This window comes from Kaistia nematophila (assembly GCF_026343855.1).
Taxonomy (GTDB): Bacteria; Pseudomonadota; Alphaproteobacteria; order Rhizobiales; family Kaistiaceae; genus Kaistia; species Kaistia nematophila.
On record NZ_JAPKNK010000005.1, the window covers coordinates 1 to 114875 of the forward strand.

General features: G+C 66.8%; 101 protein-coding genes (1 of these 101 running past the window's edge). 38 read left to right on the plus strand and 63 right to left on the minus strand.

Translation table 11 applies throughout. The features are described 5' to 3' along the window. The 3 genes from OSH07_RS12995 to OSH07_RS13005 all read right to left on the minus strand — a co-directional run bounded on the left by OSH07_RS12995 (position 1) and on the right by OSH07_RS13005 (position 3649). A complete protein-coding gene (locus tag OSH07_RS12995) occupies positions 1–1428 on the minus strand; it encodes an extracellular solute-binding protein (RefSeq protein ID WP_266339382.1) in 1428 nt (475 codons plus the stop codon). Between the two features lie 332 nt (positions 1429–1760). Continuing rightward, a complete protein-coding gene (locus OSH07_RS13000) occupies positions 1761–2534 on the minus strand; it encodes an IclR family transcriptional regulator (RefSeq protein WP_266339091.1) in 774 nt (257 codons plus the stop codon). An 80-nt stretch (positions 2535–2614) separates the two neighbouring features. Further along, positions 2615–3649: a LacI family DNA-binding transcriptional regulator gene (locus OSH07_RS13005; protein ID WP_266339092.1), complete on the minus strand. Its 1035-nt coding sequence runs from the start codon at positions 3647–3649 to the stop codon at positions 2615–2617. 155 nt (positions 3650–3804) lie between these two features. Here OSH07_RS13005 and OSH07_RS13010 point away from each other — a divergent pair, with 155 nt between their 5' ends. The 7 genes from OSH07_RS13010 to OSH07_RS13040 all read left to right on the plus strand — a co-directional run bounded on the left by OSH07_RS13010 (position 3805) and on the right by OSH07_RS13040 (position 12659). Further along, entirely contained in the window at positions 3805–5115 is a 1311-nt protein-coding gene (locus OSH07_RS13010) for a mandelate racemase/muconate lactonizing enzyme family protein (protein ID WP_266339093.1), read from the plus strand. 66 nt (positions 5116–5181) lie between these two features. After that, on the plus strand, positions 5182–6378 hold the full coding sequence (locus tag OSH07_RS13015; RefSeq protein WP_266339094.1) for a mandelate racemase/muconate lactonizing enzyme family protein: 1197 nt from the start codon (positions 5182–5184) through the stop codon (positions 6376–6378). Positions 6379–6609: 231 nt separating this feature from the next. After that, complete coding sequence (locus tag OSH07_RS13020; RefSeq protein WP_266339095.1) at positions 6610–7620, plus strand: LacI family DNA-binding transcriptional regulator; 1011 nt, start codon at positions 6610–6612, stop codon at positions 7618–7620. Between the two features lie 57 nt (positions 7621–7677). Further along, on the plus strand, positions 7678–8991 hold the full coding sequence (locus OSH07_RS13025; protein WP_266339096.1) for an ABC transporter substrate-binding protein: 1314 nt from the start codon (positions 7678–7680) through the stop codon (positions 8989–8991). A 131-nt stretch (positions 8992–9122) separates the two neighbouring features. Next, on the plus strand, positions 9123–10055 hold the full coding sequence (locus tag OSH07_RS13030) for a carbohydrate ABC transporter permease (protein WP_266339383.1): 933 nt from the start codon (positions 9123–9125) through the stop codon (positions 10053–10055). Beyond that, positions 10052–10945, plus strand: a complete 894-nt coding sequence (locus tag OSH07_RS13035) for a carbohydrate ABC transporter permease (protein ID WP_266339097.1) — start codon at positions 10052–10054, stop codon at positions 10943–10945. The genes OSH07_RS13030 and OSH07_RS13035 overlap by 4 nt, the downstream gene beginning before the upstream one ends. A 40-nt stretch (positions 10946–10985) precedes the next feature. After that, the gene (locus OSH07_RS13040) at positions 10986–12659 is read left to right on the plus strand and encodes a glycoside hydrolase family 32 protein (RefSeq protein WP_266339098.1); all 1674 of its coding nucleotides are present in this window, start codon (positions 10986–10988) and stop codon (positions 12657–12659) included. A gap of 24 nt (positions 12660–12683) precedes the next feature. Here OSH07_RS13040 and OSH07_RS13045 read toward each other — a convergent pair whose 3' ends face one another. Beyond that, a complete protein-coding gene (locus tag OSH07_RS13045) occupies positions 12684–13586 on the minus strand; it encodes a LysR family transcriptional regulator (protein WP_266339099.1) in 903 nt (300 codons plus the stop codon). Between the two features lie 170 nt (positions 13587–13756). Between OSH07_RS13045 and OSH07_RS13050 the strand changes: the two genes are divergently transcribed. Continuing rightward, entirely contained in the window at positions 13757–14578 is an 822-nt protein-coding gene (locus tag OSH07_RS13050) for an aldo/keto reductase (RefSeq protein ID WP_266339100.1), read from the plus strand. A 55-nt stretch (positions 14579–14633) separates the two neighbouring features. Here the strand turns inward: OSH07_RS13050 and OSH07_RS13055 are convergent, their stop codons facing one another. Then, the gene (locus tag OSH07_RS13055) at positions 14634–15176 is read right to left on the minus strand and encodes a TetR/AcrR family transcriptional regulator (protein ID WP_266339101.1); all 543 of its coding nucleotides are present in this window, start codon (positions 15174–15176) and stop codon (positions 14634–14636) included. Between the two features lie 90 nt (positions 15177–15266). Between OSH07_RS13055 and OSH07_RS13060 the strand changes: the two genes are divergently transcribed. The 6 genes from OSH07_RS13060 (at position 15267) to OSH07_RS13085 (ending at position 22293) form a co-directional block, all read left to right on the plus strand. After that, positions 15267–16790 (plus strand): MFS transporter, encoded by a 1524-nt coding sequence (locus OSH07_RS13060; RefSeq protein ID WP_266339102.1) that lies wholly within the window; start codon positions 15267–15269, stop codon positions 16788–16790. Between the two features lie 240 nt (positions 16791–17030). Then, positions 17031–17915, plus strand: a complete 885-nt coding sequence (locus OSH07_RS13065) for a helix-turn-helix domain-containing protein (protein ID WP_266339103.1) — start codon at positions 17031–17033, stop codon at positions 17913–17915. Positions 17916–18156: 241 nt separating this feature from the next. Continuing rightward, positions 18157–19227, plus strand: a complete 1071-nt coding sequence (locus OSH07_RS13070) for an ABC transporter substrate-binding protein (protein ID WP_266339104.1) — start codon at positions 18157–18159, stop codon at positions 19225–19227. 76 nt (positions 19228–19303) lie between these two features. Next, a complete protein-coding gene (locus OSH07_RS13075; RefSeq protein ID WP_266339105.1) occupies positions 19304–20125 on the plus strand; it encodes an ATP-binding cassette domain-containing protein in 822 nt (273 codons plus the stop codon). Continuing rightward, positions 20122–21384, plus strand: a complete 1263-nt coding sequence (locus OSH07_RS13080; RefSeq protein WP_266339106.1) for a sugar ABC transporter permease — start codon at positions 20122–20124, stop codon at positions 21382–21384. Before OSH07_RS13075 ends, OSH07_RS13080 begins: the two co-directional genes overlap by 4 nt. A gap of 144 nt (positions 21385–21528) precedes the next feature. Continuing rightward, entirely contained in the window at positions 21529–22293 is a 765-nt protein-coding gene (locus tag OSH07_RS13085) for an SDR family NAD(P)-dependent oxidoreductase (protein ID WP_266339107.1), read from the plus strand. Between the two features lie 169 nt (positions 22294–22462). On the opposite strand, the gene OSH07_RS24450 is transcribed toward OSH07_RS13085, so the two are convergent. Together OSH07_RS24450 and gnd are read right to left on the minus strand one after the other, a co-directional pair. Next, positions 22463–23086: an HAD family hydrolase gene (locus tag OSH07_RS24450; protein WP_266339108.1), complete on the minus strand. Its 624-nt coding sequence runs from the start codon at positions 23084–23086 to the stop codon at positions 22463–22465. 5 nt (positions 23087–23091) lie between these two features. Next, a complete protein-coding gene (gnd, locus tag OSH07_RS13095; protein WP_266339109.1) occupies positions 23092–24123 on the minus strand; it encodes a phosphogluconate dehydrogenase (NAD(+)-dependent, decarboxylating) in 1032 nt (343 codons plus the stop codon). Between the two features lie 337 nt (positions 24124–24460). Here gnd and OSH07_RS13100 point away from each other — a divergent pair, with 337 nt between their 5' ends. Next, positions 24461–25219, plus strand: coding sequence for an HAD-IIB family hydrolase (locus OSH07_RS13100; RefSeq protein WP_266339110.1), 759 nt, complete (start codon positions 24461–24463; stop codon positions 25217–25219). Then, entirely contained in the window at positions 25216–26292 is a 1077-nt protein-coding gene (locus tag OSH07_RS13105; protein WP_266339111.1) for a glycoside hydrolase family 130 protein, read from the plus strand. The genes OSH07_RS13100 and OSH07_RS13105 overlap by 4 nt, the downstream gene beginning before the upstream one ends. 50 nt (positions 26293–26342) lie before the next feature. Here OSH07_RS13105 and OSH07_RS13110 read toward each other — a convergent pair whose 3' ends face one another. From OSH07_RS13110 to OSH07_RS13120, 3 genes are all read right to left on the minus strand, one after another. Then, positions 26343–27164, minus strand: a complete 822-nt coding sequence (locus OSH07_RS13110; RefSeq protein WP_266339384.1) for a carbohydrate ABC transporter permease — start codon at positions 27162–27164, stop codon at positions 26343–26345. Between the two features lie 85 nt (positions 27165–27249). Further along, positions 27250–28152, minus strand: a complete 903-nt coding sequence (locus tag OSH07_RS13115) for a carbohydrate ABC transporter permease (RefSeq protein ID WP_266339385.1) — start codon at positions 28150–28152, stop codon at positions 27250–27252. 84 nt (positions 28153–28236) lie between these two features. After that, positions 28237–29505: an extracellular solute-binding protein gene (locus OSH07_RS13120; RefSeq protein ID WP_266339112.1), complete on the minus strand. Its 1269-nt coding sequence runs from the start codon at positions 29503–29505 to the stop codon at positions 28237–28239. Between the two features lie 202 nt (positions 29506–29707). On the opposite strand from OSH07_RS13120, the gene OSH07_RS13125 reads away from it, so the two are divergent. The 4 genes from OSH07_RS13125 (at position 29708) to OSH07_RS13140 (ending at position 34075) form a co-directional block, all read left to right on the plus strand. Further along, complete coding sequence (locus OSH07_RS13125) at positions 29708–30925, plus strand: ROK family transcriptional regulator (RefSeq protein WP_266339113.1); 1218 nt, start codon at positions 29708–29710, stop codon at positions 30923–30925. Positions 30926–30966: 41 nt separating this feature from the next. After that, positions 30967–32067 carry a Gfo/Idh/MocA family protein gene (locus OSH07_RS13130; RefSeq protein ID WP_266339114.1) on the plus strand — a complete coding sequence of 367 codons (1101 nt, stop codon included), beginning with the start codon at positions 30967–30969 and terminating at the stop codon, positions 32065–32067. A 30-nt stretch (positions 32068–32097) separates the two neighbouring features. Beyond that, entirely contained in the window at positions 32098–32742 is a 645-nt protein-coding gene (locus OSH07_RS13135) for a ThuA domain-containing protein (protein ID WP_266339115.1), read from the plus strand. Between the two features lie 301 nt (positions 32743–33043). Further along, entirely contained in the window at positions 33044–34075 is a 1032-nt protein-coding gene (locus OSH07_RS13140) for an aldo/keto reductase (RefSeq protein ID WP_266339116.1), read from the plus strand. A gap of 69 nt (positions 34076–34144) precedes the next feature. Here OSH07_RS13140 and OSH07_RS13145 read toward each other — a convergent pair whose 3' ends face one another. The 13 genes from OSH07_RS13145 to OSH07_RS13205 form a co-directional block, all read right to left on the minus strand. Then, positions 34145–34933, minus strand: coding sequence for an SDR family NAD(P)-dependent oxidoreductase (locus OSH07_RS13145; protein ID WP_266339117.1), 789 nt, complete (start codon positions 34931–34933; stop codon positions 34145–34147). A gap of 68 nt (positions 34934–35001) precedes the next feature. Continuing rightward, entirely contained in the window at positions 35002–35982 is a 981-nt protein-coding gene (locus tag OSH07_RS13150; RefSeq protein WP_266339118.1) for an NAD-dependent epimerase/dehydratase family protein, read from the minus strand. A 51-nt stretch (positions 35983–36033) separates the two neighbouring features. Next, positions 36034–37137 (minus strand): ABC transporter ATP-binding protein, encoded by a 1104-nt coding sequence (locus OSH07_RS13155; RefSeq protein ID WP_266339119.1) that lies wholly within the window; start codon positions 37135–37137, stop codon positions 36034–36036. 12 nt (positions 37138–37149) lie between these two features. After that, entirely contained in the window at positions 37150–38031 is an 882-nt protein-coding gene (locus OSH07_RS13160; RefSeq protein ID WP_266339120.1) for a carbohydrate ABC transporter permease, read from the minus strand. After that, a complete protein-coding gene (locus OSH07_RS13165; protein WP_266339121.1) occupies positions 38021–38953 on the minus strand; it encodes a carbohydrate ABC transporter permease in 933 nt (310 codons plus the stop codon). The genes OSH07_RS13160 and OSH07_RS13165 overlap by 11 nt, the downstream gene beginning before the upstream one ends. 71 nt (positions 38954–39024) lie before the next feature. After that, positions 39025–40293, minus strand: coding sequence for an ABC transporter substrate-binding protein (locus tag OSH07_RS13170; protein ID WP_266339122.1), 1269 nt, complete (start codon positions 40291–40293; stop codon positions 39025–39027). 193 nt (positions 40294–40486) lie between these two features. Beyond that, a complete protein-coding gene (locus tag OSH07_RS13175; protein ID WP_266339123.1) occupies positions 40487–41266 on the minus strand; it encodes an ATP-binding cassette domain-containing protein in 780 nt (259 codons plus the stop codon). A gap of 31 nt (positions 41267–41297) precedes the next feature. Further along, a complete protein-coding gene (locus OSH07_RS13180) occupies positions 41298–42278 on the minus strand; it encodes a substrate-binding domain-containing protein (RefSeq protein ID WP_266339124.1) in 981 nt (326 codons plus the stop codon). Between the two features lie 61 nt (positions 42279–42339). Then, complete coding sequence (locus OSH07_RS13185) at positions 42340–43380, minus strand: ABC transporter permease (protein WP_266339125.1); 1041 nt, start codon at positions 43378–43380, stop codon at positions 42340–42342. 13 nt (positions 43381–43393) lie between these two features. Next, positions 43394–44056: an RraA family protein gene (locus OSH07_RS13190; protein WP_266339126.1), complete on the minus strand. Its 663-nt coding sequence runs from the start codon at positions 44054–44056 to the stop codon at positions 43394–43396. 23 nt (positions 44057–44079) lie between these two features. Next, positions 44080–45801, minus strand: coding sequence for an IlvD/Edd family dehydratase (locus OSH07_RS13195; protein ID WP_266339127.1), 1722 nt, complete (start codon positions 45799–45801; stop codon positions 44080–44082). 291 nt (positions 45802–46092) lie between these two features. Continuing rightward, on the minus strand, positions 46093–47823 hold the full coding sequence (locus tag OSH07_RS13200; RefSeq protein WP_266339128.1) for an IlvD/Edd family dehydratase: 1731 nt from the start codon (positions 47821–47823) through the stop codon (positions 46093–46095). A gap of 47 nt (positions 47824–47870) precedes the next feature. Next, positions 47871–48731, minus strand: a complete 861-nt coding sequence (locus OSH07_RS13205; protein WP_266339129.1) for an amidohydrolase family protein — start codon at positions 48729–48731, stop codon at positions 47871–47873. Between the two features lie 214 nt (positions 48732–48945). On the opposite strand from OSH07_RS13205, the gene OSH07_RS13210 reads away from it, so the two are divergent. The 3 genes from OSH07_RS13210 (at position 48946) to OSH07_RS13220 (ending at position 52070) form a co-directional block, all read left to right on the plus strand. Further along, complete coding sequence (locus OSH07_RS13210) at positions 48946–49995, plus strand: LacI family DNA-binding transcriptional regulator (RefSeq protein WP_266339130.1); 1050 nt, start codon at positions 48946–48948, stop codon at positions 49993–49995. Between the two features lie 324 nt (positions 49996–50319). Then, positions 50320–51018 (plus strand): FadR/GntR family transcriptional regulator, encoded by a 699-nt coding sequence (locus OSH07_RS13215; RefSeq protein WP_266339131.1) that lies wholly within the window; start codon positions 50320–50322, stop codon positions 51016–51018. Positions 51019–51119: 101 nt separating this feature from the next. Further along, the gene (locus tag OSH07_RS13220; protein WP_266339132.1) at positions 51120–52070 is read left to right on the plus strand and encodes an HNH endonuclease; all 951 of its coding nucleotides are present in this window, start codon (positions 51120–51122) and stop codon (positions 52068–52070) included. A gap of 97 nt (positions 52071–52167) precedes the next feature. Here the strand turns inward: OSH07_RS13220 and OSH07_RS13225 are convergent, their stop codons facing one another. From OSH07_RS13225 to OSH07_RS13255, 7 genes are all read right to left on the minus strand, one after another. Next, complete coding sequence (locus OSH07_RS13225; protein ID WP_266339133.1) at positions 52168–53232, minus strand: Gfo/Idh/MocA family protein; 1065 nt, start codon at positions 53230–53232, stop codon at positions 52168–52170. A gap of 20 nt (positions 53233–53252) precedes the next feature. Continuing rightward, the gene (gene rbsD, locus OSH07_RS13230) at positions 53253–53744 is read right to left on the minus strand and encodes a D-ribose pyranase (RefSeq protein ID WP_266339134.1); all 492 of its coding nucleotides are present in this window, start codon (positions 53742–53744) and stop codon (positions 53253–53255) included. A gap of 14 nt (positions 53745–53758) precedes the next feature. Further along, complete coding sequence (locus OSH07_RS13235; protein WP_266339135.1) at positions 53759–55234, minus strand: sugar ABC transporter ATP-binding protein; 1476 nt, start codon at positions 55232–55234, stop codon at positions 53759–53761. Positions 55235–55285: 51 nt separating this feature from the next. After that, positions 55286–56251, minus strand: coding sequence for a sugar ABC transporter substrate-binding protein (locus OSH07_RS13240; RefSeq protein ID WP_266339136.1), 966 nt, complete (start codon positions 56249–56251; stop codon positions 55286–55288). A gap of 78 nt (positions 56252–56329) precedes the next feature. Beyond that, complete coding sequence (locus OSH07_RS13245; protein ID WP_266339137.1) at positions 56330–57328, minus strand: ABC transporter permease; 999 nt, start codon at positions 57326–57328, stop codon at positions 56330–56332. Between the two features lie 182 nt (positions 57329–57510). Then, positions 57511–58491, minus strand: a complete 981-nt coding sequence (locus tag OSH07_RS13250) for a substrate-binding domain-containing protein (RefSeq protein WP_266339138.1) — start codon at positions 58489–58491, stop codon at positions 57511–57513. Positions 58492–58539: 48 nt separating this feature from the next. Continuing rightward, on the minus strand, positions 58540–59748 hold the full coding sequence (locus tag OSH07_RS13255; RefSeq protein ID WP_266339386.1) for a CaiB/BaiF CoA transferase family protein: 1209 nt from the start codon (positions 59746–59748) through the stop codon (positions 58540–58542). Between the two features lie 164 nt (positions 59749–59912). Between OSH07_RS13255 and OSH07_RS13260 the strand changes: the two genes are divergently transcribed. Then, positions 59913–60893 (plus strand): LacI family DNA-binding transcriptional regulator, encoded by a 981-nt coding sequence (locus OSH07_RS13260; RefSeq protein WP_266339387.1) that lies wholly within the window; start codon positions 59913–59915, stop codon positions 60891–60893. A 67-nt stretch (positions 60894–60960) separates the two neighbouring features. Here the strand turns inward: OSH07_RS13260 and OSH07_RS13265 are convergent, their stop codons facing one another. Both OSH07_RS13265 and OSH07_RS13270 read right to left on the minus strand, forming a co-directional pair. Next, positions 60961–61839, minus strand: coding sequence for an amidohydrolase family protein (locus OSH07_RS13265; protein WP_266339139.1), 879 nt, complete (start codon positions 61837–61839; stop codon positions 60961–60963). Positions 61840–61857: 18 nt separating this feature from the next. Then, positions 61858–62301 (minus strand): MaoC/PaaZ C-terminal domain-containing protein, encoded by a 444-nt coding sequence (locus tag OSH07_RS13270; RefSeq protein ID WP_266339140.1) that lies wholly within the window; start codon positions 62299–62301, stop codon positions 61858–61860. Positions 62302–62847: 546 nt separating this feature from the next. Here OSH07_RS13270 and OSH07_RS13275 point away from each other — a divergent pair. The 3 genes from OSH07_RS13275 to OSH07_RS13285 all read left to right on the plus strand — a co-directional run bounded on the left by OSH07_RS13275 (position 62848) and on the right by OSH07_RS13285 (position 67078). After that, positions 62848–63327 carry a GNAT family N-acetyltransferase gene (locus OSH07_RS13275; RefSeq protein ID WP_266339388.1) on the plus strand — a complete coding sequence of 160 codons (480 nt, stop codon included), beginning with the start codon at positions 62848–62850 and terminating at the stop codon, positions 63325–63327. Between the two features lie 389 nt (positions 63328–63716). Further along, positions 63717–66266: an arylsulfatase gene (locus OSH07_RS13280; RefSeq protein ID WP_266339141.1), complete on the plus strand. Its 2550-nt coding sequence runs from the start codon at positions 63717–63719 to the stop codon at positions 66264–66266. A 125-nt stretch (positions 66267–66391) separates the two neighbouring features. After that, entirely contained in the window at positions 66392–67078 is a 687-nt protein-coding gene (locus OSH07_RS13285; RefSeq protein ID WP_266339142.1) for a CBS domain-containing protein, read from the plus strand. Positions 67079–67093: 15 nt separating this feature from the next. Here OSH07_RS13285 and OSH07_RS13290 read toward each other — a convergent pair whose 3' ends face one another. Beyond that, the gene (locus OSH07_RS13290; RefSeq protein ID WP_266339143.1) at positions 67094–69475 is read right to left on the minus strand and encodes a phosphoketolase family protein; all 2382 of its coding nucleotides are present in this window, start codon (positions 69473–69475) and stop codon (positions 67094–67096) included. A gap of 109 nt (positions 69476–69584) precedes the next feature. Then, positions 69585–70781, minus strand: coding sequence for an acetate/propionate family kinase (locus OSH07_RS13295; protein ID WP_266339144.1), 1197 nt, complete (start codon positions 70779–70781; stop codon positions 69585–69587). 314 nt (positions 70782–71095) lie between these two features. Here OSH07_RS13295 and OSH07_RS13300 point away from each other — a divergent pair, with 314 nt between their 5' ends. Beyond that, the gene (locus OSH07_RS13300; RefSeq protein ID WP_266339145.1) at positions 71096–71809 is read left to right on the plus strand and encodes a CBS domain-containing protein; all 714 of its coding nucleotides are present in this window, start codon (positions 71096–71098) and stop codon (positions 71807–71809) included. Positions 71810–72008: 199 nt separating this feature from the next. Here the strand turns inward: OSH07_RS13300 and OSH07_RS13305 are convergent, their stop codons facing one another. The 11 genes from OSH07_RS13305 to OSH07_RS13355 all read right to left on the minus strand — a co-directional run bounded on the left by OSH07_RS13305 (position 72009) and on the right by OSH07_RS13355 (position 83024). Further along, positions 72009–72890 (minus strand): amidohydrolase family protein, encoded by an 882-nt coding sequence (locus OSH07_RS13305; RefSeq protein ID WP_266339146.1) that lies wholly within the window; start codon positions 72888–72890, stop codon positions 72009–72011. 25 nt (positions 72891–72915) lie between these two features. Beyond that, positions 72916–73944, minus strand: a complete 1029-nt coding sequence (locus OSH07_RS13310) for an aldo/keto reductase (protein WP_266339147.1) — start codon at positions 73942–73944, stop codon at positions 72916–72918. A 7-nt stretch (positions 73945–73951) separates the two neighbouring features. Next, positions 73952–74869, minus strand: coding sequence for a dihydrodipicolinate synthase family protein (locus tag OSH07_RS13315; RefSeq protein WP_266339148.1), 918 nt, complete (start codon positions 74867–74869; stop codon positions 73952–73954). Between the two features lie 36 nt (positions 74870–74905). Then, positions 74906–75208 (minus strand): L-rhamnose mutarotase, encoded by a 303-nt coding sequence (locus OSH07_RS13320; protein ID WP_266339149.1) that lies wholly within the window; start codon positions 75206–75208, stop codon positions 74906–74908. A gap of 9 nt (positions 75209–75217) precedes the next feature. Continuing rightward, positions 75218–75991, minus strand: a complete 774-nt coding sequence (locus tag OSH07_RS13325) for an IclR family transcriptional regulator (RefSeq protein WP_266339150.1) — start codon at positions 75989–75991, stop codon at positions 75218–75220. A gap of 5 nt (positions 75992–75996) precedes the next feature. Continuing rightward, positions 75997–77187, minus strand: a complete 1191-nt coding sequence (locus OSH07_RS13330) for an enolase C-terminal domain-like protein (protein ID WP_266339151.1) — start codon at positions 77185–77187, stop codon at positions 75997–75999. Between the two features lie 60 nt (positions 77188–77247). After that, the gene (locus OSH07_RS13335) at positions 77248–78267 is read right to left on the minus strand and encodes an ABC transporter permease (RefSeq protein WP_266339152.1); all 1020 of its coding nucleotides are present in this window, start codon (positions 78265–78267) and stop codon (positions 77248–77250) included. Beyond that, positions 78264–79253 (minus strand): ABC transporter permease, encoded by a 990-nt coding sequence (locus OSH07_RS13340; RefSeq protein WP_266339153.1) that lies wholly within the window; start codon positions 79251–79253, stop codon positions 78264–78266. The genes OSH07_RS13335 and OSH07_RS13340 overlap by 4 nt, the downstream gene beginning before the upstream one ends. Before the next feature lie 14 nt (positions 79254–79267). After that, positions 79268–80320, minus strand: a complete 1053-nt coding sequence (locus tag OSH07_RS13345; protein WP_266339154.1) for a sugar ABC transporter substrate-binding protein — start codon at positions 80318–80320, stop codon at positions 79268–79270. Positions 80321–80380: 60 nt separating this feature from the next. Next, entirely contained in the window at positions 80381–81187 is an 807-nt protein-coding gene (locus tag OSH07_RS13350; RefSeq protein WP_266339155.1) for an ATP-binding cassette domain-containing protein, read from the minus strand. 241 nt (positions 81188–81428) lie between these two features. Next, positions 81429–83024: a gamma-glutamyltransferase family protein gene (locus OSH07_RS13355; protein WP_266339156.1), complete on the minus strand. Its 1596-nt coding sequence runs from the start codon at positions 83022–83024 to the stop codon at positions 81429–81431. A 193-nt stretch (positions 83025–83217) separates the two neighbouring features. Between OSH07_RS13355 and OSH07_RS13360 the strand changes: the two genes are divergently transcribed. Further along, positions 83218–83415: a hypothetical protein gene (locus tag OSH07_RS13360; RefSeq protein ID WP_266339157.1), complete on the plus strand. Its 198-nt coding sequence runs from the start codon at positions 83218–83220 to the stop codon at positions 83413–83415. Positions 83416–83517: 102 nt separating this feature from the next. Here OSH07_RS13360 and OSH07_RS13365 read toward each other — a convergent pair whose 3' ends face one another. From OSH07_RS13365 to OSH07_RS13410, 10 genes are all read right to left on the minus strand, one after another. After that, positions 83518–84312, minus strand: a complete 795-nt coding sequence (locus OSH07_RS13365) for an SDR family NAD(P)-dependent oxidoreductase (RefSeq protein WP_266339158.1) — start codon at positions 84310–84312, stop codon at positions 83518–83520. 75 nt (positions 84313–84387) lie between these two features. Further along, positions 84388–85236 (minus strand): sulfurtransferase, encoded by an 849-nt coding sequence (locus OSH07_RS13370; RefSeq protein ID WP_266339159.1) that lies wholly within the window; start codon positions 85234–85236, stop codon positions 84388–84390. A gap of 40 nt (positions 85237–85276) precedes the next feature. Then, a complete protein-coding gene (locus OSH07_RS13375) occupies positions 85277–86323 on the minus strand; it encodes an aldo/keto reductase (RefSeq protein ID WP_266339160.1) in 1047 nt (348 codons plus the stop codon). Next, a complete protein-coding gene (locus OSH07_RS13380; RefSeq protein ID WP_266339161.1) occupies positions 86320–87366 on the minus strand; it encodes a Gfo/Idh/MocA family protein in 1047 nt (348 codons plus the stop codon). Before OSH07_RS13380 ends, OSH07_RS13375 begins: the two co-directional genes overlap by 4 nt. Beyond that, on the minus strand, positions 87363–89333 hold the full coding sequence (locus OSH07_RS13385; protein WP_266339162.1) for a D-apionate lactonase family protein: 1971 nt from the start codon (positions 89331–89333) through the stop codon (positions 87363–87365). The genes OSH07_RS13380 and OSH07_RS13385 overlap by 4 nt, the downstream gene beginning before the upstream one ends. Further along, positions 89330–90364 carry an ABC transporter permease gene (locus tag OSH07_RS13390; protein WP_266339163.1) on the minus strand — a complete coding sequence of 345 codons (1035 nt, stop codon included), beginning with the start codon at positions 90362–90364 and terminating at the stop codon, positions 89330–89332. Before OSH07_RS13390 ends, OSH07_RS13385 begins: the two co-directional genes overlap by 4 nt. Before the next feature lie 19 nt (positions 90365–90383). Further along, positions 90384–91958: a sugar ABC transporter ATP-binding protein gene (locus OSH07_RS13395; protein ID WP_266339164.1), complete on the minus strand. Its 1575-nt coding sequence runs from the start codon at positions 91956–91958 to the stop codon at positions 90384–90386. Further along, entirely contained in the window at positions 91955–92929 is a 975-nt protein-coding gene (locus tag OSH07_RS13400; protein ID WP_266339165.1) for a substrate-binding domain-containing protein, read from the minus strand. Before OSH07_RS13400 ends, OSH07_RS13395 begins: the two co-directional genes overlap by 4 nt. Before the next feature lie 364 nt (positions 92930–93293). Further along, a complete protein-coding gene (locus OSH07_RS13405; RefSeq protein WP_266339166.1) occupies positions 93294–94364 on the minus strand; it encodes a dipeptidase in 1071 nt (356 codons plus the stop codon). A 44-nt stretch (positions 94365–94408) separates the two neighbouring features. Then, entirely contained in the window at positions 94409–95419 is a 1011-nt protein-coding gene (locus OSH07_RS13410; protein ID WP_266339167.1) for a nitroreductase family protein, read from the minus strand. A 344-nt stretch (positions 95420–95763) separates the two neighbouring features. Here OSH07_RS13410 and OSH07_RS13415 point away from each other — a divergent pair, with 344 nt between their 5' ends. The 9 genes from OSH07_RS13415 to OSH07_RS13455 all read left to right on the plus strand — a co-directional run bounded on the left by OSH07_RS13415 (position 95764) and on the right by OSH07_RS13455 (position 107150). After that, positions 95764–96528: an aspartate/glutamate racemase family protein gene (locus OSH07_RS13415; protein WP_266339168.1), complete on the plus strand. Its 765-nt coding sequence runs from the start codon at positions 95764–95766 to the stop codon at positions 96526–96528. A gap of 32 nt (positions 96529–96560) precedes the next feature. Continuing rightward, positions 96561–97478: an ABC transporter permease gene (locus OSH07_RS13420; RefSeq protein WP_266339169.1), complete on the plus strand. Its 918-nt coding sequence runs from the start codon at positions 96561–96563 to the stop codon at positions 97476–97478. Next, the gene (locus OSH07_RS13425; protein ID WP_266339170.1) at positions 97475–98281 is read left to right on the plus strand and encodes an ABC transporter permease; all 807 of its coding nucleotides are present in this window, start codon (positions 97475–97477) and stop codon (positions 98279–98281) included. The genes OSH07_RS13420 and OSH07_RS13425 overlap by 4 nt, the downstream gene beginning before the upstream one ends. A gap of 80 nt (positions 98282–98361) precedes the next feature. After that, on the plus strand, positions 98362–99486 hold the full coding sequence (locus tag OSH07_RS13430) for an ABC transporter substrate-binding protein (RefSeq protein ID WP_266339171.1): 1125 nt from the start codon (positions 98362–98364) through the stop codon (positions 99484–99486). A 50-nt stretch (positions 99487–99536) separates the two neighbouring features. Continuing rightward, the gene (locus OSH07_RS13435; RefSeq protein ID WP_266339172.1) at positions 99537–100604 is read left to right on the plus strand and encodes an ABC transporter ATP-binding protein; all 1068 of its coding nucleotides are present in this window, start codon (positions 99537–99539) and stop codon (positions 100602–100604) included. 42 nt (positions 100605–100646) lie between these two features. Then, the gene (locus tag OSH07_RS13440; RefSeq protein ID WP_266339173.1) at positions 100647–102188 is read left to right on the plus strand and encodes a hydantoinase/oxoprolinase N-terminal domain-containing protein; all 1542 of its coding nucleotides are present in this window, start codon (positions 100647–100649) and stop codon (positions 102186–102188) included. Between the two features lie 7 nt (positions 102189–102195). Further along, complete coding sequence (locus OSH07_RS13445; protein ID WP_266339174.1) at positions 102196–103284, plus strand: DUF917 domain-containing protein; 1089 nt, start codon at positions 102196–102198, stop codon at positions 103282–103284. A 1-nt stretch (position 103285) separates the two neighbouring features. Beyond that, positions 103286–104377, plus strand: a complete 1092-nt coding sequence (locus tag OSH07_RS13450; RefSeq protein WP_266339175.1) for a DUF917 domain-containing protein — start codon at positions 103286–103288, stop codon at positions 104375–104377. 94 nt (positions 104378–104471) lie between these two features. After that, positions 104472–107150: a LuxR C-terminal-related transcriptional regulator gene (locus tag OSH07_RS13455; RefSeq protein WP_266339176.1), complete on the plus strand. Its 2679-nt coding sequence runs from the start codon at positions 104472–104474 to the stop codon at positions 107148–107150. A gap of 20 nt (positions 107151–107170) precedes the next feature. Here OSH07_RS13455 and hpxZ read toward each other — a convergent pair whose 3' ends face one another. From hpxZ to atzF, 8 genes are all read right to left on the minus strand, one after another. Beyond that, complete coding sequence (gene hpxZ / locus OSH07_RS13460) at positions 107171–107554, minus strand: oxalurate catabolism protein HpxZ (protein WP_266339177.1); 384 nt, start codon at positions 107552–107554, stop codon at positions 107171–107173. Further along, positions 107547–108230 (minus strand): cysteine hydrolase family protein, encoded by a 684-nt coding sequence (locus OSH07_RS13465; protein ID WP_266339178.1) that lies wholly within the window; start codon positions 108228–108230, stop codon positions 107547–107549. The genes hpxZ and OSH07_RS13465 overlap by 8 nt, the downstream gene beginning before the upstream one ends. A 2-nt stretch (positions 108231–108232) precedes the next feature. After that, entirely contained in the window at positions 108233–109711 is a 1479-nt protein-coding gene (locus OSH07_RS13470) for an ABC transporter ATP-binding protein (RefSeq protein ID WP_266339389.1), read from the minus strand. A gap of 65 nt (positions 109712–109776) precedes the next feature. After that, positions 109777–110499, minus strand: a complete 723-nt coding sequence (biuH, locus tag OSH07_RS13475) for a biuret amidohydrolase (protein WP_266339179.1) — start codon at positions 110497–110499, stop codon at positions 109777–109779. A 36-nt stretch (positions 110500–110535) separates the two neighbouring features. Next, positions 110536–111456 (minus strand): ABC transporter permease, encoded by a 921-nt coding sequence (locus OSH07_RS13480; RefSeq protein ID WP_266339180.1) that lies wholly within the window; start codon positions 111454–111456, stop codon positions 110536–110538. After that, positions 111453–112562: an ABC transporter permease gene (locus tag OSH07_RS13485; protein WP_266339390.1), complete on the minus strand. Its 1110-nt coding sequence runs from the start codon at positions 112560–112562 to the stop codon at positions 111453–111455. Before OSH07_RS13485 ends, OSH07_RS13480 begins: the two co-directional genes overlap by 4 nt. A 123-nt stretch (positions 112563–112685) precedes the next feature. Beyond that, positions 112686–113789, minus strand: coding sequence for a BMP family ABC transporter substrate-binding protein (locus tag OSH07_RS13490; protein ID WP_266339181.1), 1104 nt, complete (start codon positions 113787–113789; stop codon positions 112686–112688). A 232-nt stretch (positions 113790–114021) separates the two neighbouring features. Continuing rightward, positions 114022–114875 carry the final stretch of an allophanate hydrolase gene (gene atzF, locus OSH07_RS13495; protein ID WP_266339182.1) on the minus strand. It continues 961 nt past the right edge of the window, so 854 of the gene's 1815 nt are visible here — the last part of the coding sequence; its start codon lies beyond the right edge, outside the window — the gene reads right to left on this strand; the stop codon is at positions 114022–114024.

Sequence of the window (114875 nt, forward strand, 5' to 3'; positions counted from 1 at the left end):
CTACATGCCGGAGATCAGGTCCTCGACCTTCTGGGCGGCGTCATCGGCGGCCTGGTCGACCGTCATCTTGCCGGTCAGCGCGTTCTGCAGCATGTCCGGAACGATGATGTTCATAATCTCCGCCTGCTCGGGAATGACCGGGAAGGGGATGCCGCTCGGCAACATGGAGGTCGTGACGTCGAGGAACTTGATCGTATCCAGCCGCTCCTTCATCCACTTGGTGGTGAAGCCGTCGAGATGGCCGGGGTTGGAGCCGGTCCAGGCCAGCTTGGTTGACCATTCCGGGCCGGTCGAGAAGCAGATGAATGCCTTCGCCGCCTCAAGGTCGAGGCCGCCGTCGACGAGTTCCGGCGCGAAGATGTGGACGTTGGAACCGCCGAACACGACGGCACGGCGGGCCGGTCCTGCCGGCAGGAGTCCGTAGCGCATGTTCTTTACGACGGCGTCGGCGGTGGCTTTGTCGGCGCCGGTCGCCTTGCTGGCGAGATCGACCATCTTGGCGTACTCGGCCGGGTGGGCGATCATCATGGCGAGCTGGCCGGCGATGAACGGGTTCTGGTTCTCGTTCTGGGTGTTGGTCAGCGCGGAGGCCGGGACCGACTTGTCGCGCACATACATGTCATAGGCGGCCTGCAACGCGGCCTTGGAGCCGGCATTGTTCAGCTCCACCTTCTTGTAGGTCGGCGCGTCGGAGGTTTCGTCGAGGGCGCCGCCGCCATAGGACCAGAGCTGCGGCATGTAGCGGAACGGGGTGTTGCCGGCGTTCTGGCGCGCCACCAGGCCGTAGCCGTAGATGCCGAGCTTGTCCTTGATCTGCTTGGAATATTGGACGACATCGTCCCAGGTCGCCGGCGGCTTCTCCGGATCCAGGCCGGCATCGGCGAAGATCTTGGCGTTCCAGATGAACCCCATCGTCTCGTTGTTGGTCGGGATGCCGTAGGTCTTGCCTTCATAGGTGACGGACTTCATCGCGCCTGGCCAGAAATCGCTGCTCTTGTAGCCGACGTCTTCCGGCTTCAACTCGTGCAGCTGGCCCTTGGCGGCGAACTCGACGCCCCAGAGGATCGGGAACTTGGCCACCATCGGCGCGGCGTTGCCAAGCGCGGCGGTGCGCACCTTGTTGAGCATGTCGTTGTAGTCGAGGCTCTGCGCGTCGGTCTGGATGTTCGGATAGGCCTTCTTCCAGGCCGCCCAGAACTCGGCATCGATCTTGTGGTCGATCTCGGGCTGCGCCTGGGTCGGACCGACATACCAGTAGGAGAGGCGCCCCTTGTAGTCGCTCGGCACGACCTTGGCGCATTCGGCGGCCGTATCGAAATCCGCGGTTCCGGCGATCGAGCGGACATATTCCGGCGACCATTTGGAGACGTCGATGCCGTTGGCGAAGCTCGCGCCGGGGGCCGCGATGATCGTCGTCGCCAGAAGCATCGTGGCGGAGCGGGTCAGGTAGTCTCGGAAATGCAGGCAAGCGGACGCGTTCTTGCGGCGAAGCAAGTCGGGCATCGAGGAACCTCCCTATGAGCTTTCCGGGCGGCGGATCTTTCTTCGATCTCTTGCCGGAACCTAGGGGACGCTACCGTCGAAATTCCAGCCCTGTCAACACCCATGACCGCAACGCATTGCGGTTGAAGTTATGTTGTTAGGTTCGCACTTGCAGCATTTTTATGTGCGGAATTCAGGCCGCCGCGGCGGCAGGCCAATTGTGCCAGCCGTCGTCCGGCCGGGCAATCGCGTTTCGGTCTCGGAGGGCTGCGGCGGGCTCAGGAAGCGGGCATCTGCCGGCCGATCGCCTGGGCGGCGACGGCGAGCGCCTGACGCATGCGAAGGCGGAAGGAATCGTCTCGGTCGGCCAGGAAGGGTACGCTGAGCGCGGCCAGGAAGCGCCCACCCGTATCGAAGACCGGCACGGCGATGGCGTGGACGCGGCCATTGTGCTCGCCGAGATCGTTGGCGAAGCCGCGCTTGCGCACCCGGGCCAACTCGGCTGCGAGGTGCTTCGGGTCGTCGATGGTGCGCGGCGTGTAGCGGATGAACGGCGCGTCGAGCAGCAGCGCCAGGTCCTCGGCCGGCATGTGCGCCATGATCACCTTGCTGGCGGCGCCGGCATGCAGCGGATAGCGCGAGGCGAGCGCGGGCGCGAAGGTGGAATCGGGCTTCCCGATCGTCGCCGCGATGACGTTGGCCTGGTCGCCGTCGCGGACGGAGAGCTTGAGCGGCTCGCCGGTTTCGTCGCTCAGCGCCTGCATGATCGGGGTCGCGACCTGCGCGAGGTCGACGCCGCGCGGGTCGCTGCGGACATGCGCTGCGAGCGAGACCAGGCGGTTGCCGAGCACGAAATTGCCGTGGAAGCCGCGCCGGACCACCTTTCGCGCCAGGAGCGAGTTCAGGATGCGGTAGACGGTGCTGCGCGGCACGGCCATCGCCTCGACCAGGGCGGGGGCGGAAAGGCCCTCCGGCGCGCCTTCCAGCGCGTCGAGCAGGTCGAAGGTCCGGTCGATCACCGGAACGCCGTTCCGGACCCGTGTCTCTGCCATGCCACCGTCCTCCCCGGGCACTAGGGCTAGCACCGACCTGACGAATGGGGAAGTTCAGATTTGGGACGAGGGCTGATACGTCAGGCGAGGGCGCCGAGCGTCGGAACCAAGGTCTGCCAAGGCGGATTGCCAGCCGGGCCGGTCGAGGCGCGGCGCACGATTTCGGAAGCGAGCGCCATCCGGACCGGCGCGCGCGAGCGGTTCTCCGGCAGGGCCAGGCGGTCGGCGATGCAGCGCACCATGGCGGCGCCCATCTCCGTCTGCGGGGTGCGGACCGTGGTCAGGTGCGGCGAGATCTGGGTCGCGCAGGCGAAGTCGCTATAGCCGACGACCGAGACGTCCTCCGGGATGCGAAGTCCCATCCGGAGCAACTCCGAGACGGCGCTGACGGCGATGCCGTCATGGGCGCAGAACACCGCCGTCGGCGTGCCGCCATTGCGGAGATAGGCGAGAAACGGCCGCCGGAAGCCGCCGGCCTCGTCATAGACGATGTCCTCGACGACGCTTCCCGGCGTTTCCAGCATGCCGTCCTTGAAGCCGCGGAATCGCTCGAGCCGGCCGAGCGGCAGGCTCGATCCATGGATGAAGGCGACGTGGCGGTGGCCGAGGCCGGTCAGCATGCGCGCGACGGCGACGCCGCTCTCCCAGTCGGCGCCGACGACATGGTCGAAGCGAACCAGCGGTTCGACATAGCTGGCGCAGACGACGGGAACGCCGCTGCGCGCCGCGATCTCGGCGATGTCGGCCGGCCTTGGCACCGCCAGGATCAGGCCGACGACGGAAGGATCGAGATTGGCGGCGCCCGTCAGGTAGCGCGCCTGGCGCGGTACCACCGAATAGCCGAGCCGTTCCGCCTCGATCTCGGCGCCCTGCATGATGTTGAACCAGAGCTCGCTCGAGACTGGATCGACCTCGCTGCGCACGAAAAGGATCTGGCCGACGGGATGCGCGGTCTCGGCATGGGCGCGATAGCCCATGGCGCGCGCGGCCTGCAGGACGCGGCTCCGCGTCGACTCCGCCACACCTGGCTTGCCCGACAGGGCGCGGGAGACCGAGAACTTCGACAGGCCGAGCCGGTCGGCCAGATCCTGGATCGTTACGCGCGTTGACGCCATGGCAGCTCCGTTCGGCTTCGTGCGCACCTTTGACGATGGCGGCACGGTTCTGTCAATCGGTGAGCGTCAAAAGTTGCAAAACATATTGCGCTTCATGTTTGGCAATAGTAGCAACTTACATAACAACAAACAAACACTGCCGAGGAGGATACGAGATGGCCGCATTGGACCAGCCGATCGAGACAATCGAGAACAATGTCCGCACGGGCTCGCGACCGAGCGCGCTGCGGATCACCGACATCCGCGTCGCCACCGTGGTCGGCCACGGCTATTATCCGATCCTCCGGATCGACACGAACCAGGGCATCTACGGCCTCGGCGAGGTGCGCGATGGCGCCAACCCCGACACCGCGCTTCGGCTGAAGCACCTTTTGATCGGCCAGAACCCCTGCAACGTCGAATACCTGTTCAAGTCGATCAAGGCCTATGGCGGCGACAGCCGCGAGGCCGGCGGCGTCAGCGGCATCGAGATCGCGCTGATGGACCTTGTCGGCAAGGCCTATGGCGTGCCGTGCTATCAACTGCTCGGCGGCAAGTTCCGCGATCGCGTCCGCATCTATGGCGATACGCCGGCGCCGAAGACGGCGACGCCGGAGGCCTATGTCGAGGTCGTCAAGCAGCGCGCCGCGCTCGGTCTCACCTTCATCAAGTTCGACCTGCCCGGACGTCTGTTCGAGGCGACGCCGGGCGCGCTGGTCGGCCGCGCCACCGAATTCGAGTATCCGCAATATAACCAGTGGTACGTGCCGGGCCGTGGCGCCGGCGCGCGGATCAGCCAGCGCGGCGTCGAGCTCGCCGCCGAGATCGCGGCAGCGGTGCGCGCCGCCGTCGGCGACGGGGTCTCGCTCTGCACCGACCATTTCGGCGAGGGCTTCGTCACCGCCGACGAGGCGATCCGCATCGGCCAGGCGCTCGAGCCCTACAACCTCGCCTGGGTCGAGGATCCGCTGCCCTGGACCGACATCGCCAACCACAAGAAGGTGGCGGACGCGCTCCTGACGCCGGTGGCGGCCGGCGAGGATCTCTATCTCTGGGAGGGCTTCCGCGAGGCGATCGAGACGCGCGCCTTCGACATCATCCATCCCGACATGCTGTCGTCGGGCGGCCTGACCGAGACCAAGAAGATCGCCGACCACGCCGAGCGCTACGGCATTCCGACCGCGCTGCATGCCTGCTGCACGCCGATCGGCTTCATGGCCAATGTCCATCTCGGCGCCTCGATCGCCAGCCTGATCGCCGTCGAGCACCACGGCCTCGACCAGGACTACTGGCCGAAGCTCGTGACCGGCCTCGACGACGATTATCTGTCCGGCGGCTATGTTACGGTGCCCGACGCGCCCGGCCTCGGCGTCGATCTGAACGAGGAGGTCATCCGTGAAAACCTGCGCGAGGGCGCCAGCTATTTCGGCGATACGTCGGAATGGAACCGCCTGCGCGTCGGCTTCGACCGCGTCCCGCACGACTGATCCGCCTGAAGCTTCCTGATCGTCCTGAGAGTCGTCGTCCGTCCGCCGGGCACCGAGGGAATATCCATGAAGATCACAGACCTGCGCTGCGCCGTGATCGGCAAGCATCCGATCGTCCGCATCGTCACCGACGAGGGGCTCTATGGCCTCGGCGAGGTGGAGTTCACCAAGACCTATCTGAAGCCGTTCGTGCTGCACTTTCGCGACGCGCTGATCGGCGAAGACCCGACCGACGTCGAGCGCGTCATGCTGCGCATCCGCCAGCGCGGCTCGTTCAAGCCCTATGGCGCCGCGGTCAGCGCCATCGAGCACGCGCTCTGGGACATTGCCGGCAAGGCGGCGAATGTTCCCGTCTACAAGCTGCTCGGCGGCAAGGTTCGCGACAAGGTGCGGGTCTATAACGGCTCGATCCGCCAGAAGCGCAGCGGCGACCGGCCGGAAGACTATGCCGCCGACGTCAAATGGATGATGGAGCGGCCGGAAAACTTCTTCATGGTGAAGCAGGGCATCAGCTTCCACTCCAACATGAAGACCAGCATCGAGGGCTTCCACTACGGCGTGTCGCAGCCCAACCACTATCACGGCGCTATGGACCAGGGCGTCATCAGCGAGCGCGGCTTCAACCATATGCTCGATTGCGTCGCCGCGATGAAGGAGGTGCTCGGCGACAAGGTCAGCCTGGCGCTCGATTGCGGCCCGGGCTGGATGCTGCCGGACGCCATCCGCTTCGCGCAGGCGGTGGAGAAATACAATCTGATGTGGCTCGAGGACATGCTGACCGGAGACTACGTGCCGTGGGTCAACCCGCAGGCCTATCGCGAGCTCACCACCTCGACCTCGACGCCGATCCACACCGGCGAACAGATCTATCTTCGCCATAATTTCAAGGAGCTGATCGAGACGCAGGCGGTGCGCGTGGTCGGCCCCGATCCGGCCGATATCGGCGGCATTGCCGAGCTCAAATGGGTCGCCGAACACGCCTACATGCACTCGATCCTGATGGCGCCGCACGGCACCGCCAACGGCCTGCTCGGCCTCGGCGCGCTGATCAATGTCTGTGCAACTTTGCCGGCAAACTATATCGCCTTCGAATATCCGAGCGCTTCGGATCCGTTCTGGAACGACATCGTTACCGGCCTGCCGAAGCAAATCGTCCGGGACAGCATGGTCGACCTCTTGGAAGGGCCGGGCCTCGGCGTCGACATCGATGCGGAGGCGGCAAAGCCGTATCTCCGCGAGGAGGACGCCGGCTTCTTCGACTGAGCGGTTCGGGCGCCGTGCGACGGCGAGAGCCGGCTCGGTCGCGCTTCGTGGACAGGGCGCCGCCGGTGATCTCCTCGCCGCCGGCGTCCTTTTTGTCTGGCCGATGAAAGCCTCAGGGGTAGGCTCGCAGGGGAGGGCCGTCGCCGGAAAGCTCGGCCGTCGAGATGGCCGATTGACAGCCGCCATGGCCGCATGCATTTTGGGTAAACGATAACTCAGAGCCAAATACCAATGGCCGACGCCAAAGTCTCATTGCAGGATATTGCCGGCCGGCTGGGCGTCTCGGTGAAAACCGTTTCGGGCGCGCTGCATGGCGGCTCCATCCGCATGTCGGACGAGACGCGCCAGAAGATCAAGGCTCTGGCGGATGAGCTCGGCTATGTCCCCAATCTGGTGGCGCGTGGCATGCGCCAGGGCTTCCTGCCAATTCTTGGCATCGTGGCCGACGGCCTGATCACCCAGCCCTTCGCCACCGAGATCATGCGCTCCTTTGACAACGCCGCCCGCGCCGACGGGCTCTCGGTCGTCGTCACCAATATCGGTGGCCGCACGATCGAGGCGAGCGTCGCCGAATTGCAGCGGCTGATGCCGCGCACCATCGCCTATGCCAGCATGTACCATCAGGTCGTCGCCATTCCGGATTCGCTGCGCGGCGTCATCTCGCTGATGATCAACTGCCGCGACGAGGCGGGCGTCATCCCCTCGCTGGTGCCGGCAGAGCACGACGCCGCCGAGACGATCGTCGAGCATCTTTTTACGCATGAACGGCAGAAAATCGCCTTTTTGAACCTGCCGGGCCTGATCGCCGCGCGGATGCGCGAGGACGGCTTTCGCGCCGCCCATGCCGCCCGCGGCATCGAGATCAACGAGGCCTGGATCCTGCCAGCGACGCGCGGGCCGCTTTATGCGGATCGGGCCCGCAGCCTCGTGCGCGAGCATGTCGCGGCGCTGTTTTCCGGGCCCGCGCGGCCGGATGCGATCCTTTGCGGGAATGACCGCGTTGCCATGGAAGTCTATGGCGCGCTGCGGCGGCAGGGGCTCGAGATCCCCGACGACGTCGCCATCGCCAGCTTCGACAACCAGGTCGAGATCGCGGCGAGGCTCGATCCGCCGCTGACGACAATGGAACTGCCGCACCGCGCCATCGGCCGGCGCGCCGGCGAGATCCTGTCCGGCCATCGCAAGCCGACGCAGAAGATCGATGAAATTCCGTTCCGGCTCGTGGAGCGTGCCTCGGTCTGAGGCCGGAGAGCCGGACGGTTGAATTGAGCAAAACGGGTAGATTGGGAGGAGTATGGAATGTCCAATATTCTGGGTAATCGTTTACTGAAGTCTCTCGGCGCCGCATCGGCGCTGAGCATCGCGGTCGGGGCAGGGCTTGCGGGCGCCCAGGCGGCCGAGCTCAAGGTGATGTTCCAGGGCGACCCCTATGAGATCACCGTCATCACCGATGTCGCCAAGCGCTTCGAGGCCGCCAATCCCGGCACCACCGTGCAGCTGATCAACACGCCGCACGACGCCTACAACGAAAAGATCGGCGCCGCCGTTTCCGCCGGCTCGCTGCCCGACATCCTGCAGCTCGATGCGCCGTTCCTGGCCAATTATGTCTGGTCCGGCTTCCTGCAGCCGGTCGGTGGCCTGCTCGACAAGGCGCTGGTCGACGATATGACGGCGTCGAACGTGGCCCAGGGCACCTATCCCATCGACAAGGAGCTCTATGCCATCGGCCTGACCGACAGCACGGTCGCGCTCTATGGCAGCCGCAAGCAGCTGGAAGAGCTGAAGATCCGCATCCCGACCTCGGTCGAGGATGCCTGGACGCGCGAGGAGTTCGAGGCGGCGCTGAAGACGCTGTCGACGGCGCCCGGCGTCAAGTGGCCGCTCGACCTGTTCCGCTCCTACGGCACCAAGACCGAGTGGATCACCTACGCCTATGAGCCGATCCTCGTCTCGATGGGCTGCGACGTGATCGACCGCACCAACTGGAAGGCGACCGGCACGCTCGACGGCAAGGCCTGCGTCGACGCGGCGACCGAGATGCAGGGCTGGGTCAAGCAGGGCTGGGTCGTGCCGCAGTCGGCGGGACAGAACCAGTTCTATGCCGAGGGCCGTCCGGCCGCGCTCGCCTGGGGCGGCCACTGGTTCTATGCCGAGGCCAGCGCCAAGATGGGCGACGACGTCGTCGTCATGCCGTTGCCGAAGTTCGGCGAGAAGGGCGTCAGCCCGAACGGCACCTGGATCTGGTCGGTCGCCAAGACGGCTTCCGATCCCGCCGCCGCCGGCAAGTTCCTGAGCTTCATGCTGCAGGATCCGGCCTATCGCGACGCCTACAAGGCGCATGCCGGCTTCCCCGGCCTGAAGTCCTTCGCCGCCGCTTCGCCGCTCTACGCCGACAAGGGCGCCATGGCCGTCGCTTTCGAGCAGGCCGGCAAGAGCGCCGTCGCGCGTCCGCCGCATCCGGCCTATCCGACCATCACGCTCGCCTTCCAGAACGCGATGACCAACATCTTCGACGGCGCCGATCCGCAGGCCGAGCTTAGTAAGGCCGCCAAGAAGATCGACGACGATATCCTCGACAATGACGGCTACGAGCCGTTCGGCAAGGCCGAGTAACCCTCGGCGAAGTCCGGTCGCGCCGAGGCGCGGCCCCAAAACACCATGATAGAAGACCCGGCCGCGCCCCGAAGCGCGGCCGGGAAACAAGCTCCCGGGAGGGCATCATCATGTCGAGCCAAGCGTCCCCCATGCCGGGTTCGGCATCGCCGGGGCCCATTCGCGCCGCCAGGCGCCGGAAGCCGCCCATATGGGGCGGCCGCCTGCAGGAATTGGGCATGCTGCTGCCCGCCTGCATCCTGATCACCATCTTCCTGTTGGTGCCGTTCCTGTCGTCCTTCGAGATCGCGCTGACCAATCAGCGCCTGATCCCGCGCCCGGTGCCGGTGCGCTTCGTCGGCCTCGACAACTTCACCCGCATCCTGACCGATCCGGCCTTCTGGACGGCGCTCTGGAACGTCACCCGCTTCACCATCATGGTGCTGCCGGTGCAGTGCGGCTTCGCGCTCGCCATCGCGCTGCTCCTGAATCAGAAGCTGCCTTTCCGCAATTTCTTCCGCGGCATGTTCTTCCTGCCGGCGATCACCTCGATGGTCGTCGTCTGCGTGATCTGGTCAACTTTGTTCCAGTATCCGACCGGCCCGTTCAACCAGATCGTCGGCTTTCTCTCCTTCGGCCTGGTCGGCCCGATCGACTGGCTCGGCGACCCGGCCTGGGCGATGCCGTCGATCGTGCTGCTCTCGGCCTGGCAGGCCTATGGCTTCCAGATGATCGTCTATCTGGCCGGACTGCAGAACATCTCCGAGCAGCTCTATGAGGCGGCCGAGCTCGATGGCGCCAATCGCTGGCAGCGCTTCTGGCACGTCACCATGCCGAGCCTGCGCCAGACGCATATCTTCGTGCTGATCATCACCACCATCCAGGCGTTCAAGCTGTTCACCCAGGTGAACATCCTGACCCAGGGCGGACCGCGCGGCACCACCGATACGCTGGTCCACTACATGTTCACCGCCGGCTTCGTCGACCAGCGGCTCGGCCTCGCCTCGGCCGTCGCCATCCTGCTGTTCCTGATCGTGCTGGTCGTCTCGCTCGTTCAGCGCTTCGTCGTGAGGGATCGTCGATGAGCACCCTGGCTTCCGTCTCCACCCCGTCGCCGGCCGCCAAGGTCGCTGCCAGGCCGGATATCGGCGCGATCGTCAAGTTCGTCGCCGTGCTGATCATCGCGCTCGTGGTGATTTCGCCCCTGTTCCTGCTCTTCGTCGCCAGCCTGAAGCCGGATCGCTTCCAGATCCTCGCCGACATGGGCAGCTTCCGCGCCTTCTGGGTCTCCGAGCCGTCGCTGCAGAATTTCGCCGATATCGCCACCTTCGGCGGCGCGCTGCCCTTCGGGCGCTATCTCGTCAACTCGCTGATCATCCTGTTCTGCACGGTGCTCGGCGGCGTGTTCCTGAATTCGATGGCGGCCTTCGTGCTGGCCTGGGGCCGGCTGCCGGGCCGGGCGGTCGTGCTGACAGGGCTGATCGGGCTCTACATCGTGCCGCAGGAATCGATCGTCCTGCCGCTGCTCAGCCTCGTCAACAAGGTCGGGCTCGGCGATAGCTTCGCCGCCCAGATCCTGCCCTGGATGGCGAGCCCGCTCTACATCTTCCTGATCTACCAGTTCTTCATCCAGGTGCCGCGCGACATCTACGACGCGGCGACGGTGGATGGCGCCTCGCCGTTCCGCATCTACTGGTCGGTGTTCCTGCCCCTGAGCCTGCCGGTGCTGGCGACGGTGGCGATCCTGCTCGGCATCGAGACCTGGAACCAGTATCTCTGGCCGTTGATGGTCACCCAGACCGACTACGCCCGCCCGATCTCCGTCGGCATCGCCAGCTTCTTCGGCCATGACAGCGTCTACTGGAACAGCGCCATGGCCGCGTCGGTGATGATGATGGTGCCGGTCCTGATTTTCTACCTCGCCTTCCAGAAATGGTTCGTCAGCTCTTTCATCAGCTCGGCCGTCAAGGGCTGACCCGACAATGGATACTCTTGCGACAATGGACGTTCTTGCAATGACCGAGTTCGAAGCCGTTCTGGACGCCGGCGACATCGTGCATGTCTGGCAGAAGGCGCCGTCGCGGGCGACGCTCTCCGAGGTCGTCGTCACCGTCGAAGGCACCGCGCCCCAACGGCTGGCGGGCGCGCACTCGGACGATTTCACCCGCTCGGTGTTCGAGGCGCCTGCTTCCGGCACCTATCGCTTCGGCTGGCAGGAGCCGGCGACAGCCGTGTCGCTTGCCTACAGCTTCGCGCCGGCGCGCGTCGCGCGGGAAGGGATTCGCCTGCTTCGTTCTACGGCGAAAAATCGCGCCAGCGATTCACGCTACAAGCTGCACTTCCAGCCGCCCTTCGGCTGGATGAACGACCCGAACGGCCTCTGCCAGGTCGGCGACACCAGCCACCTGTTCTACCAGCATTATCCGCACAGCCTGCGCTGGAACACGATGCATTGGGGCCATGCGGTCTCGGAGAACCTCGTCGACTGGATCGACCAGCCGATCTTCCTCGAGCCGCGCGCCGAACTGCTGGCGGACAATGGCCTGATCGGCGGCGCTTTCTCCGGCTCGGCCATTCCGCATGCGGGAGGCGGCGTCCGCGTCTTCTATACCGACCGCGAGGATGATCGCGAGCCGAGCCAGGAATGGCAGATCACGACGGTGTCGCAGGACATGCTGGCGGCCGGTCCCTCGACGCCGGTGATCACCGACCGGCCCTCGATCCCGAATTTCGGCAAGGATATTCGTGATCCCTATGTGTTCCGAGGCCCGGACGGGCTCTGGAAGATGCTGGTCGCCGGCGCCGACGATCGCGCCGGCTTGGTGCTGCTCTATGAGACGCAGGCGGCCGACGCCGCCGATGGCTGGACCTTCGTCGATGTCCTGCATCGCGAGCCGCTGCCGCGCAGCATCCCGGCCGAGTGCCCCGGCCTGATCGCGCTGGATGGCGAAGGGGAGGGGCTCCATGCGCTCGTCTTCGGCCTGATCGGCTATCGCGACGAGGGTACCCGCCGCCGCAATCTGAGCTACGCCATCGTCGGCCGCTTCGACGGCCGCAAGTTCGAGCCGATCCTGCGCCGCGAGATCGATTTCGCTACCGATTGCTATGCGATCCAGGCCTTCCAGCACACGGATGGCCCGGTCGGCATCGCCTGGGCCGCGAACTGGACCGACGTCTTCAAGGACCGCGACTTCCATTCCGCCATGACCTTCCCGCGCCGCTTCGTCTGGCAGGACGGCAAGCTGCGCATGCCGCCGGTCGAGGGCGTCAAGGCGCTGCGGACGGGCATTTCGACCGAGGCTCTGGCGGCGGCCGGTTCCGTGTCGCTCGCGGGCGGCCTCGGCGAGATCGAGATCGAGCTTTCGACGCCGGGCGCGCCGTTCCGGCTCGATTTCGCACATCCCGATCATGGCATCGCGCTCGTCTATGACGGCACCTCGCTCGAACTGGTCTTCGATCCGCCGGGCAACCGGGTCGTGCCGCGCTACCTGACCCAGGCGACCGCGCTCCAGACCGTCCGCGTCTTCGTCGATGTCGGTCTGATCGAGATCTATGTCGATGACGGCCTTCACAACGCCACCAAGCGGATTGACAGCGACGAGCCGATCACGTCGATCGCGTTCGACGTCGATCCGGCCGCTGTGAAGGCGGCGCGGCTCTGGAACTTGCGCCCGCGGCTCGGCGCATAACGCGTCCGGCAACCTGCGGCGGCGTCACGGCTGCCGCAGGAAGGCCTGCAGCAACGGCACGGTGAAATCGAGGAAGACGCGAACGCGCTGCGGCATGCGCTCGCCGCCGAGGAAGATGGCGTGGATCTCCTCCTCGTCGCCGACCGTCCCGGCAAGCACCTCGACGAGCCGCCCTTCGGCCAGATCGGCGCGCACATGATATTCGCCGAGGCGGGCGAGCCCGACGCCGGCAATCGCCGCCCTTCGCATCGTCTCGCCATTGTTGGTGAGAAGCGAACCGGTAATGGCGCGGTCGACCGTCCGGCTGCCTTCGCGCAGGGGCCAGACCGGCATGGTGCGGCGGAAGTTGAAGCCCAGGCAATTGTGCCGGGCGAGATCGTCGACCGAGCGCGGCGTGCCATGCTCCTGGAGATAGGCGGGCGAGGCGACGATCTTGCGCCGGGCGACTCCGATGCGCCGGGCCCGCATGTTGGAATCCTGCAGGACGCCGACGCGAAAGGCGACGTCGGTGCGGTCGAGATAGAGATCGACCATTTCGTCGGCGAGCGACAGATCGACCCGGATGTTGGGATAGGCCTTCCAGAAGGCGGGCAGCGTCGGTTCGACGCCATGCACGCCGAAGGCGACTGACGTATTGACCCGCACCGTGCCGCCGGCGCACGCCGCTCCCTGCGAGAGTTCCCGCTCGACCTCGTCCAGTTCGGCGAGCAGCGCGAGGCTGCGTTCGTAGTAGAGTTCGCCTTCGGCCGTCAGCGATAGCCGTCGCGTCGAGCGCTCCAGCAGGCGCACGCCGAGCCGCGCCTCGATGCGCGAGATCAGCTTGCTCACGGTCGAGGGCGTCATCTGCATCTGGCTGGCTGCGGCCGAGAAATTCCCGGCCTCCACGACGCGCAGGAACACCTGCATTTCGCCGGCGCGATTATCCATGGGTTGGTCCGATCGGTGAATTGGTTTCACAGATTGTGTGGCTAGCCAGCGAATTATCAAGCGCCCACGTCGCCTTTATCTCGTCGCCATGCAGAAGCGGCGACGAGCGTGTCGCCGTCGCCACGATGGCAAGGGCGGCATGATCGCCGCTCTCCTCCAGGAGTTTGATGATGCAGACTGTGAAGGCGCATGGCGCGTCGATCCCGGCGCTCGGCTTCGGCGTGTTCCGGATGTCGGATGACGAGGTCGAACGGGTCGTGCCGGCGGCGCTCGAGGCGGGATTTCGTCACTTCGATACGGCGCAGATCTACCAGAACGAAGCGGCGCTCGGGCGCGCTCTGGCCAAGGCCGGCGCGCGGCGCGACGATCTCTTCCTGACCACCAAGGTCTGGGTCGACAACTACCACCCGGACCGCTTCCTGGACTCGGTCGAGGAAAGCCTCGACAGGCTGCGGGTCGACCGCGTCGATCTCCTGCTGCTGCACTGGCCGGGCGATGCGGTGCCGATCGCTGAACAGATCGCGATGCTGAATGCGGTGCAATCGGCCGGCAGGACGCTTCATGTCGGCGTCAGCAACCAGACCATCGCGCAGATGCGCGAGGCGGTCGCGCTCAGCGCGGCGCCGATCCTCACCAACCAGATCGAGGCGCATCCCTATCTCGACCAGCGCGCCGTCGCGGCGGCGGCGAAGGCGGAGGGCGTCGCGGTGACGGCCTATTTCGGCATGGCGGACGGCGCGGTGCCGCAGGATGTGCAGCTTGCCGCGATCGGCCGGCGCTACGGCAAGAGCGCGGCGCAGGTCGGATTACGCTTTTTGCTGCAGCAGGGCTTCGTCGCCCTCTCCAAGACCGCCAAGCCGGATCGCGTGGCCGAGAACATCGCGGTGTTCGATTTCGAACTGACCGAGGCCGAGATGGCGGCGATCACGGGTCTCGCCCGCGCCGACGGCCGGCGCGTCAGCCCGCCGGGCCTCGCGCCCGCCTGGGACTGATCGCTCGTCACCACGCCGGCCGACGCCCGACCGGGTGCCGGCCGGGACTGCCTGCTCAGCGCGGCACGATCTCGCGGATATCGGCGAAGATCGAATCCCAGGCCGCGTCGTCGAACTGCGCGAGGCCGAGGCCGCGCAGCAGGAACGCGCCTTCCGCGGCGAGCACGGCCGTCAGCGCCCGGCGCCCGGACGGCGTGCTCGTGTCGAGCTTGTCGAGAAATTCCTGGTAGTACCCCTGGATCTCGCTGCGGTAATCAGGGGTCTGCACGAGGCTCGCGAGCAGCGCGCTGGCGCGGATCGACGCCAGCCGATCCTCGCGATGGCTGGCGTCGACATGCGCGGCGGCGCCCGCATGCGGCTCGTCGCCGTGCGCCGTCAGATAGTCCGCGATCAGGCGATCATAGGATTTCCCGGCGCGATCGAGCATGGCCTCGATCAGCGCATCCTTGGTGCCGAAGGAATAGAGCACGCCGCCCTTGCTGACGCCGGCCTCGTGTGCCACCGCGTCGACGGTGAGGCTGGTGACGCCGCCCCTGGCGATGACGCGGTCGGCCGCGTCCAAAAGCCCCTCGCGATCGATCGTCGGCCGTCTGCCCATGTCTTTTCTCTTTTAATACCGTCTGGACGGATATATATCTCCGCGTCCCGACGCCGGCAATCCCCCCGTGGCGCGGGAATGGAGATGAAAATGACTGTCGCGCCGCGCAATCGCTGGCTGGTCCTGACCGCCGTGATCCTGGCGTTCCTGCCCGTTGTCGTCGACATGACGATCCTGCACATCGCCGTCCCGTCGCTTACCGTCGCGCTCGGCGCCTCGGGCACGGAGATCCTCTGGATCATCGACATCTATCCGCTGATCATGGCCGGCCTGCTCGTGCCGATGGGCACGCTGGGCGATCGCGTCGGTCATCGCCGGCAGATGCTGACCGGGCTCTCGATCTTCGGAACGGCGTCGGTCTGCGCCGCCTTCTCGCAGTCGGCGATGATGCTGATCCTTGCCCGCGTCCTGCTGGCAGTCGGTTCGTCGATGATCATTCCGAGCGTGCTCGCGATCATCCGGCAAACCTTCGAGGACCCGAAGGAGAGGGCGCTTGCCCTCGGCCTCTGGAGCACGGTCGCCTCCGCCGGCGCGGCGATTGGCCCGCTGACGGGCGGCTTCCTGCTCGAGCATTTCTGGTGGGGATCTGTGTTTCTCATCAACGTGCCGATCATGCTGGTCGTGCTGCCGGTGGTGTTCCTGTTCATTCCGAACCGGCCGATCGCGGCCGAGGGGCGCTGGAAGATCGGCCATGCGCTGCTGTTGATCGCCGGCCTGATCGCGACCGTCTATGCGGTGAAGACGGGCTTCAAGGCGGGGCCGTCGCCCTGGGTCTTCGGCGTCCTGGCGCTGGGTCTCGGCCTGATGGCCTGGTTCGCGCGGCTGCAGACCGTCGCTTCCGAGCCGCTCCTCGATCTCTCGCTGTTCCGCAAACCGGCGATCTCGGTCGGCATGCTGATGGCCTTCGTCGCGTCCGGCTCGTTTGCCGGCTTCGAGCTGCTGCTGGCGCAGGAGCTGCAATATGTCTATGGCCGGACGCCGCTGCAGGCAGGCCTCTTCATGATGCCGCTCGTTGTCGCCTCCGCGATCGCCGGGCCGATCGCCGGCAAGCTGGCGGGCCGGTTCGGCCTGCGCTGGCTCGGCACGGCCGGTCTCGCCGCCGCGTCGCTCGCGCTGTTCGGCATCAGCCGGTCCAACATCGGCGGCGACGGCGTCGTCATCGGTTGCCTGATGGCGGTGCTCGGCTTCTCGCTCGGCGTCGGCCTGCTGGCGTCGTCGGCCGCCATCATGGGGGCCGCGCCGGTCGAAAAGGCCGGCGCCGCGGGTTCGCTCGAGGCGACCGGCTATGAGCTCGGCGCCGGGCTCGGCATCACCTTCTTCGGCGTGCTGCTGAGCACGATCTACCGGGCCAACTTCGTCGCCGCGGGCGTGCCCGGGGCCGACGTCGGCGTTGCCTCGGGCTCGATTGGCGAGGCCATGGTGCTCGCCGGCCGCGTCGGCGGTGCCGAGGGTGAGGCCATCGCCGCCGCCGCCCGGGTTGCCTTCGCCAGCGCGCATGGCTCGGTGCTGATGGTGACGTCGACCCTCATCGCCGTGCTGGCCCTCGTCGTCTTCGTGGCGTTGCGCCACGAGGCGGCGCCGGTCGACGCGCAGCCGGTCCCCGCCGGTCATTGAGGCCGGCATCGGTCCATCCCTGCCGGACGGCGGCGCGTCGTCCGGGTGGCTTCCCATGCTGCAATGCGTGCAAGGGTGGCGGTCTTGCATCAAAAAAGTATCAGCGTGACGATGCCGGTTTGGTAGCGCCCGCATATCCGGCCACCTAAGGTTCCCCCATGCAGAGACCGCGTAAGTCGGCCTGCTGGAGCTGGCGCCGGGGGAACGGGCGCCGGACGCCTGTTAGGTGGGAGGTCCGCCGTGACGCCAGATCTGGAAGTCGTGGATATTCGCCGTGGCGAATCCTACAAGGCTTGGGAGCACGGATATCCGTTTCGCACGGTCCGTTGGCATTTCCATCCCGAGTATGAGCTGCACCACGTCGTCGCCACCAAGGGGCGTTATTTCGTCGGCGATTTCATCGGCGAGTTCGAACCCGGCAATCTGGTGCTGACCGGCCCGAACCTGCCGCACAACTGGATCAGCGATCTGCCCGAGGGCGCCACCGTGCCGCTGCGGTGCCGCATGGTGCTGTTCTCGCAGGAATTCATCGGCCGCCTGCTGTGCCTGGCGCCGGAACTCGCGGCCTTCGAGCGGGTGCTGGAGATGAGCCGTCGCGGCGCCCTGTTCCGGCCGGAGACGGCGGCGGAGGCGGCGCCGGTAATGCGGGAGATGATCGACGCGCAGGGCATTCGCCGCTTCGAGTTGTTCATCACGCTGATGGGGATCCTGGGGCGGTCGAACGACATGCGGCCGCTCGCCAGCTCGCACTATCTGCCGGATCCGTCCGGCTACATGTCGGTCGGCATCAACAAGGCGCTCGCCTATATCGGCGAGAACCTCACCGAGCCGTTCAGCGAGACCGACCTCGCCCAGATCGCCGGCCAGAGCGCCAGCGCGTTTTCGCGCAGCTTCCGCCGTCACACCGGCATGGCGCTGGTGCAGTTCGTCAATCGGCTGCGGATCAACCTCGCCTGTCAGCTGCTGATGAGCGACGACGCTCGCCCGATCACCGAGATCTGCTACGCGGTCGGGTTCAACAATCTGTCCAATTTCAACCGCCAGTTCCTGGCGCAGAAGGGCATGCCGCCCTCGCGCTTCCGGACTTTGCTTGCGGAGAATTCGAGGGTGGTCCAGGCCGCCTGAGAGCAGCGGAGGAGCAGGAGGAAGTCGATTTCGGTCGAAGGCCCAAGGTGTAGCGCTTGCCCGCTCCGCCAGGGGAGATGCTTTTCCAAAATTCTGAAGAGGAAGTAGCGCCCGGCAGTCGGCGACGAAGGTATTGAACCCGAGCCGCCAAGTCTCCGGATCCCATTCTCCGGACGATGTCGTTCGAGGGCTGCCTTGCCTGCTTCTGATAAACATAACGCTACCAAAGGGAGAAGACGGAATGACGAAAATTTCTTGGAGGCATATTGCCGCGGCGGCATTGGCGACCACGATGCTGGGCGGCCTTGCGGCCGCCGCGCGGGCTGCCGAGGTCACAGATGCCACCGTGGCGTTCCTGATGCCCGACCAGGGCTCGACCCGCTACGAGGAGCATGATTTCCCCGGCTTCAAGGCCGAGATGGACAAGCTCTGCCCGGGCTGCAAGGTCATCTATCTCAATGCCGGCGCCGACGCTTCCCGCCAGCAGCAGCAGTTCAACTCGGTGATCTCGCAGGGCGCCAAGGCGATCGTGCTCGATCCCGTCGATTCCGCCGCCGCCGCCTCGCTGGTCGAACTCGCCCAGAGCCAGGGCATCAAGGTGATCGCCTATGACCGTCCGATTCCGGACGCCAAGGCCGATTTCTACGTCTCGTTCGACAACCAGGCGATCGGCAAGTCGATCGCGGATTCGCTGGTCGCCCATCTGAAGGCCAAGGGCGTTTCGCCTGACAAGGGCGGCGTGCTGCAGATCAACGGTTCGCCGACCGATGCGGCCGCCGGCCTGATCAAGAAGGGCATCCACGAAGGCCTCGACAACAGCGGCTACAAGATCCTCGCCGAATACGACACGCCGGACTGGCTGCCGTCCAAGGCGCAGGAATGGGCCAGCGGCCAGGTGACGCGCTTCGGCGACAAGATCGTCGGCGTCGTGGCCGCCAATGACGGCACCGGCGGCGGCGCGATCGCCGCGCTGAAGGCGGCCGGCGTCGATCCGGTGCCGCCCGTCACCGGCAACGATGCGACGACCGCCGCGTTGCAGCTGATCATCGCCGGCGACCAGTACAACACGATCAACAAGCCGAGCGAGATCGTGGCGGCGGCGGCGGCGAATGTCGCGATGCAACTGCTGAAGGGCGAGACCCCGGAAGCCAAGACGACGCTCTACAACACGCCGTCGCAGCTCTTCGTTCCGGTCGTGGTGACGGCCGACAACTTCAAGGCCGAGATCATCGACAAGAACATCGCCAAGGCCGACGCGCTCTGCGTCGACCGCTACGCCGAAGGCTGCAAGGCGCTCGGCATCACCCAGTAACCGGCGCCGCCCGACCTCGTTCGGAGGTCGGGCGGATCCCTCTCGATTGTTGAACGCGTGAAGGTCCGCCAAGGGTATGACAGACACTCTGCAAGGCGCCCCCGCTTCCGGTGAGCCGGTCCTGAGCCTCCGGGGCATTTCCAAGCATTTCGGCGCCGTCTCGGCGCTGACCGACATCGATCTCGACGTCCATGCCGGCGAGGTCGTGGCGCTGGTCGGCGACAACGGCGCCGGCAAGTCGACTCTGGTCAAGATCCTCTCCGGCGTGCACCAGCCGAGCGCAGGCGCGATCCGCTTTCGCGGCGAGGCGGTGACGCTGAACGATCCGAGCGCGGCGCTCTCGCTCGGCATCGCGACCGTGTTCCAGGACCTTGCGCTCTGCGAAAATCTCGATGTCGTCGCCAACATCTTCCTCGGCCGCGAGCTCGATCCGCTCCGGATGGACGAGGTGACGATGGAGACGCGCTCCTGGCAGCTCCTGAACGAGCTGTCGGCGCGTATTCCGAGCGTCCGGGCCGCCGTCGCCTCGCTTTCGGGCGGCCAGCGCCAGACCGTCGCCATCGCGCGCTCCCTGCTGCTCGATCCGAAGCTGATCCTGCTCGACGAGCCGACGGCGGCGCTCGGCGTCGCGCAGACCGCCGAGGTGCTCGACCTGATCGAGCGCGTGCGCGATCGCGGCCTCGGCGTCGTGATGATCAGCCACAACATGGAGGACGTCCGCGCCGTCGCCGACCGCATCGTCGTGCTCCGGCTCGGCCGCAACAATGGCGAGTTCTCCCCCGACGCCTCGAATGAGGAACTCGTCAGCGCCATCACCGGCGCCTCGAACAATTCGGTGTCCAGGCGAGCCGGTCGCCGGCAAGCGCAGACCGCCCAGCAGCCGGAGTCGGGCCAATGACCGACCATAGCAAGTTCACCGCGTCCCCGACCTCGCCGCTGCTCGATCGCCGCGACGAGCGGGTCGCCCATTCGGCAAGCCTCGGCGACAGCATCCGCGCCTTTCTCGACCGCATCCGCTCCGGCGATCTCGGCATGCTGCCGGTCATCGTCGGGCTGATCATCATCTGGACGGTCTTCTCCATCCTGAACCCGGTGTTCCTGACCCCGAACAACCTGGTCAATCTGCTGTTCGATTCCTCGACCGTCGGCATCATCTCGCTAGGCATCGTCTGCATGCTGATGGTGGGCGAGATCGACCTGTCGGTCGGCTCGGTGAGCGGCGTCGCTTCCGCGATCCTCGGCGTGCTATGGGTCAACCAGGGCGTTCCGGCCGGCCTCGCCATGCTGGCCGCCGTCGCCGCCGGTGCCCTGATCGGCTTCCTCTACGCGCAGCTCTTCAACCGCTTCGGCATGCCGAGCTTCGTGGCGACGCTGGCGGGCCTGCTGACGTTCCTCGGCCTGCAGCTCTACCTGCTCGGCACCACCGGTTCGATCAACCTGCCCTATGGCTCGCCGCTGGTCCGCTTCGGCCAGCTGCTGGTGATGCCGGCGATCGTCTCGGTTGTCCTCGCCGCGCTGCCGGGGCTCGTGATCCTCTATACCGGCTATCGCACGGCGGCGCGGCGGCGCGCCGCCGGCCTCTCCTCGCAGACGTCGGGAGGCATCATCGCCCGCGCCGTGGCGGTCACCGTCGTGGCGGAACTGATCGTCGCCTATCTGAACCAGGGCCGTGGCGTGCCGTGGATGTTCGGCCTGTTCGTCGGGCTGGTGCTGGCGATGCAATATGCGCTGACCCGCACGCGCTGGGGCCGCTCGATGTTCGCCGTCGGCGGCAATCGCGAGGCGGCGCGCCGCGCCGGCATCAATGTCCGCATGATCTACACGAGCGCCTTCGTCTGCTGTTCGACGCTGGCGGCTTTCGGCGGCGTCATGGCGGCGGCGCGGCTCGCTTCGTCGAGCCAGCAGGCCGGCACCGGCGACGTCAACCTGAACGCGATCGCGGCGGCGGTCATCGGCGGCACCAGCCTGTTTGGCGGGCGCGGCAGCGCTTATTCGGCGCTCCTCGGCATCATCGTGATCCAGTCGATCTCGAGCGGCCTCACCCTGCTCGATCTGTCGTCGTCGCTTCGCTACATGATCACTGGCGGCGTGCTGGCCATCGCGGTCATCGTCGACTCGCTCGCCCGCCGTTCGCGCGTCAGCCACGGCCGCGCCTGATCCCGCATCCGAGACGCCGCCGGATGCGGCGGCGCCTCCTCGATCTCCGGCTGCAGCAACGCGTCCCCCGACGCCACCCTTACGGCTGCGCCGGCCATAGACCGGTTCATTCGCCATTCGGCATTTTCAGGAAGGAAGACGATCGTGATCCCCAGGAGAGGCGACGGCCAGGCCGTTCTCATCACAGGCGCCTCGCGCGGCATCGGCCGCGCCATCGCGTTGCGCTTCGCGGCCGAAGGCTACCGTGTCGTGGCCATGGACATTCCCCGCCAGGAAGCGGACCTTAAGCAGGTCCAGGAACTCATCCGCCAGGAAAACGGCACCTGCGACCTCGTCTTCGGCGATGTCAGCAATCCGGAATCGGTCAGGACCTTCGTCGCCGAGGCGAGGACGCTGGCCGGCCATATCGACGTGCTGGTGAACAATGCCGGCGTGCTGTCGCTGGCGCGGGTCGACGACATCGCGCCCGAGGAATGGGATCGCATGTATGACGTCAACACCAAGGGCACGTTCTTGGTGTGCCAGGCGCTGCTGGCCCAGTTCCGCGAGGCAGGCAAGGGCCGGATCGTCAACATCGCCTCGATCGGGGGAAAACGCGGCGCGCCGCTGCAGGCGCATTACTGTTCGTCCAAGGCGGCGGTCATCGGCTTCACCCATATCCTGGCGCAGGAAGTGGCCAGGGACGGCATCACCGTCAACGCCGTCTGCCCGGGGATCATCGACACCGAAATGGGGCGCAACAATTATCGCGACGAGGCGGCGCTGCAGGCGGTGAAGGACAAGACCGCCATGGGTCGGCTCGGCTATCCCGACGATGTCGTCGGTGCGGTCGCCTTCTTCGCTTCCGACGATGCCTCGTTCATCACCGGCCAGGCGCTGAACGTCTGCGGCGGCATCATTTTTCACTAGGGCGGCGGTAGGACCCTCACCCCGACCCTCTCCCGCCGGCGGGAGAGGGGGCGGATCGAGCCCGGCCTCCCGACGACGGATCTCCCGGTCGATGTCCCGTCGGCGAAAAAAAGCCCTCGCCCGTTTGCGGGAGAGGGGTGGGCGCGGGGCTTGCTTTCGCGCGGGCGGTCTACTCCGCGACAAGCCCGAGCGCGGCCAGCGCTTGCTCCGTCGAGGCTAGGTCCGTGTGCGTGTGGCCGCTGATGCCGAGGCTGGCGGCGAGTTCGACGAACTCCCGCGTGTTGTCGATGTAGAAGACCCGCTCCGGCGGGCTGAGCGAGATCTCCAGCGCCATGCGGAAGATCTCCGGGTCCGGCTTGCGGACATGCACGAAGCTCGACGAGACGAAGACGTCGAACAGGCGATCGAGGCCGAAGGTGCGGATCCGGTAGGCGTTCAGTTCGCGCGCTTCGTTGCTGACGGCGACGATCTTCAGGCCATAGCGCTGCTTGAGGCGGGGAAACAGCGCCAGCATGCCCGGATCGGGCTGCGATTGCGCGCACATGAACTCCCAGAACGCCTCGCGTCCGAACAGGCGCGGCTCGTTGAAGATCACCCGGTCGAGATAGCCGTCGAGGCCGAGATAGCCTCTTTCATAGGCGTCGACATGCGCCTGATGCCGGGTCTCCATGGCGTCCCAGTCGAGCCCGAACGTTTCGGCCGCGCGGCGACGCGATCCGTGGTCCCAGCCATTGGTGAGCAGGACGCCGCCTATATCGAGGAACAGCGTGGTGATCGGCGCGGGCTCCGTCACGAGGCTTACTCCCCGGCGTCCGAAAGCGCGGAGCGCGTCGTCGCCTGCGGGGTGATCGGCGTCTTGCCCTCCAGATGGCCGCCGAAGCCGAACCGCATCGCCGACAGCATCTTGTCGCCGAAATGCAGCTCCATCCGGGTTCGGAAGCGGGCATAGAGCGAAGCGGTGAGGACATCGGCCGGTACGGCCTCCTCGATCGCCGCCTGCACGGTCCAGCGGCCCTCGCCGGAATCCTGCACGAAACCGGAGAATTCCTGCAACTGCGGGTCGCGCGCCAGCGCGGCGGCGCCGAGGTCGAGCAGCCAGGAGGTGATGACGCTGCCGCGCCGCCAGACCTCGGCGATCTCCGCGATGTCGAGCGTGAACCGCTCGTCTTCCGGCAACTCGGTCGAATCCTTGTTGCGCAGGATGTCAAAGCCTTCGGCATAGGCCTGCATCAGCCCGTATTCGATGCCGTTATGGACCATCTTGACGAAATGGCCGGAGCCGGCCGGCCCGGTGTGGATATAGCCGCGCTCGGCGCGGGAGACGGCGTCGCCGAGGCCGGGTGTGCGCGGGATGCTGCCGAGGCCGGGCGCCAGCGTTGCGAAGATCGGATCGAGATGCTCGACCGCCTCGTTGGTGCCTCCGATCATCATGCAGTAGCCGCGCTCGAGCCCCCAGACGCCGCCCGACGTGCCGCAATCGACATAGCGGATGCCCTTTTCGGCGAGGTGGCGGGCCCGGCGGATATCGTCCTTGTAGAAGGCGTTGCCGCCATCGATCAGGATGTCCTCGGCCTGCACCAGGCCTTCCAGTTCGGCGATGGTGTCCTCGGTGATCTTGCCGGCGGGCAGCATCAGCCAGATCGCGCGCGGCCGTTCCGTCAGCGACGACACCATCTCTTCCAGCGACCGGACGACGATCGCACCCTCCATGGCCAGCGCCTCGCCGGCGGTGGGATTGCGGTCGAAGACGACGCAACGATGACCGTCCCGCATCAGGCGGCGTGCAATGTTTCCGCCCATGCGTCCCAGTCCGATCACACCAATCTGCATTTCAATCGTTCCTCGCGAGAGAGTGTCGAAGGCAAGCTTGCGTAGGGAAGGGGCCTTTCGGGAAGATCGGGATCGGCCTTCCTGTCTTGGCCCCGGAGGGGTTCGGGAAGAGATAGCGCCGGCGTCGTCGCATTGTAGCCGCCATGGGCGCGGGCGATTTCGCCGGCTTGTCCGCGATGATAGCCGTTCCCTGTGACAGAGGGAATTTTGTGCATCACGGAACGGGCTTCCCGCCGCCCCGTTGTTGCTGGACCGGCGTGGTATCTTCGTGCCTGGGAAGATCCCGCCTCGTCGCGCCCCGCGACGGTTCCTGTCGGACAGGCAATCCGGATCGATCATGAAAAAGCTGGCCGTCTTCGACCTCGATGGAACGCTCGCCGAAAGCAAGTCGGCGCTCGATCCGGAAATGGCGGAATTGCTGGTGCGCCTGCTGGAGGTCGTCAAGGTCGCGATCATCTCCGGCGGCGCCTGGGAGCAGTTCGAGACCCAGGTGCTGAGCAACCTGCCGCGGGACGACCGTCTCATCGACCTGTCGATGCTGCCCACCTGCGGCACGCAGTTCTATCGCTATGACGGTGGCTGGAAGAAGCTCTACGCAGAAGACTTCAGCCCCGAGGAGAAGACGCAGATCATCGCGGCGCTCAACCGCGCGCTCGACGAAACCGGCTACCGCCCGGAGAAGCACTGGGGCGAACTGATCGAGGATCGCGGCAGCCAGATCACGCTTTCCGCGCTCGGCCAGCAGGCGCCGCTCGACCAGAAAAAGCAGTGGGACCCCGATTTCGCCAAGCGCAACAAGATCAAGGCGATCCTGCAGCCGCTGATCCCGCGCTTCTCGGTCAATCTCGGCGGCGCCACCTCGATCGACATCACCATGCCCGGCATCGACAAGGCCTATGGCATCCAGAAACTGCGGGATACGCTGGGCATTCCGATCGCCGACATGGTGTTCGTCGGCGATGCCATTTTCCCGGGCGGCAATGACTATCCCGCCAAGCAGGCGGGCGTCACCTCGATCCGCGTCCGCGATCCGGAGGAGACCAAGCGGGTCATCGAGGCCTTCCTTGCCTGCCTGGAGAAGGGCGCGCATCCGTGAGGGATTTCGAGCTGCAGCGGATCGGCCTGATCATGGAGCCGGCGGCGGGCGAGCCGAACGAGGCGGAGGGCGTGCTCAATCCAGCCGCCATCCGGGGGCGGGATGGCCAGCTCTATCTGTTCCCGCGCCTGGTCGCGAAGGGCAATTTCTCCCGGATCGGCATCGCCCGCGTCCTGTTCGATCCGGCCGGCGATCCGAAGGGCGTCGAGCGCATGGGCATCGCGCTCGAACCCGAGGCCGATTACGAATTGCGGGAGAATGGCGGCGGTTGCGAGGATCCGCGCATCAGCTATGTCGAGGCGCTCGACCATTATGTGATGACCTATACGGCGCTGTCGCCGCGCGGGCCCCGGATCGCCATCGCCGTTTCCGACGATCTACTGCACTGGCATCGGCTGGGGCTGGCGACATTCCGCAACTATCACGGCATCGGCTTCGTCGATGTCGATGACAAGGACGCCAGCATCTTCAGCGCGCTCGTGCCCGACCCGATGGGAAGGCCGACGCTCGGCCTGATCCATAGGCCGCTGTTCCCCGGAACCCGGCCGGAGGAGACCATCCACAAGCCGGCCTCGCAGCCGCAGGACACCTATCGCGAGTGCATCTGGATTTCCTATTGCCGGCTCGGCACCCAAGGCGGCACGCCGCAACTCGGCCAGTTCGCCGAGCACCACCGGCTGATCTGCCCCGAGGCGATCTGGGAGCGCCTGAAGATCGGTGGCGGGGCGCCGCCCATTCCCTGCCGGCACGGCTGGCTGATGATCTATCACGGTGTCGGCGACATTTTTCATCCGAGCCTGCATGGCCGGAAGCTCTGCTACTCGGCCGGCGCGATGATCCTGTCGAAGGCCCATCCGAACCGGGTTGTCTATCGCTCTCCAGACCCGGTCCTGGTGCCCGATGGCCCGCTGGAATGGGAGGGGACGGTCGACAGCGTCGTGTTCCCGACCGGCATCGACCGGCGCGACGATCTCGGCACGCCCGACCGCTTCGATGTCTATTACGGCATGGCCGACGACCGCATCGGTGTGGCGCGGCTTATGGTGCCGGAAGTGCTTCCGGCGGCTGGGTGACCGGGGTTCGAGGCGGACCGGACCGTTGCCGGGCCGGCCCGCCGCTTGGGCTATCCCTTCACCGCGCCGGCGGTCAGGCCGGCGACGATGTGCTTCTGCGCCGCGAAGAAGACGATGATCGTCGGCAGGATGGTGAGCGTGATGAAGGCGAGCACAAGCTGCCATTCTGTCGAGAACTCGCCCTGGTAGACCATGATGCCGAGCGGCCAGGGATATTTGCCCTCTGTGTTGAGCAGGATCAGTGGCAGCAGGTAGCTGTTCCAGGAATTGACGAAGGCGACGATGCCGACGGTCGCGAGGATTGGCCGCGAGAGCGGCAGCGTGATGTGCCAGAAATAGCGGATGTAGCCGCAGCCATCGACGAGCGCCGCGTCGAAGAGCTCGTGCGGCACGTTCTGGAAGAACTTGCGGAACAGCATGATGCTCATGCCGAGCCCGAAGGCGACCTGCGGCAGCACCACGCCCCAATAGGTATCGAGCAGGCCGAGGTCGCGGATGCGGATGAACAGTGGCAGGATGGCGGTCGCGACCGGGAACATCAGCCCGATCAGGAAATAATTGAGCAGGAAGCCTGAGCCGAAGAACTTCACATGCGCGAAGGTGAAGGCGGCCATGGCGGCGACGGCAAGCGTCAGGATCACCGAAAGCACCGCGATGATCAGCGAGTTGCCGAGCATCTGCCAGTAGCGGGCGCTGGCGAGGATGTCGAGATAGTTGGACCAGATCCACTGGTTCGGCAGGCCGAACGGATTGACGCGGAGATCGCCCAGCGTCTTGAAACCGCCGACCGCCGTGGTGAGCAGCGGCAGCAGCACCACCGCGGCGATCAGCAGGAGGCTCGCATAGAGATAGAGCCAGGTGACGAAGCTCATCCGGTGCTTGGAGAACACCTCGCGGCGCCGGCGCGCCGATGCGGCGGACGGCTTGGTGACGGGGTTTCCGGCGATGATGGTTTGATCAGTCATTGCGCATAAAGATCCGCTTGTAGCCGAAGGCGAGCGTGACGCAGATCACGAACAGGACCACGCCGACGGCGCTGCCGAAGCCGACCTTCATGCGGGTGATGCCGTAGGAATAGAGGAAGGTGACCATGGTCTGGGTGCTGTTCGACGGCCCGCCGCCGGTCAGCGGCATGATCATGTCGAAGAGCTGCAGCGAGCCGATCACCGAGAAGAAGACGGACAGGCGGATGGTCGGAGCCAGCAGCGGCAGCGTGATGTTGCGGAAGCGCTGCCAGCGCGTCGCGCCGTCCATCTCGGCCGCCTCGTAGTAGCTCTTGTCGATCGATTGCAGGCCGGCGATGAACAGCATCATGTGGAAGCCGAAATACTTCCAGACGATGACGCCGAGCACGGCGTAGATGGCGAGGCTCTTGTCGGCCAGCACATAGGGCGAGGCGACGTTGAAGAACGAGGCGATGGCGGCGAACAGGCCGTAGTCGCCGTCATAGACGAAGCGCCAGATCAGGCCGGCGGCGACGTCCGCCAGCACGTAGGGCATGAAGAAGATCAGCCGGAACGACACCGCGCCGGGGATGCGGTGCGACACCATCGTCGCGAGCCAGAGCGCCAGCGGGATCTGGATCGCAATCGAGACGAGCATGATCAGCCCGTTGTTCATCAGCGCCTGGCGGAAGGCGCCGTTGCGAAACAGCAGCTCGAAGTTCTTCAGGCCGATGAATTTCTCGGGCAGGCCGTAGCCGCTCCAGTCGTACAGGCTGTACCAGGCCGCTTCGCCCATCGGCAGGATGACGAAGAGGGTGAAGATCAGCAGGGCAGGCGGCAGGAACAGGACGAGGACGGGGAGGGTCCCGTTGTTCCAGCGGCGGCCGCTGCGGCCGGGCGCATGCGCGGCAGTCATGGTTTGGGTCATCGGCCCGGGATCTCCGGCTGAAGAGGAAAGGCCGCCGCGGCGAGGAAAGCCGCGGCGGCGGGACGTCCGGGGCTAGTTTTCCAGCGCCCAGGCGTCCTGGATCTGCTGCGCGGCGTCTTCCGGCGACATCTGGCCGGAGACGATCTCCACCGAGACGTCGTTGACCACGCGGCCGACCGCCGGGCCGAGATCCTGGTCGAGGAAGTTCTGGTGCCAGGTCGAGGCGGCGAGGCCCTGCGCGGCGTTCTTGATCAGTGGTTCACCGACCGCGTCACCGACGCCGACGGCGGCGGGGATGATCAGGTTCTTGGCGGCCATCAGCTTCTGGCTGTCCGGATTGGTCAGGAAGGCCGCGAATTCCACCGCCTCGGGCGGCGCGTTCTTGGTCAGCACCCAGCCATTGATGCCGCCCATCGTGTCGGTAGGCTGGCCGGCGCCGCCCGCGACGAGCGGGAAGGCGAAGGTGCCGATCTGGTCCTTGGCGAGGCCCTTGCCGTCGGCGGCGCTGTTCGCCTGGACGTAGACGGTGCTCTCGAAGCCGAGCACCATGGCCGCCTTGCCGTCGCCGAAGGCGCCGATGGTCTGCGGCCAGGTCGCGCCGAGATAGCCCTGCTGGAACGGTTCGAGCTTGCCGAGCGCGGCGAGGTCCTGGCCGGCCTTGACGAAGGCCTCCGACTTGAAGCCGTCGCCCTCATTGGCTTTCGCTGCGTCGAAGGCCGCCTTGCCGCCCTCGCGCATGGCGAGATAGCCCCAGTAGAAATGGATCGGCCACTTCTCGCCGCCGCCGCCGGCGATCGGAGTGATGCCGGCATCCTTCAGCTTCTTGACCGCAGCCAGGAAGTCGTCCCAGTTCTTGATGCTGGCGGCGTCGACGCCGGCTTTCTCGAACAGCGCCTTGTTGTAGTAGAAGCTGACCAGGCCGGTCTGGTAGGGCAGGGCGTAGACCTTGCCCTCGACCGACAGGCCGTTGACGAGCGCCGGGTTGTACACGGCGCGCAGCTTGCCGCCATCGGCGTCCATCGCCTCGGTCAGGTCCTTGATGGCGCCGGTGCGGGCCTGCTCGGCCAGCACGCCGCCGCCCCAGGTGTAGAACAGGTGCGGCGGATCGTTCGACTGCAGCAGCGTCGGCAGCTTGGCCTTGAACGCCTCGTTTTCGAGGAACTGCATCTCGACCTTGACGCCCGGATGGGAGGCTTCAAAGTTCTTGACGATCTCGCTCCAGGCGGCGCCGACATCAGGGTCGGTATTCAGGTGGAGCCATTTGACCGTAACATCGGCGAGCGCCGTGCTGGCCGAAAGCGCAAGCCCGATCGCCGCGCCGAAGAGCGTTCTGAACGTCATCGATTGTCCTCCCAGACGGCCGCCGGCTGTTTCCTCCCACCGGCGCTCGTTTAATAAACAATGCGGATTAAATCTGTTCTCGTTATGGGGCGGCTGTCAAGAGAAGCCATGATTTGTTGCGATGCAGCGCGGAATCGGGCGTTGACAGCCTCCCTTTGCAGTGTGAATAACTGCCTGACCCGGATTAAATGGCTCCCTGGAAATGAAGACAGCTGATCCCGAATTGATGCGCGCCATCAATCGCTTCCACGTGATGGACGCGATCCGGCGGTTCGGACCGATCTCGCGGGTGGAGATCTCCGACCGCACGCAATTGTCGGCGACGACCGTCTCGGCGATCACCGCGGCCCTGCTCGACGACGGCCTGATCATCACCCACCAGCTCGGCGGCATCCGCGATGCGGCGCGCGGCCGTCCGCGCGTCATGCTCGAGCTGAACCCGGCCGCCGCCCATGTCGTCGGCGTCAAGCTGGCGCTCGACCAGATCACCGTGGCGACGACGAATTTCCGCGCCGACGTGCTGTCGAGCCTGGTGCTGCCGATCCGCCTGCAGCGCCAGTCGGTCTCGGTCATCGCCGACCTGGTCGAGGACGGCATCCGCCGCTGCGTCGCCGATGCCGGCCTGACGATGGAGCAGGTCTCGGGCGTCTGCGTCGGGCTGCCCGGCGTTGTCGAGCGCATCGCAGGCGTCTGCCGCGCCAGCCCGGTGTTCGGCGAGCGCGACGTGCCCTTCGCGGCCGAACTGACCGGCCGGCTCGGCGGCGTCGTCGCGACCATCGACAGCGACGTCAACCTCGTCACGCTCGCCGAGCACTGGTTCGGCCAGGCGCGCGGCCTCGATGATTTTCTCGTCATTTCGGTCGAGCTCGGGCTCGGCCTCGGCATCATGCACAATGGCGAATTGTTCCGTGGCGCCAACGGGTTGAGCCCGGATCTCGGCGACCTGATGGTGCGCCCGCCGAATGGCGACAGCTCGACGCGGCTGTCGAGCGCCGCATCCGAGGCGAGCATCGTCGCCGAGGCGCGCGAGATCCTCGCCGGCGGCGATCACGAACATGCGTTCCGGCTCGGCCGCGGCATGGAGAAGATCCTGGAACTGGCGGAGCAGGGGGAGCCGCGGATCCTGGCCCTGCTCGAACGCGCCGGCGGCGCGCTCGGCTTCGCCATCGCCAACCTGATCACGCTGTTCGCGCCGCCCAAGGTGATCCTGGCCGGCGCCGCCCTGGAGGCGGGCGAGGCGCTGGTCGGGCCGATCCGGCACACGGTGGCGGCCCTGCTGCCGCCGAGCCTGGCGGATGTTTCCGACATCGTCGTCCACCACTGGCAGGACGACATCTGGGCGCGTGGCGCGGCGGCGATGACGCTCCGCGACCTCTATGGCGCGCCCTGGAACACCACCGGACCGGTCGTCCATCGCTGACGGCCGACGAGACGAGAATCGCATCTGGGAGAGAGCGCGAGATGGTTGAACGGGTAGGAATTGGTTTCATCGGCTGCGGCAATATCAGCGCGGCCTATCTGAAGGCGGCGGCGGGCTTCCCGATCCTCGATATCCGGGGCGTCGCCGACCTGAATGCCGACGCCGCCAACGCCCGCGCGGCGGAATTCGGCCTCAAGGCCCAGTCGATCGACGCCATGCTGGCGGATCCCTCGATCGAGATCATCGTCAATCTCACCATTCCGAAGGCGCATGTCGAAGTCGGCCTGCAGGCCGTCGCCGCCGGCAAGCACGTCCATTCGGAAAAGCCGCTCGGCATTTCCACCGCCGAGGCGAGGAAGCTGGTCGAGGCGGCGAAGGCGAAGGGCGTGCGGCTCGGCAGCGCGCCGGACACCTTCTTCGGCGGCGCCCACCAGACCAGCCGCAAGCTGATCGACGAGGGCGCCATCGGTACGCCGATCGCCGGCACCGCCTTCTTCATGTGCCCCGGCCATGAGCGCTGGCATCCCAATCCCGGATTCTACTATCTCGATGGCGGCGGGCCGATGCTGGACATGGGGCCGTACTACGTCACCGACCTGGTCAATCTGCTCGGGCCTGTCGCCCGCGTCGCCGGCGTCGCCACCAAGCTGCGCGACGAGCGCCTGGTCACCAGCGAGCCGCTCAACGGCACCAGGATCCCGGTCGAGGTCGCGACCCATGTCGCCGGCACGCTGCAATTCGTCTCCGGCGCCGTCGTCACCATCGCCATGAGCTTCGACGTGCCGCGCCACCAGCACAGCCCGATCGAACTCTATGGTTCCGCCGGATCGATCCTGGTGCCGGATCCGAACCACTTTGGCGGCGATATCAAGCTCGCGACGGCCTCCGACGACTGGCAGACCGTGCCGACGCAGCATGGCTATGCCGACGGAAATTTCCGCGTCATCGGCGTCGCCGACATGGCCGAGGCGATCCGTACCGGCCGGCCGCACCGCGCCAGCGGTGATCTCGCCCTCCATGCGCTGGAGGTGATGGAGGCATTCCAGCGCTCGTCCGACACCGGCGAGCACATCACGATCGCGAGCCGTCCGGAACGCCCGGCCGCTCTGCCGGTCGGCGTCGCCATCGGCGCGCTCGGCTGAAGCCAGTTCAATTCAACAGGGAGTGAGATCATGCGCGAGGCATTGATTGTCTGGGGCGGCTGGAGCGGTCATGAGCCGGAGCAGGGCGCCAACATCATCGCCGGGATGCTCGAGGAGGAGGGCTTCAAGGTCTATGTCGAGAATTCGACTGAGGCCTTTGCCGATCCCGCGATCGCCGACATGAGCCTGATCGTGCCGATCTACACGATGTCGAAGATCGAGAAGGAGGAGCTTCTCAATCTGACCAAGGCGGTGGAGGGCGGCGTCGGCCTTGCCGGCTATCACGGCGGCATGGGCGACGCATTCCGCGAGGCGGTCGAATACCAGTTCATGGTCGGCGGCCAGTGGGTCGCTCATCCCGGCAACATCATCGACTACCATGTCGACGTGACCAAGCCCGAGGATCCGATCATGGCCGGCCTGCCGGCGCGGTTCCCGTACCGGTCCGAGCACTACTACATGCATGTCGATCCCTCGAACGAGGTGCTGGCGACGACGACCTTCACCGGCGACCACGCCTACTGGATCGATGGCGTTGTCATGCCCGTGGTCTGGAAGCGCCGGCATGGCAAGGGACGCGTGTTCTATTCGTCGCTCGGCCATGTCGCGAGCGAGTTCCAGGTGCCGGAAATGAACACGATCATGCGGCGCGGCCTGCTCTGGGCCGCTCGCTGACGAAGGTTCCCGCTGCGGCCGTTCGGGTTGCGGCGGGAAACCACCGTCGTCAGGTGGTCGCATGACCGGCTGATGTCTAAAATATCGCGCCTGAACGGGATGGCGGACTTGTCGGCCTGCCCGTTCTCGCGTCCCTTCTCAGGGACGCGGCGCTCAGCTTGACTGATTCGCTTGCGCCAGATCGTCGGGACGGTTCCCCGGATCGCAGGCGTCGGCCTGCTTCGGGGGCTCGTCCCGGACTCACGGCCGCACGACTTGCGCCAACAAGACCGCGCCACCTCTGACACCGGACGAGTGATCCATGAAAGCCTCAGACAAGAAGCACCTCAAGCGCTCCAACATCGACCTGACCCTGCTCGGCCTTGGCACCGCTCCGTTCGGCGGCCTCTATGCGCCGGTCGCGCTGGCCGACGCCGAGGGCGCGATGCAGGCGGCCTGGGACGCCGGGCTGCGCTATTTCGACAGCGCGCCGATGTATGGTCTTGGCCGTGCCGAGCACCTGATGGGCCATTTCTTGCGCGAGCAGGACGCCGATTCCTTCCATGTCTCGACCAAGGTCGGCCGGCTGATGAGCTTCGAGCGTCCGGGCCGCGTCCTGCCGCCGGAAGCGCCGAAGAACGAGTTCGACTCGGGCTGGAGCAACGGCCTGCCGTTCCGCGAGGTGTTCGACTATTCCTATGACGCGATCCTGCGCTCCTATGATGACAGCCGCCAGCGCACCGGTCTCGGTCGTCTCGACATCCTGTTCCTGCACGACATCGGCCGCGTCACCCATGGTGAACTACATGATCACCATTGGGGCGCGCTGACCAAGGGCGGCGGCTTCAAGGCGCTGGCCGAGCTGAAGGCGGCCGGGCTGATCTCCGGCTTCGGCCTCGGCGTCAACGAATGGCAGGTCATCCGCGACGCCATGCAGGAGGCCGATCTCGACGTCTGCCTGCTCGCCGGCCGCTATACGCTGCTCGACGGCGACGCGGCCGAGACCTTCCTGCCGCTGGCGCAGAAGCACGAGGTCGATCTGGTCATTGGCGGCGTGTTCAATTCCGGCATCCTGGCGTCGACCTCGGGCCGCAAGAAGTTCAACTATGTCGACGCGCCGGCCGAGGTCCTGGCGAAGGTGGAGAAGCTCGAGGCCGTGTGCCGCCGCTTCGACGTGCCGCTGCCGGCCGCCGCGATCCAGTATCCGCTGCGCCATCCGGCCGCGACCGTCGTCGTCATCGGCGCCAAGACGGCGGCGCAGGTGAAGGGCAATGTCGAGTGGTTCGAGCGCGACATTCCGGAAGAGCTCTGGAGCACGCTCGAGGCCGAGGGCCTCATCCCGGCGCTGCCGTAGGCCTGATCCCTTCGCAAAGCAAAACGGACCCGTTCGGGTCCGTTTTCATTTTGAGGGCCGCTCCAGACGTCAGACCCAGCCGCCGTCGACAATGAAGCTCTGGTTGGTGCAGGCGCCGGCCTCGTCGGAGGCGAGAAACAGCACCGGCCGGGCGATGTCGTCGGCGTCGAGCTGCCGCTTCAGGCACTGCCGCTCCAGGATGCGCTTTTCGCCATCGGCGTTGAGCCAGAGGCGACGCTGCCGTTCGGTGATGATCCAGCCGGGCAGCACGGAATTGACGCGGATGTTTTCCGGCCCGAGTTCGCGCGCCAGGCCGCGCGTCAGGCCGATCACGGCGGATTTGGCGCTCAGATAGGCGTCGTTGTCGGCGGCGCCCATGAGGTAGGAAATCGAGCTCATGTTGATGATGGCGCCGCCGCCGGCGGCGGCCATGTCTTTGTGCACCGCCTGTGCGCAGAAGAACTGGTGCTTCAGGTTCACGCTGACCGCCCAGTCCCAGTATGCCGACGTCACGTCGTCGAGCTTGTGGCGGTCGTCATTGGCGGCGTTGTTGACGAGGATGGTGATCGGGCCGAGCGCCTGCCGCACGCGGCCGATCGCCGCCTGGATTTCGTCGACCCTGGTGATGTCGACCTTCTCGAAATGGGCGGTGAGGCCGTCCTTCGCAAGCGCCGCGATCAGCGCCTCCGAGGCTTCCTCGGCGATGTCGAAGAAGGCGACGCGGCAGCCCTGTTCGGCGAAGCGGCGGACGATGGCGGCGCCGATGCCGCTGCCGCCGCCGGTGACCAGCGCGACGCGGCCCTTCAGGCTCGGATAGGTGGCGATGCCGGAACGGCGGGGGGAGTGGTCTTCTGTCATGGCATCGTCTCGAATGGGATCATTGGCGGGGCCGGCCCCCGGAAGGCGGCCGGCCTGTCGGAAGCGGATCAGGCCTTGGCGGCCTCTTCGATGATCTTCTGGATGTCGTAGACCGGACGGTAGCCGAGGATCGATTTCGCCTTGGCGATCTCGTGGCTGGCGCGGATGGCCGGACCGGGGATCCGGACCTCGACATAGGGGAAGCCGAAGGTCTTGTGCAGCGTCTCGACCGCGACCTTGTAGGAGAACGGGCTGGGGCCGCTCAAATTGAAGATCTCGCCGACGGCGGAGACGTCGCTCAGCATCAGGTTGATGCCGCCCACCAGGTCGATGACGTCGCAGAAATGGAACTCGTAGGGAATGCCGTCCTCGTCGAGCGCGAGCAGCAGCGTGTCTTCCGGTCCGGTCCTGGCCGCGTCGAGCGCCGCAACCGCGTCGGGACGTCCGAGCGCGGTGAACAGGTTGCGCATCGGCTCGACGAACAGGAAGCGGCCAGACCAGCCGCTCGGCCGCTTGATCTCCTCCGAGCGCGCGATCAGCGCGAAGCGGGCGATGGTGACCGGCACGCCGTGCGAGCGGTGGTAGTAGAGCGCCATGCGCTCGTCGATTTCCTTGGTCAGGCCGTAGAAGCTGTAGGGGTTCTGCGGATGGCGCTCGTCGATCGGCGAATAGAGCGCCTTCAGCGACGGATAGACCTCGTCGCTCGAGGCGATGAAGAAGCGCTGCAGCTTGACCTTCTGCGAGACGACGGCGTCGAACAGGTTGAACGTGCCGGCGATGTTCTGCTGGAACAGTTCGCGGTCGGCGCCCTGTTCCCAGAGCATGGCGGCGGCAAGATGCACGACGATGTCGACGCCGGCGACGGCCTGCTCGACCGCTTCCTTGTCGGTGAGCGAGCCGACGATCACCTCGACGCCGGCCTCCTTCAGGCTGTCGAGGCCCGGATCGCCCGGCAGCACCAGGGCGCGCACGCTGTCGCCCAGCGCCTGGCGGCTCGCCACCATCTGTCGGCCAACCCGTCCGGAGGCCCCCGTGATCAACGTCTTCATGGTCTCATCCCTCTTTCAACAGTCAAACGGCAGGAAATCTGGAAGCAGGAGCTAGGGAACGCGGATCGCCGCGCCGGTTTCGGCGGAGAAGTAGCGGAGGCGTTCCGGATTGACGGAGAAGGAGAGCCGGTCGCCGAGCCGGATCGGCGCGGCGTTCTCCGGCGACATGCGGGCGATGAAGGCGTTCTCGCCTTCCTTGACGCTCACCAGCGATTCATGCCCGAGCCCTTCGATGACGTCGGCCGTGCCGGTGACGCCATTTGCCGCCGCTCCGGCGTCCATGACGATGTCCTCCGGGCGGAAGCCGATCAGGAACTCCTGGTCGGTGATCCTGGAGCGTAGCACGGTCAGGCTCTCGAGCGGGACGGCGATGTTGACGCCGGCGCCGCGCGCGACGATGGCGCCATTGTCGGGAACGAGCCGGCAGCGCAGCAGGTTCATCGGCGGCGTGCCGATGAACTGCGCCACGAAGGTATTGGCCGGGTGCTGGTAGAGCTGCTGCGGCGTGTCGGCCTGCTGGATGCGGCCGCCATTCATGACGACGATCTTGTTGCCCATCGTCATCGCCTCGGTCTGGTCGTGCGTGACATAGATCGTCGTGATGCCGAGCGAGCGCTGCAGCCGCGTGATCTCGGCGCGGGTCTGCACGCGCAGCTTGGCGTCGAGATTGGAGAGCGGCTCGTCCATCAGGAAGAGTTTGGGCTCGCGGATGATGGCGCGGCCAAGGGCGACGCGCTGCCGCTGGCCGCCGGAAAGCTGCGACGGCTTGCGATGCAGCAGACGGGCGAGGTCAAGCGAGCGGGCGACCTCGCCGACACGGCGCTCGATGTCGCCGCGTGGCGCGTTGCGCAGCCGGAGCGCATAGGAAAGGTTCTGCGCCACGGTCATGTGCGGGTATAGCGCGTAGTTCTGGAACACCATGGCGATGTCGCGGTCGCGCGGCGAGACATGGTTGGCGGGCCGGCCGTCGATCCAGATCTCGCCGCCGGTGGCGCGTTCGAGGCCGGCGATCATGCGCAGCGTCGTCGACTTGCCGCAGCCGGACGGGCCGACGAAGACAACAAACTCGCCGTCGGCGATGTCGAGATTGATCCGGTCGACAGCGAGGTGGCCGTCATACTGCTTGGAGAGGTCTTCCAGGCGGGCGGTGCTCATGAGGGTCTCCGATCAACCTTTGACGCCGCCGGCCGTCAGGCCGTGGACGAGGTATCGCTGCAGGAAGAGGAACACGATCGCCGCCGGCAGCGTGACGATGGTCGCCGCGGTCATGACCTGATCCCAGGGGGTGACGTATTCGCCGCTGAACGAGGCGAGGCCGACGGAAACCGTCCAGTTCGCCGGCTGGCGCACGAACATCTGGGCGAAGAGATACTCGTCCCAGGCGATGATGAAGCAGAACAGGAAGGTCGAGGCGAGGCCGGGCAGCGACAGCGGCAGCGTGATGCGGAAGAAGGTGCCGACCCGCGACGCGCCGTCGATCAGCGAGGCTTCCTCCAGCGCGACCGGGATGCCGTCGAAGAAGGTCTTCAGCAGCGAGGTCGCGACGGGAACGAGCAGAGCGAGATAGGCGACGGTGAGGCCGGGCAGGCTGTTGAGCAGGCCGATCTTGCTGAACAGCACATACATCGGCATGGCGAGAAGGATGCCGGGGAACATCTGCGTCGCGAGCAGCAGGTATTCTGTGAAGCCGCGGCCGCGGAAGCGGAACCGCGACAGCGCATAGGCCATCGTCGCGCCGATGAAGGAAGCGAGGATCGCCGTGCCGAGCGCGACGCGGATGCTGTTCCAGAGCCAGGCGCCGAGCGCGGTATCCTGGAAGATCGTCACATAGGTCGAAAACACCGAATTGGCGCTCGGCAGCATCTCCGGCGGGTACTGGAACAATTGGCCGGAGGGGCGGATCGAGGTCACGAACATCCAGTAGAACGGGAAGACCGCGATGGCGCAGAGGATGAGGATCAGGGCGGCGAGCGTCAGCCGCCCCGCGATCCGGGAGAGGCTCGGCAGCAATGCCTCGCCGTGACGGGCGCTACGGACGTCAGGCATCATTTCCCCTCCGGACGATGAAGGCGTAGGCGAGCGTCAGCAGCATCGCCGCGATCAGCAGGATCGAGCCCATGGCGAAGGCGGGGCCGGCCCGGAAGAAGCGGAACGCCTCGAAATAGACCTTCACGACCAGGGTGTTGGTGGCGCCGGCCGGGCCGCCCTGGGTCATCAGGAAGATGAAGACGAAGTTGCCGAAGCTCCAGATCGTCAGCAGCAGCACGACGATGGCGAGCACGTGCTTGAGGCCAGGGAGCGTGATGTCGAGGAAGCGGCGCACGGGGCCGGCGCCGTCGATCTCGGACGCCTCGTAGAGTTCGTCGGGGATCGATTGCAGCCCGGCGAGCAGCACCAGCGTCGCGAACGGATAGGTCTTCCAGATGTTGAGGATGACGATGGCGGGAAGCGCCAGGTTCGGGTCGCTCAGCCAGTTCGGCTGGCCGGAAAGAAACGGCAGCCAGCCGATGGCGTAGTTCACCACGCCGTAGTTCGGGTTGTACATCCACTGCCAGATCAGCGCGGCGACGACGTGCGGCACTGCCCAGGGCAGGATGATCAGCGTGCGGACGATGCCGCGGCCGGGAAAGGCGCGAGTGAGCACCAGCGCCGTGACGAGGCCGAGCCCGATGCTGCCCAGCACGGTGCCGAGCGAGAAGAACGCCGTGACATAGAGCGAGTGCCAGGTGTCGGGGTCGGTCAGGACCGACTGGTAGTTGGCGAGCGTGAAGGCCTCGGTAAAGGCCCGGCCGATGATGCGGCTGTTGGTGAAACTGATGCGGATCCCCCAGAGCAGGGGAATGATCACCAGCGCCGTAATGGCGAGGAGAAACGGAAGAACCATCACGGCCGGCAACCAGCGATCCTGGCTATCGGCATAGTGGACGGTCCTCACGCCCGCGACGCGGGCGGATGTCTGGGTGAGGGCCATGGACCACGCTCGTCTGGAGAGGAGGGATCCGGGCGACGAGGCTGTCGCGTCGTCGCCCGGACGGCGCTACGTCAGTTCTTGACGAGGGCGACGACCTGGGCCTGGGCTTCGGCCATGGCCTCGGCGACGGGCCGGTTCTTGTAGAGGATCTCCTCGACCTTATCGGCGATGATCTTCAGCACCTCGTTGCCATAGAGCTCGAGGCCGGCCGGCATGATCGAGACGGCGTATTTGTCCGAGGCTTCCTGGAAGGTGGCGAACCATGGATTCGCTTCGAGATAGCCGTCGGGCAGGCTGTTCAGGCGCGGCGACACCGCATTGGTGATGCCGACCATCTCCTTCTGCCACTTGGCGCTCTGCATGAACTCGATCAGCTTGAACGCCTCGTCCGGATGCGGCGCATCCTTCGGGATCGCCCAGAGCTGGAACGCCGCCGCCGTGCGGTGGCCAGGCCAGGGCATCGGCGCGGTGCGCAGGTCCTTGATGATGTCGGGATTGCCGGCCTTGGCGAAGCCCATCATCCAGGAACCGTCGAACAGCGTGCCGACCTTGCCCTGCCACCACATCTGCCGGTAGGTCGACTTGTCGACGTCACGCGGCATCACGCCGGCATCGAAGAGTTCCTTGAACATCGAGATCGCCTCGATGTTGCGGGGATCGTCGACCGTCGGCTTGCCGTCGATGGCGAAATGGCCGCCATTGGCGATCACCCACTGGGCCACATCCATGTAGGTCTGGATGTAGCTGCCCGGCTTGACCATGGCGGCGTAGCCGAACTGGTTCGGCGCCTTGGTCGTCTTCTTCGCCATTTCGAGGAAGTCCTTCGGATTGTCCGGGAACTTGTCGTAGCCGGCCTCCTTCAGGATCGTCTCGTTGTAGAAGGGCACGTAGTTGGCGACCATCTGGATGACGCCATAGGTGTGGCCATCGACCATCAGCGGCGACTCGAACTGGGCCGGGCTGTAGGTCTCCTTGCTGATGTCGCTCTTGGCGATGTAGTCGTCGAGCGGCAGCAGCAGGTCGTTGCGCAGGAAGTCGCCGATATTCATGTTCAGGAGATGGATGACGTCCGGCGGCGAGCCGGAGCCCATTTCCAGCAGCATCTGGTCGGCATAGGCGCCATAGGCGACGTTGTAGCCTTCCACCTTGATGTCCGGATTTTCATCCATGAAGGCCTTCACGACCTTCTCCATCCAGTCCTTGTTGCCGGGCTCGCCGAACCACCAGCTCGGCACGCGCAGCGTGACCGGCTCGGCGGAGGCGGCCATCGGGACCGATGCCAGCAGGGCGGCGGCCGCCCCGGCGAGTATCCCCTTTCGAATGGTGGACAAGACTTTCATAGAACTTCCCTTTCCCTCTGATCGCAGTTGCAGGACGTCGCGTTCAATCGGGACCAGTTCTCTGGCTTCTTGCTTTTGGAGGTCGCGCCTCGATCGTTTCAGGCATGCGCCAGACTTCGCCCTGCCGGTGGGCAGGGCGGTCGTCCGATGGCCGGAGGTTTGGGTCAGCGGCGGCCGAAGCCGCCGCCCGTTGTCAGTGACGGACCCGGTGCAGCGACAGCAGGAATTCCGTCAGCTCGTTCAGGCTCATCGCACTCTTCTGCGTGTCGAGCGCGATCTCGCCGCGGTCGAGCACGATCAGCCGGTCGGCCACCTCGTGCACGTTGGCGAGCGTGTGTTCGATGTAGATGCAGGAGCGGCCGCCGGCCTTGATCGACTGGATGAAGTCGAGCACGCGGCGCACTTCCTTGATGGCCAGCGCCACCGTGGGTTCGTCCAGGATGATCAGGTCGCTGTCGAAATGCATGGCGCGGCCGATGGCGACGCCCTGCCGCTCGCCGCCCGACAGCTTGCCGACGGTCGAGTCGACGCTGATGCCGCGCGAGCGAAAGCCGATGGTCGACTTCATGATCTGCTCGGCGATCCGCTTCTCCGCCTTCACGTCGATGAAGCCGAGGCGGTTGGTGATCGGTCGCCCGACGAAGAAGTTGCGCCAGAGCGGCTGCTTCTCGCCGAGCGACTTGTCCTGGTAGACGGTCTCGATGCGGAGTTCCTGGGCCTGTCGGACGGAATGCCCGCCAGCCTCCACTTCCTTGCCCTTGATGAAGAGCTTGCCGGCGGTCGGCGCCTCGACGCCCGTCATCACCTTGATGAGCGTCGATTTGCCGGCGCCATTGTCGCCGAGCAGGCCGACGATCTCGTTGCGCCCGATCGAAAGGTTCACGTTTCTCAGGCTTTCGACCTTGCCGTAGTGCTTCTGGATGTTCTCCATGCGCACCAGTTCGCCGCTATCCTCGCCGGCCTGCATCGTCATCTCTCCTTGAAATGCTGCTTCGGGCGGGCGCTCAGCGCACGCCCTGCTCGACGAGCGGCACGACCCACTCGAAATTGTCCTTGGTGAAGACGCCGCCGCCGGTGTTCATCTCGAGGCCTGCGATGCCGTAGCGCTTCTGCAGCACGGCCGCGAGGACGGGCATGTAGCCCTGGAGGTAGGGCTGCTGGTCGACGACCACGGTGACATAGCCCTTGCGCAGACCGTCGATGGTGAGCGGCGAGATGTCGTAGCCGCCGGTGATCAGCGAACCGGGCTCCTTGCCAGCTGCTTCCATCACCTTGGCGAGCACGGCGGTAATGCCGCTATGACCGGGGACGGCGATCGCCTTCACGTCTGGGTTGCTCTGCAGGTAGGAGGCAATGACCGGGACGGCGAGCGAGGGATCCTGAACGGCTTCGTTCGACCACTGCAGCTTGTCATAGGTGACGCCGGCCGCATCGAAGGCCTCGATCGTGCCGCGCGAGATGTCGGCATGGGCGGTCTGCTCGAAGGTGCCGTAGATCACGGCCTTGTCGCCGGACTTGAGGCCCGCTGCGATCATCTGCTCGCCAAGCAGCTTGCCGGCGGCGTAGTTGTCGAGCCCGAAATAGCTGAGGCCTGTGCCGGGCAGGCGGGTGTTGTTGGTGACGACGACGATGCCGGCCTCCTTGGCCTCGTCGAGGAAGCGCTTCATTGAATCGGTGCCGGAATGGCCCATCACGACGATCGCGTCCGGCTGGGCGGCGAGCGCCTGGTTGGCCTGCTCCAGCATCTTCTGCTGGTCCCAGCCGGCATATTGCGGCATCAGCTTGACCTTGAGCAGGTCGGCCGCCGCCTTGGCACCAAGCTCGCGGGCCAGCGTCGCCGAGTCACCGGGGTTGCCGCCCATCTGGAAGTAGACGGTCATGCCCTCGCCAGTGAGGGCAGGGTCCGCGGCCATGGCTGGCTGGACCATCGATCCGGCCATACCCATGGCGACTGCGGCTCCGAAGAGAAAGCGCCTTGTGATCATGTTGTGGTTCCTCTGAAAGTCAGGTGTTTGTTGTCATTGTCTGAGCGCCGAAGTCTTTGCTTCAGCGCTTCATCCGCAGGCGGATTCGTTTGAACAGTGGAACGCGGTCGGGGTCCTCGAGCGCGGTGTTCAGCGTGACCGAAACCAGGAAGACGACGCCGATCAGAAGGCGGGTCCAGAAGCCCTGCACGCCGCTGGCGACCAGGCCGGCCTCGATGATCGCAACGATCAGCGCGCCGATCACAGTGCCGACGATCGTGCCGGAACCGCCGAAGATCGAGGTGCCGCCGATGAAGACGCTGGCGACGACGATCAGCAGGTAGCCCATGCCCTGCGAGGAGAAGTAGGTCGTGGTCTCCAGCGTCAGCAGCACGCCGGCAAAGGCGGAGAGCAGGCCCATCAGCGTGAAGATCTTGAGCTTCTCGCGATCGACCCGGATGCCGACGACATGCGCGACGCGGGCATTGTCGCCGATGAAGAGGACATTCTCGCCGAAGCGGTGCCGGTTCAGAATGAACCAGAGCAGCACCGCGACGCCGACCGCCCAGAGCGCCTGCACCGGCAGCACACCGATCCGACCGGCGAAGAAGGCGTGGATGCCGGTGTCGGTGACGGAGGGAATGGCGATGGTCAGGCCACCCGAGACGATCGTCACCAGACCGCCATAGAGGAACAGCGTGGCGAGCGTCGTGATCATCGACGGAATGCCGAGCTGCGTGACGATCACCCCGTTGATGAAGCCGAGGATGACGCCGACCAGCAGCGCCGCGCCGAAGGCGAGCCAGGTCAGCTCGTAGTTCTTGAACAGGATGGCGAAGACATAGCTGGAAAAGGCGACGATCGAGGGGAAGGAGAGATCCATCTCTCCCGCCACGACGACGAAGGTGAGGCCGAGCGCCAGGATCATCGGCGGCGGCACGTTCGCGAGGAACGTCATGTAGATGCGGTAGCCGAGGAAGGTCTGCGGCGCCGTGATCATGAAGATGCCGATCAGCAGCGCGAAGACCGCGAGAATGGCCATGCCCTCGACGGCGAAGATGCGCCGGCTGATGGGGAGCCGCAGGCCGGCGGCTGAAGGATCGTTGGTCGTCTGCATGGCCATGGTCTTCTTCCGCTCAGAGCACGCCGTGGCGGGCGTAGACGTCGCGCAGGTACGCGCCGTTGCGAAGGTCATCCATCGAACTGTCCTCGCTGGCGACCTTGTCGAAGGCGATCTTCAGCACTTCCGCCTCGACAGCCTGCGGGATGACGACGACGCCATCTGCATCGCCGAAGACGAGATCGCCGGTGCTGACGCGCACGCCGGCGCAGATGACCGGGACGTCGATGGCCGCGATCTGGCCGCGACCCTTGGAATCGAGCGGCGCGATGCCGGCATGGAAGACCGGAAGTTGCAGCTCGCGGATCGTCTTGATGTCGCGAACGAAGCCGTCGGTAACGCAGCCGACCGCCTGGCGCCCGACGGCGGCGGTCGAGAGCAGGCTGCCCCAGGGCGCGATGCGGCTGGAGCCGCCGCAGGCGAGGATCGGCACTTCGCCGGGCTTCAGGTCGTCGATGAGCTTGATCTCCAGCTCATACGGATTGACGTCGGGATCGACGTGAGCCGTCTCCACATAGATGCCGGTGCGGGCGCGGCCGCAGAGAACCAGCGCATCGTCGAGCGGCCGGATCTTGGACGGCATCGCCTGCGACGTGACGCCGACGGCGTCGAGCGCATCCGACAGGACGGCGGCGTAGAGCTTGTTCCAGCCGGGGGGCAGAGGGGCAGTGGACGTCATGGGAGATCCTGTCACTAGAGCAATCAGACGGATTCGGCCGGCACGGCATGGCCGCTGCCGCCGACGAGAAAACCGAAATCGACGCCGCGGTCGGCCTGCTGGACGTTGTCGAGGAACATCCGGCCATAGCCGCGGTCGTAGTGGGGTTTGGGCGGCGTCCACTCGGCCCGGCGACGGGCGAGTTCGGCCTCGGAAACATCGAGATGCAGGCGGCGCGTCTCGACATCGAGCTCGATGAAGTCGCCCGTCCGCACCAGGGCGAGCGGGCCGCCGATGGCGGCTTCCGGCGCGACGTGGAGCACGACCGTGCCGAAGGCGGTGCCGCTCATGCGCGCATCCGAGATGCGCACCATGTCGAGCACGCCGGCGGCGCGCAGCTTCTTCGGCAGCGGCATGTTGCCGATCTCCGGCATGCCGGGATAGCCGATCGGGCCGCCATGCTTGAGCACCAGGATGCTGTCGGCGTCGACGTCGAGATCCGGATCGTCGATGCGCTTCTTGAAGTCGGGCATGTTCTCGAAGACGACGGCGCGTCCGCGATGCTGCATCAGCTCGGGCGAGGCGGCGGACGGCTTGATGACAGCGCCGGAGGGGGCGAGGTTGCCCTTCAGCACGGCGATGCCGCCGAGCGGCTTGAACGGTTCGTCGAGCGTGCGGATGACGGCGCGGTCGAGGCATTCGGCCTCGTCGAGGCGATCGGCGATGGTGCCGCCCTCGACCGTGATGCAGCCGCCATGCAGCAGCGGCTTCAGTTCCTTCATCAGCGCCGGCAGGCCGCCGGCGTAGCAGAATTCCTCCATCAGGAACTGACCGGAGGGCATCAGGTCGAGCAGGCAGGGGACGATGCGGCCGAGCCGGTCCCAGTCGTCGAGCGTCAGTTCGAGGCCGAGGCGTCCGGCGAGCGCGATCAGGTGCACCACCGCGTTGGTCGAGCCGCCGATGCCGCCATTGACGACGATGGCGTTCTCGAGCGCCTCGCGCGTCACGATCTTCGACATCGGCACGTCGCGGCGCACCAGGTCGACGGCGTCGTGCCCGGCCTTCTCGGCGAGCACGGCGCGGCGGCTGTCGACCGCCGGCCAGGTCGCATTGAAGGGGAGGGCGATGCCCATCGCCTCGGCGAGGCTCGCCATGGTCGATGCCGTGCCCATGGTCATGCACGAACCGGGCGAACGGCTCATGCCGGCTTCGGCCTCGTAGAATTCTTCGGGGCTCATCGCGCCGATCTGCACGGCCTCGGCGAAGCGGATGACGTCGGTGCCGGAGCCGACCGGCTTGCCGCGCACCCGGCCGTTCAGCATCGGGCCGCCGGAGACGAGGACGGTCGGCAGGTCGACGCTGGCGGCGCCCATCAGCAGAGCGGGGGTGGTCTTGTCGCAGCCGGCGAGCAACACGACGCCGTCGATCGGGTTGGCGCGCAGCGTCTCCTCGACGTCGATGCTGACCTGATTTCGGTAGAGCATCGCCGTCGGGCGGACGAGCGTCTCGCCGAGGCTCATGACGGGGAATTCCAGCGGCAGGCCGCCGGCGACGAGGATGCCGCGCTTCACATGCTCGGCCAACTGCCTGAGATGCGCGTTGCAGGGGGTGAGTTCCGACCAGGTGTTGCAGATGCCGATGACCGGGCGGCCGTCGAACATCTCCGACGGGATGCCCTGGTTGCGCATCCAGCTGCGGGCATAGAAGCCGTATTTGTCGGGGCGGCCAAACCACCGCTCGCTCCGAAGCGGCTTGCGCTCGCTCATCGGATCATTCTCCTCTGCCCGGATCTCGCGATCCGGTTTCCCTGAAGGCTCGTTTTTTGAACCCGTTCGATACGTTGATATGTATCGTTAAAGTGGATGCTAAGCGGCAGGCCGGACGCGAGTCAATTTAGAAAATTCGCGGAATGCTGCTTTTTCGACGACTTCGCTCGTTCGAGAAACACACGACAGGCGATACGCGCCTATGACGATAAATGGCCAAACAACAGGGTTTCCCGCCTGCGCGAGGCAGGCGGGCCATCCGGCCGGGTACGGCGCGCCGTTCCGGGGTCGCTAGTGCGATTCCCGCGGGACATAGTCGCCGCTGCCGCCGACCAGGAAGTCGAAATCGACCCCTGAATCGGCCTGCATGACGTGATCGACATAGAGTCGTTCGTAGCCGCGCCCATAGGGCGACACGAAGGGCTTCAATTCGGCGCGGCGGCGCTCCAGTTCGGCGTCGTCGACTTCGAGATGGATGGAGCGTCCCGGTACGTCGAGCGCGATCATGTCGCCGTCGCGGACCAAAGCGAGGGGGCCGCCGGCGGCGGCTTCCGGCGCCACATGCAGCACGACGGTGCCGAAGGCGGTGCCGCTCATGCGCGCGTCGGAAATGCGCACCATGTCGGTGATCCCCTGGCGCAGCAGCTTGGCCGGGATCGGCATGTTGCCGATCTCCGCCATGCCCGGATAGCCGCGCGGGCCGCAGTTCTGCAGCACCAGCATGCTGTCCTTGTCGACCGGCAGGTCCGGATCGTCGATGCGCGCCTTGAGGTCGTCGGCGGACGTGAACACGACGGCGCGGCCGCGATGGACAAGCAGTTCCGGCGTCGCCGCCGACGGCTTGATCACCGCGCCGGAGGGCGCGAGGTTGCCGCGCAGCACCGCGATGCCGGCCTTGGGCCGGAACGGCTGGTCGAGCGGGCGGATCACCCGCTCGTCGAAGCGGACGGCGCCCGCATTGTTTTCCGATTGCGTGCGGCCGGTGACGGTAAGCGCGTCGCCATTCAAGAGCGACGCGATCTCGTTCAGCACGGCCGGCACGCCGCCGGCGCGGAAGAAGTCTTCCATCAGATATTCGCCTGATGGCATCAGGTTGAGCAGGCAGGGCACTTCGCTGCCGAGCCGGTCCCAGTCCTCCAGCGTAAACGGCACGCCGAGGCGGCCGGCGATCGCCAGCAGGTGCACGACGGCGTTGGTGGAGCCACCGAGCGCCGCATTGAGCACGACGGCGTTCTCGAACGCCTCGCGCGTCAGCACCTTGGAGAGACGCAAGCCTTCATGCGTCATCGCGACGATGCGCTTGCCAGCCTCGAAGGAAATCGCGTGGCGGCGGGCGTCGACGGCGGGGATGGCGCCATTGCCGGGGAGGGCGACGCCGAGCCCCTCGCAGAGGCTCGCCATGGTCGAGGCGGTGCCCATCGTCATGCAGGAGCCGGTGCTGGGCGACATGGCGGTTTCGGCCGCCATGAAGTCCTGCAGCGACATCGTGCCGGCGCGCACGGCTTCCTTGAAGCGGATGACGTCGGTGCCCGAGCCGATGCGGCGGCCTTCCCACGATCCCGAAAGCATCGGTCCGCCGGAGACGACGATGGTCGGGACGTCGACGCTGGCGGCGCCCATCAGCGCCGCTGGCGTGGTCTTGTCGCAGCCGACGAGAAGGACGACGCCGTCGATCGGATTGGCGCGGATCGAGGCCTCGACATCCATGCTGGCGAGGTTGCGGAACAGCATCGCCGTCGGGCGCATCAGCGCCTCGCCGAGCGAGGTGACCGGGAACTCGAGCGGAAAGCCGCCGGCGGCGTAGACGCCGCGCTTCACATGTTCGGCCAGTTCGCGCAGATGGCCGTTGCACGGATTGAGGTCCGACCAGCTGTTGCAGATGCCGAGGACCGGGCGGCCGTCGAACATCTCGGCCGTGTGGCCCTGGTTGCGCAGCCAGCTTCGGTAGATGAAGCCGTAGGAATCCTGGCGGCCGAACCATTGCCGGCTGCGCAGGCCTTTCTTGTCCTTGTCGTCCGCCATGTCGATCCCGTCAGCGGCTGGAGGTAAGATGGTGCGGTTTGGCTCGCTCAGACGGCGAGGCCGCCATGCCACCAGTGCTCGAACGGGTTGGAATTCAGGATGTAGTCGATCGTCGTGTCGGCGACGCGCGGCAGCGGCGTGCCTTCGACCTGGCTGTTGATGTTCTTCAGGCCTTCGACCGATTCCGCCACGCGGGCGAACGGGAAATCGGTGCCCCAGAAGATCTTGTTGCGGTCGGTGATCGTGTATTCCTGGGCGCAGACCAGGATGTTGTAGAACTGCCAGGGACGGTAGTGCAGGGCCGACACCTCGCAATAGACGTTCGGCTGCTTGCGGGCGACGACGATGCATTCCTCGTACCAGGGGTGGCCCATATGGGCCATGATCATCTTCAGGTCCGGATAGCGCAGGGCGATCGTGTCGACATCGAGCGGACGGCCGTAGTTGACCGGGGCGTTGCGGCCGTAGGTCGTTCCCATATGCATGGTCAGCGGCAGATTGTTCTTCTGCAGATATTCGTAGACCGGCTCGAGGCGCGGATCGAGCAGCGAGACGCCGTTGTAGATCGGGCCGAACTTGACGCCCTTGAGCTTCAGGTCCTCGATCGCATGCACGAGCAGATCCATGCAGTTCGGCATGCGGGGATCGACGGCGGCGAAGCCGACGAACTTGTCGGGATACTTGGCGACGGCGGCGGCGGTCACCTCGTCATTGCCGTCGACGCCGATCGAATCCGCGTAGCGCAGCGAGAAGATGATCGCCTTGTCGACGTCGGCCATCTCGCGGGCCAGCGTGTCCGCGTCCGCCTTGGGCGCGAGGCCGGCGGCGCGCGCCAGCCCGGCCTGCTTGGCGTAGAGCGGCGTAACCTGGTCGTCGTTGTAGATGTTGACGTGGCAGTCGACGAGCATGATCGGCCCCTTGATATGTCTGGATTAGGTGTTCTTGTTATTTAACGTTAAATTACACAACTCTGGACCCTGTCAAGTGGCGGATCGCGATTTTGGGGATTGCTTCCTCGGCGAAAAGTCGCTGAATGATCGGGTAATTCAAGAGTTGAAGCGTTGAGTCGCGGGCCGGGGTGGGCCATCGATATCCCCGCGCCAAAAGAGGATGTTCAATCCCATGTCGGACGCAAATTCCGGCCGTGCTCCACCAAAGCGTGTCACGATAAAGGACGTTGCCAAGGCCGCCGACGTCTCGCCGATGACCGTTTCCAACGTGATCAACGGCAAGCACCAGTTCGTCAGCGAGCGCACCCGCAAGGCGGTCGAGCGCGAGATCGCGCGGCTCAATTACCGTGTCCAGCATAGCGCGCGCAGCCTGCGCGTGGCGCGCCGCCGTTCGGTCGGCATGATCTTCGTCGACGACGCGCCGTCCTTCCTCGCCGACCATTTCAACGCGCATGTCGTCGCCGGGCTCTGCAACGTGCTGAGCGCCGCCGACCACACCGTGACCGTGCAGGGCATCCGCGCCGACCATTTCAACCAGTCGTCGATCATCCGCAATTTCGCCGTCGACGGCTTCTGCGTCGTGCTGTCCGGCCTGCCGGACGAGCGCAGCGCCATCCTGGACAGCCTGATCAACCTGGACCAGCCGCTCGTCCTGATCCAGGAGCCGATCGCCTCGCCCAACGAGGAAACCTGCATCGTCCGCCAGGACGACGCCGCCGGCGGCAGGCTGCTCGCCGATCATCTCGCCGCCCGCCGCGTCGATAGCGTGCTTGTCGTCGTGCCCAGCCAGAACTGGCCGGCGATCGACCAGCGCGTCGCCGGCCTGCGCGAAGGCTTCCAGGCGGCAGGCGGCAATGTGCGCATCGACGTCGTGCAGGCCAAGACCGAGGATTTCGACAGCGCCCGCGCCGCGGTCACGACCTATCTCGATCACCATCCGCTGCCCGATGCGATCGTCGGTGGCAATGACCGCTTCGCCATCGCGGCGATGTCGATCCTGCTCGATCGCGGCATTCCCGTGCCGGACCGGGTCAAGATCACCGGCTTCAACGGCTTCGAGCAGCGCCGCTATGCGAGGCCGCTGGTGACGACGGTGATTTCCTCCGCCTACGAACTGGGCGAGCGGGCAGGGGAGGTGCTGTTGACCCGCTTCGAGAAGGGCCGGTTCCCGACCCGCGAACTGGTGCTGCCGGTCTATTTCGAGTCGGGCGAGACGACCTGACGCCGCTGCGATCGGCGATTTTTCCAAGCTTCGGCGAAGGGGCGTCTTGCCTCTTCCGGGTCTTCGCCCGCCCGGCCGCCACGGTAGCCCCCGGCCGTCCCGCCTCCGGCGTTCCCCCGGCTCGGCGAGGCGATCGCGGCTGTCCCCACAGACCCCATGCTTACGGGCGGCTTGTGGCCTGAAATGCTGTATACCCGAGGCGGGCCGCCGGATCCGAATCGGTGGTCGAGTTGGCTTGAAGGAGCAAGTCGGCGCAAGAGGCCACGACGAAATCCCGCCGGTTCAGTACCATCCGGTGGAGCGAGATGAGGGAACGACGCCGCGATGGAATCCAGTCCGAACAAGGTCAGCCGGCAGGGTCTCCCATCCCAGGTCGCCGCCTTCGTGCGCGTCGAGATCCTGCGCGGTAACCTGAAGCCCGGCGACCGGCTGCCTACCGAACAGGAGTTCGCGGCGATGCATGGCGTGAGCCGCGCCGTGATCCGCGAGGCGATCGCCAAGCTGCGGCATGAGGGGCTCGTCGTCTCGCGCCAGGGCATTGGCGCCTTCGTCGCGTCGCCCGAGGCGGCGAACTCGCTGACGCTGGAGCCGAACAGCCTCGCCGTGCCGGAGGACTATCGCCACCTCTACGAGTTGCGGCTGATGCTGGAGACGGGCGCGGCCGAACTGGCGGCGATCCAGCGCACGGACGAAGACCTCGCCGAGATGGCGCGTTGCATCGACAACATGGCAAAGGTGAAGGATCTGCACGGCGCCTATGTCGAGACCGACATCGCGTTCCACCGCGCCGTCGCCGGCGCGACCAAGAACCCGTTCGTGTCGCTGTTCATTTCCTTCGTCGACGTGAAGCTGCAGGAGAGCATCCTGGTGGCGCTGCGCTCGCTCGATTTCGCCACGACCTCGGCGATCTCGCGCGGCGAACACCAATTGATCTACGACGCGATCGCGGCCGGCGACCCCGCCGCCGCGGCCGCCGCGATGCGCTCCCACCTCACCAATTCCTCCCGCCGCCTGGGGCTGTAGCCGGAGCGGGCACGACGTCGTCGAGGCCATAGTTTATGGCTGTTGGGGGCAGTCGTTGCTGGCTATTGAATGGCTAGCTAAGTTCGAGTCATGCTAGCGGCATGATCGTGAATGCGGTTTTTACAACCAAGGTATCGCCTGCCTACGACGACTTGCCGGAGGTGCGGTATCATTTCCCCCGTACCTACCTGAACCAGGTCGAAGCCGCGCTCGGAGATTGGATCGTATACTACGAGCCGAGGCGTTCCTCCGCGGATCTCCAAAGTCGAGGCGGTCGTCAATGTTACTTTGCCATCGCCCGTGTCGCGAGCATCGAGCCGGATCCCTCGCGAGAGGGGCGCTTCTATGCTCACATGATGGACTATCTGGAGTTTGATCGACCGGTACCCTTTTCGGAGGGCGGGCACTACTACGAAAGCGCGCTGAGAAAGCTGAACGGCTCGACCAACAAGGGTGCCTTTAGGCGAGCGGTTCGCAACCTGCTGAACCGTGAGTTCGAATTGATCGTCGCAGCCGGATTTGCTCATGCGCTCGGCAACGCGGCTCGAGAACGGCCATATCCCGATCCTCCAGAGTCTCCGCAGTCTCCCATGCTGGAGGCTAGCGAAGCGGAGGGGAGGTTCAATTATGATCTGCCGGAGACGGAGCCCCGGCGGATCGTAGAGCAGCTCATTGCCCGCCCATTTCGCGATCGCGCATTCGTATCAGCAGTGAAGACGGCCTATGACGATCGTTGCGCGATCACAGGGATCAAAATCATCAATGGTGGTGGGCGTTCAGAAGTGCAGGCCGCGCATATTCAGCCGGTCGCCGCGGATGGGCCGGACAGTGTTCGCAACGGAATTGCGCTTTCCGGTACCGTCCACTGGCTGTTCGATCGCGGACTGATCTCGATCGATGACGACTACCAGATCCTGACGGCGTCGCAGTTGCCCGACACTATGCACCGCTGGTTCCTACCCGAGGGGCGCATGGCATTGCCGCAGCGGATCGATTTGCGGCCGCATCCGGCGTTCCTGAAGTTTCATCGGGAACAGGTCTTCAAAGCATGATCTGTTGATGGGCGGCGACCGCAAGTTGCCCCCCAAACGCAAATCGCCCCGCAGGTTTCCCGGCGGGGCGATGGATCGTGTCAGTGAGCCGTCGCGTTCAGGCGACGGGGACCATCGTGCCGGTTTCGCCCGATTTCAGCATCGCCTCGACCACCTGGACCGAGCGCAGGCCGATCGCGGCGTTGCCGCAATTCTCGATCTCCTGGCCGAGGCAGAGGTCGACGAAGGCCTCGACCGGGGTCGTGCAGGTATAGGCACCGGCGCCCGGCTCGATCGCCATTTCCTCGTCCTGGCCGTCCAGGCGGCGCAGCCAGAGCCGCTCGCGCTCGACGTCGAGCAGCAGCATGCCCTCGGTGCCGAACAGGCGGATATCGACCTGGAACGGCGAGCCGGGCGGCACGGAGGCGGAGCCCGACAGCGATCCGGTCGCGCCGCCGGCGAAGGTTATGGCGAGCGCATTGTGGATGTCGGTGTCGATCCGGGACTTGCCGAGCAGGGCGAAGACGGAATCGGGCTCGAGCCCGGTGACGTAGAACAGGCCGCCCAGCATGTGGACGAGCTGGCCCCAGCCATAGCCGCCGGCGCCCGGATGGGCCCAGGTGGCGCGCTCGGGACGGAACATCTCCTTCTCGGTACCCTGCAACTCGCCGCCCGAGACGAGGTCCTCGATCGGCGTCGCCATCTGCGCCGACACATGGCGGATGCGGCCGATGCGGCCCGACGCGACCAGTTGGTGCGCCTTCTTGAAATATGGCTGGAAGCTCCAGCCATAGGGCACGAGGATCTCGCGGCCGGCCTTCTCGGCCGCCGCGATCAGCCGGCGGGCATCGGCCGAATTGGTCGCCATCGGCTTCTCGACCATGACGTGGCTGCCCTTGGCCAGCGCCGCCATCGCCTGCTCGGCATGGAGATGATGCGGCGAGGCGACGATCACGCCGTCCATCTCGACATTGTCGAGCAGTTCCTCATAGGTCTCGTAGGCGTGCGGGAAGCCAAAGGCTTCCTTGACCTTCGCGAGCTCCGCCGCGCCGGGCCGCGCGACGCCGACCAGCTCGACATTCGGGTTGCGCTGCAGGATCGGCAGATGGTTGGCGACGGCCCAGGAGCCGGCGCCGATGATGCCGATGCGCGCCTTGCGCCCGGCCTGGGCTGTCTCAGCCATGCTTGCTCCTCCCGGCGCGATCAGCGGCGCTTGGCGCCGGGGATGAAGGGCTCGCGGTCGAGCCACTTGCGGTACATGTCCGGCACGGCGCATTCCGGGTCGTTGAAATAGGCCTTGTAGTCGACGCCGCCGACGAGGGCGATGTTGCCCCAGGGGTCGAGCGCGCCGGAACGGACGATGACCTTGGCCTTCTGCGCCAGCGGGCCGACCGTGTCCTCATAGGTGACCGGCACGAAATCGCGCTCGTCGAACCAGGTGGTGAGCGAGCGATAGAGCGGCTTGTTGTGCTCGGCGACCTGCGAGGCGAACATCACCTTCTCGACGATCAGTTCCGGCGCGATCACCGAATAGAGCTGGTCGAGCGTCGGCAGGTCGGCGCTGATGGCGAGGTCGATGCGCCAGGCGTTCGCGGGGATCGGGAAGCCCGCGTCGACGATCATCAGGATGTCGCCATGGCCGATCGTGGCGATGGCCTTCGAGAGTTCGGCGTTGAGAATACCGGAGCGCTTCATGGATGTTTCCTCTGTTAGGCCGCGCTGATCGCGCGATCGAGTTCTGCGTGGGTGACGTCGCGAACGATCTCCTCGACGACCTTGCCATGGCGGAACAGCAGGATGCGGTCCGACAGGCGGGCGAGCTCGAGCGAATCCGACGAGGTGAAGACCACGGCGGCGCCGGAATCCGCGATGCCGCGCAGGATGTGGTAGATCTCCGACTTCGCGCCGATGTCGACGCCGCGCGTCGGGTCGTCGAGCATCAGCACCTTGGGCTGCATGACCAGCCAGCGCGCGATCAGCGTCTTCTGCTGGTTGCCGCCCGAGAGCGAAGTGATGCGGTTCAGGATGGACGAGGTGCGCACCGAGAGCCGGCGGATGGCGTCGAGCGCCTTGTTGCGGCGCTCCCTGCCGGTGCTGGCATGCATCGCCTCGTCGGTCGCCTCGGCGTTCCGCAGCACGCTCATCAGCGGCAGGATGCCCTCGCGCAGGCGGTCGGCCGGCAGATAGGCGACGCGGCTGCGGATGGCGGCGCGCGGCGACGAACGGCCGATCGGGCGGCCCGAAATGGCGATCGTGCCCGAGGTGGCGTGATCCATGCCGAATATGTGGCGCAGCAGCGAGGAGGGGCCGGAATCCGGCAGGCCGGCCAACGCGACGATCTCGCCGGCGCGTACTTTCAGCGAGGCGCCGGCCAGTTCGCGGCCATGCACGTCGGTGACGTCGAGCAGCACTTCCTTGGTCGGGCGCGGCTTGACCTGGGCCGGGAAGATTTCGGCCGGCTGGCGGCCGAGCATCGCGTCGACGACCTTCTCGTGGTCGAACTCGGCGACAGGGCGCGTCGTGATCAGAGTGCCGTCGCGGATGACGGAGATGCGGTCGGCGATCGAGAAGATCTCGCCCAGCTTGTGCGAGACATAGATGATGGTGACGCCGACGGATTTCAGATGCCGGATACGCTCCAGCAGGCGCGCCGCTTCGGCGGCGTTGAGGGCCGAGGTCGGCTCGTCGAAGATGATGACCTTGGCGTCCCAGGTCAGCACCTTGGCGATCGCCACCAGCTGCTTGTCGGAGGAGGAGATGTCGCCGACCCGCATGGACGGCAGGATCTTCTGTTCCTGGAGCTCGTCGAGCGCCTTGCGCGCCCGTGCGGCCATGGCGGCCTTCGACGGCTTGACGAAGCCGCCGTCGTCGATGCCGAGGGCGATGTTCTCGGCGACGGTCAGGTTGTCGAACAGGTCGAGCTCCTGGTGCACGACGCCGATGCCGCTGGTCAGCGCATCGCGCGGCGTCTTCATGCGGAGCTCGGTGCCGAGGGGGCCGATGATGGCCCCCTCGCTCGGGTTGTAGACGCCCGCGATCAGCTTGATCAGGGTCGACTTGCCCGCCCCGTTTTCACCGACGAGCGCATGCACCTCGCCTTGCTTGAAGTCGATGCTGACTTTGCGCAGCGCCCAGAAGCTCCCGAAGGATTTTCCCAAGTCGCGAAGCTGGAGCATCGAAGTCATCGGCGCATACTCTCGTTCTGGATCATCTAGGCAGGGCAGGGGCAGCAGGCCTTACTCGGCCTGGTGCTTCTCGACGTTGGACTTGTCGATCACTTCGACGCCGGTGTCGGTGTGGCTCGGGGGCATCTTGCCCTCGGCGTAGATCTCGTTGAGCACGACGACCGCGTCATGGCCCTGACGCTGCGGGTTCTGCGTGATGGTCGAGGTCAGCGCGCCCGAGATGATCAGCTCGCGGGTCTGCGGCAGCAGGTCGGAGCCGACGACCGGGATCTTGCCGGCCATGCCGTTGCGCTCGAGATACTGGCCGATCGCCGGGAACGAGCAGCAATCCAGCGAGATGATGCCGGTGATGTCGGGGTTGGCGAGGACGGCGTTCTCGATCGCGGCGTAGATCTGCTGCGGCTCGTTGGTGGTGTTGATCAGGCCGGCGATGGCGATGTCGGGGTGCTTGGCGAGCGCCTGGCGGGCGCCGTTCTCGCGGTCCTTCGACCACTGGGCAGCGGCGTCGACCGTGAAGATCAGGATCTTGCCCTTCTCGCCCATCTCCTTGACGAGGGTCTCGCCCATGACGACGCCCGAATAGACGAGGTCCTGGCCGACGAAGGTCAGGCGCTGCGAAGCCGGATTGTCGGTGTTGAAGGTGACGACCGGGATGCCGGCGGCGAGCGCCTTGTTGATCACCGGCGCGAGAGCGTCGGTCGAGGACGAGGACACGGCGATGCCGTCGACGCCCTTGGTGATCCAGTTCTCGAGCTCGGCCACCTGCTTCTCGGCGCCGCCGCCGACCGGGCCGGTGAACAGCGCGTTGACGTTCAGCTCCTTGCCGGCCGCCTCGGCGCCGGTGCGCATCGGCACGGCCACCGAAAGGGCGGGGTCATGGTAGGAGACGACGAAGGTCGGCTTTTCCTTGGCCTCGGCGCGGGCCTTGATCGCCGGCGACAGGGTGAAGTCCGCGGCGGCTGCCGGGACGAGCAGGGCGAGCGTGGCGAGGCCCGCAAACAGGGTAGCGCGTAGCATGGTGGTTTCCTCCCAGGTGAAGTTCGCTTCGTCCGAAGTTCGTTCAGTCCGAAGTTCGTTGGTTCGCGTGTTGGTTGGCTATTTCTTCGATGTCAGTCCGCCGATCAGCGCCGCTGTCAGCACGACCGCTCCGATCAGGGTCGTCTGCCAGAAGGGCGTGACGCCGAGCAGGATCAGGCCATTGCGGACGACGCCGATCAGCAGCACGCCGAGCAGGGTTCCGGGGATGGAGCCCTCGCCGCCGCCGAGCCGCGTGCCACCGATGATGACCGCGGCGATGACGTCGAGCTCCAGGCCGATGCCCGTGACGGGCTGGACGTTCTCGAGAAAGCCGAAGTTGATGATGCCGGCGAACGAGGCGAGCAGGCCGGCGATGGCGAAGGCGACGATCTTGGTGCGCGACACCGGCACGCCGACGATGCGCGCGGCGCGGTCGTTGCCGCCGACGGCGAAGATGTGGAAGCCGAAGGTCGTCCGGTGGAGCAGGAAGAAGCCGATCGCCGCGACGACGATCAGGACCAGGACCTGGTTCGACAAATTGCCGATCAGCCGGCCCTGGGCGATGCCGGTCAGGATCGGCGCGGCGCCCTGGCCGTGCGGCAGCGAGACGGGCATGCCGTTGCTCATGACGAGCGTGGCGCCGCGGATCAGGTAAAGCGTGCCGAGCGTGGTGATGAAGGACGGGATGCGGCCGACGACGGTGATGGCGCCGTTCATGGCGCCGATGCCGAGGCCGAGCAGCAGCGTGATCAGGATCGCCGCCGTCTCAGGCACGCCACCGACGATCAGGAGGCCGCCGACCATGCCGGCGAAGCCGTAGAGCGAGCCGACCGAGAGGTCGACTTCCGAGATGATCAGCACATAGGTGGCGCCGACGGCGAGCACGCCGAGCAGCGAGATCTGGCGCAGCAGGTTGAGGATGTTGGTGCCCGTCAGGAAGACCGGGCTTGCCACGGCGAAGACGATGCAGAGCGCCAGCAAGGCTCCCAGCACACCGGCTTCACGGGTCAGCAGCAACCCTCGGAGCGATTGCGTCCATCCGCTCTGCGCGGCGTTGCCCGTTGCGACGTTGGTCATCATCCTGTCTCCCTCGCATCGTCGCAGCCCAGCGCGGACGATCTCGTATCCGTTGTTCCGCGCAGCCGGCCGCCATCAGGCGCCCCGGCTCGCGGGTCGTTCATCGATTGGAATGGAAAGGCGCGGCCGGGACCGGTCCGCTTGGAGGTGGGCCGGCGGCGCGAGGCCGCCGACCCTGCCGCTTATTTGAGTTCGCCGGCGAACACGGTAAGCTTCAGGTCCGGCAGGATCGCCGCCATGTTGTCCTTGCTGACGGTAAGGATCGGCAGGACCACTTCCTTCTCGGTCTTGCCGCCTTCCAGCTTGGCGATGACGCTTTCGCCGGCCGTCTTGCCCATCAGGTAGGGCTGCTGCATGCCGCTGGCGACGATCGAGCCGTCCTCGATCATCGGCAGGAACTCCGGCACGCCGTCAAAGGCGCCGATCAGCGTCTCGCCGCCGCGGCGCATGGCGTCGACGGCGCGCTTGGCGCCGAGCGTCGGCGAATCCGTCTGCACGAAGATACCGCGCATTTCGGGATGCGCCGTCAGCATGTCCTGCACGAAGCGATAGGTCTCGTCGGCGGTGTAGGTCTGCATCTCGTTGCGGGCGACGATCTTGTTGCCCGCCTCTTCCATCGCCCGGACGAAGCCGTTGGTGCGCTTGACGCCGTTCTGGCGCGCCTGGGAGATGGTGACCATGCCGACCTCGGCGTTCTTCCAGCCCTTGGCCTCGAAGGCCTTGGCCAGCGCCTTGCCGACGTCATAGGCGCCGGCCTCGTCGTTCGACGTGACGAAGGTGACGTATTCGCCCGAGGTGGTGCCGATGCCGGCGAAGCTCACCGGGACGCCCGCCTTCTGGGCGAGGTTGAGCACGGCCGGCGCGGTCGAGGAGTCGGTCGGCGAGAGCACGATGCCGCTGGCGCCCTTTACGAGCGCATCCTGCGTGTTCTGCAGCTGCGTCTGCGTGTTGTTGCGGCTGTCGAGCGCGACGAAATCATAGCCGTGCTCCTTCGCCGCCGCTTCGACGCCCTTCGACACGTAGCGCCAGAAAGGCGCGTCGAGACCGGCCGAAAGATAGACGATCTGCTTGCCTTCGGCCTGCGCCGCCGACGGCATGCCGGCCGCGGCCGCAAGGGCCGCCGCGCCGGCGAGCGCGATGAGCGCCCGCTTGGTGATGTTCATGATTTCCTCCCTCCTCGACGGCGGCCTTCGCCGCCCCTCCTGTCGCGCCTAGGGCGCGCCGACAATGCCCTCCGAGATCAGGCGATCGATCTCTTCGGTTTCGAAACCCGCATTGGCCAGGACCTCGCGGCTGTGCTCGCCGACCAGCGGCGCGCCTCTCTCCACGGTCGACGGGGTCTTGCTGAAGCGGATGGGGAATCCGGGGGTCTTCAGGTGACCCTCGGTGTGGTGGTCGTATTCGACGAAGCTGCCGTTGAACTTCACCTGCGGATCCTCGACCGTCGCGGCGAAGTCGTTGACCGGGCCGGCCCAGAGGCCGAGCGCCAGCATGGCGTCGATCAGTTCGGCGCGCTTCCAGCCGCGGCTGTGCTTGGCGACCAGCTGATGGATGAGGTCGCGCTGCTCGAACGGGTCGACGTCGTCGTTCATCGCCAGGAAGGCGGGCTCGTTGAACAGTTCGCCGAGCTTGGCGAGCTGCGGGAAGGCGAGGGCGACATAGCCGTCCTGCGTCTCGAACACGCCGTAGGGGGCGCGGATATAGACGTGGCCGTGCGGCTCCTGCGTGCGCTTCTGCGGTTTGCCGTCGATGGTGAAGACCGACAGCTCCTGCATCTGGAACGAGATCGCGGCGTCGAGCATGTTGACCTCGACGAGCTGGCCCTCGCCGGTGCGCTCGCGGTGCAGCAGTGCCGCCAGCGCGCCCTCGAAGGCGGCATAGGCGGTGGTCGCGTCGACGACATACTGGCCGACCGGCTGCGGCGGGCCGTCGGCCTGGCCGGCGGAATACATGGCGCCGGAAAGCGCCTGCAACAGCAGGTCCTGGCCCGGGCGGGCGGAATAGGGGCCCTCGGCGCCGTAGCCGGAGATCGAGACATAGATCAGGCGCGGGTTGATCGCTTTCAGCGTGTCGTAGTCGACGCCGAGCTTCTTCGCCACATGCGGGCGGTAGTTCTGCATGAAGACGTCGGCGTTCTGGACCAGCTTGTGCAGGGCGGCCTGGCCCTGCGGCGACTTCAGGTTGATCGCCAGGCTGCGCTTGTTGCGGTTCAGCGACAGGAACGAGGCGTTGATGGTGCGGGCGCCGCCGCCGGCCGGCATGCGCCGCTGCCACTCGCCCTCGACCGGCTCGACCTTGATCACGTCGGCGCCGATGTCGCCCATGCGCTGCGCCGCGAACGGGCCCGACATCGCGACCGTGCAATCGAGCACGCGGTAGCCCGAAAGGATCTGGGCCTTGTTCCGCACTTCCTGGCTCATCGCCACTCCCATTTCCGTCGTTTCTGCGCCCGGTTTTGGTGGGCGGCGTTTGATGATTGTTGATAGCGCTAACAAGTTTCTATATCTGTTAGCGCCAACATAGGGGGCTGTCAATGCGCCGAAGACGATTTGGAAATGCTCCAGCCGGGACGGGCGTCGTGACCATGGCGGACGTCGCCGCGCGGGCCGGCGTCTCGGCCCAAACCGTGTCGCGCGTCATCGGCCGGCCGGAGATGGTGACCGAGGAGACGCGCAAGCGGGTCCAGGATGCCATCCGCGAGCTCAACTACATCCCGAACGAGGCGGCGCGGAACCTCGCCTCCAACAACAGCCGCGTCGTCGCCGTCGTCATCCCGACGCTGTCGAGCTCCGCCTTCGCCGCCCAGGTCAAGGCGACGATCGACACGCTCGAATTGCGCGGCATCTCGGTGGTGATCGGCAACAGCGAATATTCGGTGCTGCGCGAGGAGCAGATCATCCAGACGCTGCTGGAACGGCGGCCGATGGGCTTCATCCTGACCGGCCTGCACCACACGCCGCGCGCCATGGACCTGCTGCGCCAGAGCGGCGTGCCGGTGGTCGAGACCTGGGACACCGACGCGCGGCCGATCGACTGCGCCGCCGGCTTCTCCAACATCGCCGCCGGCCGCGACGTCGGCGCGCTGCTCTTGAAGCGCGGCGCCCAGCGCATCGCCTTTGTCGGCGGCGCCGCCTCGCAGGATTCGCGCGCCAATGGCCGTTTCATCGGCCTCGCCAAGGCGGTCGCCGAGGCCGGCCTGCCGCCGCCGGTGCGTATCGAGCTGGTGCTGCCGATGAGCACCCAGGACGGCATTCACGGCCTTGACGCGGTGCTGGCGCAGGCGCCGCTGACCGATGCGATCTTCTTCTCGGCCGACAGCCTGGCGCTCGCCGCGCTGCTCGAATGCAACCGGCGCGGCCTGCGCGTGCCCGAGCAACTGGCGATCTGCGGCTTCGGCGATTTTGACCTGGCGGGGCTGGTGACGCCGTCGCTGACGACCGTGCGGATCCAGCCGGACGTGATGGGCCGGACCTCGGCGGAATTGCTGCTGGCGCGCGTCGATGGCGACGAGGCGCCGACGACGGTCGCCCTGCAGCACCAATTGATCCGTCGCGGCAGCGCCTGACGCCGCCGAGACGTTTCTTCTATTTTTTCAGGGGGATGGCTGCAAAGCGCGGCGTCCCGAAATTGCCTCAGATCCGGTACCAGCCTTCGGCCGTGGTGCGGAAAAGCTGGCGCTGCTCGTCGGCCGAATAGCCGGAAACGATCTCGCGATAGGCGTTCACGACGGTCGGATAATCGCTGAACAGGCCGTCGAGCGGCCAGTTGGTGCCGAACATGCAGCGCGACGGGCCGAAGGCCTCGATGCAGACCTCGATCCAGGGCCGGATCGTCTCCACCGTCCAGCCATGGTCGACCATGGCGAGGCCGGACAGCTTGCAGGCGACATTCGGCGCCTCGGCCAGATGCCGGATCGCCTTCCGCCATTCGTTGAAATAGGGGACGGTGCGTTCCTTCGGGAAACCGCAATGGCCGAGGATGATGGTCGAGCGCGGGAAATCGCGCGCGAGGTCGAAGGCCTTGCCCATCTGCGGCCAGCCGGCGTCCATGTCGTAGATCAGGTCGCGCTTCTGCAACTCGTTGAAACCGCGGCGGAAAGAGGGATCCGCGAGGAAGTCGAGGCCGATGAAGGAGAGCATGCGCACGCCGCGGAAATTGGCGTGCTGCATGTGCCGCTCGAGCTCGGAGGCGGCATTGTCGGCGGCGAGATCGACGCGCGCGATGATGCCGTTCGGCATGCCGTGCTTGTCGGCGACTTCCTGCAGCCAGGCGGTCTCGCGCACGGTGTCGATTTCGCCGTCGGCGGTCTCGATATGCACGGACTTGATCAGGTTGACCGGCGCGCCCTCGCGCTGCAGATCGGTGACCAGATAATCCTTCATGATGGCGGAATAGTCGCCCGACGGGTGGCCGACGAACGGCTTGTCGGTCAGCCAGCCATAGCGGATGCCGCTCTTCAGGTCCCACAAGTGGTGGTGGGCGTCGACGAATTCGAACGCTTCGGTGGTCATGTTTCCTCCCGGTATGCTTCAGTTCGGCCGTGCGATGACCATCGTCGTGAAGGCGCCTTCCTGCACGATTTCGTCATGCTGGTTGTGGACGGCGATGTCGCGAACGATGACGCCGCGATCGCCCTTGCTGGTCCGGCGGGTGCTGGAGACCGTCAGTTTCAGTCGCAGCGTATCGCCGAAGAACACCGGCTTTTTGAACTGCCAGTTGACGCCGAGCAAGGCCACCGCGGTGCCGTCGAGGCCGCCATCGCGGTCGGCGAGGCCGGCCGAGACGATCAGCGCCAGCAATCCGTGCGCGATCGGCTTGCCGAAGGGGCCGCGGCTGGCGAACTGATAGTCGGTGTGGGCGGGATTATAGTCGCCCGACAGACCGGCAAACGCCATGACGTCGGCCTCGGTGATGGTCCGGCCCGGTGACCAGAACACATCGCCTTCATGAAAATCCTCGAAATAGCGGGCCATTGTCGTCCTTTAACAATGATTCTTGGTAACCATCCGTTAACCGATGGCGTCATTTTCGCCATTTTTGGCTTGTCGCAGGTTAGCGCTATCATGCCCGAACTACAAGCGGCCTCCGGTCAGGGCAGAGGCAGGGGGAGACCGGAGATGGGCGGCGGAAAGCGTGAGGTCGAAGGCAACGGGCAGAGGGCAGAAGGCAGAGGGGACAGGACACAGCACGCAGGACGGAAGGCGGCGGGCGGGGTGGAAGACGGCGCATGCGAGGCGGCGCGGAGGGTGGCGGCCCGATTGCCGCGGAAACTCCCTTGTCTGTTCGCGCCGGGACCGCTCGAATGCCGCGGACCTTTCGCGTTGGCGCCTCGAGCCTTATCAAGGGAGGCGGCTCCAGAAGATGGACATTTCTAGGACGGACATCCCGATGCAGCGAGCGGGTTCAAAGCTCCAGGTCGGCTTGAAGCAGCAGGCGGGCTCAAGGCATCGGGTCGGCTCGACGCGTCGGATCGGCGCGATGGTGATTGCGCCGACCTCTGCCGGGCGCGGCCGGTGCTGATGCGTGACCGCTTCACCATTGCGCGGGCGCGAACAGCCGAGGACCTGCGCGATGTCGCGCGCCTCTTCAAGCGCTATGCGGCGACGCTGCCAATCGATCTCGGCTACCAGGGCTTCAACTCGGAAGTCGCCGGCCTGCCCGGCAAATACGCGGCGCCGGAGGGTGAGCTTTTCCTGGCGCGGGATAGCGCAGGCGGGGCGGTCGGCTGCGTCGGGCTCAGGCCGTTGCCGGCCGAGGGCGAGTGCGAGCTGAAGCGGCTCTTCATCCTGCCGGAGGCGAGAGGAAGCGGGCTGGGCCGGGCGCTCGCCGAGGCGGTCGTCGCACAGGCGCGGACGCTCCGCTATCGGCGGATCCGGCTCGACACGCTTTCCAGCATGCAGGCCGCGCTCGCGCTCTACCGCGGCCTCGGCTTTCAATCATGTGACGCCTATTACGCGCCGACGCCACCCGGAACGGTCTTTCTGTCCCTGGAACTGTAGCGCGGTGCCGAAATCGCGAAACGTTGATCTTGCTTGTATCGACCGGATCGGAATGGAAGCGTATTTTCTGCTGCACGCTCTTGTTTGAATACATCGATCTTGGAAGCACCTAAGCATTTCATCCGCTCTTCCAAGACTTCCCGTGAACTCGGTAGCGAAAATCTGTTCGCCGGAGGCGGGTGAGCGCCGCTTGATGAGACCGATGCCTGGTCGGGCCGATCTTGCGGGCGCTGCTCTTCGGAGCTTGCGAACCTGCAATATCCGCAAATGGCAAATGTAAGATCCGCAGATCTCGAAGGGCTCATTGCTTTGGTTCAAGCGAGGTCCATCCGGCCTTGCCCGCAACGGCGACGCACCGGATCGGGCCCGCCCCATCACGGGAGGCGTTCATGCGCGCGGGGAATCTTCATGCCGTTGCCGCGAATCTTCCTATCCGGGCAGTGATCCTGCAATCGGCCGCCGCGCTGGCGGCGCTGGTGCTGGTGTCGGCGCCTGCGGGCGCGCAGCAGGTGACCGGGACGCCCGGCGCACCCGACGCCACCACGACGATCGACGGGCGCTATCTGCCCAATCCGCCGCCACCCTTCGGCGGAGAGATCAATCTGAACGCGGCGCAGTCGCGGCCGTTCTGGCCGCCGCGCATCGTGCCGCCGGCCGGCGCGCCCAATGTGCTGCTGATCATGACCGACGATGTCGGCTTCGGCGCGCCAAGCACCTTTGGCGGCGTCATCCCGACTCCCGCGCTCGACCGGATCGCCGCAAGCGGCCTGCGCTATACGCAGTTCCATTCCACCGCGCTCTGCTCGCCCACCCGCGCGGCGCTGATCACCGGGCGCAACCACCACTCGGTCGGCTTCGGCCAGATCTCCGAAATGGCGACGGGCTACCCCGGCTATGACAGCATCATCGGTCCGGAATCGGCGACGATCGGCGAGATCCTGCGCGAGAACGGCTACGCCACGTCGTGGTTCGGCAAGGACCACAACACGCCCGCCTTCGAGGCGAGCCAGGCCGGCCCCTTCGACCAGTGGCCGGGCGGCATGGGCTTCGACTATTTCTACGGCTTCGTCGGCGGCGACACGAGCCAGTGGCAGCCGAATCTCTTCCGCAATACCACGGCGATCTATCCCTATCTCGGCCACCCCGGGTGGAACCTGACCACGGCGATGGCGGACGAGGCCATCAACCACATCAAGATGCTGAACGAGGTCGATCCGTCGAAACCGTTCTTCGTCTATTACGTGCCGGGCGGCACGCATGCACCGCATCATCCGACGCCCGAATGGATCGACCGGATCAGCGCCATGCACCTGTTCGACCAGGGCTGGAACGCGCTGCGCGACCAGATCTTCGCCAACCAGAAAAAGCTCGGCGTCGTTCCCGCCGACGCGCAGCTGACGCCCTGGCCGAGCGATCGGCTGAAGAACTGGGACCAGCTCTCCGCCGACGAAAAGAAGATGTTCATCCGCCAGGCCGATGTCTACGCGGCCTATCTCGCCTATACGGATCACGAGATCGGCCGGGTGATCCAGGCGGTGCAGGATGCCGGCAAGCTCGACAACACGCTGATCATCTATATCAGCGGCGACAATGGCTCGAGCGCCGAGGGTTCGCTCAACGGCACGCCGAACGAGGTGGCGCAGTTCAACAGCGTCGAGGTGCCGGTCGCCGACCAGCTCAAATATTTCTACGACGTCTGGGGATCGGACCAGACCTATCCGCACATGGCGGTCGGCTGGACCTGGGCCTTCGACACGCCCTACAAATGGACCAAGCAGGTGGCGTCGCATTTCGGCGGCACGCGCCAGGGCATGGCGATGTCGTGGCCTGACGTCATCAAGGACCCCGGCGGCATCCGCAACCAGTTCCACCATGTCATCGATATCGTCCCGACCATCCTCGAGGCGACGCATATCCAGGCGCCGGTGATGGTGAACGGCGTCGCGCAGAAGCCGATCGAGGGCGTCGGCATGGCCTACACCTGGGACAAGGCCAATGCCAACGTGCCGACCCGCCACGAGACGCAGTATTTCGAGATGTTCGGCAATCGTGGCATCTACGACAAGGGCTGGTATGCCAACACGACGCCGATCAGCCCGCCCTGGGAACTCGGCGCCACGCCAAACCCGGATGTCGTCAACGCCTATAAGTGGGAGCTCTACGACCTCGGCAAGGACTGGACGCAGAACAACGACCTCGCGGCGGCCAAGCCGGCCAAGCTGACGGAGATGCAGGAACTCTTCCAGACCCAGGCGGCGCGCTACCAGGTGTTCCCGCTCGACAATTCCGTGGCCACGCGGATGGTGATGCCACGGCCGAGCGTCACCGCCGGGCGATCCGAATTCAGCTATTCGGGTTCGCTGACCGGCATTCCGATGGGCGACGCGCCGCAATTGCTGGCGACCTCCTACACGATCACCGCCGATGTCGACATTCCGGAAGGCGGCGGCGACGGCATGATCCTGACGCAGGGCGGCCGGTTCGGCGGCTACGGCTTCTATGTGCTGAAGGGAAAGCCGGTCTATGTCTGGAACCTGCTCGACCTGAAGCGGGTGCGCTGGGAGGGCAAGGAGGCGCTGACGCCCGGCAAGCACCGGCTTGTGTTCGATCTCAAATATGACGGGCTCGGCTTCGGCACCTTCGCCTTCAACGACATGAGCGGCGTCGGCCGGCCGGCGGACGGGACGCTTTCGGTCGATGGCAAGGTGGTGGCGAGCGAGCGGATGGAGCAGACGGTTCCCGTCATCCTGCAATGGGACGAGACGATGGACATCGGCTCGGACACCGGCACATCGGTCGACGACCAGGACTACCAGGTGCCGTTCCCCTTCGCCGGCGCGATCGACCGGCTTACGATCAAGATCGACCGGCCGGTGCTGTCGCCCGCCGATATCCAGCGCCTGCGCGCGGCGCAGCGCGACAATCATTCGAGCGAGTAGCCGTACGGACCGGATCGGCGGCCGCTGGCGCGGCGGTTGATCTGCCTCAAGGGAGGATGCGGCCGCAGGCGGCAAACTGTCCGGACGGGCCGAGGCCCGCGGTTCGGAACAGGAAGGGCAGGGGAATGCTGGCAAGGGACATCATGCATGGGCCGGTGATCTCGGTCGAGCGGGAGACGCCGGTCGCCGATATCGCGAAGCTGCTGATCGAAAAGCGCATCAGCGCGGTGCCGGTGATCGACGACAGCGGCGCTCTCGCCGGCATCGTCTCGGAGGAGGACCTGATCCATCGCGAGCGCGCCGGCACCGAGATCGGCCGTCCCTGGTGGCTCCGCATCTTCGCCAACGACCAGATCCTGGCCGACGACTACGTCAGGAGCCACGGCATGCGCGCGACCGACGTGATGACGAGCGAGGTGATCTCCGTTCCAGAGGACGCGCCGCTGCTGAAGATCGTCGAGCTGATGGCGAAGAACCATATCCGCCGCGTCGTCGTGCGCGACGGCAACCGGCCGGTCGGCATGATCTCGCGCGCCGATGTGCTGCGCGCCGTCGACGAGATCGAGCAGACGCGGCAATCGACCGACCGGGACCGCGAGATCCGCACGCTGCTCTTGACCGAACTGCGCAAGCAGCCCTGGTTCCGCCTGCAGGACCAGGACGTCGCCGTCTCCGGCGGCGTCGTGACCTATCGCGGCGTCGTCGGCACGCCGTCGGAGCAGGCGGCGCTGCGCGTCGCCGCCGAGGCCGTTCCCGGCGTCGTCCGCGTCATGGACCTGACGCTCGCCGAGAGCGACACGACGCTGTTCTAGCCGCGCGGGCCGGCCCTAGGCGGAGACGGCGCCGTAGGGCCAGCTCCAGTCGCGGATCTCCGGCATGTCCTCGCCGTGGCGGCGGATGTATTCCTCGTGCTCGATCAGCTTGTTCTGCATCGCCTGCTTGGCGTGCGCGGCGGCGGGCAGGAGGCCGGGCACGCGGTCGATCACCGTCATGGCGAGGTGGAAGCGGTCGAGGCCGTTGATCACCGTCATGTCGAACGGCGTCGTCGTCGTGCCTTCCTCCATGAAGCCGCGGACATGGAAATTGGCGTGGTTGGTGCGCCGGTAGGTCAGCCGGTGGATCAGGTGCGGATAGCCGTGGAAGGCGAAGACGACCGGCTTGTCGGTGGTGAACAGGCCGTCGAAATCGCGCGCGGCGAGGCCGTGCGGATGCTCGCTCTCGTCCTGCAGCGCCATCAGGTCGACGACATTGACGACGCGGATCTTCAGCGCCGGGAAATGCTGGCGCAGCAGGTCGACGGCGGCGAGCGTCTCCAGCGTCGGCACGTCGCCGGCGCAGGCCATGACGACGTCGGGCTCGGCGCCCTGGTCGTTGCAGGCGAAATCCCACAGCCCGATGCCGGCGCGGCAGTGCTTCACCGCGCTCTCGATGTCGAGCCATTGCGGCGCCGGCTGCTTGCCGGCGACGATGACGTTGATGCGGTCATGCGTGCGCAGGCAATGGTCGCCGACCCAGAGCAGCGTGTTGGCGTCCGGCGGCAGGTAGATGCGGACGATGTCGGCCTTCTTGTTCGCCACCACGTCGATGAAGCCGGGATCCTGGTGGCTGAAGCCGTTGTGGTCCTGGCGCCAGACATGCGAGGTGAGCAGGTAGTTCAGCGAGGCGATCGGCTTGCGCCAGGGCAGCTCGCGCGAGACCTTCAGCCATTTGGCGTGCTGGTTGAACATGGAATCGACGATGTGGATGAAGGCCTCGTAGCAGGAGAACAGGCCGTGCCGGCCGGTGAGCAGGTAGCCCTCCAGCCAGCCCTGGCAGAGATGCTCGCTCAGCACCTCCATCACCCGCCCGTCCGGCGACAGGTGGACGTCCTCGGGGATCGTCGGCTCCATCCAGGCGCGGTCGGTCACGGCGAACACGGCGTCGAGCCGGTTCGAGGCGGTCTCGTCCGGCCCCACGATGCGGAAATTGCGCGTCTCGGCGTTCAGCCGCATCACCTCGCGCAGATAGGCGCCGAGCACCCGCGTCGCCTCGGCTTCGACGGCGCCGGGGGCGGCGACCGTTACGGCGAAATCGCGGAAATCCGGGCAGAGCAGCGGCCGCCGCAGCAGGCCGCCATTGGCGTGCGGGTTGCTGCCCATCCGCCGCGTGCCGGCCGGCGCGAGCGCCCGCAGCTCTGGCAACAGCCGGCCGGCCTCGTCGAACAACTCCTCCGCCCGGTAGCTCTTCAGCCAGCTTTCGAGCTGGGCGAGATGGGCCGGGTTGCTGGCGATGCCGGAGAGCGGCACCTGATGCGAGCGCCAGAACCCTTCCGTCTTCAGCCCGTCCACCTCCTTCGGGCCGGTCCAGCCTTTCGGGCTGCGGAAGACGATCATCGGCCAGAGCGGCCGCTCGACCGGCCCGCCGGCGCGCGCCTTGGCCTGGATGTCGCGCAGCCGCGCCAGCGCCGCGTCGAGCGTCGACGCCATCGCCGCGTGCATCGCGGCAGGCTCCGAGCCCTCGACGAAGAACACTTCGTGGCCGAGGCCCTCGAAGAATTTCCTGAGTTCATCGTCGCCGAGGCGGCCGAGCAGGGTTGGGTTGGCGATCTTGTAGCCGTTCAGGTGCAGGATTGGCAGCACGGCGCCGTCGCGGGCCGGATTGATGAACTTGTTCGATTGCCAGGAGGCGGCGAGCGGACCCGTCTCCGCCTCGCCGTCGCCGACCACGCAGGCGACGACGAGATCGGGATTGTCGAAGGCCGCGCCATAGGCATGGACAAGCGCATAGCCGAGCTCGCCGCCCTCATGGATCGAGCCGGGCGTATCGGGCGAGGCATGGCTCGGCACGCCGCCCGGGAACGAGAACTGGCGGAACAGCCGCCGCATGCCGTCCTCGTCCTCGGCGATCTCGGGATAGATCTCGCTGTAGCTGCCTTCGAGATAGGTGTTGGCGACCACCGCCGGGCCGCCATGGCCGGGGCCGCAGATGAAGATGACGTCGAGGTCGTCGCGCCGGATGACGCGGTTCAGATGGGCATAGAGGAAGTTGAGGCCCGGCGTCGTGCCCCAGTGGCCGAGCAGGCGCGGCTTCACATGGTCGATCCGCAGCTTCTCGCGCAGCAGCGGATTGTCCATCAGGTAGATCTGGCCGACCGAGAGATAGTTGGCGGCGCGCCAGTAGCGGTCGATCAGCGCGAGTTCCTCGGCGCTGGCCTTGTTGGCGTCGGTCATCTTCGATCCTTCCTCCGCTCGGACCGGCGTCACGCTCGACGCCGCCTGGTTTTCCTCATGCCGGCGCCCGATTCCTGCGGGATGCGGCCGGCGCTTGCCTTGATCGGCATCAAACCGCGTTTGGCAGGATGCCCCGCAGCAGGGTGGCGGCCTCCTCGGCGATTACCTGCTCCTCGTCGGTCGGGATCACCCGCACGGCGATCCGGCTGGAAGCCGCCTCGATGCGGGTGGCGTTGGCGGCGTTCGCCTCCGGGTCGAGCGCGGCGCCGAGCCAGGCGAGATGCGCGCAGACGGCGGCGCGCACGGCCGGCTGGTGCTCGCCGATCCCGGCGGTGAAGACGACGCCGTCCAGCCCGCCCAGCGTGGTCGCGAGCGCCGCCACCGACTGGGCGATGCGGAAGGCGAAGATCTCCAGCGCCTGGCGAGCCTCGGGCGCGCCGCTCTCGGCGAGCATGCGCGCATCGGCGCTGATTCCGGAAATCCCCAGGAGGCCGGAGCGGTGATAGAGCATGTCCGAGACCGCCTGGGCATCGAGCCCCCGCTGTTGCAGCAGGTGCAGGAGGACACCGGGGTCGAGCGCGCCGCAGCGGGTCGACATCGGTATGCCGTCGAGCGTCGAGAAGCCCATGGTCGTGTCGCGGCTCGCGCCGCTTTCGAGCCCGCAAAGGCTGGCGCCGCTGCCGAGATGGGCGACGACGACGCGGCCGCGTGCAAGCTCGGGAGCCGTCCGGGCGAGTTCGCCCGCGATGAAGCGATAGGAAAGCCCGTGGAAGCCGTAATGCTGGATGCCTTCGTCGAAGAGCGCGCGAGGCAGGGCGAAGCGGCGCACGCGTTCGTCCTGGCTGCGATGGAAGGCGGTGTCGAAGGAGGCCGTCTGCGGATGCTCGGGCCAGAAATGACGGATCGCCCTGATCAGCCGCAGGCTCTGCGGCTGGTGCAGGGGCGCCAGCGGCGTGAGCGCGGCGATCGCCTCCAGCGTCTCGTCCGTGATGCGCTCCGGGCCGGCGAAGCGCGCGCCACCATGCACGACCCGATGGCCGAACGCTGTGATCGGGTGCCCCGGCAGGTGGTGCGCCAGCCATTCCAGCGTTTCTTCCATGACCTCGTGCAGGTCGGGCGAGGGGCGGGCCGTCAGCGTGATCTCGGCCCTCTGTCCGTCCACGTCGATGCGCAGGCTGAGCGGGTCGTGCTGCAGGTCGATGATGCCGCGGCCGAGCCGGCGCGGGCCTCCCTCGTCGAGCGCGTAGAGACCGAGCTTGATGGTCGACGAGCCCGGGTTGAGGGTGAGCAGGATCGGCGTGGCCATGGCGCGTCCCGAGGTTGCAGCATTGCACCGACGATACCCTTTTCGCGAGCAAGATCCACCCGCGACGACGGGATGACACGCGCTTGCGACGGGGCGTCGCGGTTGCCGGGATTGACGTTGTCGCCGCGCCGGTCGCAACTTGGCGTTGGGGCTTGATCGAGGTCAATGCCGGCGACGTCCGGTCTGCGAAGCTTGCCGGATGGTCGGCAGTTGCGATGACGGGAGCCCGGTGGCGATCGCCAGCCTCGGCCGGTTCTTCCCGTCCGCCTTTCGCGGATGGGCCCATTTCTCCGTCCCACTTCCGGGAGACTGCCATGCTAGTCGAGACCGTGATGACCAGCCCGGTCATCAGCATTTCCCCTTCCACCACCATCGCGGAAGCGGCGCGGCTGATGCTGTCGCACCGGATCAGCGGCTTGCCTGTTGTTTCGGAAGACGGCGCGCTGGTCGGCATGGTGAGCGAGGGCGATTTTCTCCGTCGCGGCGAACTCGGCACCCAGCAGAAGCGGTCCTGGTGGCTGGAGCTGTTCTCCGGCCAGGGCCAGGCGGCGGAAGATTATGTCCGCGCGCATGGCCGCAAGGTCGGCGAGGTGATGACCAAGGGCGTCTTCACCACCAACAGGGAAGCCTCGCTGGAGGAAGTGGTCGAACTGATGAGCCGCCACGGCATCAAGCGGCTTCCGGTCGTCGACAATGGCAAGCTGATCGGCATTGTGTCGCGATCCGATCTGCTGCGGGCGCTCGCCCGCGCTCTGCCGGGCGACGACGCCGTTGTCTCCGACGACGAGCGCATCCGCGAGGCGATCGTGGCCGAGATCGCGAAGCAGAGCTGGGGCAGCGGCGGCCTCGTCCGCGTGACGGTCCGTGACGGCGTCGTCGAGCTGACCGGTACGATCTTCGACGAGAACACGCGCGCGGCGGCGCGGGTCGCCGCCGAGAACGTCCCCGGCGTCAAGGCGGTCAATGACCAGATCATCTGGGTCGAACCGGTCTCCGGCACGGTGATCCTGCCGTCCGACCGGAAATAGGGTCGGGGGGCTCTCCAGCCCGCTTGGGAAGGGGGCAGGGAAATCCCTCACCCCAACCCTCTCCCGCATGCGGGCGAGGGGGCGCGTTCGCGTGTGTCGATGGGGCGGGGTCTTCGGGACACGCCGGCCGACTCCCTCTCCCGCCCGCGGGAGAGGGCTGGGGTGAGGGGCTTGCTTCGGCCTTCGTCGGCGTCGAGAGCTAAAGCCCCAGCCGATAGAACGCGTTGGCGTTGTCGCGGTATATCTTCCGCGTCTCGGCCTCGGAGAGGCCGAGATCGGCGAAGGCGCGATCCAGCACCTCGACCCAGCGCGGTAGCGTCGTCGCCTGCAGGCAGACGGGATAATCGCCGGCATAGATGACGCGATCGACACCGAAGGTCTCGATCGTCGCCGCGATGAAGGGACGGAGATCCGCCTCGGTCCAGCGCTGCCAGTCGGCCTCGACCGGCAGGTCGGAGAGCTTGATCGAGAGGTTCGGATGGCGCGCCAGTTCGGCGATGTCGGCGCGGTATTGCTCGATCGCGCAGGCCCGGATGCCGGGCTTGCCGCAATGGTCGAGGATCATCGGCACATCCGGGATGTGCTTCACGAAGGCGCGGACGACGTCCATCTGCGTGTAGTTGACGTTGATCTCGAAATGCATGCCGAACTTTTCGAGCAGGTTCACGCCGGCGATGAAATCGGGGCTCAACGTCAGCGCGCGCGGATCGGCGTCGAACTCGACGATGCGGCGGATGCCCTTCACCATTGGGTGCTTCTCGGCCATCTCCGCCAGGATCGGTTCGGCTCGTGCGCCGCGTTCGAGCGGCGCCATCGGCACGATCGCCTTCAGGCGCGGATCGCGCCTCGCCTCGTCCTCGACGAAGGCGACCTCTTCCAGATACTGGCCGCGCTCGGCGGTAAAATCGGCGAAGCATTCGAGGAATACCATCGCCTCGACCGCGACCGGACCGAGATCGCGGGCATAGTCCTCGACGTGATAGGGCCGGTCGAACAGCGGGTTGCCCTTGATCCAGGCATAGTCGAGCCGGGCCGGATCCCAGATATGCAGATGGGTATCGATGATCGGAAAGGCGGGCATGGGCGGCTCTCTTTCTCGGTTCGCCTCAGGCCGTCGGCGCATCGGCGCGCAGCAGGCCCTCATGCTTCAGCTCGGCCCAGAGCGCGTCGGGAATCGCGTGCTGCATCGAGGCGATGTTGCGGGTGACGTGGTCGGGCCGGAAGCCGCCGGGGATCACCGAGGCGACGATCGGATGGTGCAGCGGAAACTGCAGCGCGGCGGCGGCGAGCGGCACGCCGTGCCGCGCGCAGACGGCCTCGATGCCTCGGACATGCTCGGCTTCGGCCGGCGTCGGCGGGTGGTAGTTGTAGGTCGCGCCCGGAACGACGCCGGTGGCGAGGATGCCGGAGGCGAAGACGCCGCCGATGACGACGCCGACGCCGCGCTGCTCGCAGAGCGGGAATTCGTGGTCGAGCACCGGCTGTTCGGCGAGCGTGTAGGGCAGGGCGACCAGGAAGAAGTCGAGGTCGAGCAATTCGAGGAAGCGGGGAATCGTGCCGATGCGGTTGACGCCGGCGCCGATGGCGCCGATCCGGCCCGCCGCCTTCAGCTCCTGCAGCGCCCGCATGCCGCCCGTCGCGAGCTCGGCGAGATGGGCGCTGACGAGCGCCTCGGAACCGAGATTGGCGAGGTCGAGATCGTGGATCAGCAGGGCGTCGACGCGGTTGAGGCCGAGCCGCTGCAGGCTGTCCTCATAGGAGCGCAGGATGCCGTCATAGCTGTAGTCGTGGCGGTGCTCGAAATGCAGCCCGTTCGGCCAGTCGCGCGTGCTGGCGGCGAAGGCGGCGGGATCGGCCGGCGCGGTGAAGACGCGGCCGACCTTGGTGGTGATGCGGAAATCCTCGCGCTTCTGCCGGCGCAGGAAGCGGCCGATGCGGTGCTCGCTCAGGCCCCGCCCGTACCAGGGCGAGGTGTCGAAATAGCGCAGGCCCGCGTCCCAGCCCGCCTGCAGCGTCGCCTCGGCCTCGTCGTCGCTGATGACGGTGAAGAGATTGCCGAACGGCGCGCCGCCGAAGCCGAGCTGCGGCAGGCGGAGCTCCGTGCGGCCGAGGCGGCGCAGCGCAAACGGATCCATGGCCGTCTCAGGCCGCCAGCTGCCGGAACGGAGTCGCGACCGGCACGATCTCAGCGATCAGTTCCTCGATCTCGCGCGCCGTGATGCGGTCGATCGCGGTCGTCGGGCTGCGGACGACGGCGGTGCGGATGACGCCGCGACGGACGAGGATCTGCTTGTGAATGAAATAGAAGATGTCGCCGCCCTGCACGGCGAGCCGGTTGATCGCCATGATCGTCGCGTCGAAATGCTGGCGCGCCGTCGCCTGGTCACCCTGGCGGAACGCGTCCCAGACGGCGACGAAATCGGCCGGCTGGCTGCAGAACGGCATGGTGCCGAGCGCGCCGCGCCGGAGTTCCTCGATGAAATAGCTGCCGCCGGCGCCGCCGAAGATGGTGAGCCGGTCGCCGGCCTGTTCCGCCATCGCGGCGACCTTGCTCGTCACCGGCAGGGTCTCGACCTTGATGTATTTCACGTTCGGGCATTCGGCCGCGATCTTCAGCGCCAGTCCCGGCGAGATTGGCGCTTGCGGCACGTCCTGCAGGATAACAGGGATGCCGACGGCGGCGTCGATCGCCTTGTAGTAGTCGAAGATCTCGTCGGAGCTGACCGGCATGAAGGAGGGCGGGATCACCATCAGCATGTCGGCGCCGGCCGCCTCCGCCGCCTTCGAATAGAACACGGCGAGGTCGGTGCCGGCGGCGCCGGAATTGATGACGATCGGCACGCGCTTGTTCGCCGCCGCGATGACGACGCGCGTCACCTGCGCCCGCTCGGCCTCGTTGAACTTGAACACCTCGCTGCCGAGCGCGACGCCGAGCCCATGCACGCCCGCGGCGATGTTGAACTCGACCAGGTTGGCCAGGCTTTCCTCGTCGATCCGACCGTCTTCATGGAACGGCGTCACCAGGATCGGCACGACGCCGTGCAGCGCGGGGAGGGACATGATGTTCTTCTCGGCTCTTCGGAATGAAATGCGTGATTATGACTTGTGAAACATCTCTTCGACCGGCGCCTGCCAGGGCGTGCCGTCGTCGTTGTATTCCATGTAGGGCTCCATCATCTTCCACCAGCGCAGCGTGACGGGGTCGTGCGGCGTGCCGGGCGGCGGCAGCTGGTCGCGCTCGAGATAGGCGAAGAGAAGCAGCCCGTAGCGGTAGATCGAGAAGTTGCGGATACCGTCGCGCTCCATGTTGGCCAGCATCTCCGGCCAGATCTCGTCATGCTTCTGCTTGTAGATCGCCTCAAAGCCGGGCTTCAGCTTCATCACCCATGCGACCCGCATGTCCGCTCCTCACTGTTTCGCTTCGATGGCCACGGCCGGCCAGGTGCCGCGGAAGCCGAGGCGGCGGCTGACATGGCCGCAGGCCTCGTTCAGCATCTCGACCAGCGGCAGCACCTCGGGACCGGGCGCCTTCAGCGACGGCCCGGTGATGCTGATGGCGCCGACCGGCCGCGCCATGGCGTCGAAGATCGGCACCGACACGCAGTAGACGCCAAGCACGACCTCCTGGTCGTCGATCGAATAGCCGCGCTCGCGGATGCGCTGCAGCTCGGCCTCCAGCACGCCGGCGTCGGTGATCGTCTTCACCGTGAAGGCGGGCAGCGGCCCGTCGAGCACCTCGCGCTGCTCGCTCTCGGTCATGAAGGCGAGCATCGCCTTGCCGGCGCCGCCGCAATGCAGCGAGCCGCGCGCGCCGATGCGCATGTCGAGCTGCATGCCCTGGTTGCCGCGCACCTTGTCGATGCAGACGCCGTGCTTGCCGCTCAGCGCGTTGATGTTGACCGTCTCGCCGGTGGTCTCGGCCATCTTCTCGGCGAAGGGGCGGCAGAGCGCCGGCAGGGCGATCCGCTCCAGCTGCAGGCCGCAGATCTCCAGCAGCCGGAACGACAATTCCCATTCGCCGCCGGGCGTCCGCTCGGCGATCCCCTCCTGCTCGAGGTCGAGCAGGAGGCGATGCACCGATCCGAGCGGCAAGGCGAGCTGGGTGGCGACGGCGCGCACGCCGAGCGGGCTCTTGCGGGCCAGCAGCTCCATCACCTGCACGGATCGGCGGATGCTCGACATGGGCGCTACCAGAACTTCTTCTCGAGCGCCAACGGGTCGATCAGGTTGTCGTCGATGTAGTCCCACTCGATCTCGTAGCCCATGCCGGGCCCCTTGGGCATATGGACATAGCCCTCGCTGTCGATCCGGTCGCAGGTGTTCTTCAGGTAGGGGTGGGGGGCGTCATAGTCGACGCCGGGGGCGAGCAGGCCCTTCTCGTAATATTCGGAGGTGTCTTCCGAGGTGGCGCCGAGCACCTGCAGATTGCCCCAGCCGGCCATGTGCATCTCGCAGCGCAGGCCATAGGCTTCAGCGACGATCGCCGTCTTGCGGGCGCCGGTGATGCCGCCGCGCACGACGTCGATGCGGCTCATGTCGCCGGCGCCGCGCAGGATCCACTCGGCCCGGCTGAACACGCCGCCGGCGACGATTTCCGGCGACAGGATCGGGATGGAAAGCTCGCGCGACAGGCGGACATAGCTCTCGACCCGGTATTCCGGCATCGGGTGCTCGTACCAGTAGAAGTTCAGCTTCTCCAGCTCACGGCCGACCTGGATCGCTTCCTCCATGGTCATGTAGGTGCCCCAGGGATCGAACATCAGCACATAGTCCGGCCCGACCGCCTCGCGGACGAGATGGCAGGTCTCGATGTCGGCCTTGATGTTGGAGGGGCGGCCGGGCGTCGGCTGGCCGGTCTCCGGGTTCCAGAAGTAATGCGGATGGATCTTGTAGGCCTGGTAGCCCTCGTTCTTGCAGGCGAGCGCGTGCTCGGCATAGACGCGCGGCACGCCGATGTTCGGATAGGTCGAGGCATAGGCCTTGACCTTCTCGCGGCCGGCGCCGCCCATCAGCTTGTAGACAGGCTGGTTGAAGGCGCGGCCGGCGAGATCCCAGAGCGCGTTGTCGATGACGCTCGCGACGTTTTCCGGGATGTTGGCGACCCAGAGCCACTTCCAGACCATCTCGCGGTCGAGCGGATCCTGGCCGCGCAGCAGCGGCAGGATGCGGCCGCGGATCATCTGCTGGTCGACGACGTTCAGCCCCTCGGCGTCACCATGCGAGCCGCCGCCGAAATAATAGCCGGTGACGCCCTCGTCGGTATCGATCGCCAGCACGGTCTGCATCAGGTCGGCCTTGGGCACGGGCAGGGCATGGCCCACATCCCAGCGGTCGGCCCAGGTCTTGAACGTCTTGATCTTGATATCGGTGATTTTCACGGATGCAGTCCTCTGGCAGGCGAAAAGGCGAGAGAAGGAGCGAGGGAAACGGGCGGGGGTCTATTCATAGGCGTCGCCCCCGCGCATCCGGTCGAGCAGCACGGCTGCGAGCAGCAGCAGGCCGACGATGATGTTGACGTAGTAGGGGCTGATCGCCTTGAGATCGAGAAGGTTGGAGACGCCGGCGACGGCGAGCAGGCCGAGCGCGCCGCCGATCGGGTTGCCGACGCCGCCGCGCAGGATCGAGTAGCCGCCGATCATCAGCGCGGCATAGACCTGGAACTCGAGGCCGAAGCCGGTGGCGCGGGCGGCGCTGCCGAGCTGGGCGGTGAAGAAGATGCCGCCGAGCCCGGCGCCGAACGCCGAGAGCAGTAGCGCCGCGACGCGGATCCGCTTGACCGGGATGCCGGCGCGGGAGGCGGCCTTGTCGTCGCCGCCGACCGCCTGCACATGCCGGCCGAAGCGCGTCTTGGTGACGACGACGGCGGCGATCACCGTCAGCACGATCGCGAGCAGGAAGAACAGCGGCAGGCCGAACAGCGTCTGGTTGACCAGGTCGGAAAGGCCGGGATTGAAGGAGAAGATCGCGCCCTGCGGCCCGAGCAGCACCCAGGTGATGCCGCGCAGCGCCACCAGCATGCCGAGCGTCGCGGCGATCGCCTCGGCGCCGAAGCCGACGATGGCGATGGCGTTGATGGCGCCGAAGCAGAGGCAGGCGGCGAGCGTGACGGCGGCGGCAGCCCACGGGTTCCACGAGAGCGTCAGCAGCAGGGCGAACAGAGCCGAGGAGAAGCCGACCATCGAGCCGATCGAGAGGTCGACGACGCCGGAGAGCAGGGCGAAACCGGCGCAGGCTCCGACGATCAGCGGCACGATCAGGAACGCGCCCATGATGCCGATATTGCCGAAGGCGAGGAAGCGCGGGCCGACCCAGATCAGGCCGACGGCGACGACGGCGATCACCGTGAAGGCGATGCTGGCGACCGGGCCGGTCAGGAGGTCGCGCAACGGATGATGCGGCACGATGTAGGGCGCGGGTGCCGGTGCCGGTGCGGTTCGGCTGGCGGTGGCGTCGGTCATGGAATTCCCCTCCGCGCCCGGTAGCCGTCGAATGCGACCGCCGAGATCAGGATCAGGCCCTGGAAGATCGATTGGGTGTCGGAGCTCAGTCCGAAGAAGACGAGCGCCGTCGGGATGGTCGACAGGAAGCCGACGCTGAGCAGCAGCATCCAGAAGCTTCCGCGTCCGCCGGCGAGCGAGATTCCGGCCAGGATGACACCGGCGATGACGTTCAACTGCAGCGCATTGGCCGAGCTCGGATTGAACGGGCCGCTGGTTGCGCAGAACAGCACGCCGGCGAAGCCGACGAAGCCGCCTGCCGCCGTGAAGATGGCGAAACGGGTCGCCTTCAGCGAGATGCCGCGGGCGCGCGCCGCCATCCGGTTGCCGCCGACGGCGATGGCGCGGCGGCCATAGCGGGTGCGCGGGATCAGGAAGCCGACGATCAGCACGAGCGCCAGCATCGGCCACCAGATCGCCGGCAGGCCGAGCAGCTTGGCGCGGCCGAACTGGTGGATCGCCGAGCCGAGCGGCACCTCGGCCAGCTGGAAGGCGAAATAGAGCGCGGCGAGGCCGATGAAGTTGGTGGCGAGCGTGACGATGACGGGGTTCAGCTTGGCGCCGACGATGATGGCGGCGTTGGCGAAGCCCCAGGTCATGCCCGTCAGGACCGCGCCGAGGATGACGAAGGCGAAGGGAAGGCCGGCTTCCGACAGGCGGACGGCGACGAGGCTGGACGCGATCAGCGCCGCCGGCTGGCTGAGGTCGAGGAAGCCGCCCGAGATGGCGACCAGGCCCTGGCCGATCGCCATCACGCCGACGATCGACATGGTGAAGCTGACGGCGAGCACGGTCTGGTGCGACAGGAAATCGGGCCGGTAGAGGCCGGTGGCTGCGATCAGCAGCAGCCACACGGCCAGCAGCGTGAGGCCGGTGCCCCAGCCCTGCAAACGCATCCCGGGCGATAGCGCCCGGGCCGGGCTTTCGAGGCGTTGGTCAAGGGACATCGGCGAACCCGGGCTTACTTGTTCGGGCAGAAGAGCGAGTAGGCGGTCGTGCCTGCCGGGGCTTCCAGCAGCTTGGCGACCCGCTCTGCCATGGCCGGGACGGCCTTGGCCTGTTCGGCGCTGACCGGGCAGGGCTCGACGCGCGAGGCCGGATTGTCGGCGGCGGCCTTGAGCGGCGGGATCTGGCCGGCGGCGATCGGCGCGATCACGTCGCGGATGGCGTAAACGGCGTAGCCCTCGAGGAAGTAGAACACCGAGCCGGCGAGATGCGGATTGACGTTGTCGCCGGTGATGAAGGCGCCGTCCTGGCCCCAGCCGATGACCTCGTCGGCGCGGCCGAGCTGCTCGGCGGCGTTGATCAGCGACAGCACGCCGCCGTCATTGAGGCCGACGACGGCCATCTTCTTGGCGTCGGGATGGGCGGCGAGCAGGTCGCGTGCTGCCGGCAGGCCGACGGCGGCGTCGCCCTGGCTTTCGAAGCTGACCCACTTCTCGGCCGGGATATCCGGGCAGATCTTCTTCAGGCCTGTGCGCATGCCGCCGGTGCGCCACTCGTTGACGATGCCGGCGGCAGCGCCTTCGGCCGAGACGACGAGGTCGGGGTTGCAGGCCCATTTTTCCTTGATGACCTTGCCGAGCTGCTCGCCACCGGCGATGCCGGCCGCGAGATTGTCGATGCCGACGAAGTACATGCCGGGATCGGCGATGTCATAGGTGACGACCGGGATCTTGGCGGCGTTCATGGCCTGGCTGATCGCCGGGTTGGACGCCGGCTGGCCGTTGAACTGGATCATCGCGTTGACGCCCTCCTGCGCGAAGATCTTGGCGTTCTTCAGCGCGACGGCGGGGTCGTTGTTGTTGGAGAGCTCGATGTAGTCCCAGCCGTTCTTCTCGGCGAGGGCGCGGGCGACATCGCCCTGGGCCTTCATCCAGTCGCAGCAGGTATTGCCGCCGACGGCCATGCCGAGCTTGAACTTTTCGGCGGCGTTGGCGCCCCAGGCGACGCCGAAGGCGAGCGGAACGGCGAGCGCCATCGTTGCGATGGCGCGTTTCGAAATGCGCAACATGCTTCCTCCCTAAGGAAATGTTCAGTCTGGATGGTCCGCCACGGGCCGGTTGATCCGGTCTCAGGCGGGGATGGCGAGCTTCGCGGCCTCCGGTTCGGCATCGCCGGGGATCGCCCCGGTGATGAGGCCGACGATTTCCGAAACCTGCGTGTCCCGGACGTTGCGCGTGGCGATCGAACGGCCGAGCCGCATCACGGTGATGCGGTCGGCGACGCTCATCAGCTGCTGCATGTTGTGGCTGACGACGATGACGCTGACGTCGTGGTTGCGCAGGTCGCGAATGACATCGAGCACCTGGCCGGTCTCGCGCACGCCAAGCGCCGCGGTCGGTTCGTCCAGGATGACGATGCGCCGGCCCCAGAGCAGGGCCCGCGCGATGGCGAGGCATTGGCGCTGCCCGCCGGACATGCCCTTCACGCTGACGTCGATCGACGGGATCTTCACCGCCAGCATGTCGAGGACTTCGCGGGCCCGGCTGCGCATCTTGCGATCGTCGACAAGATTGAACAGCCGCGCCAGCGGATTGGACGAGAGTTCCTCGCGTCCGAGATAGACGTTCTGGAACGCGCTCATCGTATCGACGAGCGCCAGGTCCTGATAGACGGTCTCGATACCGGCATCCATGGCATCCTGCGCCCGCTTCAACTGCACGAGCTTGCCGTCGGCGAAGATTTCGCCGCTCGATGCGCTGATCACGCCGGACAGGATCTTCAGGAACGTCGACTTGCCGGCGCCATTGTCGCCGACGAGACCAAGTACTTCGCCGCGCCCGAGCGTCAGCGACGCATCGGCAAGCGCGATGACGGCGCCGAAATGGCGCGTGATGTGCCGCGCCTCAAGCACAGGCGTGGTGGATATTTCCGGCATTCAAGTACGCCTCCATGCTGTTCCAATATTGGAACGGCCGTACCAGATAATGAACGGTACGAAGACAAAGAATGCTTGTCAACGCGGTTTCGAAGAACGTCGTGATCTTCGTTCCGCCTTATGGCTTTTCGGGTTTGACTTGGCAGTGCAGCGAATTCCGGTGCTGCAATGCAGAAAACCGCGCCGAAAGACGCGGTCTGGCTGGCTTTTCAATGGGGTGGATCCGCCGCCGCCTCGGGGGTCAGAAGGCGACGGCCTGTCCGTCCTTGCGCGGGTCGGATCCGGCGACATAACCGGCGCCGTCGGGCAGGCGCTCGATGATCTGCGCGCCGCCAAAGGCGAAGACCGCGTCCGGCGGCTCGACGACGATGTCGTGGCCGCGCGCCCGGAGCGCCTCGGCCAGGGCGGGCGGGAAGCTCGTCTCGACGGCCACCCGGTTGCCGCCGACGACGCGCCAGCGCGGCGCATCGGCGGATGCCTGCGGGTTCTGCCCGTAGACGAGCCGGCGGAGCATCATCTGGACATGGCCCTGCGCCTGCATCGGGCCGCCCATGACGCCGAAGGCGGAGAGCGGCGTGCCATCCGCCTGCATGGCGAAGCCGGGGATGATGGTGTGGAAGGGCCGCTTGCCGGGCGCGACCTCGTTGGCGTGGTCGGGCGACAGCACGAAGCCGGCGCCGCGGTTCTGCAGGCTGATGCCGGTATCGGGCACGACGACGCCGGAGCCGAAGCCCATGAAGTTCGACTGGATGAACGACACCATCATGCCGCTGGCGTCGGCGGCGGCGAGGTAGACCGTTCCGCCCGGCTTGGGCGCGCCATAGGCGGGGAGGCCGGCCCGGCGCCGGTCGACCAGCTTCGCCCGCCCGGCGAGATAGTCCGGCGCGAGCAGGGCGCTTGGCTCGAACGCCATGTGCCGTGCCTCGGCGACGTGCTGGCGGGCATCGGCCAGCGCCAGCTTGGTGGCCTCGATGGCGAGATGCAGCGTCTCGACGTCGTCGACCGGGTCGGCGCCGATGTCGAGGCGTTCGAGAATGCCGAGCGCGATCAGCGTGATGATGCCCTGGCCGTTCGGCGGGATCTCGTGCACGGTGCCGCCGGCGAAATCCTGCGCCAGCGTGCCGACCCAGTCGGCCTGGTGCGCGCCGAGATCGTCGAGCGACAGGCCGCCGCCATGCCGGGCGGCATCGGCCGCGATCGCCTGCGCTATTGCGCCGCGATAAAAGCTCTCGCCCTCGGTTTCGACGATCGCTTCCAGCGTCGCGGCGAGCGCCGGATTGCGGAAGCGCTCGCCGGCCTTCGGTGCGCGGCCTTGCGGCAGGAAGGCCTCGGCGAAGCCCGGCTGTTCGCCGAGCAGCTTGCCGCCCATCTGCCAGAGCCGGGCGATGATCGGCGAGACGGGGAAGCCGTCGCGGGCATGGCGGATGGCGGGGGCGGCAAGCGTTGCGAGCGGCAGGCTGCCGAAGCGGCGCCAGAGCGCGATCCAGCCGGAAACGGCGCCCGGTACGGTGACGCTGTCCCAGCCGCGCTCCGGCATGGCGTCGCGGCCGGCGAAGCGCGCCGGCGTCCAGGCGGCGGGCGCCCGGCCGGAAGCGTTCAGGCCGTGCAGTTCCCTGCCGTCCCAGAGAATCGCGAAGGCGTCGCTGCCGAGGCCGCAGCCGGTCGGCTCGACCACGGTCAGCGTCATGGCGGCGGCAAGCGCCGCATCGACGGCGTTGCCGCCCATCGCCAGCATGGAAAGGCCGGCCTGGGCTGCCAGCGGCTGCGAGGTGGAAACCACATTGTCGCCGAGCACCGGCGAGCGCTGGGACGGATAGGGCTGCGTGAAGTCGATCATCGGGCTCTTCGGTATCCTCTGGCGCCGGCTGTTGGCTGGCCGACCGGGGCCGGGAGAGGCCCGGGTCGCCCGCCCGGCGCTTGCAAGGCGCGTGCCGATATCGTTGTAGCCGGAGGGATCGAAGGCGGCCAAGCGGCAACGATGCGGGCGGTCGGACGTTGAAGCGATATCGCAAGCAACGCAGGAGTGCCGGATGACGGACGACAAGACTGCCCGCAGGAAGGTCCCGGACGACCGCAACGTCCCGGACAGGGAGGACGCGAAGCAGGCTGTGCCGATGCCGCCGGAAGGCCCGCATGCGCGACCGGATCTCACCGATCACGAGAAGACGCCGGGAACCGGATCTCTGCCCGGCCCCGCCACCGAGGGCGTCGATATCGGCCCCGGCTGATCTGTCGTGGCGAAGGTTTTCGCAGCCGGCCAAGCCCCCCAGGGCCGGCTGCGAGGGTTCGCGCCAGAGGCGGTCGAACCGAAGCTTGAAGTCCGGCCGGAATTACTCCGGCTTCACCCAGGTCGCGCCCGTCAGCACACCGCCATCGACGACGATCGCCTGGCCGGTGATGTAGGACGAGGCCGGCGAGGCGAGCAGCAGCGTCGCGCCGATCAGTTCTTCCGGATTGGCCAGCCGGCCGGTCGGGATGAAGCGGCGGAACCATTCCGAGCGATATTCGTCGTCCCAGAGCGGGCGGGTGAATTCCGTCTTCACGAAGCCGGGCTCGATGGCGTTGACCTGTATGTTGTCGCCAACCCATTCGCGCGCCATCGCCTTGGTCAGCTGGCTGACGCCGGCCTTCGAGGCGGCGTAGACCGAGATGGTGTTGAAGGCGTGCTTGGCGCTGAGCGACGAGATGTTGACGATCTTGCCGCCGCCCTGCGCCGCCATGTGCGGCTGCGCCGCCTGCGACAGGAAATAGATGCTGCGCAGATTGACGTCGATGATGGCGTCGAAATCCTCCGGCGTCACCTCGAGGATCGGCTTGCGGCGGTTGACGCCGGCGCTGTTCAGCAGGATGTCGAGGCGGCCGAGCTTTTCGTGCGCCTCGTCGACCAGCGAACGGCAGGCCTTGGCGTCGGTCAGATCGGCCTTGAGCGTCAGCACCTCGACGCCAGATTCCTCGATATAGGCCTTGGCGACGGCCAGCCGCTCGTCGTTGAAATCGTGGATGGCGACCTTGGCGCCGCTTTCGGCCAGCGCCTTGGCGAGCACGCGGCCGATGGCGCCGCCGGCGCCGGTGACGAGCGCCGTCTTGCCTTCAAGCGAGAAGAGTTTGTCGGTGATACGAGCCATTTGGCTGCTCCAGCAGGATGTCTTTGGGTTTTGGGTGCCGCGCGGAGCGGCGGAAATTTGGGGAGTCTGGCGGCGTCAGAGCTCGACGGGGCGGGCCGGATCGAGGATCCATTCGCTCCACGAGCCGATGTAATGCTTGGCGTCGCCGAGCCCGGCATGCGCCAGCGCCACCAGGTTCTGCGCCGCCGTCACGCCCGAGCCGCAATAGAAGATCGTCTGCGACGGCGGGACGTCGCCGAGCAGGCCGAGATAATGGGCGCGCAGCTCCTCGGGCGAACGGAAATGGCCGCTGGCGTCGAGCGTGTCGGCGCGGTTGGCGAGGCGGGCGCCCGGAATGTGGCCGCGAACCGGGTCGTGATAGACGCCGCCGCCATGGAAGCCTTCCTTGGAGCGGGAATCGAACACGGCCCATTCCGGATCGAGGCGCACGCGGTCGACGTCTTCCAGCGAGGCGAAGAGCTGCGGCCGCTCGGTGAGCGGGAATTCGGCCGGCTGGCGCTGCACGGCATCCGACGAGACGGGGCGACCTTCCTTGGTCCACGAGGTCCAGCCGCCATCGAGCACGGCGACCGCGTCATGGCCGGCCCAGCGCAGCATCCACCAGACCCGCGAAGCCGCCATCAGCCCGCCGCTGGCGTCGTAGACGACGACCTGCGTGCCGGCGCCGACGCCCCAGTCCGACAGCGTCCTGGCAAAGGTGGCGATGTCGGGCAGCGGACGGCGGCCGGTCTTGCCGGGGATGACCGGGCCGGAGAGGTCGGTGCCGAGGTCGGCGTAGATCGCGCCGGGGATATGGGCGCGCTCATATTCGTTGCGGCCCCACTGCTCGTCGTCGAGCGTGAAGCGAGCGTCGATGACGAGCCAGTTCGGGTCGTCGAGGTGCTCCGCCAGAGTCTGGGCGGAAAGGATGGTGGTAAAGGCCATGATCGTTCCTCTGTCGGTCGGCGCGGGGGCGGCGCCGGAACTAGACTGTTTCGGGCAGGGCGGCTGCCGGGATCGGGATGTCGTCGCCGAGAAGCTTTTCGGAGCGCAGCTCGAGCCAGAAATCGGCTGGGATCGGATGGCGGAAATGCCGGAGGTTCTGCTCGATCTCGCCGACGCGCGACGGGCCGTTCAGCACGCTCGCGACCGCCTGGAAGCCGAGCGGGAACTGCAGCGCGGCGGCGGCAAGCGGCACGCCATGGCGCGCCGCCACCGCTTCCAGCCGGCGCACGCGCTCGAGGATGGCGGCCGGCACGGCGCCATATTCGTAGCGGCCGGCGCCGGACGTGCCCGTCGCCAGAATGCCGGAGTTGAAGGCGCCGCCGATGACGATGCCGGCACCCTCGCGCTCGGCCCGCAACAGTTCGTCGGCAAAGATCGTCTGCTCCAGCAGCGTGTAGCGCGAGGCGACGAGGAAGACGTCGAGCGGGTAGCGGTCGAGGAAGCGGTCGATCATGCCGCGTTCGTTGATGCCGGCGCCGATGGCGCCGATCTCGCCGGCCGATTTCAGCTCTTCCAGCGCGCGGAATCCGCCGGTTTCCAGTTCGCGCAGCCGCGCCAGAAGGTCGGCCTCGTCGGGGAAATAGCCGCTGTCGAGATCGTGGATGTAGAGGATCTCGACCTTGTTGATGCCGAGCCGCTGCAGGCTGTCCTCATAGGAGCGCAGGATGCCGTCATAGGAGTAATCGTGCACATGCTCGAAGGCGAGGCCGCCCTTCCATTTCGAACCGTCGAAACGGGCGCGGTCGCGCGGCCGGAACAGCCGCCGACCGACCTTGGTCGAGAGCACGAACTCTTCGCGCGGCCGGCGGTAGAGTGCGCGGCCGGTGCGGTGCTCGCCCTGGCCGAGACCGTACCAGGGCGCGGAGTCATAGAGCCGGACCCCGCCATCCCAGGCGGCCTCCAGCGTGGCGCTGGCTTCTGCCTCCGGGATCGCCTCGAAGAGATCGCCGAGCGGGCAGGTGCCGACGCCGAAGACGGGAAGATGGAGATCGGTCCTGCCGAGCCGGCGGGTCGGGAAGAGGGTCATGCGGGGTCTCCCACAAGTCGGTCGGGATGGATGAGCCTGCCGCTGGCGGCGGAGAGATACGCCGCTTCGAGCAGGGCATAGGTGGCGAGGCTGTCGCGGCCGGACGTTGCCGGCTCGGTGCCCCGGCGCAGGCTGTCGATGAAGTGGCGCTGGGTGTGGACGACGCTGTCCTGGATCTGCGTCCAGGGCGCGCTGGTCCAGGCGCGGCCGTCCTGCGGCACAGGGATCCGTCGCGTGCCGCCCTTGCCATGCACGGTCAGCACCTGGTCTGCGCCGATCACCAGCGTGCCTTCGGTCCCCTCGATCTCGCCCAGCGTCTGCGGGAACGGATCGGGATCGCGTCTGGTGGCGTAGCTGAAGTCGAGGATCGACGTCGCGCCCTGCTCATGGCTGAGCAGGATGGTCGCGGCGTCCTCTCCCGCGATGCCTTCCTTGATCTGCTGCGTGCGGCAGAAGACGCCATTCGCCTCGCCGAACAGGAAGCGGGCGAGGTCGAGCAGGTGGATGCCGACATCCATGATCATGAAGCGTTTGACGTGCACCAGATAGGGCTGGTTCGAATAGACGTCGATGCCGGTGCGCCAGGAGAGGCGGCCGAAGGTCAGCCGGCCCAGTTCGCCGCTGTCGAGGATGCCCCGCACCGTCCGGAACAGATTCTGGAAGCGGAAATCCTCGTGGATCATCAACGGCACGTTGGCCGCGCCGGCGGCGGCGACGATCCGCCGGCAGCCGTCGAGATCGGGCGCGAACGGCTTCTGCAGGATCACCGGCACGCCATGGGCGAAGGCGAGCGCCGTCAGCGCCTCATGCGTCTCCATCGTCGTCGGGATGTCGACGAAGTCGAGCGCCTCGGTGGCGAACAGGGTTTCGGCGCTGGTGTAGACGCGGGCGATGCCGAACCTCTCCGCTGCAAGCCTGGCCTTGGCTTCATCGAGATCGCAGACGGCGACGATCTCGACGTCGTCGAGGTCGGCCCAGCCATAGAGGTGGTTCTGGGCAAAGAAACCGCAGCCGATGACCGCGCCCTTCAAGCGTGCGGTCATGCGGCCGCTCCTGTTTCGGAGAAGGTCGCGACCGCGTAGGCATCGAGCGTCAATGTCCCCTCGGCGGGTAGGCTGACGGTCGCTTCGCGGAACGCGGACGGGTCGAGGGCTGCGGCCTCGAAGCTTTCGGCGTCGAGCCGCCGCAGCGTCGCGGCGCCGAGACCGGCGAGACGGAGTGTCACGGGCCGGTCGGAGAGATTGGCAAGGATGACATGCCGCCGTCCGTCTTGGGTCCAGCCGAGCGCCGCGATGTCGGGGTTCGGCGCGTCGATCGAGAGCCGGGGCTTGCCGGAAGCGCCAGCGAGATCGGCGGCGACATGGAACAGCGGATAGGCGCTGCCTTGGGCGACGTCGTCCCACCACGGCCGGGCATAGGCCTGCGGCGTCGAGACGAGCCCGAACGGGCCGACCGGCGCACCGAGGACGAGCGCATCGATGCCGAAGGGCGCGATCGCAGCGGCATAGCCGACATGCCAGGCGGCGCCGAGCAGCGCGCGCTGGCGCGGATCGGCCGCGGCGAGGCCGACGCGGCCATTGTCGGGATTGGGTGTCGGTCCCGGCCCATAGGGGTTGAGCCGCGCGCCGATGCCGATCGGGCCGATGTGATGCGGTGCGCTGCCTGCGATCGCCCGTGCCGAGCGCAGGATATGCGGCAGCGATTGCAGGGTCTCGATCACCGAGAGATCGTCGGCGGCGTGCACGGTCGGCGCGGTGGCGTGGGTGATGAAATCGAAGGTGCCGGCGGGCGGCCGCTTGCGGTTCAGCTCGGTGAAGAAGGCCGGCGAGCCGCTGCCGGCCGGAATGCCGGGGAAGCTTTCGCGGAGCGCATCATGGATGGCCGCCTCGGCGGCGGCAGGCGGACGCGCCTCGCCGGGCTGGAACGACGCCTCGTCGACCTTGGGGAAGGCGGCGACCGAAAGCGGCGCGATTCCGGCATCGGCGAGCAGCCGCGCCGCCTCGGCGATTTCCGGGCGGGGATCGGCCTGAGCGGCGAGCAGAAGCTCGAAGGCGATGGCGAGGCCGGTGCGGCGCGAGAGTTCCGCCGCCGCGCCGATGTCTTCCGGCGTGTCGCCGGCCGAGGGATCGTAGCGGAGCAGAAGATGCGCGCCGACAAGCGTTGAAAGCTGCGGCGCCACCGCCAGCGCCGCATCGGCGAGCGCGGCCGGCAGGCCGATGCCGATGCGGGGCAGGCGGACATCCGTCGCCTTGCCGATCGTGACGGTCGAGGGGGCCGAGGCGTCCGAAGTCGTTGCCGTGGGGTGCCGCTCGACGTCGTCGCGGATCGTGACGGTCACGGATTGCCGCGTCGGCGTGCCGGCCGCGAGCCGGTAGGGATAGGGCAGGCCGATCGGCCGGCTATAGGTCTTGAACGAGGCGTCGGACCAGTTGCGGTGGTCCTCCATCTCGAACACGTCGCCCTCGAAGCGGGCCGCGACCGAGAGGCCGGGCTCGGGCGAATGGGTGATGGCGCGGATATCGAACAGCGGCTGGCCCGGGCTGATCGCCTCCGGCATGACGAAGGCTTCGGTGCTGCCCGCGGCGTGCTCGACCGCGAGCTCCCGGCCGACGACGCCATCGAGGGGATGCAGCACGACGAAGCCGGTGCGGTTGGTCTCGAAATCCGTCTCCGGCAGGATCGTCGCGGTGGCGTCGAGCGTGCCGACTGCGGTGCCGGTGAAGCGGATCCGGGCCGAGACGATCGCCGCGCCATTGCGGTAGCGCGCCGTGTAGCCGACCGAGAACTGGGCCGTGTCCTCGGCGATTTCCAGTTCGCTGATCTCGGCATCCGGCGTTCCCCAGCCCGGCGTGCGGACGAGGAAGGAGAGGCCGCGCAGGATCTCCCGGCCATGCCAGCGGACCCAGCGCAGCGCGCCGCGATCATAGCTGGCCGACAGCGCGCCGGCGGCGAGATTGCGGACCGGCGGCTCGAGGCTCGCCGTGCCGGTGAGGAAGAGGGGACGGCTCATCGCTTGTACTTCTTGATGAAGATGTCGAAGGTCACCGCGCCGACGATGATCGCGCCGATCAGCAATTGCTGGACATAGGGCGACACGTTGAGGATCACGAGACCGTTCAGCAGCACGCCGATCAGCAGCGTGCCGATCACCGTTCCGGCGATGCTGCCGGTGCCGCCATAGAGGCTGGTGCCGCCGATCACGACGGCGGCGATGACATTGAGCTCGTATTGGTTGCCGGCGACCGCCTCCGCCGAATTGAGCCGCGAGGCGAGCAGGAAGCCGCCGAGCCCGGCGCAGAGCCCGGTCAGCGCATAGACGCTGACCAGCGTGCGGTTGACGTTGAGGCCGCAGAGCCGCGCCGCCTCCGGGTTGGAACCGATGGCGTAGACCGAGCGGCCATAGCGGGTCGAATGCAGCACGAAGCCGGCGATCACGACGACGACGAGGAAGACGATGACCGGCACCGGCACGGCGCCGACCATGCCGCGTCCCCACCAGCCGAAGCTTTCGTCGAATCCGCTGATCGGGCCGCCATTGCCGATGATCAGCGCCAGGCCGCGGAAGATGGTCATGCCGCCGAGCGTCACCACGAAGGCGGGCACGCTGAGCCTCGCGACGAAGACGCCCTGCAGCGCGCCGGCGACGCCGCCGACGACGATCGCGGCGAGCGCCGCCCAATACCAGGCGAAGGGCGTGCCGCCGGCGGTCAGCTCCAGCCGGCCGGGAATGCCGCCCTTGGCGACGACGGCGGCGACGAGGCCGGTCAGCGCGATCAGCGCGCCGATCGAGAGGTCGATGCCGCGCGTCAAGATGACGAAGGTCATGCCGACGGCGACGATGCCGAAGATCGAGACCTGGCGCAGGATGTTGAACAGATTCAGCGACGACAGGAAGCGCGGCGCCAGGAAGGTGAAAAGCGCCATCAGCAGCAGCAGGAAGATCAGGGGCGCGAAGCGGGCGAGAAGCGCGAGCGCATTCTTCGACCGCGGGCGGGCGAGGGAGGGCGAGGGGGCCACGGAGGGCGACGGAACAAGGGACATGGTTTCAACCGGGTTGGGATCAGGCTGCCGCCTTGGGGAGCGTCATCAGCCGCATCAGGCTTTCCTCGTCGGCATCGCGGCCGGCGAGTTCGCCGGTCAGGCGGCCGGCCCGCAGCGTCAGGATGCGGTCGCTGAGCGCCAGCACTTCCGGCAGGTCGGAGGAGATCAGCAGGATGGCGACGCCATCGGCGGCGAGTTCGCGCAGCAGGCGGTGCAGGTCGGCCTTGGCGCCGATGTCGACGCCGCGCGTTGGCTCGTCGACGATCAAAAGGCGCGGCTTCAGTTCCAGCCAGCGGGCGAGCACGACCTTCTGCTGGTTGCCGCCGGAAAGCGTGGCGATCGGCGCGTCGGCGCCGGCCGAGCGCAGCTTCAGCCGATCGCGAAAATGCTGGAACGCGCCTTTCTCGGCCTTGCGGCGCAGGATGCCGAACGGGCCGGCGGGCACGCCGCCTGCGGCTGCGAAATTCTCGCTGATGGCAAGCGTCGGGAACAGCGACTGCTGCTTGCGGTCCTCGGGCACGAGGGCGACGCCGGCGGCGATCGCGTCTCCCGGACCCTTGGGTCGATAGGCCTCGCCGTTCAGGCGGATCGAGCCGCCGCCGATCGGATCGGCGCCGAAGATCAGGCGGGCGATCTCGGTGCGGCCTGCGCCCACCAGCCCGGCCAGGCCGACGATCTCGCCGGCGCGGACGGAGAAGCTGACGCCCTCGACGGAAGCCGAACGGGCGGAGCGCGGCCGGCTTTTCAGCCCTTCGACGTCGAGCACGACGGCCCCCGGCTTCGAGGCGGCGTGGTGGCGGTCTTCCTCGAGCAGCTCGCGGCCGACCATCCAGCGGACGAGATCGTCGATCGTCGCGTCAGCGATGTCGCCGCTGGCGACGACGACGCCGTCGCGCAGCACGGTGAAGCTGTCCGCGAGTTCCTTGACCTCTTCCAGCCGGTGGCTGACGAAGAGGATGGCGACGCCTTCGGCGGTGAGCGCGCGGACGACCGCCTTCAGGCGGTCCACTTCGCGCGGCGTCAACGATGCCGTCGGTTCGTCCATGATGATCAGGCGGGATTTCAGCGTGAGCGCGCGGCCGATCTCGACCAGCTGCTGCTCGGCGATGCTCAGATCCGCGACGCGCCGTCCGGGCGCGATCTCGGCGCCGAGCTGCTGCATCACCTCTATGGTCTGACGGGCGATGCGGCGCCAGTCGACCAGGCCGAAGCGATTGACGGGCAGGCGACCGGCAAAGATCGTCTCGGCCACGGTCAGGTCGGGAAACAGGCTGAATTCCTGGTGGATCGTCGAGATGCCGCGCTTCTGCGCGTCATTCGGTCCGGTCAACTCGACCGTCTCGCCGTCGAGCCGGAGCGATCCGCCATCCGGCTTGTGGATGCCGCTCAGGAGGTTGATGAGCGTCGACTTGCCGGCGCCGTTCTCGCCGAGCAGCGCATGAACCTTGCCGGCGGTGAGCGCCAGCGAGACGCGGTCGAGCACCGTCACGCCGAAGAAGTGCTTGGAGAGGGTTTCGAGGCTCAGAAACGAAGCCTCGGGTGGCGTGACGCCACCCGAGGAAACCGTCCCGGCATCGCTGCCGATCGCGGTCATTGCGTGATCGTGCCGATGCGTTCGGCGTCGGCGAGGTTGGCCTTGGTGATGGCGACCGGCTCGACGAGGATGTTGGAATTGGCGGGCTTCACGCCTTCGCGGATGAAGTCGACCAGCGTCTTGACCGCGACGCGGCCCTGCTTGCCCGGGAACTGGTCGACGGTGGCGGCGAGCGAGCCGTCGCTGACGGCCTTCAGCGCGTCGGTCGAGCCGTCATAGCCATAGATGGCGATCTTGCCGTTGAGCTTGCGAGCTTCGACCGCCTGGGCGGCGCCGAGCGCGCTGTCGTCATTGGCGGCGACGATGACCTGCGGCAGCTCGGCCTGGCCGGTCAGGATGTTCTCGGTGACCGAGAGGCCCTGGTCGCGGCTGAAGCGGGCGGTCTGCTCCGACACGAACTTGTATAGGTCGGGCTGCTTGTCGAGGACGTTGTGGACGCCCTGGTTGCGGTCATTGGCGGTCTTGTCGCCGGGGATGCCCTGCAGGTTGATGATCGTCGCGCCCTTCGGGAACTGCGCGGCGATCGCCTCGCCCTGGCGCTCGGCGCCCTTGAGGTTGTCGGCGGCGACATTGGCGAGCACTTCCGGCACGCCATTGACGGGGCGGTCGATGGTCACGACCGGCACGCCGGCGTCGATCGCCGCCTTGACGGCGGGGGCGAGCGCGTCGGCATCGGCCGGGGCGATGATGATGCCGTCGACGCCCTGAACGATGGCGGCCTCGATGTCGGCGATCTGCTTCGGCGCGCTCAGCTGGCCGTCGGCGCGCAGCACCTTGACCTTGCCGATCTTGGCTGCTTCATCCTCGAGCTGTTCCTGCAGGAACACGAAGTGCGGGAAGGAGTAAGTCAGCGAGGAGACGAGGATCGTGACCTCGGCGTCCTTGCCTTTCGGTTCCGCAAAGGCGTGCGAAACGGGCGCGGCCGCCAGCGCCGCGAGAGCGATCGCGGAAAATGTCGTCTTGATCGACATGAGTTTGAATTCCTTGATGTTTTCGGCGCCGTCCTGGCGGCTCCGTCTGATACTCCTTAATGTATATTGAATTTGTCGTCTTTTTCAGAAGGCAGGAATTTCCGTTGGAATCGGAAGGTTGGAAACGAAATTCCAAAAAGGGATCGATCCCGGGATCGGCAGAAACGGGTGATGGACGGGTCGCGCGGGAGTTGCAGAGGGGCAACTCGGCAAGGGCGCGAGGGCACGCGGGGCCGGCGTCAGGCAAGGCCGGGGGCTGGCGACACATCCGGTGACGCCGGTCGCGCGCGGCGGAGACGGCGAGGCAGGGAGGGCGCCACGTGGCGCCCCTGGGGACTTCACGATGTGGTGCGCCGGAAGGGTGTCAGCGCGGCGACCAGGTGCGGTCGAGCACGTCGAGCCAGTTTTCCGAGGCGATCCGGCGGATCAGCGCGTCGCCATAGCCATGCGCCTGCATCGCCTCGATCAGCCGGGGCAGCAGCGAGACGTCGGCGACGCCCTCCGGCACCACGGCGCCGTCATAGTCCGAGCCGAGCGCCACGCCGGTCTCGCCGAGCCGCTCCAGCATGGCGTCGAGATGGCGGATCATCACGTCGAGGCCGGTCGCCGCGTCCATGTGGCCGTCCGGGCGCAGGAAGGCGGTGGCGTAGTTGAGCCCGACCACGCCGCCGCTGGCGCGGATTGCCTCATACTGCGCATCGGTCAGGTTGCGCGAGACGGGGCAGATTGCATGGACGTTGGAATGGGTCGCGACCAGCGGCGCGTTGCTGGTCCTGGCGACCTCCCAGAAGCCCTTCTCGTTCAGGTGCGAGAGGTCGATCAGGATGCCGAGCCGGTTGCAGGCGCGGACCAGGTCGAAGCCGACGTGCGTCAGGCCGGGGCCGGTATCGGGCGAACTCGGGAAGCGCATCGGTACGCCATGGCCAAAGATGTTGGGCCGGCTCCACACCGGGCCGATCGAGCGCAGACCGGCGGCGTGCAGCACGTCGAGCATGACGAGATCGGCGTCGATCGCCTCGGCGCCCTCGATATGCAGGACGGTAGCGAGCGCGCCGCGCGCCATCGCGGCGCGGATGTCGGCGACGCTCCGGCAGACGGCGACGGCGCCTTCCGAGGCGCGTTCGAGGCGGAACAGGATCGACGCCATGGCGAGGGTTGATTTCTGTCCGTCCGAGAGCTCCAGCGCGTCGGGCAGCGGCAGGTCGTAGCCTTCACCCTGCATCAGGTCCATGAAGTTTTCCATGGCGGGCGAGGGCGGGAAGATCGCGAACATACCGCCGGCAAAGCCGCCTTCCCGCGCCCGCGGCAGGTCGAGATGGCCGCCCGCGCCGCCGGTCAGGAAGGACTGGATCGCGGCGTCGTCGCCGCCATTGTTGTAGAGGCGCAGCAGGACGTCGTTGTGCCCGTCGAAGACGGGGATCGGGGCGGTCGTCATGAAAGGGCTTTCCGGTAGGCGGGGCGGCGGGAAGGCTGAGGGTGTCAGGCGGGCAGGGCGGGATCGAGGCGCAGGATCTCGTCGAGGGGCTTTCGTTGCGAGCGCGGGACCTTGAAGCTGTCGGGCATGTGGCCGAAGCCGATCATGGTGATGACCAGCTCGTTGTCGGGAATGCCGACATGCGCGCGCATCGCCGCGTCGACGTCCTTGGTCTCACTCCAGTTCAGCATGCAGGCGCCGAGCCCTTCGGCATGTAGGCCGAGCGCCAGCGTCATGGCGAACATGCCGCCGTCGATCCAGCCCTGGTAGCGCTCGCCGACCGAGCCCCAGTGGCGGATGTCGGTGGTGACGATCAGGATGCCGCCGAGCTGCTCGCCGAAGCCGCGATTGCCGGACTGGAAGCCGAGCACGCTGGCGATCGCCTTGCGTTCGGTGAAGGCGTAGACGCGGCAGGTCTGGCGGTTGCAGCTCGAGGGCGATTGCTGCGCGGCGCGAACGGCCTGCTCGATCAGTGCGGGATCGACCGGCCGGTCCGCATATTGGCGCACGCTGTGGCGCGCTTCCATGAAGCCGAGGAAATCCATCGAGGCGCGCTGGCGGATGCCCTCCGCCGTGACGTCCTCGGTGCCGCCGAGAAGCTCGGTCCGCGCAGAGACGATCGCCTGCCTCAGCGTTTCGACGGCGGCCGGCACGTCGCCGATCTCGGCCCCGGCGGCGCGGTTGAACGCGACATAGGCCTCGAGCGCCCGGATCGCGATCTCGGCGCTGGCGTCGATGCCGTAGTCGGCAATGTAGGAGCGGGTCTCGCCGACCAGCTTGCGGATCTTTTCCAGGCCGAAGGCCGGGCGGGGATTGGCCAGCGACAGGCCATGTTCGACGGTATGGGCGAGCAGGTGGATATGCGCCTTGCGGCTTTCGCGGCTCTTCGGCCCGTGCAGGAAGGATTCCCGCGAATAGCGGCGATAATCATAGAGGAAGTTGCGGACCAGCCAGAGGGTCTGCCGCGCGCGCTCGGCTCGCGCGCCAAGCGGGTTCGTCACCGATAGCCAGCTCATTCACGGCCTCGTCTTGAAACGGAAATAGGGTAGGGCAACCCGTCAGGATTGCCGCGATGCGGGGAGGTTCGACCGCGAGGCGGCCCCTGTCAAACAAGCGCGGACGCTCGAAATCGGCGTCGCGACCGGGGTTTCGGCCCTCGGAAGCCGGCCCATGCCGCCCAAAAGCGCAGCAAAATCAGCGAAACGCGATCCGTATTGCTACCCATATGGATAGGTTTACGAATATTTGTTGCGTAAACCTACCCTCCCAATCACATGCCGGCCTATCTCTCTTCAGCCTTGGTCCCCGGGCCCTGTCGGTGCGAGCCTTTCCGCAACGCAGCAGGAACAGTGAGACCGTCATGAGCGATCTGATCGATGTCCGAGTGTTGTCCCCCATCACCACCAAGGGCTTTCGCAAGCCGGCCGACCTCGCCGCGCTGGGCTATGCCGGCCTGACCGTCAGCCACAGCCAGATCGACAGCGGCCCCGGCTCGATCGAGAGCGAGTTCGAGATCGCGATGTCGGTTCCCGGCACGATCGAGAAGGCGATCGAGGCGGAGAAGGAAGGCGCCCACGCGATCATCATCGACTGCATGGGCGATCCGGGCCTGCGGGCCGTGCGCGAGGTCGTCTCGATTCCCGTCCTCGGCCCGGCCGAGACCGCCATGCACGTCGCCGCCATGCTCGGCCACCGCTTCAGCGTCATCACCGTGCTGCGCCGCCTGCGCGCCCAGTTCGAGAACGAGGCTGCCGTCTACGGCCTCAGCACCAAGATGGCCTCGGTCCGCCATGTCGACATCCCGGTCCTGGAGCTGGAGGACGACCTTCCGCACACCCAGGCTCGCCTCGTCGAGCAGGCGGTGATCGCCGTCGAGCAGGATGGCGCCGAGGCGGTGATCTTCGGCTGCACCGGTCTTCTCGGCTGCGCCGCCGCCGTGCGCCAGGGCCTGCTTGCCAAGGGGATCGACATCCCGGTGGTGGACCCGATCCCCACGGCGGTGTCCGTGGCCGCGGCGCTCGCCCGCGTCGGCCTCAGCCAGAGCAAGCTCACCTACCCGATGCCGCCGAAGAAGGAACTGGTCGGCTACGGCTTCACGCTGCCCACCGCGATCGCGGCTGAGTGACGACCGGCGGCGAAACGAAGGAGATGGCACCGATGGCATTGGCCGAAGGGCGAACAACGACGCGCATCCGCTCGGGCGGATCGATTGCCGGGGCGCTCGGCGGCTTCAAGCTCTGGTGGCTGGTGCTCCCGGCTTTCCTGTTCTTCCTGCTCTTCTTCATCGCGCCGGTGGCGTCTCTCTTCGCGCTCGCCTTCGACAAGCCGGTTGCCGGCGTCGTCAACTTCGCGGGCAACCTGACCTTCGACAATTTCGTCCGTATCTTCACGCGGCCGCTCTATTATCTGGCGATCCTGCGTTCGATCTGGATCGCCGCGGTCGTCGCCGTCCTGGCCTTGGCGATCGGCTATCCGCTCGCCTATGTCATCGCCAAGACCGAGCATCCCGGCCGCAACACGCTGCTGATGATCCTCGTGCTCTCGTCGATGCAGCTCGATACCGTCATCCGCATGTACGGGCTGATGGTGCTGATGGGCGACCAGGGCCTGATCAATGGCGCGTTGATGTCGATCGGCCTGATCGAGAAGCCGCTACCCTTGATGTACAACACCTTCGGCGTCGTCGTCGGCCTCGTCCAGATCGCCTTGCCCTTCATGATCCTGTCGCTGATCGGCATCATCAAGGCGATTCACCCCTCGCTCGAGGAGGCCGCCCGCAGCCTCGGCGCCACCCGCGCCGAAGCGTTCTGGCGGGTGACGCTGCCGCTCTCCATGCCGGGCATCCTGGCCGGGTCGCTGCTCGTCTTCGCGCTGTCGGTCTCGTCCTATGTCGTGCCGGCGCTGATGGGCGGCTGGAAGGTGATGGTCCTGCCGATCCACATCTACCAGCAGATCGCCGAGACCGGCCGCTGGCAGTTCGGCTCCGCCGTCGCCGTCGTCCTCTTCGCCACCAGCCTGATGGCCGTCTTCATCTATCACAAGGCCGCGGTGCGCTCGGCCGGAGGGCGGACATGATGCGCGACGAATCCGCAATCCCGCTCGTCTTCAAGGTCATCGCCGGGTTCGCGCTGCTCGTCCTGCTGCTGCCGCTGGTCATCGTCGTGCTGGCCGGCCTCAATGCCGGCGACTACCTGACCTTCCCGCCGCAGGGCCTGTCGCTTCGCTGGGTGAAGGCGTTCCTGACCTCGCCGGTGTTCCTGTCGGCCTATTTCTACAGCTTCGCGCTGGCGCTTTGCTCCACGCTGATCTCCACCGTCGTCGGCACGCTGGCGGCGCTCTACCTCGCCCGCTCGTCGAGCAAGGCCTCCGGCGCGCTGCGCGGCTTCTTCATGCTGCCGATCGTGCTGCCCGGCGTGGTGCTGGGACTGGCGCTCTACGTGTTCTTCTCGACCACTGACATCGGTCTCGCCCGCACCTTCCCGGGTCTCCTGATCTGCCACGTGCTGGTGACATGCCCGTTCGTCATCGCCACGGTGACAGCGTCGCTGGTCGGCTTCGACGTCTCGCTGGAGGAGGCGGCGCGTAGCCTTGGCGCCTCGCCCTGGACCGCCTTCCGCAAGATCACGCTCCGGATCATCGCGCCGGGCATCTCGGCCGGCTGCATCTTCGCTTTCATCGTCTCCTTCGGCCAGTTCGAGACCACGCTGTTCCTGTCGGTGCCGAACCACGAGCCGCTGCCGATGGCGATGTATATTTCGCTTCGCTACAAGTTCGAGCCCACGGCGGCCGCGGCCGGCATCTTCGCCATCGCCCTCGTCGTCATCTCCACCATCGTCACATCCCGTCTCGTCAGCTTGCGGAGGGTCTTCAAGGCCTGAGGCACGGCCATGCTTCCACGCAGATGTCTACGCCCCGCCCAATGAGGCCGGGGTTCGCGAAAACAACAAAGGGGAATGCAATGAAGTCTACTTCCAAGGGAATCATCTCGACCCGGCGCGGCTTCCTGAAGGGCTCGGCCGCCGGCGCGCTCGCCCTCGGCACGGGCGTCAATCTCTTCAACATCAACCACGCCTGGTCGCAGGACGTGACCTATGACGGCTCCGTCTTCGACGCCGGCGGCGCGACGCTGCGGATCGCCGAATGGGGCGGCTTCTGGGAGGAGATCGTCCGCAAGGAACTGCTCGACCAGTTCGAGAAGGACTTCAACTGCAAGATCGCCTACGAGAGTTCGTTCCCCTGGTTCCCGAAATTCGTCGCCGGCGGCCCGCAGAAGCCGCCCTTCGCGCTGGTGAACTGGAACTATGGCGAGATGTTCAAGACGGCCGCGGCCGGCGATTTCTTCACGCCGCTCGACGAGGTCGTCGCCAACCTGCCGAACGCCAAGCTTATCTGGCCGTTCGCGACCGAGAACGGCGTCGGCGTGACGTGGAGCTATTCGCGCTACTGCTACGCCTACCGCACCGACCTGGTCGATCCGAAGCCGGCCGATTTCAAGACCTTCTGGGAAGAGAAGTTCGCCGGCAAGCGGGGCACCTACATCACCTCGAACGGCCTGCAGATGGATTTCTTCATCGCCGCCTGCAAGCTGTTCGGCAAGGACCAGTATGACCTCGAGGCCGGCTACGAGGCCATGCGCAAGGCCATGCCGATGAAGATCTCCGACTTCACCGGCAACATGCAGACCCTGCTCGAGCGCGGCGAAGTCGAGCTCGCCGTCCAACACGACGCCGAGGTCTACCAGCAGATGGACAAGGGCGTGAAGGTCGCGCCGATGCTGTGGGAAGAGGTCAAGCCGATCCTGACCCAGACCAAGACCGTCAGCCGCTACATCGAGCCGACGGAAAAGAAGCTCGCCTACGCGCTTCTGAACCGCACGCTGGAGACCAAGCTGCAGTCGGTCATGGGCAGCACCTTCTACCAGCGCCCGGTCAACAAGGACGTGGTCATCACCGAGAACCTCGCCTCGAAGGGCGTGACCAACACGGCCGACGCGATCGCCGGCTACTGGACGCCGGACTGGAAGAGCTACAACGAGAACGAAGAGGACATCGTCGAGACGGTCAACGGCATCTTCGCCGGCTGATCCCTCAGCATCCGCCACGAACGATCCCGGGAACGGAAGCCTCGATACCCATGTCCGATATCCGCCTTGTGAACCTCACCAAGACCTATGGCGAAGGCAACGCCGTCTCCGAGATCAACCTGAACATCGGGGAGGGGGAGTTCTTCTCCCTCCTCGGTCCCTCCGGCTGCGGCAAGTCGACGACGCTGCGCATGATCGCCGGCTTCATCAAGCCGTCCTCCGGCCAGATCCTGATCGGTTCGGACGACGTCACCGGCCTGCCGCCGGAAAAGCGCGACATCGGCATCGTGTTCCAGAATTACGCGATCTTCCCGCACATGAACGTCGCGGAGAACATCGCCTTCGGCCTGAAGCTTCGGAAGCGCAACAAGAACGAGATCACCTGGCGCGTCACCGAGGCGCTGAAGCAGGTCGGCCTCGCCGGCTATGGCGAACGCTACCAGCGCCAGCTCTCCGGCGGCGAGCAGCAGCGCGTGGCGCTCGCCCGCGTGCTGGTGACCGAGCCGCGCATCCTGTTGCTCGACGAGCCGCTCTCGGCCCTCGACAAGGGCCTGCGCGAGGAGATGAAGTTCTGGATCAAGGACCTGCAGAAGAATCTCGGCATTACCACGGTCTATGTCACGCACGACCAGGACGAGGCGCTGACCATGTCCGACCGCATCGGCGTGATGTCAAAGTCGAAGATCGTTCAGGTCGGTACGCCGCAGGAGATTTACGAGCGGCCAAAGACGCTGTTCGTCACCAGCTTCATCGGCCATTCCAACATGCTCGACGTCACCATCCGCGGCCAGGATGCGACCGGCGTCACCGTCGATCTCGGCGGCCATGAACTGAAGACCCGCGCTTCCTCCGCCGTCACGCCGGGCGGCGCCGCCAAGCTGGTGGTGCGGCCGGAAAACGTCCTCATCGGCGGAGCGATCGGCGACGGCGATGCCCGCCTGAGCGCCACCGTGCTGAGCGAAACCTACCAGGGCCCGATCGTCCGCTATCGGCTCAAGGTCGGCGAGCAGGAGATCGTCGCGGAACGTCAGAACCAGGCGCATGTCGAGCGCTTCTCCCCCGGCACGGTCGTGACGATCGGCTGGGATCCCGAATGGTCAGAGGCGCTCGTCGCCTGATCCCCTCCAGCACCCAAAATTCCACCAGATCGAGGTTCGATAATGCGTATCGGCATTGACGTCGGCGGCACCAACACGGATGCCGCCCTGATGGACGGCCTGACCGTCCGGGGCGCCTGCAAGACTCCGACGACCTCGGATGTGAGCTCCGGCATCTCCAAGGTACTGCGCGACGTGTTGAGCCTGACGGGCGTCGCCGTCTCCGAGATCAAGGCCGTGATGATCGGCACCACGCATTTCACCAATGCCGTGGTCGAGCGCAAGCGTCTGCTCGAAGTTGCCGCCATCCGCCTCGGCCTGCCGGCGACCAAGGGCCTGCCGCCGATGACGGACTGGCCGAACGACCTCGCCACCACGCTCGGCCGCCACACCTTCATGGTGCGCGGCGGACACGAGTTCGACGGCCGCGAGATCTCGCCGCTCGACGAGAAGGAAATCCTGCGCATTGCCGGCGAGATCAAGTCGCGCGGCCTGAAGACCGCGTCCATCACCTCGGTGTTCTCGCCGGTCACGCCGATCATGGAGCAGCGCGCCGCCGAGATCCTGCGCAACGAGGTGCCCGATCTCTCGATCTCGCTGTCACATGAGATCGGTCGCGTCGGCTTCCTGGAGCGCGAGAACGCGACGATCATGAACGCCTGCCTCGCCGACCTGTCGACGCGGGTGGTCAACTCGTTCCGCCAGGCGCTGAAGGACCTGTCGATCGAGGCGCCGTTCTTCATCAGCCAGAACGACGGCACGCTGATGACGCCCGATTATGTCGCGCGCTATCCCGTCCTCACCTTCGCATCCGGCCCGACCAATTCGATGCGCGGCGCCGCGCTGCTCGCCGGCGAGAAGGAAGCCATGGTCGTCGATATCGGCGGCACGACCTCCGACGTCGGCATGCTGATGCAGGGTTTTCCGCGCGAATCCGCGGTGGCGGTCGACATCGGTGGCGTGCGCACCAATTTCCGCATGCCGGACGTGCTGGCGATCGGCCTCGGCGGCGGCTCGATCATCCGCGACGAGGGCACGCGCATCGGCCCGGATTCGGTCGGCTACGAGATCACCTCGAAGGCGCTCGTCTTCGGCGGCGACACGCTGACCACGACCGACATCGTGGTCGCGGCCGGTCTCGAGGATATCGGCGACCGTTCGCGCGTCGCCCACATTCCGGCCAAGACCATCAACAACGCGCTCGACACCATGCACCGCATGGTCGATGAGGCGGTCGACCGCATGAAGACCAGCGCCGATCCGCTGCCGGTCATCCTCGTCGGCGGCGGCTCCATTCTCGTCTCGCGCGACCTGCCCTCGGCTTCGAAGGTGATCCGGCCGGAGAACGCCTCCGTCGCCAATGCCATCGGCGCGGCGATCGCCCAGGTCGGCGGCGAGATCGACCGCATCTTCTCGCTCGAAGGCACCTCGCGCGACATCGTGCTCGCCGGCGCCAAGGCCGAGGCGACGGAGCGCTCGACCAAGGCCGGCGCCGATCCGGACTCGGTCAAGATCGTCGACATCGAGGAAGTCCCGCTCGCCTACCTGCCGGGAAGCGCCACGCGCATCCGCGTCAAGGCGGTCGGCGACCTGGTGATGGATTGAGCCCGCCATGAAGCTCACCTCCGAAGACCTCCACGACCTCGCGGTCGGCGCCGCCTTTCTCGGCACCGGCGGCGGCGGCAATCCCTATGTCGGCCGTCTCATGGTGCAGCGCTGCCTGGACGAAGGGCTGACGGTCGACCTGATCGACCCGACCGACGTCCCGGACGAGGCGCTGGTCATCCCGACCGCCATGATGGGCGCGCCGACCGTGCTGATTGAGAAGCTGCCGAGCGGCGAGGAGGCGATCACCTCCTTCCGGCAGCTCGAGAAGCATCTCGGCCGCAAGGCGTTCGCCACGATGCCGATCGAGATCGGGGGCATCAACTCGACCATCCCGCTTGTCGTCGGCGCGCGCCTCGGCATCCCGATCGTCGATGCCGACGGCATGGGACGGGCCTTCCCGGAACTGCAGATGGAAACCTTCGGCGTCTACGGCGTCTCGGGCAGCCCGATGTATGTGACGGACGAGGACAACGACTCCACCCTGCTGATGGCGACCGACAACAAGAGCATGGAGTGGCTGTCGCGCATGGTGGCGATCCGCATGGGCGGCTGCGCCTATATTGCGGAATATTCGATGTCGGGCGCCGACGTGAAGCGCACGGCCGTGCCCAACACGATGACGCTCGCCATGCGCATCGGTCGCTGCCTGCGCGAGGCCAAGGCCAGCCACCAGAGCCCGTTCGACGCTCTGCTGAACCTGATGCCGCAGACGCTCTACAACCATGCGCGCATCATCTTCACCGGCAAGCTGGTCGACGTGCAGCGAGAGACCCGCAACGGCTTCTCGATCGGTCGGGCCCGCATCGACGGCCTCGGCCCCTGGGTCGGCACGATGGAGATCGAGATCCAGAACGAGAACCTGATCGCCCGCGTCAATGGCGAGGTCAGGGCGATCGTGCCGGACCTGATCTGCATCATGGATAGCGAAAGCGCCGAGCCGATCACGACCGAGCAGCTGCGCTACGGCCAGCGCGTCACCGTGGTCGCCGTCGCCGTGCCCGCGATCATGCGCACGCCGGAAGCGCTCGACGTCTTCGGTCCCCGCTGCTTCGGCCTCGATCACCCCTTCACCCCCATCGAGACAATGGCCTGAGATGATCACCCACATCACGCTCGACGACCTGGAAGACCTGGCGCTCGGTGCCGCCGTGCTCGGCACGGGTGGCGGTGGCGACCCCTATATCGGCAAGCTGTTCGCCCGCGCGGCGATCGAGGAGCACGGGCCTGTGCGGCTGCTGTCGCTTGACGAGGTGCCGGACGCGGTCCGCGTGCTGACCTGCGGCGCCATGGGCGCGCCGACCATCCTGATCGAGAAGATCGCCAGCGGCGACGAGATGGGCCTCGCCTTCGACACCTACGAGGCCCACACCGGCAGCAAGGTCGAGGCGGTGATGCCGTTCGAGGCCGGCGGCGTCAATTCGACCATTCCCGTCATGATCGCCGCCAAGCGCGGCCTGCCGCTGGTCGATGCCGACGGCATGGGCCGCGCCTTCCCGCAGCTTGAGATGGAAACCTTCAACGTCTATGGCGTGCCGGCTTCGCCGGTCGCGATCGCCGACGAGCAGGGCAATACCGGCATCATCCAGACGAGCTCGGCCGCCAAGGCCGAGTGGATCGCCCGCGGCATCACCATCCGCATGGGCGGCCAGGCCTATATCGCCAATTACGGCATGGACGGCGCCACCGCCCGGCGTGTCTCGGTTCCCGGCACCGTGTCGCTCGCGATCGGCATCGGCCGCACGCTGCGCGAGGCGCGCGAGAACCATCAGGACATGATCCAGGCGCTGATCGATTTCTTCGCCACCACGCATTACGAGGAGGCGCGCATCGTCGGCTCCGGCAAGATCACCGACGTGTCGCGGCGGATGGAGAATGGCTGGTCGGTCGGCATCGCGACGATCGAGCCCTTCGGCGGCGGCACGCCGATGCAGATCCGCATCCAGAACGAGAATCTGGTGGTGGAGCAGGGCGAGGACGTGCTGGCGATCGTTCCGGACCTGATCTGTCTGCTCGACGTCGATACCGCCGAGCCGATCCTGACCGAGCGGCTGCGCTACGGCCAGCGCGTCAATATCCTCGCCGTGCGCGTGCCGCCGATCATGCGGACGCCCGAGGCGCTTGCCGTCTTCGGCCCGAAGGCGTTTGGCCTCAAGCACGAATACACGGGTCTGGGGCTGGAAGCTTGAACCTCTGGTGAAATCGGGATCGGCCGTTATACTCGGATCCGCATAGGGCGTGCCTCTGTTCCAGAGGCATGATCGATACGCCGATCCGGATCCAATGACGGTTGCATCTGTCGTCAACCATCCCGCCGAGGCGCGGCGCCGCACCACTGTGCCGCGCCGTTTCGCCGACGCGATCGAACGCCCGTTCCTGATCGACTGCATCCGCAACGGCATTGCCGGGCAGGTCGTCGTGCTGCAGGCGCCGTCCGGCTTCGGCAAGACGGAACTGCTCGCCGCCGCCTACGAGATCCTGCCCGAGCCGGGCGACCGCTTCGGTTGGCTGACGGTGTCGGCGGTCGATGCCAACCCGGCCATGTTTCTCGACGGAATCGCCGCCGCCTTCGGGCTGCAGCCACGTCCCGCCATCGATCGCGACATCGAGGCTTCGGCGCAGCGCCTTCTGGCGCGCCTTGCCGAAAGCGGCGAGCGCTTCGTCCTCTTCCTCGACGAGTTCCAGTCCGCCGCCGGCGAGGCCTTCTTTGCGTGCTGCTCGGTGCTGTTCCGCCATCTGCCCGACAATGTCCGCCTCGTCATCGCCTCGAACAGCCGTCCCGATATTCCGCTCTCGCGCTTTCGCCTGCGCGGCTTCCTGACCGAGCTGCTTTCCGGCGATCTCGCCTTCACGCGCACCGAAATGCGGCGGCTGCTCGGCAAGCGCATGGCGGCCAACGAGCTCGATGCCTTCGCCGAACTGACCGGCGGCTGGCCGGCGCTGGTGCAACTCGCCGTACCGCTTCTCGGCACGACCGACGATGCGCGCGACCGCGCCGAGCTGCTGGACGGCACGCACCGCACGTTTCGCGACTTCATGTCGGAAGAGATCGTTCCGCGCATTCCGCGCGACATGCGCGAGGCGCTGACAGTCTGCTCGATCCTCGCCGATTTTCCGCTCGATCTCGCCTCGCATCTGGCCGGCGTCGCCGTCGAGCAGCGTTCGGTGCGCGATCTCGAGGATTTCGCGCCGATCATCGTGCCGGTCGACCAGCGTCCCGGATGGTTCCGCCTGCATCCGGTGCTGCGCGCGGCCTTCTCGTCACAGCTGCAACTGCATCCTTCCGAGCGCGTGCTGGCGCTGCATTCGAGTGCCGCGACCTGGTTCGCCGCCCGCGATCATCTCGAAAAGGCCGTGACGCACGCGTCGCTCGCCGGCGATTTCGCGCTTGCCGCCGAGACGATCCGCCGGGCTGGCGGCGTCAACATCTTCCTGCGCGCCGGCCATTCCGTGCTGGAGCGGCTGATCGAGAACATCCCGGCCGGCGACATCTACCGCTCGCCGAGCCTGAAGCTGATCTACGCCCTCGTGCTCGGCAAGCGCGGCCGTATCCGCTCGGCCCGCGAGATCGTCGACGACCTGCGCGATTCCGGCGAGATCGACGAGCTGGGGCTGGTCCCTCCCGATGGCGAACTGGAGTTCGGCCATATCGAGGGGATGATCGACATCTACGAGGATTGCCATTTCGAGGACGAGCAGATCGAGGCGCTGGAACGCCTGCTCGGCCGGCTCGGGCCGAAGGACACCTGGGATCGCGGCTGGCTCTACAATCACCTCTGCATCGCCTATACGCGCCGGGGCGATCTCGACCGCGCCCGCACCAACGCGCTGCGCTCGCTCGCCTGCTACCGGGAGGAGCGGGCAGCCTATCCGCAGATCTTCATGCTGATCCATCTGAGCCTGGTCACGCTGCTGACCGGGCGGCCGTCGGCGGCGCTGATGCTGGCGCGCGAGGCGGAGGAACTGGCGCAGCGCACGCAATGGAGCGACCGCAACCTGCTCGCCATCGCCCATATCCCGATGGCGGAGGCGCTCTACCAGCAGTCGGAGGTGCGTGAGGCCGAGAGGATGCTGCGCGAGGGCATGCCCTTCGTCGCCCGCGGCGAGGGCTGGGTAGACCTGTTCGTGCGCGGCTATGGCATCCTCGCCCGGGCGCAGATGGGGCTGATGGGCATCGAGGCGGCGCTCGGCGTCATAGACCGCGCCGAGGAAGTGGCAATCGAGCGCGATCTGTCGCGGCTGCGCCTTGCCGTGCGCATTCTTCGCGTCGAACTGCTCACCCGCGCCGGACTGCTCGAAGCGGCAGCGCAGGTCATTTCCGACATGCCGGCTTTGGACGAGACCGTGCTCTGGCCGACCTGGCGCGAATGGGGCGACGCCTCGATCGTGCAGGCGCGGCTGCTGGCCCGTACTGGCCAACCCGACGCGGCCATCGGCCGGCTGGAAATGCTGGTCGAGCGGGCGGCGGGGCGCGATCACGGAAGCCACCAGTTGGCCGCGTCCGTCGTCTCCATCGAGGCCTACTGGGCGGCGGGCCGGATGGAGGATGCGCTGGCTGCCTTGCAGCGCTCGATCGCCATGGCGCAACCGCAGGACAGCCTGCAGATCTTCCTCGACGAGGGCCAGCCGCTTTCGCAGGCCGTGCGGGGTATCGTGCGCCGCTTCGGCCTCTCGACCTTCAGCCCGAAGACGGCCGAGTTCGTCAGCCGCATCGCCGGGGCGCTGCATCAGGTCAATCCGAACCAGCCGCGCGTCGGCACCGACCTTCTGACGGCGCGCGAATCCGAGATGCTGGAATTCCTGGCCCGCGACGCCACCAACAAGGAGATCGCCCGCGACCTCGGCCTGACCGAGGCCACGGTGAAGTTCCACCTGAAGAACCTTTACGCCAAGCTCGGCGTCGGGCGCCGCAGCCTCGCCGTCTCGGTCGCCCGCAAGGTCAGCCTGCTCGGGGTGGATTGAGGAAGGGGGGGCCGGCGCCGTCAGCCCATCATGCTGACATGCGCCGCCGCGACCTTCCAGCCGTCCTCGGTCCGGATCCAGGTCTGCATCTGGCGGCCGACCTGGCCGGGGAAATCGGGACGGTGGAAAAGCGTCGAGGCGATGGCGACGTCGTTGCCATAGGTGGTGATGACGGTATTCGACAGCGTGCGCTCGAAAGGTTTCTGCACAGCGCGGAACTGCCGAACCTCGTCGATGCCGTGTTGCACCTCGGCGACGCCGTAGCGGATGGTGCGTTCCGAATGCAGGAACATCGCGTCGAGCGTCGCACCGTCGTTCTCCAGCAGCGCCTTCTCATAGGCCTGGAAGATCGCCGTCACCTCGGCCACGAGGTTGGGATCGTCGACAACAAGGGTCTCAGCCATCGGCCATGGCTCCTGCAAAGGCAGTCTCCAGTGCTGCGAGTGGCGTCGCCCAGCCGACGATGCCGCCCTGCGCGACGATCATCTCGATCGCGGCCGCCTTGAATTCCGGGAAATAGCTCTCGGTCGCGTCCTCGATCAGCAGGCATTCATAGCCGCGATCGTTCGCCTCGCGCATCGAGGTCTGGACGCAGACTTCGGTCGTGACGCCGGCGAAGACGAGCTGCGTGATGCCGCGTTCCAGCAGGGTCTGGTGCAGGTCGGTCGCCCAGAACATGCCCTTGCCGGGCTTGTCGATGACGATCTCGCCGGCGACGGGCGCCAGGTCGGGCAGGATCTGGTTGCCGGGCTCGCCGGCGATCAGGATCCGCCCCATCGCGCCCTCGTCGCCGATCCGAAGGCCCGGCTTGCCGCGCATGCGCTTGGCCGGTGGGCAATCGGAAAGGTCGGGCTTGTGCGCCTCGCGGGTGTGCACGACGAGCATGCCGTGCGTCCGGAAGAAGCCGATCAGGCGGGCGACGGTCGGCACGATCGCCGTCAGCCGCGACACGTCGTTGCCGAGCACGGCGCCGAAGCCGCCCGGCTCGATGAAGTCGCGCTGCATGTCGATGACGACGAGCGCCGCCTTGTTGGGCTCGATGGAGAAATCATAGGGGCGGGCGGGGACGGAAAGCGCCATGCTCAATGCCCCGCCATGTGCTGGCCGATGGTGTTGCGGTCGGTGTCCTCGATCGCCGCGACATAGCCGATCGCGCCGCCCGACATCACCGCCACCCGGTCGGAGAGTTCGAGGATCTCGTCGAGGTCCTCGCTGACCAGCAGCACCGCCGCGCCACGGTTGCGCTGCTCCATGATCTGGCTGCGGATCTCGGAAACCGAGGCGAAGTCGAGGCCGAAGCAGGGGTTGGCGACGATCAGCACGTCGACATCGCCGGAGAGCTCGCGCGCCAGCACGGCGCGCTGGACGTTGCCGCCGGAAAGCGTTTCGATTGGGGCGTCGGCCGAGGTCGTCTTCACCCGGTAGCGCTCGATCAGTTCGCCGGCGCGGCGCCGCATCGGCCCTGGCGACAGCCACCAGCCGAGGCTTGCCATCGGCGCCTTGTCGAAGGCGCGGAACGCCATGTTCTCGGCCACGCTCATGCGCGGCACGGTGGCGTTCTTCAGCGGCTCCTCCGGCAGGCCGAAGACCTTGAAGCGGTCGAAGTCGCCGCGCTTCGGCTCGAACGGCTTGCCATGGATGAAGATGGCGCCGTCCTTCAGCTGCCGCTGCCCGGCCAGCGCCTCGACCAGCGCGCTCTGGCCGTTGCCGGAGACGCCGGCAATGCCGACGATCTCGCCGGCCTTGACCTTCAAATTAATCGCATCGAGCACCGGACGGCCTTCGCCGTCCTCGGCGACGAGGCCGGCCAGTTCGAGCACGGCGGCCTTGTCATTGTGCTTCAGCCGCTCGGCGCGCTCGCGGATCTCGGTGTCGCCGATCATCATTCGGCTCATCTCGGCGACGGTCGCCGTCTGGGCGTCGCCCGAGCCGGTGAGCTTGCCGCGCCGGAGCACGGTGAAGCTGTCGCAGAACGCCTTCACCTCGCGGAACTTGTGGCTGATCATCAGCACGGTGACTTCGCCGCGCCGCGCCATCTCGCCGAGCAGGCCGAGCACTTCGTCCGCCTCGCCCGGCGTCAGCACCGAGGTCGGTTCGTCGAGGATGACGAAGCGCTGTTCCAGATAGAGCAGCTTGAGGATCTCGAGCTTCTGCTTTTCGCCGGCCGAGAGCGACGAGACCTGTTCGTTGAGCGGCACGCGGAACGGCATGCGGTCCATGAAGGCTTCGAGCCGCGGCTTCTCCGCCCGCCAGTCGATGACGGCCGGCGTATCGGCGCGCGAGATGACGAGGTTTTCCGCGACGGTGAGACACGGCACCAGCGTGAAATGCTGGTAGACCATGCCGATGCCGAGGTCGCGCGCGTCGCGCGGGCTGCGGATCTCCACCTCCTTGTCGTCGAGCAGCACCGACCCGTGCTCGGGCGTGTAGAAACCCATGATGCATTTGACGAGCGTCGACTTGCCGGCGCCGTTCTCGCCGAGCAGGGCATGGAACGAGCCCGGCTTGACGTCGATCGACACGTCGTCGAGCGCGGTGAAGGCGCCGAAGGTCTTGGTCATGCCGATCGTCTGCAGTGCCGGCGCGCGCAGCGGCAGGACGGCGTTGGCGGGCTGGGCGGCGATGTTCACGGCAGCGCCTCCAGCAGCTCGGCCGATGTCGCCACCGCGCCGAAGACGCCGCCCTGCATCTTGATCATGTCGATGGCGGCGAGATGATTCTCGACCTTGGTCGCGGCGCAGCAATCCGACAGCAGCAGGCATTCATAACCGCGGTCGTTGGCGTCGCGCATGGTGGTGTGGACGCAGACATCGGTGGTGACGCCGGTAAAGATGATGTTGCGGATGTTCTTCATCCTGAGCACCAGGTCGAAATCCGTGGCGATGAACGTGCCCTTGCCGGGCTTGTCGATGATCGCCTCGCCGGGCTCCGGCCTGAGCTCGGAGATGATCTCCCAGCCCGGCTCGCCGCGCACCAGGATGCGGCCGCACGGCCCCTGGTCGCCGATGCCGGCGCCGATCCGCTGCGAGCGCCACCGCTTGTTGGCCGGGAGGTCGGAGAGGTCGGGCTTGTGGCCCTCGCGGGTGTGGATGACCGGATAGCCCTTGGCGCGCATGGCGGCCAGCACCGACTGGATCGGCCCGATCGGCGCCCGGGTCAGCGAGATGTCGTAGCCCATCGAGTCGACGTAGCCGCCCGGCGCGCAGAAATCGGTCTGCATGTCGATGACGACCAGACAGGTGTTGTGCGGCCTGAGATCGCCGTCGAACGGCCAGGGATACGGGTCGGAGGCGACCGTGACGGCATTGGGCTTCAGGGCGGCGTCTATGCGTTCATCGACGAGTGTCATGGCAACCTCTGGGGACGACCGGGCTATGGGAGACGATCACTTGACGATGGAGAGTTCGCCGGGCGCTTCGCGCGCAGCGCTCTTGGATCGCGCCGAGGCGATCATGATGAAGAGGGTCAGGATGTAGGGCGCGGCGTTGAAGAAGTAGTAGCCCTGGCTGATGCCGATCGATTGCAGCGAGGGGCCGAGCGCGCCGGCCGCTCCGAATAGCAGCGCCGCCAGAACGCAGCGGATCGGATCCCAGCGGGCGAAGATCACCAATGCCACCGCCATCAGGCCCTGGCCGGAAGAGAGGCCCTCGTTCCAGCTGCCGGGATAGAACAGCGACAGGAAGGCGCCGCCGACGCCGGCGAGGAAGCCGCCGGCCGCCGTCGCGAGCAGGCGCACCAGATCGACCGAGACGCCCATGGCGCGCGCCGAGGCGGCGCTGTCGCCGGTCATGCGCAGGATCAGGCCCCAGCGCGTATTGGCGAGCGCCCAGCGCAGGAACAGCGCCAGCGCGATGCCGACGAAGAACAGCGGGTTGACCTGCAGCGCCTGCGCCACCAGCGGGTCGGACGACCAGCCGCCGAGCGGGATCGCTTCCAGGCGCGGGGCGGTCGGCTGGATGAACGGCTTGCCGAAAAAGAAGGCGAGGCCGGTGCCGAAGCTCATGAAGGCGATGCCGATGGCGATGTCGTTCACCTTGGGCAGCTTGCAGATGTAGCCATGCATGGCGCCGAGCACGAGGCCGGAGCAGCCGGCCAGGAGCACGCCGAGCCACGGGCTGCCGGTGGTGTAGGAGCCGGCATAGGCGACCATGGCGCCGAGGACGAGATTGCCCTCGAGCCCGAGATTGATGCGGCCGGACTTCTCGGTCAGGCATTCGCCGAGCGCCACGAACATGAAGGGCGTCGAGACGCGGATGGCGCCGCCGATCATGGCGATCAGCACGATGAAGAGATCGGCCTGGCTCATGCTCTCTCTCCCGAACGCTTCGGCTGCAGGAAGGGGATGCGGCCGTAGAAGGTCTCGCTGACCAGCAGCACGACGAAGATCATTCCCTGCAGCACCAGCACGGTCGCGTCCGGCATGGCCATGCGGCGCTGGACCAGGCCGCCGGCGGCGGCGAGCGCGCCGAACAGGATGGCGACCGGCACGACGGCGAGCGGGTTCTGCCGGGCGAGGAAGGCGACGAGGATGCCGGTGAAGCCGTAGCCCGCCACCAGCGAGGCATTGGCCTGGCCGTGGATGGCGGCGACTTCGAAGAAGCCGGCGAGCCCGGCGCAGGCGCCGGCGATGGCGCAGCAGGCGACCATCAGCAGGCCGACCGGCAGGCCCTGCGCCTGCGCGGCGCGGACATTGCCGCCGGTCATGCGCGCGGCGAAGCCGAAGGTGGTGCGCGACATCAGCAGCCAGAGCACGACGGCGAGGACGACGCCCGCGGCAAGGCCCCAATGCACCGAGGTTCCCGGCATCGGGCCGATGCGATAGGCGTCGCCGATCGGCATGGTCGAGGGCTTGTTGGCGGAGGACGGATCGCGCAGCGCGCCCTCGACGAAGAAGTTCATGATCGCGATGGCGATGTAGGAGAGCAGCAGCGACGAGATCGTCTCGTTGACGCCGCGATAATGGCGCAGCCAGCCGGCGAGGCCGATCCAGATCGCGCCGACCAGCATCGCCGCCACCGCCATGATCGGCAGGCCGATCCAGGGCGTCCAGCCGCCGCGGACGAGCGGGATGGCGACGGCCGCGGCGGAGAAGCCCCCGAGCACGAGCGCGCCTTCCGCGCCGATCAGGGTGAGGCCGATGCGCGCCGGAACCGCGAAGGCGAGGCCGGTCAGGATCAGCGGCGCGGCCCGCTGCAGCGTGTTCTGGATCGAGAAGGCGGAGCCGAAGCCGCCGGTCCAGATCAGGCTGAAGAAGGTGACGGGCGACTTGCCGAGAACGAGCAGGAAGATCGAGAAGAGCACCGCCGATGCCAGGAGGGCGCCGACCGGAATGAGCACGGCTTCGATCATGCGGACCGCGCGCGGGCTGAGGCCGCCGCGTTCGGCCGCGGAAGTGGCGAGCACCGCCGTCATCATGCGCCTCCTTGGTCGGGAGTTCCCGAGGCTCTTGCGGTTGGCATCCCTTGTTCCTTCCTGACTGCGCGGTCGCGCGCTGCGCTGGGGTCGGCGGCGGCCGGGGCCGCCGCCGGAGAGAGGTCAGGTGATCGAGCCCTGGACGCCCTCGAGCAGGAAGTTCATGCCGTCGAGCACGGGGTCGTAATTGTCCTTGGTGCCTTCGATGACGAGCTTGCCGGTATTGTCCTTGAGCGGACCGACATAGATCGGCTTCTTGGCCTTCAGGCCCTCGATCGCGGCGTCGGCGGCCTTGATCGCCTCGGGCGTCGCGCCGGCGCCATAGGCGGTGTTGCGCAGCATGTCGTTGTGGTAGCCGCCGGCGATGAAGTTCGGCAGCTCGGTGCCGGCCGCCAGGGCGTCGGCGTAGATCTTGTAGATCGTCTCCCACTTGTATTCGGCGCCGGTGATGAAGCCCTTGGGCGCCAGCGGCGCCTGGCTGGCATTGTGGCCGCAGCTCTTCACCCCGCGCGATTCCGCCGTCTCGACCACCACCTTCGGGCCGTCGACATGGCAGGTGATGACGTCGCAGCCGGCGTCGATCAGCGCGTTGGAGGCTTCCGCCTCGCGCACCGGCAGCGACCACTCGCCGGTGAAGATCACCTGCACGGTGGCGTTCGGATTGACGCTGCGGGCGCCGAGCAGGACGGAGTTGATGTTGGAGAGCACCGACGGGATCGGCTTGGCGGCGACGAAACCGATCTTGCCCGACTTCGACGACAGGCCGGCGGCGACGCCGTTCACGAAATGCGCCTGGTTCAGGTAGCAGAAATAGCTGCCGGCGTTCTTCGGGTCGCCTTCCTTCCAGAGCGGCGCGGCATGGCGGAACTGCACGTTCGGGTATTTCTTGGCCGCCTCGACCATGAAGGGCGTGTAGTAGCCGAACGAGGTGGCGAGGATCAGGTTGGCCTGGTCGAGGTTGATCATCGATTCCATCGACTGGGTGACGGCGTCGGTTTCCGGCACCTTCTCTTCCTCGATGACGGTCACGCCCGGCACCTGCTTCAGCACGTCCATGGCGACGGCATGGGCCTGGTTCCAGCCGAAATCGTCGCGCGGGCCGACATAGACCGCGCCGATCACGATCGGGTTGGCCGCGCGGGCCACGCCGAAGGGCAGGGCGGCGGCAGCGACACCGGCGGCGCCGGCCTTGAGAAGCGAACGTCTCGTCAGCGACGATGTGAACATGCGAGGCTCCGTGGCTCAGGTTGCGTTTCCGGCGCGCCCCCAGCGGCAGCCGGTCGGTCTACCGGGAAGACGCAAGGCGCGTGCCATTCCCGTATTCGGTGGGGTGCGTCGGGCAAGCCATTGCGAACCCTGCGAACCCGGCGCTTTGCAGGCCTGTCGCCGGCATTCTGCTTGTCAACGATGCGTGCCTCGTAATTAGGCAGTCGATTGGCGTCGGGGCGCGGATCGCGGCTCATGCGACGACCTCCGGCGGCGTTCGCACGGCGCCGGCGGCGAGCCAGGCGCGCCAGCCACCATGGCTGGTGATGTCGGTGGCGCCGGCCAGCCCCTGCGTTTCGCAAAGGAAACCCTTCACCGAGCTGCCATCCTCGAGCTTGACCGTGCCAAGGCCGAGCGGCGAGGGGATGCCGGCGAGGAAGGCGCCGGCGGCGATCTTTGGCAGCGCCCAGACCTCGAGCGCGATCGCCTGGCCGGTCGCGGCGTGGCGGACCATCCCGGGGCGGGCGGGCGGACCGCCGGCAAGCGCGTAGAGGCCGTATTCGGGCGCCGTTTGGGTCGCGCGCAGGAAGCGGCCGCCGAGATCGGTGAGCTGATGATTGAGCGGCAGGCCGGACATGTGCGCGCCGCAGACGGCGATGGCGATCTCGTCGCCGGTCGGCCGCTCGGCGTCCGGAAGCGAAGCGTCCGGCCGGGTCCAGCCCGTCGCGCCCAACGGGCCGGCCTCGAGACCGGCGGCGATCGCGGCGCAGAGCGCGTCGCGCCCCTTGGCGGCGAGCAGCGTCACGCCGCCGGGACGGCCGTCGGCGCGCGGGCCGGTCGGAACGGCGATGCCGCAGAGATCGAGCAGGTTGGCGAAATTCGTGTAGGTGCCGAGGCGCGAGTTCGGGCCGATCGGATCGGCCGCGATCTCGTCGAGCGTCACGAAGGCGGGGATCGACGGCACGCAGAGCGCGTCGATGCCGGCGAGAGCCTTGCGGCAGACGGCTGCGCGATCCTTCAACTGGTAGAAGCCGCGAAACGCATCGGCGGCCGTCAGCGCCAGGCCGGGTTCGAGGATGGCGCGGGTCGTCGGGTGCAGGGTGTCGG

Coding starts and splice junctions, on each gene's coding strand:
- OSH07_RS13355 (WP_266339156.1), bottom strand. CDS start 83,024: ATGATCGACTTCACGCAGCCCTATCCGTCCCAGCGCTCGCCGGTGCTC.
- OSH07_RS13155 (WP_266339119.1), bottom strand. CDS start 37,137: ATGAGCACCGCCCGCCTGGAAGACCTCTCCAAGCAGTATGACGGCCAC.
- OSH07_RS13080 (WP_266339106.1), top strand. CDS start 20,122: ATGACCGACCATAGCAAGTTCACCGCGTCCCCGACCTCGCCGCTGCTC.
- OSH07_RS13470 (WP_266339389.1), bottom strand. CDS start 109,711: ATGACCAAGACCTTCGGCGCCTTCACCGCGCTCGACGACGTGTCGATC.
- OSH07_RS13260 (WP_266339387.1), top strand. CDS start 59,913: ATGGCGGACGTCGCCGCGCGGGCCGGCGTCTCGGCCCAAACCGTGTCG.
- OSH07_RS13350 (WP_266339155.1), bottom strand. CDS start 81,187: ATGCCGGAAATATCCACCACGCCTGTGCTTGAGGCGCGGCACATCACG.
- OSH07_RS13445 (WP_266339174.1), top strand. CDS start 102,196: ATGAAGCTCACCTCCGAAGACCTCCACGACCTCGCGGTCGGCGCCGCC.
- OSH07_RS13415 (WP_266339168.1), top strand. CDS start 95,764: ATGAGCGATCTGATCGATGTCCGAGTGTTGTCCCCCATCACCACCAAG.
- OSH07_RS13410 (WP_266339167.1), bottom strand. CDS start 95,419: ATGAGCTGGCTATCGGTGACGAACCCGCTTGGCGCGCGAGCCGAGCGC.
- OSH07_RS13195 (WP_266339127.1), bottom strand. CDS start 45,801: ATGAGCGAGCGCAAGCCGCTTCGGAGCGAGCGGTGGTTTGGCCGCCCC.
- OSH07_RS13005 (WP_266339092.1), bottom strand. CDS start 3,649: ATGGCGTCAACGCGCGTAACGATCCAGGATCTGGCCGACCGGCTCGGC.
- OSH07_RS13030 (WP_266339383.1), top strand. CDS start 9,123: ATGCCGGGTTCGGCATCGCCGGGGCCCATTCGCGCCGCCAGGCGCCGG.
- OSH07_RS13340 (WP_266339153.1), bottom strand. CDS start 79,253: ATGTCCCTTGACCAACGCCTCGAAAGCCCGGCCCGGGCGCTATCGCCC.
- OSH07_RS13015 (WP_266339094.1), top strand. CDS start 5,182: ATGAAGATCACAGACCTGCGCTGCGCCGTGATCGGCAAGCATCCGATC.
- OSH07_RS13440 (WP_266339173.1), top strand. CDS start 100,647: ATGCGTATCGGCATTGACGTCGGCGGCACCAACACGGATGCCGCCCTG.
- OSH07_RS13190 (WP_266339126.1), bottom strand. CDS start 44,056: ATGACGTCCACTGCCCCTCTGCCCCCCGGCTGGAACAAGCTCTACGCC.
- OSH07_RS13145 (WP_266339117.1), bottom strand. CDS start 34,933: ATGACAGAAGACCACTCCCCCCGCCGTTCCGGCATCGCCACCTATCCG.
- OSH07_RS13150 (WP_266339118.1), bottom strand. CDS start 35,982: ATGAAGACGTTGATCACGGGGGCCTCCGGACGGGTTGGCCGACAGATG.
- OSH07_RS13200 (WP_266339128.1), bottom strand. CDS start 47,823: ATGGCGGACGACAAGGACAAGAAAGGCCTGCGCAGCCGGCAATGGTTC.
- gnd (WP_266339109.1), bottom strand. CDS start 24,123: ATGCAGATTGGTGTGATCGGACTGGGACGCATGGGCGGAAACATTGCA.
- OSH07_RS13280 (WP_266339141.1), top strand. CDS start 63,717: ATGCGCGCGGGGAATCTTCATGCCGTTGCCGCGAATCTTCCTATCCGG.
- OSH07_RS13255 (WP_266339386.1), bottom strand. CDS start 59,748: ATGAGCCAGGAAGTGCGGAACAAGGCCCAGATCCTTTCGGGCTACCGC.
- OSH07_RS13020 (WP_266339095.1), top strand. CDS start 6,610: ATGGCCGACGCCAAAGTCTCATTGCAGGATATTGCCGGCCGGCTGGGC.
- OSH07_RS13305 (WP_266339146.1), bottom strand. CDS start 72,890: ATGCCCGCCTTTCCGATCATCGATACCCATCTGCATATCTGGGATCCG.
- OSH07_RS13285 (WP_266339142.1), top strand. CDS start 66,392: ATGCTGGCAAGGGACATCATGCATGGGCCGGTGATCTCGGTCGAGCGG.
- OSH07_RS13320 (WP_266339149.1), bottom strand. CDS start 75,208: ATGCGGGTCGCATGGGTGATGAAGCTGAAGCCCGGCTTTGAGGCGATC.
- OSH07_RS13115 (WP_266339385.1), bottom strand. CDS start 28,152: ATGACTGCCGCGCATGCGCCCGGCCGCAGCGGCCGCCGCTGGAACAAC.
- hpxZ (WP_266339177.1), bottom strand. CDS start 107,554: ATGGCTGAGACCCTTGTTGTCGACGATCCCAACCTCGTGGCCGAGGTG.
- OSH07_RS13100 (WP_266339110.1), top strand. CDS start 24,461: ATGAAAAAGCTGGCCGTCTTCGACCTCGATGGAACGCTCGCCGAAAGC.
- OSH07_RS13345 (WP_266339154.1), bottom strand. CDS start 80,320: ATGTTGCGCATTTCGAAACGCGCCATCGCAACGATGGCGCTCGCCGTT.
- OSH07_RS13290 (WP_266339143.1), bottom strand. CDS start 69,475: ATGACCGACGCCAACAAGGCCAGCGCCGAGGAACTCGCGCTGATCGAC.
- OSH07_RS13135 (WP_266339115.1), top strand. CDS start 32,098: ATGCGCGAGGCATTGATTGTCTGGGGCGGCTGGAGCGGTCATGAGCCG.
- OSH07_RS13140 (WP_266339116.1), top strand. CDS start 33,044: ATGAAAGCCTCAGACAAGAAGCACCTCAAGCGCTCCAACATCGACCTG.
- OSH07_RS13220 (WP_266339132.1), top strand. CDS start 51,120: ATGATCGTGAATGCGGTTTTTACAACCAAGGTATCGCCTGCCTACGAC.
- OSH07_RS13235 (WP_266339135.1), bottom strand. CDS start 55,234: ATGACTTCGATGCTCCAGCTTCGCGACTTGGGAAAATCCTTCGGGAGC.
- OSH07_RS13420 (WP_266339169.1), top strand. CDS start 96,561: ATGGCATTGGCCGAAGGGCGAACAACGACGCGCATCCGCTCGGGCGGA.
- OSH07_RS13170 (WP_266339122.1), bottom strand. CDS start 40,293: ATGAAAGTCTTGTCCACCATTCGAAAGGGGATACTCGCCGGGGCGGCC.
- OSH07_RS13360 (WP_266339157.1), top strand. CDS start 83,218: ATGACGGACGACAAGACTGCCCGCAGGAAGGTCCCGGACGACCGCAAC.
- OSH07_RS13265 (WP_266339139.1), bottom strand. CDS start 61,839: ATGACCACCGAAGCGTTCGAATTCGTCGACGCCCACCACCACTTGTGG.
- OSH07_RS13165 (WP_266339121.1), bottom strand. CDS start 38,953: ATGGCCCTCACCCAGACATCCGCCCGCGTCGCGGGCGTGAGGACCGTC.
- OSH07_RS13045 (WP_266339099.1), bottom strand. CDS start 13,586: ATGGATAATCGCGCCGGCGAAATGCAGGTGTTCCTGCGCGTCGTGGAG.
- OSH07_RS13455 (WP_266339176.1), top strand. CDS start 104,472: ATGACGGTTGCATCTGTCGTCAACCATCCCGCCGAGGCGCGGCGCCGC.
- OSH07_RS13050 (WP_266339100.1), top strand. CDS start 13,757: ATGCAGACTGTGAAGGCGCATGGCGCGTCGATCCCGGCGCTCGGCTTC.
- OSH07_RS13300 (WP_266339145.1), top strand. CDS start 71,096: ATGCTAGTCGAGACCGTGATGACCAGCCCGGTCATCAGCATTTCCCCT.
- OSH07_RS13390 (WP_266339163.1), bottom strand. CDS start 90,364: ATGTCCCTTGTTCCGTCGCCCTCCGTGGCCCCCTCGCCCTCCCTCGCC.
- OSH07_RS13215 (WP_266339131.1), top strand. CDS start 50,320: ATGGAATCCAGTCCGAACAAGGTCAGCCGGCAGGGTCTCCCATCCCAG.
- OSH07_RS13485 (WP_266339390.1), bottom strand. CDS start 112,562: ATGACGGCGGTGCTCGCCACTTCCGCGGCCGAACGCGGCGGCCTCAGC.
- OSH07_RS13380 (WP_266339161.1), bottom strand. CDS start 87,366: ATGACCGCACGCTTGAAGGGCGCGGTCATCGGCTGCGGTTTCTTTGCC.
- OSH07_RS13130 (WP_266339114.1), top strand. CDS start 30,967: ATGGTTGAACGGGTAGGAATTGGTTTCATCGGCTGCGGCAATATCAGC.
- OSH07_RS13000 (WP_266339091.1), bottom strand. CDS start 2,534: ATGGCAGAGACACGGGTCCGGAACGGCGTTCCGGTGATCGACCGGACC.
- OSH07_RS13060 (WP_266339102.1), top strand. CDS start 15,267: ATGACTGTCGCGCCGCGCAATCGCTGGCTGGTCCTGACCGCCGTGATC.
- OSH07_RS13070 (WP_266339104.1), top strand. CDS start 18,157: ATGACGAAAATTTCTTGGAGGCATATTGCCGCGGCGGCATTGGCGACC.
- OSH07_RS13365 (WP_266339158.1), bottom strand. CDS start 84,312: ATGGCTCGTATCACCGACAAACTCTTCTCGCTTGAAGGCAAGACGGCG.
- OSH07_RS12995 (WP_266339382.1), bottom strand. CDS start 1,428: ATGCTTCTGGCGACGACGATCATCGCGGCCCCCGGCGCGAGCTTCGCC.
- rbsD (WP_266339134.1), bottom strand. CDS start 53,744: ATGAAGCGCTCCGGTATTCTCAACGCCGAACTCTCGAAGGCCATCGCC.
- OSH07_RS13465 (WP_266339178.1), bottom strand. CDS start 108,230: ATGGCGCTTTCCGTCCCCGCCCGCCCCTATGATTTCTCCATCGAGCCC.
- OSH07_RS13395 (WP_266339164.1), bottom strand. CDS start 91,958: ATGACCGCGATCGGCAGCGATGCCGGGACGGTTTCCTCGGGTGGCGTC.
- OSH07_RS13370 (WP_266339159.1), bottom strand. CDS start 85,236: ATGGCCTTTACCACCATCCTTTCCGCCCAGACTCTGGCGGAGCACCTC.
- OSH07_RS13490 (WP_266339181.1), bottom strand. CDS start 113,789: ATGTTCACATCGTCGCTGACGAGACGTTCGCTTCTCAAGGCCGGCGCC.
- OSH07_RS13055 (WP_266339101.1), bottom strand. CDS start 15,176: ATGGGCAGACGGCCGACGATCGATCGCGAGGGGCTTTTGGACGCGGCC.
- OSH07_RS13175 (WP_266339123.1), bottom strand. CDS start 41,266: ATGACGATGCAGGCCGGCGAGGATAGCGGCGAACTGGTGCGCATGGAG.
- OSH07_RS13270 (WP_266339140.1), bottom strand. CDS start 62,301: ATGGCCCGCTATTTCGAGGATTTTCATGAAGGCGATGTGTTCTGGTCA.
- OSH07_RS13035 (WP_266339097.1), top strand. CDS start 10,052: ATGAGCACCCTGGCTTCCGTCTCCACCCCGTCGCCGGCCGCCAAGGTC.
- OSH07_RS13240 (WP_266339136.1), bottom strand. CDS start 56,251: ATGCTACGCGCTACCCTGTTTGCGGGCCTCGCCACGCTCGCCCTGCTC.
- OSH07_RS13400 (WP_266339165.1), bottom strand. CDS start 92,929: ATGTCGATCAAGACGACATTTTCCGCGATCGCTCTCGCGGCGCTGGCG.
- OSH07_RS13295 (WP_266339144.1), bottom strand. CDS start 70,781: ATGGCCACGCCGATCCTGCTCACCCTCAACCCGGGCTCGTCGACCATC.
- OSH07_RS13405 (WP_266339166.1), bottom strand. CDS start 94,364: ATGACGACCGCCCCGATCCCCGTCTTCGACGGGCACAACGACGTCCTG.
- OSH07_RS13210 (WP_266339130.1), top strand. CDS start 48,946: ATGTCGGACGCAAATTCCGGCCGTGCTCCACCAAAGCGTGTCACGATA.
- OSH07_RS13110 (WP_266339384.1), bottom strand. CDS start 27,164: ATGAGCTTCGTCACCTGGCTCTATCTCTATGCGAGCCTCCTGCTGATC.
- OSH07_RS13450 (WP_266339175.1), top strand. CDS start 103,286: ATGATCACCCACATCACGCTCGACGACCTGGAAGACCTGGCGCTCGGT.
- OSH07_RS13185 (WP_266339125.1), bottom strand. CDS start 43,380: ATGGCCATGCAGACGACCAACGATCCTTCAGCCGCCGGCCTGCGGCTC.
- OSH07_RS13335 (WP_266339152.1), bottom strand. CDS start 78,267: ATGACCGACGCCACCGCCAGCCGAACCGCACCGGCACCGGCACCCGCG.
- OSH07_RS13040 (WP_266339098.1), top strand. CDS start 10,986: ATGACCGAGTTCGAAGCCGTTCTGGACGCCGGCGACATCGTGCATGTC.
- OSH07_RS13120 (WP_266339112.1), bottom strand. CDS start 29,505: ATGACGTTCAGAACGCTCTTCGGCGCGGCGATCGGGCTTGCGCTTTCG.
- biuH (WP_266339179.1), bottom strand. CDS start 110,499: ATGACACTCGTCGATGAACGCATAGACGCCGCCCTGAAGCCCAATGCC.
- OSH07_RS13160 (WP_266339120.1), bottom strand. CDS start 38,031: ATGATGCCTGACGTCCGTAGCGCCCGTCACGGCGAGGCATTGCTGCCG.
- OSH07_RS13180 (WP_266339124.1), bottom strand. CDS start 42,278: ATGATCACAAGGCGCTTTCTCTTCGGAGCCGCAGTCGCCATGGGTATG.
- OSH07_RS13310 (WP_266339147.1), bottom strand. CDS start 73,944: ATGGATCCGTTTGCGCTGCGCCGCCTCGGCCGCACGGAGCTCCGCCTG.
- OSH07_RS13375 (WP_266339160.1), bottom strand. CDS start 86,323: ATGACCCTCTTCCCGACCCGCCGGCTCGGCAGGACCGATCTCCATCTT.
- OSH07_RS13075 (WP_266339105.1), top strand. CDS start 19,304: ATGACAGACACTCTGCAAGGCGCCCCCGCTTCCGGTGAGCCGGTCCTG.
- OSH07_RS13275 (WP_266339388.1), top strand. CDS start 62,848: ATGCGTGACCGCTTCACCATTGCGCGGGCGCGAACAGCCGAGGACCTG.
- OSH07_RS13385 (WP_266339162.1), bottom strand. CDS start 89,333: ATGAGCCGTCCCCTCTTCCTCACCGGCACGGCGAGCCTCGAGCCGCCG.
- OSH07_RS13315 (WP_266339148.1), bottom strand. CDS start 74,869: ATGTCCCTCCCCGCGCTGCACGGCGTCGTGCCGATCCTGGTGACGCCG.
- OSH07_RS13025 (WP_266339096.1), top strand. CDS start 7,678: ATGTCCAATATTCTGGGTAATCGTTTACTGAAGTCTCTCGGCGCCGCA.
- OSH07_RS13425 (WP_266339170.1), top strand. CDS start 97,475: ATGATGCGCGACGAATCCGCAATCCCGCTCGTCTTCAAGGTCATCGCC.
- OSH07_RS13225 (WP_266339133.1), bottom strand. CDS start 53,232: ATGGCTGAGACAGCCCAGGCCGGGCGCAAGGCGCGCATCGGCATCATC.
- OSH07_RS13250 (WP_266339138.1), bottom strand. CDS start 58,491: ATGAACATCACCAAGCGGGCGCTCATCGCGCTCGCCGGCGCGGCGGCC.
- OSH07_RS13480 (WP_266339180.1), bottom strand. CDS start 111,456: ATGAGCCAGGCCGATCTCTTCATCGTGCTGATCGCCATGATCGGCGGC.
- OSH07_RS13430 (WP_266339171.1), top strand. CDS start 98,362: ATGAAGTCTACTTCCAAGGGAATCATCTCGACCCGGCGCGGCTTCCTG.
- OSH07_RS13245 (WP_266339137.1), bottom strand. CDS start 57,328: ATGACCAACGTCGCAACGGGCAACGCCGCGCAGAGCGGATGGACGCAA.
- OSH07_RS13125 (WP_266339113.1), top strand. CDS start 29,708: ATGAAGACAGCTGATCCCGAATTGATGCGCGCCATCAATCGCTTCCAC.
- OSH07_RS13205 (WP_266339129.1), bottom strand. CDS start 48,731: ATGCTCGTCGACTGCCACGTCAACATCTACAACGACGACCAGGTTACG.
- OSH07_RS13010 (WP_266339093.1), top strand. CDS start 3,805: ATGGCCGCATTGGACCAGCCGATCGAGACAATCGAGAACAATGTCCGC.
- OSH07_RS13435 (WP_266339172.1), top strand. CDS start 99,537: ATGTCCGATATCCGCCTTGTGAACCTCACCAAGACCTATGGCGAAGGC.
- OSH07_RS13325 (WP_266339150.1), bottom strand. CDS start 75,991: ATGTCGAGCATCCGCCGATCCGTGCAGGTGATGGAGCTGCTGGCCCGC.